Annotated in this window: 92 protein-coding genes, 1 tRNA gene and 1 pseudogene (1 of these 94 running past the window's edge); 43 read left to right on the top strand and 51 right to left on the bottom strand. The window is 61.4% G+C overall.

The annotated features are described in order from the left end of the window. The first annotated feature begins 167 nt into the window (after nt 1–167). The gene (ilvA, locus tag HS122_17560; protein ID MBE7540205.1) at nt 168–1,430 is read left to right on the top strand and encodes a threonine ammonia-lyase; all 1,263 of its coding nucleotides are present in this window, start codon (nt 168–170) and stop codon (nt 1,428–1,430) included. Here the strand turns inward: ilvA and HS122_17565 are convergent. Continuing rightward, nucleotides 1,400–2,224, bottom strand: coding sequence for an RNA methyltransferase (locus tag HS122_17565; protein ID MBE7540206.1), 825 nt, complete (start codon nt 2,222–2,224; stop codon nt 1,400–1,402). The two genes, ilvA and HS122_17565, sit on opposite strands and share 31 nt — an antisense overlap. A gap of 503 nt (nt 2,225–2,727) precedes the next feature. Between HS122_17565 and HS122_17570 the strand changes: the two genes are divergently transcribed. The 3 genes from HS122_17570 to HS122_17580 are packed head-to-tail and all read left to right on the top strand — an operon-like array spanning nt 2,728 to nt 6,344. Continuing rightward, on the top strand, nt 2,728–4,014 hold the full coding sequence (locus HS122_17570; GenBank protein MBE7540207.1) for a class I SAM-dependent RNA methyltransferase: 1,287 nt from the start codon (nt 2,728–2,730) through the stop codon (nt 4,012–4,014). A gap of 14 nt (nt 4,015–4,028) precedes the next feature. After that, nucleotides 4,029–4,628, top strand: coding sequence for a methyltransferase domain-containing protein (locus HS122_17575; GenBank protein ID MBE7540208.1), 600 nt, complete (start codon nt 4,029–4,031; stop codon nt 4,626–4,628). A gap of 30 nt (nt 4,629–4,658) precedes the next feature. After that, the gene (locus HS122_17580) at nt 4,659–6,344 is read left to right on the top strand and encodes a gamma-glutamyltransferase (protein MBE7540209.1); all 1,686 of its coding nucleotides are present in this window, start codon (nt 4,659–4,661) and stop codon (nt 6,342–6,344) included. A gap of 84 nt (nt 6,345–6,428) precedes the next feature. Here the strand turns inward: HS122_17580 and HS122_17585 are convergent, their stop codons facing one another. Then, on the bottom strand, nt 6,429–9,569 hold the full coding sequence (locus HS122_17585; protein ID MBE7540210.1) for a TonB-dependent receptor: 3,141 nt from the start codon (nt 9,567–9,569) through the stop codon (nt 6,429–6,431). Between the two features lie 424 nt (nt 9,570–9,993). On the opposite strand from HS122_17585, the gene HS122_17590 reads away from it, so the two are divergent. The 6 genes from HS122_17590 (at nt 9,994) to HS122_17615 (ending at nt 18,527) form a co-directional block, all read left to right on the top strand. Next, on the top strand, nt 9,994–12,132 hold the full coding sequence (locus HS122_17590) for a TonB-dependent receptor (GenBank protein MBE7540211.1): 2,139 nt from the start codon (nt 9,994–9,996) through the stop codon (nt 12,130–12,132). A 158-nt stretch (nt 12,133–12,290) separates the two neighbouring features. Then, nucleotides 12,291–13,145 carry a hypothetical protein gene (locus tag HS122_17595; GenBank protein MBE7540212.1) on the top strand — a complete coding sequence of 285 codons (855 nt, stop codon included), beginning with the start codon at nt 12,291–12,293 and terminating at the stop codon, nt 13,143–13,145. A 176-nt stretch (nt 13,146–13,321) separates the two neighbouring features. Then, on the top strand, nt 13,322–14,086 hold the full coding sequence (locus HS122_17600) for an aldolase (protein MBE7540213.1): 765 nt from the start codon (nt 13,322–13,324) through the stop codon (nt 14,084–14,086). After that, nucleotides 14,083–15,258: an exo-alpha-sialidase gene (locus tag HS122_17605; protein ID MBE7540214.1), complete on the top strand. Its 1,176-nt coding sequence runs from the start codon at nt 14,083–14,085 to the stop codon at nt 15,256–15,258. The genes HS122_17600 and HS122_17605 overlap by 4 nt, the downstream gene beginning before the upstream one ends. Continuing rightward, complete coding sequence (locus HS122_17610) at nt 15,255–17,204, top strand: FAD-dependent oxidoreductase (GenBank protein MBE7540215.1); 1,950 nt, start codon at nt 15,255–15,257, stop codon at nt 17,202–17,204. The genes HS122_17605 and HS122_17610 overlap by 4 nt, the downstream gene beginning before the upstream one ends. A gap of 3 nt (nt 17,205–17,207) precedes the next feature. After that, nucleotides 17,208–18,527, top strand: a complete 1,320-nt coding sequence (locus tag HS122_17615) for an MFS transporter (protein ID MBE7540216.1) — start codon at nt 17,208–17,210, stop codon at nt 18,525–18,527. A 16-nt stretch (nt 18,528–18,543) separates the two neighbouring features. Here HS122_17615 and HS122_17620 read toward each other — a convergent pair whose 3' ends face one another. After that, nucleotides 18,544–19,527 (bottom strand): hypothetical protein, encoded by a 984-nt coding sequence (locus HS122_17620; GenBank protein ID MBE7540217.1) that lies wholly within the window; start codon nt 19,525–19,527, stop codon nt 18,544–18,546. Next, a complete protein-coding gene (locus HS122_17625; GenBank protein MBE7540218.1) occupies nt 19,524–20,438 on the bottom strand; it encodes a dihydrodipicolinate synthase family protein in 915 nt (304 codons plus the stop codon). Before HS122_17625 ends, HS122_17620 begins: the two co-directional genes overlap by 4 nt. A gap of 118 nt (nt 20,439–20,556) precedes the next feature. Between HS122_17625 and HS122_17630 the strand changes: the two genes are divergently transcribed. Both HS122_17630 and HS122_17635 read left to right on the top strand, forming a co-directional pair. Continuing rightward, entirely contained in the window at nt 20,557–21,630 is a 1,074-nt protein-coding gene (locus HS122_17630; protein ID MBE7540219.1) for a substrate-binding domain-containing protein, read from the top strand. An 81-nt stretch (nt 21,631–21,711) separates the two neighbouring features. Continuing rightward, entirely contained in the window at nt 21,712–22,788 is a 1,077-nt protein-coding gene (locus HS122_17635; protein MBE7540220.1) for an SMP-30/gluconolactonase/LRE family protein, read from the top strand. 95 nt (nt 22,789–22,883) lie between these two features. On the opposite strand, the gene HS122_17640 is transcribed toward HS122_17635, so the two are convergent. After that, a tRNA-Pro gene (locus HS122_17640) sits at nt 22,884–22,960 on the bottom strand. A gap of 168 nt (nt 22,961–23,128) precedes the next feature. Here HS122_17640 and HS122_17645 point away from each other — a divergent pair. From HS122_17645 to HS122_17670, 6 genes are all read left to right on the top strand, one after another. Beyond that, entirely contained in the window at nt 23,129–23,656 is a 528-nt protein-coding gene (locus HS122_17645; GenBank protein ID MBE7540221.1) for a LysM peptidoglycan-binding domain-containing protein, read from the top strand. Between the two features lie 165 nt (nt 23,657–23,821). Next, on the top strand, nt 23,822–24,325 hold the full coding sequence (locus HS122_17650) for an NUDIX hydrolase (GenBank protein MBE7540222.1): 504 nt from the start codon (nt 23,822–23,824) through the stop codon (nt 24,323–24,325). Nucleotides 24,326–24,359: 34 nt separating this feature from the next. Further along, complete coding sequence (locus tag HS122_17655; GenBank protein MBE7540223.1) at nt 24,360–25,622, top strand: CoF synthetase; 1,263 nt, start codon at nt 24,360–24,362, stop codon at nt 25,620–25,622. A 503-nt stretch (nt 25,623–26,125) separates the two neighbouring features. Next, nucleotides 26,126–26,920 (top strand): succinate dehydrogenase cytochrome b subunit, encoded by a 795-nt coding sequence (locus HS122_17660; GenBank protein ID MBE7540224.1) that lies wholly within the window; start codon nt 26,126–26,128, stop codon nt 26,918–26,920. 75 nt (nt 26,921–26,995) lie between these two features. Next, complete coding sequence (locus HS122_17665) at nt 26,996–28,918, top strand: fumarate reductase/succinate dehydrogenase flavoprotein subunit (GenBank protein MBE7540225.1); 1,923 nt, start codon at nt 26,996–26,998, stop codon at nt 28,916–28,918. 30 nt (nt 28,919–28,948) lie between these two features. After that, nucleotides 28,949–29,761, top strand: coding sequence for a succinate dehydrogenase/fumarate reductase iron-sulfur subunit (locus HS122_17670; GenBank protein ID MBE7540226.1), 813 nt, complete (start codon nt 28,949–28,951; stop codon nt 29,759–29,761). A 158-nt stretch (nt 29,762–29,919) separates the two neighbouring features. Here HS122_17670 and HS122_17675 read toward each other — a convergent pair whose 3' ends face one another. Together HS122_17675 and HS122_17680 are read right to left on the bottom strand one after the other, a co-directional pair. After that, nucleotides 29,920–30,405: a hypothetical protein gene (locus tag HS122_17675; protein MBE7540227.1), complete on the bottom strand. Its 486-nt coding sequence runs from the start codon at nt 30,403–30,405 to the stop codon at nt 29,920–29,922. Between the two features lie 108 nt (nt 30,406–30,513). Further along, entirely contained in the window at nt 30,514–30,759 is a 246-nt protein-coding gene (locus HS122_17680) for a hypothetical protein (protein MBE7540228.1), read from the bottom strand. A 125-nt stretch (nt 30,760–30,884) separates the two neighbouring features. Between HS122_17680 and lysA the strand changes: the two genes are divergently transcribed. Beyond that, complete coding sequence (gene lysA / locus HS122_17685; protein ID MBE7540229.1) at nt 30,885–32,189, top strand: diaminopimelate decarboxylase; 1,305 nt, start codon at nt 30,885–30,887, stop codon at nt 32,187–32,189. A 99-nt stretch (nt 32,190–32,288) separates the two neighbouring features. Then, nucleotides 32,289–33,287, top strand: a complete 999-nt coding sequence (locus HS122_17690) for an NAD(P)-dependent glycerol-3-phosphate dehydrogenase (GenBank protein ID MBE7540230.1) — start codon at nt 32,289–32,291, stop codon at nt 33,285–33,287. 133 nt (nt 33,288–33,420) lie between these two features. Here the strand turns inward: HS122_17690 and HS122_17695 are convergent, their stop codons facing one another. Together HS122_17695 and HS122_17700 are read right to left on the bottom strand one after the other, a co-directional pair. Then, nucleotides 33,421–34,836: a hypothetical protein gene (locus HS122_17695; GenBank protein ID MBE7540231.1), complete on the bottom strand. Its 1,416-nt coding sequence runs from the start codon at nt 34,834–34,836 to the stop codon at nt 33,421–33,423. A gap of 106 nt (nt 34,837–34,942) precedes the next feature. Then, nucleotides 34,943–36,652: a mucoidy inhibitor MuiA family protein gene (locus HS122_17700; protein ID MBE7540232.1), complete on the bottom strand. Its 1,710-nt coding sequence runs from the start codon at nt 36,650–36,652 to the stop codon at nt 34,943–34,945. A gap of 405 nt (nt 36,653–37,057) precedes the next feature. Between HS122_17700 and HS122_17705 the strand changes: the two genes are divergently transcribed. After that, entirely contained in the window at nt 37,058–38,431 is a 1,374-nt protein-coding gene (locus tag HS122_17705; GenBank protein MBE7540233.1) for a Gfo/Idh/MocA family oxidoreductase, read from the top strand. A 54-nt stretch (nt 38,432–38,485) separates the two neighbouring features. Here the strand turns inward: HS122_17705 and HS122_17710 are convergent, their stop codons facing one another. Further along, nucleotides 38,486–39,538 carry an ROK family protein gene (locus tag HS122_17710; GenBank protein ID MBE7540234.1) on the bottom strand — a complete coding sequence of 351 codons (1,053 nt, stop codon included), beginning with the start codon at nt 39,536–39,538 and terminating at the stop codon, nt 38,486–38,488. Between the two features lie 230 nt (nt 39,539–39,768). On the opposite strand from HS122_17710, the gene HS122_17715 reads away from it, so the two are divergent. Beyond that, nucleotides 39,769–39,978, top strand: a complete 210-nt coding sequence (locus HS122_17715) for a DUF2945 domain-containing protein (GenBank protein ID MBE7540235.1) — start codon at nt 39,769–39,771, stop codon at nt 39,976–39,978. 3 nt (nt 39,979–39,981) lie between these two features. Then, nucleotides 39,982–40,542 (top strand): DUF488 domain-containing protein, encoded by a 561-nt coding sequence (locus HS122_17720; GenBank protein MBE7540236.1) that lies wholly within the window; start codon nt 39,982–39,984, stop codon nt 40,540–40,542. On the opposite strand, the gene HS122_17725 is transcribed toward HS122_17720, so the two are convergent. The 5 genes from HS122_17725 to HS122_17745 form a co-directional block, all read right to left on the bottom strand. Then, a complete protein-coding gene (locus HS122_17725) occupies nt 40,543–41,442 on the bottom strand; it encodes a hypothetical protein (GenBank protein MBE7540237.1) in 900 nt (299 codons plus the stop codon). Between the two features lie 17 nt (nt 41,443–41,459). Next, on the bottom strand, nt 41,460–41,729 hold the full coding sequence (locus HS122_17730; protein MBE7540238.1) for an acyl carrier protein: 270 nt from the start codon (nt 41,727–41,729) through the stop codon (nt 41,460–41,462). Between the two features lie 54 nt (nt 41,730–41,783). Continuing rightward, the gene (locus HS122_17735; protein MBE7540239.1) at nt 41,784–43,049 is read right to left on the bottom strand and encodes a beta-ketoacyl-[acyl-carrier-protein] synthase family protein; all 1,266 of its coding nucleotides are present in this window, start codon (nt 43,047–43,049) and stop codon (nt 41,784–41,786) included. 33 nt (nt 43,050–43,082) lie between these two features. After that, on the bottom strand, nt 43,083–43,472 hold the full coding sequence (locus HS122_17740; protein ID MBE7540240.1) for an acyl carrier protein: 390 nt from the start codon (nt 43,470–43,472) through the stop codon (nt 43,083–43,085). A gap of 63 nt (nt 43,473–43,535) precedes the next feature. Next, on the bottom strand, nt 43,536–44,273 hold the full coding sequence (locus HS122_17745) for a class I SAM-dependent methyltransferase (protein MBE7540241.1): 738 nt from the start codon (nt 44,271–44,273) through the stop codon (nt 43,536–43,538). A 144-nt stretch (nt 44,274–44,417) separates the two neighbouring features. Here HS122_17745 and HS122_17750 point away from each other — a divergent pair, with 144 nt between their 5' ends. From HS122_17750 to HS122_17760, 3 genes are all read left to right on the top strand, one after another. Then, nucleotides 44,418–44,921 (top strand): hypothetical protein, encoded by a 504-nt coding sequence (locus HS122_17750; GenBank protein ID MBE7540242.1) that lies wholly within the window; start codon nt 44,418–44,420, stop codon nt 44,919–44,921. Between the two features lie 165 nt (nt 44,922–45,086). Further along, entirely contained in the window at nt 45,087–47,609 is a 2,523-nt protein-coding gene (locus HS122_17755) for a DUF1553 domain-containing protein (protein MBE7540243.1), read from the top strand. Then, nucleotides 47,606–49,069, top strand: a complete 1,464-nt coding sequence (locus HS122_17760) for a DUF1501 domain-containing protein (GenBank protein ID MBE7540244.1) — start codon at nt 47,606–47,608, stop codon at nt 49,067–49,069. The genes HS122_17755 and HS122_17760 overlap by 4 nt, the downstream gene beginning before the upstream one ends. Nucleotides 49,070–49,104: 35 nt before the next feature. Here the strand turns inward: HS122_17760 and HS122_17765 are convergent, their stop codons facing one another. The 4 genes from HS122_17765 to HS122_17780 form a co-directional block, all read right to left on the bottom strand. Then, a complete protein-coding gene (locus HS122_17765) occupies nt 49,105–50,406 on the bottom strand; it encodes a Na+ dependent nucleoside transporter (protein MBE7540245.1) in 1,302 nt (433 codons plus the stop codon). Between the two features lie 118 nt (nt 50,407–50,524). Continuing rightward, nucleotides 50,525–53,881 carry a carboxypeptidase regulatory-like domain-containing protein gene (locus tag HS122_17770; protein ID MBE7540246.1) on the bottom strand — a complete coding sequence of 1,119 codons (3,357 nt, stop codon included), beginning with the start codon at nt 53,879–53,881 and terminating at the stop codon, nt 50,525–50,527. Between the two features lie 47 nt (nt 53,882–53,928). Beyond that, nucleotides 53,929–54,924, bottom strand: coding sequence for a FecR domain-containing protein (locus tag HS122_17775; protein ID MBE7540247.1), 996 nt, complete (start codon nt 54,922–54,924; stop codon nt 53,929–53,931). Between the two features lie 8 nt (nt 54,925–54,932). Beyond that, the gene (locus HS122_17780; protein ID MBE7540248.1) at nt 54,933–55,517 is read right to left on the bottom strand and encodes a sigma-70 family RNA polymerase sigma factor; all 585 of its coding nucleotides are present in this window, start codon (nt 55,515–55,517) and stop codon (nt 54,933–54,935) included. 168 nt (nt 55,518–55,685) lie between these two features. On the opposite strand from HS122_17780, the gene HS122_17785 reads away from it, so the two are divergent. The 5 genes from HS122_17785 to HS122_17805 all read left to right on the top strand — a co-directional run bounded on the left by HS122_17785 (nt 55,686) and on the right by HS122_17805 (nt 64,659). Further along, nucleotides 55,686–58,769, top strand: a complete 3,084-nt coding sequence (locus HS122_17785; GenBank protein MBE7540249.1) for a TonB-dependent receptor — start codon at nt 55,686–55,688, stop codon at nt 58,767–58,769. Between the two features lie 131 nt (nt 58,770–58,900). Continuing rightward, the gene (locus tag HS122_17790; protein ID MBE7540250.1) at nt 58,901–60,991 is read left to right on the top strand and encodes a prolyl oligopeptidase family serine peptidase; all 2,091 of its coding nucleotides are present in this window, start codon (nt 58,901–58,903) and stop codon (nt 60,989–60,991) included. A gap of 4 nt (nt 60,992–60,995) precedes the next feature. Continuing rightward, the gene (locus HS122_17795; protein ID MBE7540251.1) at nt 60,996–62,492 is read left to right on the top strand and encodes a sulfatase; all 1,497 of its coding nucleotides are present in this window, start codon (nt 60,996–60,998) and stop codon (nt 62,490–62,492) included. A gap of 69 nt (nt 62,493–62,561) precedes the next feature. After that, nucleotides 62,562–63,470, top strand: a complete 909-nt coding sequence (locus tag HS122_17800) for a YitT family protein (protein MBE7540252.1) — start codon at nt 62,562–62,564, stop codon at nt 63,468–63,470. A gap of 697 nt (nt 63,471–64,167) precedes the next feature. Continuing rightward, a complete protein-coding gene (locus HS122_17805; protein ID MBE7540253.1) occupies nt 64,168–64,659 on the top strand; it encodes a hypothetical protein in 492 nt (163 codons plus the stop codon). A 191-nt stretch (nt 64,660–64,850) separates the two neighbouring features. Here HS122_17805 and HS122_17810 read toward each other — a convergent pair whose 3' ends face one another. Genes HS122_17810 through HS122_17845 form a run of 8 tightly spaced genes read right to left on the bottom strand, consistent with a single transcriptional unit; the run spans nt 64,851 to nt 76,304 of the window. After that, nucleotides 64,851–65,915, bottom strand: a complete 1,065-nt coding sequence (locus tag HS122_17810) for a tellurite resistance/C4-dicarboxylate transporter family protein (GenBank protein ID MBE7540254.1) — start codon at nt 65,913–65,915, stop codon at nt 64,851–64,853. Beyond that, entirely contained in the window at nt 65,882–67,396 is a 1,515-nt protein-coding gene (locus HS122_17815; GenBank protein MBE7540255.1) for an MFS transporter, read from the bottom strand. Before HS122_17815 ends, HS122_17810 begins: the two co-directional genes overlap by 34 nt. A 54-nt stretch (nt 67,397–67,450) precedes the next feature. Continuing rightward, nucleotides 67,451–68,992: a respiratory nitrate reductase subunit gamma gene (locus HS122_17820; protein MBE7540256.1), complete on the bottom strand. Its 1,542-nt coding sequence runs from the start codon at nt 68,990–68,992 to the stop codon at nt 67,451–67,453. A 4-nt stretch (nt 68,993–68,996) separates the two neighbouring features. Then, on the bottom strand, nt 68,997–69,605 hold the full coding sequence (locus tag HS122_17825) for a molecular chaperone TorD family protein (protein MBE7540257.1): 609 nt from the start codon (nt 69,603–69,605) through the stop codon (nt 68,997–68,999). Nucleotides 69,606–69,607: 2 nt separating this feature from the next. Then, a complete protein-coding gene (narH, locus tag HS122_17830) occupies nt 69,608–71,161 on the bottom strand; it encodes a nitrate reductase subunit beta (GenBank protein MBE7540258.1) in 1,554 nt (517 codons plus the stop codon). 10 nt (nt 71,162–71,171) lie between these two features. Beyond that, nucleotides 71,172–74,942: a nitrate reductase subunit alpha gene (locus HS122_17835; protein MBE7540259.1), complete on the bottom strand. Its 3,771-nt coding sequence runs from the start codon at nt 74,940–74,942 to the stop codon at nt 71,172–71,174. Beyond that, complete coding sequence (locus HS122_17840; GenBank protein ID MBE7540260.1) at nt 74,939–75,784, bottom strand: DUF59 domain-containing protein; 846 nt, start codon at nt 75,782–75,784, stop codon at nt 74,939–74,941. Before HS122_17840 ends, HS122_17835 begins: the two co-directional genes overlap by 4 nt. Nucleotides 75,785–75,821: 37 nt before the next feature. After that, nucleotides 75,822–76,304, bottom strand: a complete 483-nt coding sequence (locus HS122_17845; GenBank protein MBE7540261.1) for a molybdenum cofactor biosysynthesis protein — start codon at nt 76,302–76,304, stop codon at nt 75,822–75,824. A gap of 410 nt (nt 76,305–76,714) precedes the next feature. Here HS122_17845 and HS122_17850 point away from each other — a divergent pair, with 410 nt between their 5' ends. From HS122_17850 to HS122_17860, 3 genes are all read left to right on the top strand, one after another. Beyond that, nucleotides 76,715–78,373, top strand: a complete 1,659-nt coding sequence (locus tag HS122_17850) for an AMP-binding protein (protein MBE7540262.1) — start codon at nt 76,715–76,717, stop codon at nt 78,371–78,373. A gap of 99 nt (nt 78,374–78,472) precedes the next feature. Next, nucleotides 78,473–79,909, top strand: a complete 1,437-nt coding sequence (locus HS122_17855) for an AAA family ATPase (GenBank protein ID MBE7540263.1) — start codon at nt 78,473–78,475, stop codon at nt 79,907–79,909. Then, nucleotides 79,909–81,153 (top strand): tetratricopeptide repeat protein, encoded by a 1,245-nt coding sequence (locus HS122_17860; GenBank protein ID MBE7540264.1) that lies wholly within the window; start codon nt 79,909–79,911, stop codon nt 81,151–81,153. Before HS122_17855 ends, HS122_17860 begins: the two co-directional genes overlap by 1 nt. 12 nt (nt 81,154–81,165) lie before the next feature. Here HS122_17860 and HS122_17865 read toward each other — a convergent pair whose 3' ends face one another. From HS122_17865 to HS122_17880, 4 genes are all read right to left on the bottom strand, one after another. Beyond that, on the bottom strand, nt 81,166–82,320 hold the full coding sequence (locus HS122_17865) for an SGNH/GDSL hydrolase family protein (protein MBE7540265.1): 1,155 nt from the start codon (nt 82,318–82,320) through the stop codon (nt 81,166–81,168). A gap of 95 nt (nt 82,321–82,415) precedes the next feature. Continuing rightward, on the bottom strand, nt 82,416–84,455 hold the full coding sequence (gene cadA / locus HS122_17870; protein MBE7540266.1) for a cadmium-translocating P-type ATPase: 2,040 nt from the start codon (nt 84,453–84,455) through the stop codon (nt 82,416–82,418). Nucleotides 84,456–84,515: 60 nt separating this feature from the next. Next, the gene (gene gndA / locus HS122_17875) at nt 84,516–86,021 is read right to left on the bottom strand and encodes an NADP-dependent phosphogluconate dehydrogenase (protein ID MBE7540267.1); all 1,506 of its coding nucleotides are present in this window, start codon (nt 86,019–86,021) and stop codon (nt 84,516–84,518) included. A gap of 86 nt (nt 86,022–86,107) precedes the next feature. After that, the gene (locus tag HS122_17880; protein MBE7540268.1) at nt 86,108–86,410 is read right to left on the bottom strand and encodes a hypothetical protein; all 303 of its coding nucleotides are present in this window, start codon (nt 86,408–86,410) and stop codon (nt 86,108–86,110) included. Nucleotides 86,411–86,680: 270 nt separating this feature from the next. On the opposite strand from HS122_17880, the gene HS122_17885 reads away from it, so the two are divergent. The 3 genes from HS122_17885 (at nt 86,681) to HS122_17895 (ending at nt 90,915) form a co-directional block, all read left to right on the top strand. Further along, entirely contained in the window at nt 86,681–86,995 is a 315-nt protein-coding gene (locus HS122_17885; protein MBE7540269.1) for a helix-turn-helix transcriptional regulator, read from the top strand. Beyond that, nucleotides 86,988–88,226, top strand: a complete 1,239-nt coding sequence (locus HS122_17890) for a type II toxin-antitoxin system HipA family toxin (protein MBE7540270.1) — start codon at nt 86,988–86,990, stop codon at nt 88,224–88,226. The genes HS122_17885 and HS122_17890 overlap by 8 nt, the downstream gene beginning before the upstream one ends. A gap of 76 nt (nt 88,227–88,302) precedes the next feature. After that, on the top strand, nt 88,303–90,915 hold the full coding sequence (locus HS122_17895) for a phospholipase C, phosphocholine-specific (GenBank protein MBE7540271.1): 2,613 nt from the start codon (nt 88,303–88,305) through the stop codon (nt 90,913–90,915). A 583-nt stretch (nt 90,916–91,498) separates the two neighbouring features. On the opposite strand, the gene HS122_17900 is transcribed toward HS122_17895, so the two are convergent. From HS122_17900 to HS122_17935, 8 genes and pseudogenes are all read right to left on the bottom strand, one after another. Beyond that, entirely contained in the window at nt 91,499–91,786 is a 288-nt protein-coding gene (locus HS122_17900; GenBank protein ID MBE7540272.1) for a hypothetical protein, read from the bottom strand. Further along, complete coding sequence (locus HS122_17905; protein ID MBE7540273.1) at nt 91,783–91,935, bottom strand: hypothetical protein; 153 nt, start codon at nt 91,933–91,935, stop codon at nt 91,783–91,785. The genes HS122_17900 and HS122_17905 overlap by 4 nt, the downstream gene beginning before the upstream one ends. Nucleotides 91,936–92,550: 615 nt before the next feature. Then, on the bottom strand, nt 92,551–92,793 hold the full coding sequence (locus HS122_17910; protein MBE7540274.1) for a type II toxin-antitoxin system HicA family toxin: 243 nt from the start codon (nt 92,791–92,793) through the stop codon (nt 92,551–92,553). Beyond that, nucleotides 92,790–93,011: a 2-oxoisovalerate dehydrogenase gene (locus HS122_17915; GenBank protein MBE7540275.1), complete on the bottom strand. Its 222-nt coding sequence runs from the start codon at nt 93,009–93,011 to the stop codon at nt 92,790–92,792. The genes HS122_17910 and HS122_17915 overlap by 4 nt, the downstream gene beginning before the upstream one ends. A 48-nt stretch (nt 93,012–93,059) precedes the next feature. Next, complete coding sequence (locus tag HS122_17920) at nt 93,060–93,509, bottom strand: molybdenum cofactor biosynthesis protein MoaE (protein MBE7540276.1); 450 nt, start codon at nt 93,507–93,509, stop codon at nt 93,060–93,062. 37 nt (nt 93,510–93,546) lie between these two features. After that, nucleotides 93,547–93,789, bottom strand: a complete 243-nt coding sequence (locus HS122_17925; GenBank protein ID MBE7540277.1) for a MoaD/ThiS family protein — start codon at nt 93,787–93,789, stop codon at nt 93,547–93,549. Nucleotides 93,790–93,792: 3 nt separating this feature from the next. Continuing rightward, nucleotides 93,793–94,273: pseudogene (gene moaC / locus HS122_17930) on the bottom strand (cyclic pyranopterin monophosphate synthase MoaC). 81 nt (nt 94,274–94,354) lie between these two features. Next, nucleotides 94,355–95,590 (bottom strand): molybdopterin molybdotransferase MoeA, encoded by a 1,236-nt coding sequence (locus HS122_17935; GenBank protein MBE7540278.1) that lies wholly within the window; start codon nt 95,588–95,590, stop codon nt 94,355–94,357. Nucleotides 95,591–95,709: 119 nt separating this feature from the next. Between HS122_17935 and moaA the strand changes: the two genes are divergently transcribed. The 3 genes from moaA (at nt 95,710) to HS122_17950 (ending at nt 98,853) form a co-directional block, all read left to right on the top strand. After that, nucleotides 95,710–96,750 carry a GTP 3',8-cyclase MoaA gene (gene moaA, locus HS122_17940; GenBank protein ID MBE7540279.1) on the top strand — a complete coding sequence of 347 codons (1,041 nt, stop codon included), beginning with the start codon at nt 95,710–95,712 and terminating at the stop codon, nt 96,748–96,750. A 183-nt stretch (nt 96,751–96,933) separates the two neighbouring features. Further along, complete coding sequence (locus tag HS122_17945) at nt 96,934–97,374, top strand: PEP-CTERM sorting domain-containing protein (GenBank protein ID MBE7540280.1); 441 nt, start codon at nt 96,934–96,936, stop codon at nt 97,372–97,374. A 75-nt stretch (nt 97,375–97,449) separates the two neighbouring features. Continuing rightward, entirely contained in the window at nt 97,450–98,853 is a 1,404-nt protein-coding gene (locus HS122_17950) for a GTP-binding protein (protein ID MBE7540281.1), read from the top strand. A 30-nt stretch (nt 98,854–98,883) separates the two neighbouring features. Here the strand turns inward: HS122_17950 and HS122_17955 are convergent, their stop codons facing one another. The 3 genes from HS122_17955 to HS122_17965 all read right to left on the bottom strand — a co-directional run bounded on the left by HS122_17955 (nt 98,884) and on the right by HS122_17965 (nt 101,821). Next, the gene (locus HS122_17955) at nt 98,884–100,536 is read right to left on the bottom strand and encodes an AarF/ABC1/UbiB kinase family protein (GenBank protein ID MBE7540282.1); all 1,653 of its coding nucleotides are present in this window, start codon (nt 100,534–100,536) and stop codon (nt 98,884–98,886) included. After that, complete coding sequence (locus HS122_17960) at nt 100,533–100,853, bottom strand: hypothetical protein (protein MBE7540283.1); 321 nt, start codon at nt 100,851–100,853, stop codon at nt 100,533–100,535. The genes HS122_17955 and HS122_17960 overlap by 4 nt, the downstream gene beginning before the upstream one ends. A gap of 80 nt (nt 100,854–100,933) precedes the next feature. Continuing rightward, entirely contained in the window at nt 100,934–101,821 is an 888-nt protein-coding gene (locus tag HS122_17965) for a LysR family transcriptional regulator (protein MBE7540284.1), read from the bottom strand. 113 nt (nt 101,822–101,934) lie between these two features. Between HS122_17965 and HS122_17970 the strand changes: the two genes are divergently transcribed. Then, nucleotides 101,935–102,123, top strand: a complete 189-nt coding sequence (locus HS122_17970; protein MBE7540285.1) for a hypothetical protein — start codon at nt 101,935–101,937, stop codon at nt 102,121–102,123. Nucleotides 102,124–102,405: 282 nt separating this feature from the next. On the opposite strand, the gene raiA is transcribed toward HS122_17970, so the two are convergent. From raiA to HS122_17985, 3 genes are all read right to left on the bottom strand, one after another. Further along, nucleotides 102,406–102,786, bottom strand: a complete 381-nt coding sequence (gene raiA / locus HS122_17975) for a ribosome-associated translation inhibitor RaiA (protein ID MBE7540286.1) — start codon at nt 102,784–102,786, stop codon at nt 102,406–102,408. A 177-nt stretch (nt 102,787–102,963) separates the two neighbouring features. After that, nucleotides 102,964–104,751, bottom strand: a complete 1,788-nt coding sequence (locus tag HS122_17980) for a hypothetical protein (GenBank protein ID MBE7540287.1) — start codon at nt 104,749–104,751, stop codon at nt 102,964–102,966. Nucleotides 104,752–104,791: 40 nt separating this feature from the next. Then, complete coding sequence (locus HS122_17985) at nt 104,792–106,369, bottom strand: FAD-dependent oxidoreductase (protein MBE7540288.1); 1,578 nt, start codon at nt 106,367–106,369, stop codon at nt 104,792–104,794. Between the two features lie 159 nt (nt 106,370–106,528). On the opposite strand from HS122_17985, the gene HS122_17990 reads away from it, so the two are divergent. Next, nucleotides 106,529–107,212, top strand: coding sequence for a DUF2959 domain-containing protein (locus tag HS122_17990; GenBank protein ID MBE7540289.1), 684 nt, complete (start codon nt 106,529–106,531; stop codon nt 107,210–107,212). Nucleotides 107,213–107,239: 27 nt separating this feature from the next. Here the strand turns inward: HS122_17990 and HS122_17995 are convergent, their stop codons facing one another. Further along, nucleotides 107,240–109,609: a PAS domain S-box protein gene (locus tag HS122_17995; protein ID MBE7540290.1), complete on the bottom strand. Its 2,370-nt coding sequence runs from the start codon at nt 109,607–109,609 to the stop codon at nt 107,240–107,242. A 155-nt stretch (nt 109,610–109,764) separates the two neighbouring features. Here HS122_17995 and xth point away from each other — a divergent pair, with 155 nt between their 5' ends. Then, complete coding sequence (gene xth / locus HS122_18000; protein ID MBE7540291.1) at nt 109,765–110,523, top strand: exodeoxyribonuclease III; 759 nt, start codon at nt 109,765–109,767, stop codon at nt 110,521–110,523. Between the two features lie 187 nt (nt 110,524–110,710). Here xth and HS122_18005 read toward each other — a convergent pair whose 3' ends face one another. From HS122_18005 to purD, 5 genes are all read right to left on the bottom strand, one after another. Next, nucleotides 110,711–111,634: an alpha/beta hydrolase gene (locus tag HS122_18005; protein MBE7540292.1), complete on the bottom strand. Its 924-nt coding sequence runs from the start codon at nt 111,632–111,634 to the stop codon at nt 110,711–110,713. Between the two features lie 45 nt (nt 111,635–111,679). Further along, entirely contained in the window at nt 111,680–112,945 is a 1,266-nt protein-coding gene (locus HS122_18010; GenBank protein ID MBE7540293.1) for a serine hydroxymethyltransferase, read from the bottom strand. 79 nt (nt 112,946–113,024) lie between these two features. Beyond that, nucleotides 113,025–113,513 (bottom strand): low molecular weight protein arginine phosphatase, encoded by a 489-nt coding sequence (locus HS122_18015; protein MBE7540294.1) that lies wholly within the window; start codon nt 113,511–113,513, stop codon nt 113,025–113,027. Between the two features lie 88 nt (nt 113,514–113,601). Beyond that, nucleotides 113,602–114,336: a hypothetical protein gene (locus HS122_18020; protein ID MBE7540295.1), complete on the bottom strand. Its 735-nt coding sequence runs from the start codon at nt 114,334–114,336 to the stop codon at nt 113,602–113,604. After that, nucleotides 114,333–115,343, bottom strand: the 3' portion of a protein-coding gene (gene purD / locus HS122_18025; protein ID MBE7540296.1) for a phosphoribosylamine--glycine ligase. The gene runs 270 nt beyond the window's last position; 1,011 of the gene's 1,281 nt are visible here — the last part of the coding sequence; its start codon lies beyond the right edge, outside the window — the gene reads right to left on this strand; the stop codon is at nt 114,333–114,335. The genes HS122_18020 and purD overlap by 4 nt, the downstream gene beginning before the upstream one ends.

The raw sequence follows: 115,343 nt of genomic DNA on the forward strand, positions 1-115,343 counted from the left end.
TATTATCAACTGCCGCGGAAGCTTCAGGAAGCCTGCTTCACTCTCGATGGGTCGCATGCGTTATATAAAACCGGCCTTCGCCTGGCCCTTCACCGGCTTCTTCAAGTCGGCGTCTGTGCAAAAATATCCATTGGAGTTTCGGTGCAGGCCTGTCAGCTACTGAACCCATGACTCAAGCCCCCGACCGCGAGTCCAGCAGTTCCGCTTCGCAGGTGTCCTTGAGCGCCATCCGTGCCGCTGCCAGGCGCATCAAGGGTGCTGTGATTGCTTCTCCCTGCCCGGAATCGATCGCGTTGAGCGAGGTCACTGGTGCGCGCATTTTCTGCAAGCTCGACAACCTTCAGCGCACCGGGTCATTCAAGGAACGCGGCGCGCGCAATGCGCTGGCGATGCTCCCTTCCTCCGCCAGAAAACGGGGCGTTGTGGCTGCAAGCGCGGGCAATCATGCGCTCGGGCTGGCCTATCACGGTCGGCTGCTTGGCATCCGCGTGACAGTCGTGATGCCGGAATACGCTCCGCTCATCAAGCGGACCACCTGCGAACGACTCGGCGCACGTGTGATCATCGCAGGCCGGGACTTCGCCGAAGCTCGTGCCGCAGCTGATGCGATCGTCGCAAAAGACGGCGCACGTTACATACATGGCTTCGACGATCCGGCCATCATCGCAGGGCAGGGGACAGCCGGCCTGGAGATTCTCCGGCAGGTTCCCAATCTCGACGCCATCGTGTGCCCGATCGGCGGCGCGGGTCTGATCGCGGGTATTGCCGTGGCGGTGAAAGCGCTGAAGCCCAAAGTTCAGGTCATCGGCGTCGAAAGCATCGCCACCTGTAGCTTTGCCGCCGCTCTCAAGGCGGGTCAGCCCGTCGCGATTCCGAGAAAGTCAACACTCGCCGACGGCCTGGCGGTTTTGAAAGTCGGTGCACGCGCCTTCGAACTCGCACGGTCACGCGTCGACAAGGTGGTCAGTGTGCGTGAGGATGCCATTGCCCTCGCCATTCTGCGCATGGCCGAACTTGAAAAAACCGTCGTTGAAGGCGCAGCCGCGGCGCCTCTCGCGGCTTTTCTTGCGGGTAAACTTCCCGAACTGGCTGGAAAACGCGTCGCCCTCACGATCTGCGGAGGAAACATCGACCCCGCGGTCCTTAGCCGCGTCATCGAACTCGGGCTCGTCGCTGATGGTCGGATCGCACGGTTCAGCGCCGTGATCAGCGACCGCCCGGGCGGCCTGGCCGCGCTGGCGCGGGTGATCGCCGAGGCTGGCGCGAGCATCAAGGACATTGCCCATGACCGGGCATTCAGCGGGCCCGATGTCAGTGCCGTCACGTGCAGTTGCACGGTGGAGACGCGTGACCACCAGCACGTCGTCGCACTCAGGCGGGCGCTGCGCCGGGCGGGCTTTCAGCTCAAACCGGAGCGCGGCCCGCGCTGACGGACCGCCTCGAACAGCGTGATGATCGTCGCCATTGCCACGTTGAGGGAGTCCGCCTGGCCGGCCATCGGTATGCGAACGGGCAGATCCGCCTCGCGCAGCCAGAATTCGCTCAGGCCATATTGCTCGCTTCCCATCACCACTGCAAGCGGACCGCGAAGATCGCTGTCCGAGTAGAGCGCCTCGGCCGCCGGTGTGGTGGCGACCGTCCGAATGCCATGCTGCTTCAGCCAGGCATGCACCTCCGCGCTTGTTGAAATGAGGCACGGCACGGAAAAGATGACGCCCGTCGACGCCCTGACGACGTTTGGATTGAAGAGGTCGGTCACCGGGTCGCACACAATGACGGCATCGCACCCGGCGGCGTCCGCGCTGCGCAGGATCGTTCCGAGATTGCCGGGCTTTTCGATCGCCTCGACGACGAGCAGGAACGGTTCCTTGGGAAGATGCAGATCGTTGAGCGAGCGTTTCCATTGCGGTGCGACCGCGAGCAGGCCGTCGGGACGTTCGCGATAGGCGACCTTTGCAAAGGCCTCCCTGCTCAGCTCAAACAAACGCGCCCCAGCCGCGCGCGCGCTTTCAAGAAGGCTGCGTTCATTTTCCCCCATGAACCAATCGGGGGAGAAGTATACTTCCGACAGCGCGACCTTTTTGTCCAGCGCACGGCGGATTTCGCGGAATCCCTCGACCAGAAAGACCCCGGCCTCGTCGCGAGGCCGCCTGTCACGCAGCTTGACGAGCTGTTTGATCCGCGGGTTCTGGAGGCTGGTGATCTTTTCGGGCGGAAGTTCCACAGAAAGACTTACGCTGACCAGGCATCGATCCGATGCAATGGCGCAAACGGCATCGGAAGGGGAACCACGGACCGAATCCGGATGGGGAGCGAGGAAAGCGGGGTCGCGGTGTGGCTCGGGCTTCCAGCCCGCAGTCAGCTCCTGACTTCAGGCCAAGTGCAGAAAGAAGAGGACGGAAGTCAGATTGTTTCGCGCGAAGACACGAAGACGCGAAGGCAGAGCGACGGGGAGAACTTTGCAAATGGAGGGGCACGCCCCGTCGTGACCTGGGGACGCGCGTTGCGGAACGCCACCGGAAGAGTCTCACGCGGAGACGCGGAGCACGCGGAGAAGCCAGAGGTCAGAGTTCAGAGGTCGGAAGTCAGGCAGAGGAGAGTTGAACTCTTCCCAACTGGAGGGGCACGCTCCGTCGTGACCAGGGGACGCGCATCGCGGTACAGCGCAACGATGACATGGGCTTTTAACCATTGCTGGAGCGCTTTCTTCGCTAGAACGTGGACTGCGTGCGAAAGAAGAACCGGAAGCCGAATGACCATCCGTTTTCCTACCACCAGGAGATCGAGCTGGAGATAGCCACGTTGACGAACCTGGGGTCAGGGCTGGGGCGCGTCTCGATCGACCACCCTCAGGGACGGCTGGACAACTGGGTGGTCATGGTGCCTTTTACGCTTCCGGGCGAACGGGTGCGGGCCCGGGTTTTTCGCAATCACAGGAATTTTTCAGAGGCTGATCTGCTCGAGGTCCTCAAACCGTCACCCGATCGCGTCGCGGCGCAGTGTCCGCTCTTCGGCAGGTGCGGCGGATGTCAGTATCAACACCTTGAATACAACGCACAGCTCGCCTGGAAGCGGCGCCAGGTGGAGGAGCTGCTGCGCCACATGGCGGGGATCGACTTTCCGGTTGAACCCACCATCGCCTCGCCCCGGCAGTGGGGCTACCGCTCCAAGATCACCCCGCATTTCGCCACCCCGCGACAGGTCCCGGAAGTCCCGGGCGATGCCGCCGCCGACCAGGACAGGGCGCTGCCGATTGGATTCCTGAGGCAGGGGACACGCTTCGACATTGTTGACGTGCCACGGTGCCTGATCGCGACCGACGCCATCAACGACCGGCTGCATGCGCTTCGGGCGGAGGTGCGCGCAAGAGCGGCGGCGGGTGGCTACCAGCGCGGGGCGACTCTCCTGCTGCGGGAGGCTTCCGGCGAGGTGACAACCGACTTCGACGCCGTCATCGTCGAAACCGTCGGCAGCCTCAGGCTCCGTTTTCTCGCCCGTGATTTTTTCCAGAACAATCCCTTCATTCTCCCCGAGTTTACCCGGTACGTGCGCGAACAGGCCGCTGACTGCGGGGCGAGCCACCTGGTGGACGGCTACTGCGGAAGCGGTCTGTTTGCCCTCGCGAGCGCATCCGCGTTCGCGCAGGTTGCGGGCGTGGAGGTCAGTGAAAGCAGCGTCGCTTTTGCACGCGGGAACGCGGTGTCCAACGGCATTGCCAATGTCCGGTTCATCGCCGGTGATGCCGCACGGATCTTTGACGGACTCGCGTTCCCGCCGGCGGACACCGTCGTGGTCATCGATCCGCCGAGAAAGGGGTGCGACGCAACGTTCCTGTCACAACTTTTCAACTACAGTCCGCGGGCGGTGGTCTATGTGTCCTGCGATCCCGCCACGCAGATGCGCGATCTGAAGGAGTTCATCGCCGCGGGTTACGCGCTGAAACGCGTCCAGCCGTTCGATCTGTTTCCGCAGACGCGGCATCTCGAATGCGTGGTCACGCTCATGAAACCATGAAAGGACGCAGCGACATGGAGGAAGTCGTCACTCCCGACTACCGGCGGCTGAACGAGCAGCGTCGCGCGGAGGTGCGCGCGGCATTGCTTCCGCTGGTTGCCGGGCATCGCCGCATCACCCTCGAAATCGGCTGCGGTCATGGGCATTTTCTTGAAGCCTATGCCGCGGCGCATCCGGACAGGTTCTGCCTCGGTGTGGACCTCATGAGCGATCGGGTTCGCCGTGGCACCCGCAAGAAGGACAGGGCGCGGCTGGGCAACCTCGCGTTCCTGCACGCATCCGCGGATGACCTCCTCGCAGTCCTGCCGGATTCCGTGGCAATTGCTTCGATTTTTGTCCTGTTTCCCGATCCCTGGCCCAAGCGCCGTCACTGGAAGAACCGGCTTGTCCAGCCTGAGTTTCTCGAAAGCCTGGCATCGCATTCCCTCCCGGGTGCACCGTTGCACTTTCGCACGGACTACGCTCCCTATTTCGAGGAGGCGAGGTCCGTGATCGAATCGCATCCGCGCTGGAGCCTCGCCCCGGATGTGAAGGCATGGCCCTTTGAATTCACGACCGTCTTTCAGTCGCGCGCGCCCTCCTATCAGTCGCTCATTGCGCACCGCCGCGCGTAGCGGCAGCATCCGGCAACACCTGTTGCGATCATGATGAAACTCCCGCGCCATTCCCTCCGGCTTATCGTTCTTTCCGGCATCGCCGCCGTCTTTGTGCGCGGCGAGGTGCCGGTCCTTGTCAAACCTGTCTCTGCAAGCCGCACGATGGTGGTGGCCGGCCACCCGGAGGCGGCGGCAGCGGGTGACGGCATTCTCCGCGCGGGTGGGAATGCGATCGACGCGGCTGTTGCCGTTTCGCTCACACTTGGAGTCGCGGAGCCCTATGGATCAGGTCTTGGGGGCAAACTCATGCTGCTGTATTTCGATGGGCGCACAGGCGAGACGCACGCTGTCGATGCCATGGACCAGGCAAGTCGTTCGCTGGTGCCCGACAAGTATCGCCGCCGTCCGGAAAAATCCCGCTTCGACGGATGGTCGTCGGTTTGCACTCCAGGTCTTGCCGCGGGCCTCTTCACCGCGCATTCACGCTGGGGAAAACTCCCTTGGGCGCAAACGGTCGCACCTGCGATTGCACTGGCAGACGCGGGTTTCACCGTCCTGCCGAAATCGCGGCTGCTATTCGAAGAGCGGCTGGACAAGCTGCGCGGCGGGGACGGTACGCTGGCGAGGCTGTTTCTGCCGAATGGAGATCTCCCGCAGATCGGCTCCCGCCTTCCGAATCATGATCTTGCCCGCACCATGGAGCACCTCGCCCGCGACGGTGCCGATGGCTTTTACCGGGGGACGGTGGCGGCGGCGCTGGTCGAAGCGTCGAGAAAGGGCGGGGGGCTTTTGACGCATGAGGATCTGGAAAGTTATGCCGCGCGCGTAACCAAACCCATAGCCATCGATTTCAGGGGATATCACCTACTTGGCGGACCTCCACCCACCACGGGAGCGTCGCTTTTCATGATAATTCTCAAGGGACTCGAAGCGGAGAAACTGACCCCGCCGCTTCGCACGGCGGCCAACATCGACCTGGTCGGACGATTCTGGAGGGAGGCGCATGCGATGGTGCAGCGTGAAATTGGTGACACAGTCGAATCCCAGGCGGCTTTCGACCGCATGGTGAGTCCCGGGGAAATTGCCGCCTTGCGCGAGCGCGTGCTCGGCAGGAAACGCAAGGTGGCGGGTGTTTCGGAGGTGGATTCGCTGCTGGCGTGCACGACGCATTTCGTCGTCGCCGATGCGGATGGAAACATCGTTTGCGCGACGCAGTCGCAGAGCCTTCATTTTGGCGCGGGTGTCGCCGCTGCCGGTGTCGTGATGAACGACTCCATGAGCAATTTTGCCTACAATGATGCGCACAGTCCGAATGCCCTCGCTCCCGGCCGTCGTCCGCGCAGCACGATTGCGCCCACGATCGTTCTGAGCGGCGGCAAGCCGGTGCTTGCCCTCGGCATACCCGGTTCGTCACGCATTCCGACCGCAATCCTCCAGGTGTTGATCGACAACCTGGTGTTTCACCGGTCGATCGAGGACGCGATAGGCGATACACGCATCCATTGGTACAGCCCCTTTGACAAATCAAAACGAGACGCCGTTGAGGCTGAGAAGTCACTCGATCCGGTTGTGGTGCGCGGCCTTCAGGCCGAGGGCTGGCAGGTGAATCTTCCCGAGGAGCCGGGAACGGGCCGGCAATTTGGAGGCATCAACGCCATCGCGATCAAACCCGACGGCATGCGCGTGGGTTATGCGGACCCGCGGCGCACCAATGCAGCCGTCGGAGGCAACTGACGCTGGGCGGAAACTCTTTTCCTTCCCAAATGAAAAGCCGGCCCCGGGGGGAGCCGGCTTGAAGCTTGTGCGATGCGTCTTCGGTCAGAACCGCTTGGTAATCTGGAGCGAATAGGTGCGCCCGCGGGCCATCAGATTGTAGACGCCGGTCTCATATCCCCGCGAATCCGATGTCAGCGGCGGTGTTTCGTCCGTCAGATTGACGACTCCCAGCCGGACTGTCGTGTCGTTCAGCCAGGAGTCGTTCCTCATGAATCGATAGGAGATGTTGGCGTTGAAGCTGATCGAGTCATCAACGATGAACCGGTAGCTGTTGGCGCCGTTGTTGAACACCGGCTTGATGTAGCTTGGAGAGCCCAGGGATTCATAGGTCGCCAGGGAGGTCGTTGCGCCCACGTCGGAATAGTTGCCGATGTAGTAGGCGGACAGGCCCGCGCTCCAGTTGTTGCGCTTCCAGGTGACCGTCGCGCTTCCCCGCCATTTTGGGGTCGCGCCACCCACATTGGTCGAATTGGTCCAGCGCAATTCCGTGCGCGGCGCGCCGTTGCTCACGTAGGTGTGAAAGTCGTTGAGATAGGTCCAGTTGGTGTTCAGGACAATACGACCAACATCCATCCGGGGCAGGCGGTAGGTGACGTCAAAGTCGAACCCGTTCACGAATTCCTGCGAACGATTGAAGTACGTGGTGCGAATGTATTCGATCGCGCCGACAACAGCCCGCTGGCTCGAGGGCGGGCGGCCGGCATTGTAGGCGGCGAATGCGTCGCGGTCCGCCTGGGTCACGGGCAGGCGGACGATCGCGCCATCGCCCTTGTAGCCTGGAGTGCCGGAACCGAGGTCGATCTGGTTGATGCTCTGGCCCGCGGCAAGGGCCGCCTGCGTGGCGGCTTGGAGTGCCGCTGTGTCGTCCGCGATTGAACCGGAGGAGGCGATCACGTTGCGCTGCCGGATTTCCCAGTAGTCAATGCCGACGGAAAGGCCGCGCATCTTTGGCACATCAATGACAATGCCTGCGGACTTTCCACGCGATTCCTCTGGATCGAGGTCCGGATTACCCGCCGCGATGCTGCGCCGGTTCGAGGCGCCGTCGGTGGGTTGTCCCGTCACGATGCTGCGGTAGGAGTCGGTGGAGTTGGTTGCGGTCCGGATGAGCGTGCCCGTGAAAAGCTGCGCCAGGTTGGGCGCGTGGAAGCCCTCGTTGTAGGAACCGCGCACAAGAACGGAGGGGAGTGGCCTCCAACTGAAGCCGTACTTGGGTTTCGTTGTGTCGCCGAAGTCCGTGTAGCTTTCATACCGGGCTGAGGCTGAAATCTCGAAGGACTCCACAAGCGGGAGGCGGTTGCCCTTGCCGACGAGCGGGAAAAGCCCCTCCACGTAGGCGGCGGCGACCTGCCGTTTGCCATGCGTGTCGGAATTGGGCGAGAAACCCAGGAAGTCATTTGCGGTCGGATCCAGTCCGGAATCCGGGGGATTGAGACCGGCGAACGGGGGTCGGGTGTCTGCAAAGGATTCGTAACGATATTCGGCACCGAGCGCGGCACCGATGACATTGCCCGCCCAGATTTCAGTGACGTTGCCGGCTGCCCGCAGGTCAATGCTTCTCAGTTCAGTCAGGCCCTCCCGGATAAAGTGCGAACGGAACGTATTCTGAACGGACTCGGGATTGATGTAGGGGCCCGTGACGACGAGCGTGTTGTTCTGGATGGCAAAACTTCGCGTGAACGGATTGAAGGCGCGTGCGGGGTCGGTTTGGTTGATTGCATCCTTGAGCAGGCTCTTCCGGCTCGGTCCCATTTCGTCGTCCTTCACACGTGCGGCGCTCCAGAGGCCGGCGGCCTCCCAGGTCCAGGAGTCGAAGAACCGTCCGCGAATTCCCGCCACGCCGCGATAGACCGAGGTGTTGATTTCGGCGGTGCGGTCCGCGAGATCGGTCAGGCGCTTGTTGGTGATGCGCACCGCCGCGGGCGTGCCCGTGAGGCGCGGCGTGCCATCGGCGTTTGGAGCTCCTGTTGGACTCCAGAACCGCGTGCCGAACGGATTGAAGGGATTTGTCGCGGGAACGATGATGTCGCCATCGGTGGACTGGGTGATGCCGTCGGGTTCGCGAATGGTGACGGAGCGCGCCTGGTACTGGCTCCACTCGGCAAACGCGGTGAGATTTGAGCCCAGGTCGTATTCACCATTCAGATACAGATTGCCGCGCGTGCTTTGCGGTTGAATCACGCGATAGGTGTTGTTGTTCCAATAATACGTGCTGGTGATTCCTGCGCGGGAAGGGCTGGAAGTCTGGAAACCCACGCCGGTTGCGGTCGGTACCAGGTAGAACTGCCCGCTGGTTGCGGCGAGCGACGAGGGAATGCCGGCCGTGCGCCCTGTCTTGAACACGCCGTCGGTGAGCGTGCCCATGATGAAGTTGCCGAACTCGCTTGTGGCAGAGCGGGCGTTGAAGGTGGTGTCCGTGGACACATTCCAGGGAGCTGGCGCTCGTGCGGAATGATCGGCCTCTGCGGAAAAGGCGCGATCCCGCGCGTAGATCGGATCCCTGTCATAGAGATCAAGGACGACCATGGCGCGTCCGCGTCCGTTGTGGAACTTGAGGCCATGCGTGAGCGTCGCGCGCACCTCGCGTCCATCGCCGTCCTCCGTTTCTCCATAGCGGAGGACGAGTTCGGTCCCGGCAAAGTTGCGTTGCGTGATGGTGTTGATGACACCGGCGACCGCGTCGGTGCCATAGATCGACGATGCGCCGTCGCGGAGGACCTCGATGCGGTCAAGTCCGCGATTGGGGAGCACATTCACATTCGTTGAGAGTGTGGGCACTCCGGCTTCACCCTGGCTGATGGGGTGGGGCGGCAGGCGCCGGCCGTTGAGCAGGATCAGCGTGTTGCTGGAGGGAATGCCGCGCAGCGACACGGTGGCGTTGTCGCCGCGGGCGGTGGCGCCCAGTGTCGCCGTTTCGTTGCCGGGAAGTCCGGTGACCTGGGGCAGGGCCATCAGGAGGTCCGATGTCTGCGAGGCGTCCCGCAGGTCGATTTCATCCAGGGTGAACTGGGTGACAGGCAGGACGTTTTCTGATTCCAGGCGTTTCACGTTGGAGCCAGTCACGGTGAAGGCCTCCAGTTGAATGGCTTGATCGGCCGGTTGCTGCGGCGTTTGCTGGGCGGGCAGTGTGACGGCAAGCGCCACGCATGCACCCAGACAGGTGATCAGTTTGAGCGCTCGCATAGGTGTGGTGTTGGGTTGAGTACTCGGGAACATGCCCGGAATTGACCAAAACGGACATATTTCGTCGATGACCAAAATGCATGGGAAACTCGCCGGCGTGTTTGAATAAGATTTGCTGGGCTCGCTCGATGAATCATGGATTCCATGTTACGCAACACCGATAAGCTCTAGGCAAGAATTCCACTACTTCGTGGATTTCCGAAAAAAAGTTTTCATCTGCATTCGCCCAATCTTTGTGCCCATTTGAGCTCCCAATTCTATTGACATTCCGGGTCTGATGGAACTTCGTAATTTAACTCAGTTGTTGCGTAACACCGATTTCTCGGTCACGATAACTTCTTACCTCAGTTGACCCTTGCATTGACTCGCCCTGCCTTCCTCGAAGTCGGAATCTCCAAGGTCGGCTTCAACATTCCTATCCCACATGAATATTCCATATCCACAGTGTTGCCACTTCCTTCGTTTGCTTGGCATGTTTGGTTGCTGCTATTTAGTCCTGCCTCCGTCCATCTTTGCACAAGCTGCAGCCTCACCCGATGAAGAGGTTATCCGGCTTTCCGAGTTTACTGTCTCAGCAGAGAAGGATGTAGGGTACGCAACCACGAACGCAATAGGCGTCACCCGCACCAATACAGCCCTTATCGACACACCACAGGCGGTAGCCGTCATCAATCAAGAGTTCTTGCGCGATGCGATGGCCAGCGAACTGTATGATGTTTTGAAATACATCAGTGGCGTGGCGATTGAATCAAACGTGGGCGATAGTGTGATGATTCGCGGCTATGTCGTGCGAAGTCAGTATACAGATGGATTTGCCGACAACCAAAATCAAAGTCAGGCTGGTGCGGAGCCATTCCTGTTCGAACGGCTTGAGGTCCTGAAAGGCCCATCCGCAATTGTGTATGGCTCGCATGCAACTGGCGGAGTACTTAACCGCGTGCGAAAGTCACCGCAATGGAAGCCCGCTGGGGAGCTCGCGCTAACCTATGGTAATCATTCGCAAAAGAAAGCAGAGGTTGATTATACCGCTCCGCTCAACAAGCATTTCGCCTACCGAATCATCGGTGTCGTCCGGGATGAGGATCTCAACAATGGAGTGAATACCCGCTTTTCGTGGTTCAGACGTTGGAATGTGGATCCCATGATTGCTTGGCGTCCTTGGAAGAATGTCCAGGTGAAACTTACCGGGGAATTCCTTCACGAAAAGGGATTCAAGCACTGGAGTGACAATGCAGAACTTCAGCCCTTTGGGCGTGGGGCTGCCACTACATTCGGCCTTCTTCCCCGCGACTTCACATTTACGGATCCATGGGCATATAACGAAAATGACAAAAGAGCTGTTTTTGCCTCTATTGAGGCACAGCCCGTACCCGAATGGTCGTTGCGCCTTGCTGGCTATATGAACTTTTGGGATCATGACGTGTATGATATATTTGCCGCGGGAATGCAGATTAATAATCGACTGATGAATCGCACGTCGCGCTTTGCCACTAACTATGACAGCGACAAGACCGTTGCCTTGGAGTCAATATATAATTTCAATATTGGGCCAACTAATCACAAGCTTCTGTTTATCGGGCAGCACTTTGAACTCAACAATGAAGCGAGCGTTGTCACGCACAATGCTCCTCCTGCGCTCGATATCTATACTCCGACTTACAACTACTTGACGCCAGTAAATCCACGCCTGACATCCAAGACAAACAGCAGGGGTGAAAATCAGAGTCTTTCATTTCACGACCACATCCGGCTGGCTGGGGACAAGTTGCAGTTTGTCGCCGGTGCGCGATTTGACAAGTATCGTTCACATGCGGACAGCTTGTTGACCGGTTTCAAGGGAGCGCGAAACAGTGGGGACAACTGGACCTACAAAGGCGGTGTTGTTTGGAAACCACGGCAGGATTTCTCGTTGTTCTATAATTATTCTGAGACTTTCACCGCCAATTTTGGCGCAAATCCGGATGGATCAACGTTCAAGCCGTCTACAGGTGTTGTAAATGAAATTGGATTGAAGACAGCGCTTCACGAAGGTCGCATTACAGCTACCGTGTCCATATTTGATCTCCGCCTTAAACAAATTATTGGTCTTCACCCAGATCCAGACATGGCATCCGCTGGATACCGAGTTCAGTTGGCGCAACAAATAACCAAGGGTGCCGAGGCTGATCTGATTCTTAACATGTTGCCTGGATGGGATCTCATGCTCAGTGGAGCCAAGATGGATATTTCGTTGCCTACGAAACTTTTGCCGCGCAATGCACCGGAATACACCGGTGCTCTTTGGACACGCTACAAGTTCCAAAACGGCGCCTTAAAGGGATTTGTTGTTGGACTCGGTGCAAATCGAAAAGGGAAGGTTCCCGGCGAAGTGGGCAATGAGGTGATGTTTCCCGCTGTAACCACCATGGACGCCTTTGCACAGTATTCGTGGCGTCGGTATCGGGTCAGCTTGAATGTCTCCAATCTTAGCGACAAGTGGTATCTGGCCCGCGGAATTAACCGCAACCTATTCCTTACGGGCCCGGAGAGACTTATTAAGCTGCGTGTCGCATGCCTATTCTAAGAGCTCCTTCCTGCATCAGCAATAGGTGGCACTTGCCAAATACGACAGCAAGTCCGATTGCGAATTGCCGTTGGCTGCTCGCGGTATCCATGGCCTTTGTCGTCATGCTGGATGAGGGTCTTGCATTGTGGGCCACGCCTTCGGCCCAAGGGGGCGCTATTCCTGCCGGCAAAATCAATATCGGCTATCCTGACATATCTTCGCTCCATCCGGATTTGGAGAGCCCTGAGATAAGCGAGGATGAACCTGCTGCAGGGCGTCGGGTCCGAACTACGCTTCCCAAGTGGCGAGGGACTTCGGTATACTTCTCTCTGTATCTGCCGATTGACTGGAAGCACGGGCACACCTTCCCGGTCATTGTCGAATATCCGGGGAATGGAAATTATCGCAGCAAGCACGGCGACATTTGCACCGGGCGAGTGGAGGACTGTAATCTCGGTTTCGGCATTTCTGGCGGCAAGGGAAGCATTTGGATCTGTCTTCCATTTGTTGATGAGACGAAGCATGAAAATGCGCTCCAATGGTGGGGCAATGTTGATGTGACCGTAGCGTTCTGCAAGGAGGCTGTGGCGTACATTTGCTCGAAGTATGGAGGCGATCCGACGGCAGTATTTCTCTGTGGCTTTTCTCGTGGAGCCATTGCCTGCAACTTCATAGGTCTCCACGATGAAGAGATTGCCGGGATCTGGCGGGGCTTTTTTGCGGCCAGTCATTACGACGGAGCCCGGGCATGGCCGTATGCCGGCAGTGATCGTGCAGCTGCGCGCGAACGGCTCGAACGATTGGGCAACCGCCGGGTCTTTGTCAGTCATGAAGTCTATGATGTCACACCAGAAACCTACACGATAGTTGATACAATAAACTATCTGGCAGGTACAGGACGATCCCTCTCCAACTTTCGGTTTCAACTTGTGCCCATTCGTAATCATACCGATCGCTGGGTTCTGTATGATATTCCAGCCCGCCACAATCTTCGTATATGGTTTCATGAGGCTATTGCAGCCAAACCATAAATGCAATTGTCTCGTTCCGTTCCATGCAGTAAAATCAAGATGGCATGAGGGGCCCATCTAATACAATCCATTCGTCAGATATGCTTTCAAATCGAAAGCTTCTGAAGGAGGCATGCGGGCGCGTGTCAATTGCGCTTATCGATGCGCAAGTCTGATCATGCCTCTCAAACTTTTCCATGATAAGTTCACGGTGCAAACGAAAGATGGCTCGTGGTGAAGCAGTATTCACCGCAAAGGCGTGTTTTCAGGATCCCGAACTCGTTGAGCTAATGGCTTCGGCTGGACTCGACGGAATTTGGATCTGTCTGGAGCACAAACGAATATCCCCTGATACGCTGCACGGCCTGATTCAAGCCTGTCGCCTGGGAGGAGCGGATGCAATCATACGGTTGAAACCGTCGAGTTATACAGACGTGATTTCAGTCCTTGAGAGTGGCGCTTCCGGAGTGATGATCCCTCGAGTGCTGGATCCTGATGAAGTTCGGAATTGCGTCAACATGATCAAGTTTCCTCCCCAAGGCAAACGGGGTTGTGATGCGATTCATCCAGATTCAGCATTTGGTCGCGCAAAACCGGCGGAATATTTTGCGCATTCCAACCGGGAAACGATGCTTGTGGTTCAGATTGAAGAGCAGGAGGTGGTGCCGCATCTTGAGGAGATCGCGTCTATTCCGAATGTTGATGTTCTCTTTATTGGCCCGGGTGATCTATCGCTCGGCCTTGGCAAATTCGGCTCCATCGACTCCCCGGAGGTGTTCGCGGTGATTCGTGAGGTTGGTGCTGTATGCCGACGCCACGGCAAGGTTGCAGGCATCCCGTGTGCCGCGGAGCAGGTCGAAAAATACCGTGCTCTCGGATATTCATTCTTTAATGTTTTCAGCGACTATCGGGGTGTGATGGCTGGCCTTAATCAAGCGTTGGCGACCGCTTGTAAGCAATGAACTCAACACACTTCGCCATTCTGTATGCCTTGGCAGCGCCACAGCTTGTGGCTGGCGTTGACCTCGCCACAGCCCAACACCATCAGACTCGGGTGATCGTGGCGTCAGTTGCGAATGAGCCGCGACACTATCTCGCGTTTCCGGATCTGGTTGATCTTGGCGATGAGGTGCTTGTCTCCTTCAAGCGCGGGCAGGCTCATGGTGGAGATCCCGGCGCAGAGATCGATACGGTTAGGATCGACAAGCTGACCGATGCGGTGACTCCCGGCCCAGTCACTGCGCGGCTGGACGGAATGATAATGCAGATGGGCGAATGGGTGCGTTTTCCAAACGGGGATATTGGCAGTTACATTGACGCACAGGAAAAGCAGACCGAAACCACCCGCATCGGTATGCGCTACACGCGCTCATCGGACGGAGGAAAGACCTACGGTCCGCTTGCACGGGTCGGCTTGATTGATGGTGTGGAGTACGGGTACCCCTTCGAATTCGTGGTGGAAGGCACGACCACCTGGATGCTGGCCATGAGTTTCAGCAATCTTGCGGGGGGCTACTCCGTGCATGCTCCGCGCCCGAAGGCTGGCCAGGTGGCGATTCTGCGCTCAGAGGACAGCGGCCGGAATTGGAAATTTGTCAGGAATCTATCGCGTGAGTTTGGTGATCTCCCGATCAACGAGAGCTCCTTTGTCCGCTACGCTGACGGCTTTCTCGTGGCCACCCGGGGCTACGACAATCGCGCGCGGCTCCACTTCACGACCAATGACTTCAAGCTGCGACGCCAGGTGGATCTTACGGGAACCCATGATTACATAACGGGCTATGTCGGGCGACCACGACTCTTCATGCGTGATGGGCGTTACTATCTAATGGGCCGCAACTGGACCGAACACGTGACTTTGGTCAGCAGTGCCACGCCATCGGGCGGCGGGCCGACATTTCCTGCGGCCATGAAACTCTGCCTCTTTCGCTTGGATCCCGTTGCGCTCACAGTTGAGAAGGCGGTAATTCTCGACAATGCGGAGCGCGCGAACGTGACCGACGGATACTACCCCGTACCCTATTTTCTCGAACGCAGCGGGCGCACGCTCTTCCGCATTGTCGACTACAAGGGTGTCGACCGACTGCCCCCGCAGATCATGGAGTTCGAATTTCTTTGGGAGGAGGTCCGTTGACGGAACCCACTCAGGTTCTTGACTGTGATCTCCTCGTAGCCGGTGGTGGTCCTGCAGGTGTCGCCTGCGCCCTGTCCGCCGCGCGCCTGGGCGTGCGTGTGATCCTTTGTCAGGATCGCCCGGTGCTCGGCGGCAACGCCTCAAGCGAGGTGCGCATGCACATGGTGGGTGCGACGGGATTGAAGGGAGGCGCTGCCCTCGAGACCGAATTGCGCGAGGGGGGCATCATCGAGGAAATTCGCCTGGAGCAGTCGGTTCACAACCCGCAGCGATCCGCCGCGATGCTCGATCTCGCTCTCTACGACAAATGCAGGCGCGAGCCCAACCTGCGCGTCTTGCTGAACACGACGGTTGACGGAGCGGAGGTCTCGGACGGAGTCGTGCGTTCGGTGCTCGCGACAAGAGCATCGACCGAGGATCGGATCCGCATCACCGCAGGGATTTTTGTCGATTGCACCGGAGACGGTCGTCTCGGACTCGAAGCCAGGGCACCGTTTCGGCACGGGCGGGAATCCCGTGAGGAGTTTGGTGAATCACTGGCCGTCGAGCGCGCGGATCGAAGGACCCTTGGATCCTCAATTCTGTTTCAGGCGCGGAGGCACGACCGTCCGATGCCCTTCATTGCGCCGCCTTGGGTGCGTCGGTTTCGCCCCGAACACTTCACGCTTCGTCCATTTGGTCGCAGCGGTTCCGATCTGGGATTGGAGTACGGCTATTGGTGGGTGGAGTGGGGCGGATGCCTTGATACGATCAAGGACAATGAACGCATACGCGACGAGCTGCTCGCGATTGCTTTGGGGGTATGGAACCACGTTAAGAACGAGTCTGGCCTCGATGCTTCCAACTGGGCGCTTGAGTGGATTGGTTTTCTGCCCGGCAAGCGAGAAAGCCGGCGGTTCACCGGCCTCCATGTGCTGACGGAGGCCGATTTGTTTGAGTCGAGGCCGTTTCCCGACGCCATTGCCTACGGCGGTTGGCCGATCGACACGCATCCACCGGAAGGCATTGATGCACCCGACCTCGCTCCCTGTGAGCAGCATCACCTCCCGTTTCTCTACGACATTCCCCTGCGCGCCTGCATTTCCGAGGGGCCATGCAATCTGATGTTTGCCGGACGCAATATTTCCGCGACCCACATTGCCTTTGCCTCCACGCGGGTCATGGCTACCTGCGCGGTCGTCGGGCAGGGTGTGGGTACGGCGGCGGCCTTTGCGATTCGGTCCGGACTGACACCGGCGGCGCTCTCAGGCCGGCCGGATCTGGTAAGGGAGGTTCAGCAGCGCTTGTTGCGCGACGACTGTTACCTGATTGGCATCCGGAATGAGGATGAACTCGATCTCGTGCGCGCAGCCGCGAGCATCACGGCATCAAGTGAGCAGATGGGTGCTGAAGCGCATCAGGTTCGAAGCGGCCAAACCCGCGCTGTGCACGGGCGCGAACGGGAGATCCCAAGCGCACGCTCGGAGAATTTGTGGAACAGTGTGCTTGAAGGCACCCAAGGCAGCAACGTGGTGACTCAGGCACCGCCAGGACGTTCTTTCCCGGGGACACACCGGTGGATGAGCGAATCAGGATGCGGCTTGCCCGCCTGGCTCGAAATACGATGGGAATCGGTCGTCCTGATTCAGGAGATTCAGCTCGTGTTTGATACGGGACAGCACCGACACCTTACTTTGTCACAGGCGGATGGATACACCGCGGCAATGCAATGGGGCCGTCCGCAGGCGGAAACGGTGCGCGACTACCGGATCGAATGCGATGACGGAGCATCGTGGCGCTGCCTGGTTGTCGTGGACGGAAATTATCTTCGGAGGCGTGTGCACCTGCTTCCCACGCCTGTCCCTGCCGTTGCATTGCGCATCGTGGTTGTCTCCACCAATGGCATTGATCACGCCCGCATCATGGAGGTGCGGGCTTACGCCGCGGGAACAGGCCGGGACGTGTGAACGATGACATCCAACCCGCTTCCATTGCCTGCGGCCGGATGCCAGACGCCCGAGAAGAGCGACCGTTGGGGGATGGTTGTGTTCCTAGCCCTTGCTTCGGCTGTCAACTATGCGGACCGCACGGCCATGTCCACTGTTTTGCCCGCTTTGCGGAGCGAACTCGGCCTGTCCGACGTCGCGCTGGGCTTGCTAGGCTCATTCTTTCTTTGGTCCTATGCGGTCTTTTCACCGATTGCCGGTGTCCTTGCTGACAGGCTCTCTCGCTCAGCTGTGGTCACGTTCAGTCTCGTGGCTTGGAGTGTTGTCACGGCGCTCACAGGATTGGTTCCGGGGTTCAATTCCCTGCTGGTCCTGCGCGTCGCCCTGGGAGTTTCAGAATGTCTCTTTCTTCCGGCAGCATACGCGCTGATTGCGCAGTTCCATGCCCTGTCGACCCGGGCACGTGCGATGAGTTTGATTTCAATCGGCGTTAATGGAGGAGTTGTGATCGGTGGAGCGGCAGCTGGATTTCTCGCAGAACACTGGGGCTGGCGCGCATCATTCTTGGTGTTTGGTGCAATGGGCCTCGTGCTGGCCATGCTTGCAAAGCGGTTCCTGCCGGGAGCGGCCACGATTGGAGGAGTCGGACCGATGCCTGCCAGGCCAGCTTTCCATCGTCCACAGTTGTGGCCGGCACTGCGGCAGCTTTTGCGCGTCCGAACCTACCACCTCCTGCTCTTTGAGGCTGTACTTTCGGGCATCGGCATTTGGGTTTTTCTCAGCTGGCTCCCGCTTTTTTTCCGCGATTCGTTCAACATGTCGCTCGGTGAGGCGGGTTTTGCGGGAACATTCATGCTTCAAACATGCAGTCTCCTCGGGATCGTGATCGGTGGTTGGATCTCAGACCGGCTGGCTTCGCGCCGCACGGAACGGCGATTGCTCGTATTTGCCTTTTGTTATTTCGCAGCAGCACCACCACTCCTTCTTTTCCTGGCTCACCCCGGCTTCGCTACCATTGCGATCGCAATTTCACTTTTTGCACTGTTTCGCGGCATCGGTCAGGCCAATGACAAGCCTATTCTATGCGAAATTGTACCCGAACATCTGCGGGCAACGGCGATAGGACTCATGAACGCATGCGCCACGGGTATTGGTGGCTGCGGAGTATTTCTTGCAGGAGTCCTCAAAGGCGCGCTTGGACTACAGGCAATATTTGCGTCCGTTGCAGTGTTGTTCGTAATCGCGGGAATCGCTCTGCTGCTGGCCTACCACTTCACTGGCGCTGAGGACATTCATAGGGCAAGGGAGAATGAGTCAGCCAGCGTCGCATCGGCCTCCTCATAGTCGCCCGCACGATATCTCATGATCTTGAGTCTTCATGCTGCAGGAGAGCCCGCAGTGGAGCGCGATAGACGTTTGCCGACCGACGACGGGGACCATTCTCTCCCCCAAGGACATAGATCCAGTCATCAACGCGAGCCAAACTGGCGAGCATGACGGCGATCGGCAGCCGGCCCAAAGAATGGTATTGGTTTGTTTCCAGATCGTAGATCAGGCAGGCGTCCGTGAGGTGCGCGCCGCCGTCCTCGTTGCGGTAGCCGCCAGCCAGCAGGATATGCCTGTCATCGAGAGCGAGGACCGCGACACCGCGTGCCTTATAGGGGACCGGAGCCACGGAGCTCCATTTCCTTGTCAATGGATCATAAACCCACGCTGCATCCGTGTTGAGCATTTGAGATGATGCCTTGTCCCAGACCCCACCGGTAAACGCCCAAAGGCGCCCCGCAGACGCCGCAAGTCCGATGTGAATGGCTGGACCTCCGGGAAATTCGGGCAGGATCTCAATTGAGCCCGAAACCAGATCCATGCTGAAGAACTGCGATGTGGATTTGCTTGTGGATAGCGCATCCGGGCAGCCGCCTAGAATGTAGAAGCTGTCATGAAGCAGTGTGCTTCCGGAATAAACGACAGGGTGCGGAAGGGACCGTGCTTGAACCCGGCCCAAGGGGGCATCCATTGCGATGGTGAGAACCGAGTCGGCCGTCCATGCCAGAATCCGGTTTCGCCATGTGCAGAAAGGACCGTGGGCAAACGCCTGTGGGCTGGCGTCCAGCTGTTCCCATCGATTGGTCAGCGGGTCATAGCTCTGCACTTCGCGAAGAGTGATCTTTCGTTCATCCTCCCAGCGGGATCCTCCCACAAGGACCAAGCGGGAACTGATGACGCCGCAGGCGGATCCGGCCAGACCTTCGGGCAGCGATGCAACAGGCGACCAGATCGAATCGGAAGCGAGGGCTGCGGTGGCAGCCAAGCCCGCGACCAACATTATGCTGAACCGAATCATGTTTTCCTTGGAGTCGGCCAGCCGGCGGGTAGATTCTGAACAAAGCGGAGGAATGCGTCTTCACCCGCAAAAGCGTAAGGAGCCAGCAGGCGAAGGGGAAATTCCGGAAATTCCAGCTTGATGAGGAGCTTGTCGTAGACGCCGTCCATGTGGGTGGCCATGGGGTCGATCGCACCCTTCAATGCGCGGTGAACCATACGAAACTCCTCCGCCCGCATGCTTAGCTCAGCACCGCGCGCTGCGTGAAAGGCCAGGCCTTTCTTGTGGCAGCACGCCGAAAGTGCGGCAAGCAGGCCGCATTCGTGGGCATCCCGCATCGCCGCAAAGCCAAATTCCGTGAAAAAGCACTGAAGTGCGGGCGCCTTTGTAAGAATGTCGGCAAACGCGGCGGGATCCTCGCCGCCCATCTTGACCGCCACCAAATTTGGATGGGCCTTTGAAAGGCGTGCATAGGCGTCGCCGTCAAGGACGCGCTTTGCTCGCTTTAGGTTGTAGTGCAGAAATCGACAGTCGGGAAAGCGACCGCAGGTTTCCGCAAAGAAGCGATCGGTCTCAGAATCCGTCAGTGCACCCCAGCTGGGAAGGGAAAGCTGAAACTCACGAAACCCCAGTTCGCGACCCAGGGCAATGCGGTCCACGATTGTTCCGAGCGACAGGCTGATGATTCCAATCATCGGTCGGGCATCCATGGATAACGCGCTCCGAAAAGATCCAACGATAGATTCGAACTGCCGATCGGAGACTGCATAGCCTTCACCTGCAGTTCCGAAGAGATAGACATGTCTTGTGAAGTTTTGCGCGAGTTGTGCCACGACGCGCCTGAAGAGCGGCTCGTCAAGTTCATGATCTTCTTTCCACGGAATGGGGCAGGTGGCCAGAATGGCTGGTGGGTAGCGTTTACAATTGTCCATTGACGAGCGATATGATTTGTTGCGTAACAAACTTCAGGCGATATTACGAAGGAGATCCCGAGAGTCGCTCAAAATTATGCCGTCAAACAAGCAGCTTGTTACATCAAACTCAGCACTCTTGCGTCCGGGCAAGGGTGTCACCGAACTCGAAGCTGCGCTCAGGCGTCTTGCTCTGAAGAAATCATGGGATGCAAAGACCCCGTTGCCAACAACGCGCGAACTCGGCGACCGGTATGGGGTTTCAAATGCAAGTGCATGCAGACTTTTGAAGAAGCTGGATGCCGAGAAGGTTCTCTGGCGCCGTGCGAACGGGCGCTATTACCCGCTTGAGAGCCGCCATATGTTCGAGCGCCGCAAGCCCTACGCGTGTTTGCTTCGCAAACTTCGGCACTGGAGCCGCATCTACCAAGGGATCATGAGTGGATTCAGCCAGGCGTTCGGGCGCAATCGGGCAGCGATGCTCTTTGTTCACAACGAAAGCCTGGTGCGCCACGCGGACACGGAGCATCCGCCCTTGCATGCAGGAGCCACGGCGCAGCATGAAGCGATCGCGGAATTTTTTCGGGATTACGAGGACCAGTTTGGAGGCATCCTTCTCGACGACGTCTGGCTGGATGATGTACTGGAGGAGTTTTCGGCCCAATTGACCAACGCGGTGATTGTATGTCGAAAAACGCGCCTTCCCGGACTTGCAAGCGTTTCGATCGATTTTGAATCAAGCGCGGTGCTTGCCGTCGGCCATCTCTTCGCGCGCGGCTATGAGGAAATTTGGATCGCCGTTCCTTTCAGCGGCGCTGCACCGGTTGACCTGATGCGCGCGGCTGCGCTGCGAGCGGCGTCCATGCTGGGGCGTCCCATTGAAGAATCGAATGTATGCCAGGTGTCGACCCCGGCTGAACGCGCGGAGTTCGTTCGCCGTCTGCAAGCTACAAGCAGGCGTGTTGGAATTTTTTGTCTTGAGGACAATATTGCCGCAATTCTGCGCGGCAATATTGCCGACGCCAATATCGCCTGCCCGGGGCGGGCCGGGATTATTTCAGCCATGGGCACGAATATTGTGACCGATCGAAATATCACAACGCTTGTCATTGACTACGAACGCATCGGGCTTGAGGCGGGCAAGATTCTTGCGGACGGCAGTCATCGCGCAATCACACTTCCCACCATGCTCGCACTGGGTCAGACCACCTGAGGGATTGCGGGACTTTGCGTCACGGCTTGCGCTCCTCCTTGCCGTCGCTCTGATGCACGCAATCGCTCCCTCATTCCATCCATGAAATTCCCACCCTCAATGATGTCCCCTTCTTTCCGACGGCTTCCGGCCAAGGTTGGCGCCATTGTTGTCTCAATTTCCTTGTTTGCGAACTTGTCAGCTCGCGCGGCGATTCTTGATGCCGCACCGGGCGCGACGGTGGGCCGGATCGACCGGCTGGACCCCGCGGTTTCGGGCCTGCTGGACGAGTCCGCGGTGATCGAGGTGATTGCGACCGGCTTCACCTGGAGCGAGGGTCCCGTCTGGATGGCGCGGGAGAGGCAGCTTGTCTTCAGCGATGTTCCGGAGAACAAGGCGTACCGCTGGCGCGAGGGGCGCGGAGTCGATCTGTTTCTTGATCCGAGTGGGGCGAGTCATCGCGGCCCGGACATCTCGACCCAGGGGTCGAACGGATTCATCGTGCACAACGGGCGGCTCCTGCTCTGCCAGGTGGGCGATCGGCGTATTGCTTCTTTGGATACGGATGGCAGGAGTTTTACCACGGTTGTGGATCGGTACGATGGCAAACGCTTCAATGCGCCGAACGACCTGTGTGCGGACCGGCGCGGGAATATCTACTTTACGGATCCTCCCTACGGCATGGTCTCGGAGAAGTTTCGAGAGATCCCCTTCAACGGGGTCTTTCGCCGCGCGCCCGATGGCACCGTGACCCTGGTTTCAAGCGAGCTGGAACGGCCCAACGGCGTTGCTCTCTCCCCGGATGACAGCACGCTCTACGTCACGAACTCCCACCAGCCGCGGCCGATCGTCATGGCGTTCCCGCTGTCGACGGATGGCAGCGTCGCAGGAGAGGGACGCGTCATCTATTCGGCCCGGGAGCTGATCAGCAGGAATCCGCGCAAGGGGGCTCTCGACGGCATGGAAGTCGATGAGCAGGGAAACCTCTGGATTGGCGGCGTGGCCGGCGTGCTGGTGGTCAGCAAAGAGGGTGTCTTGATTGCCCATCTGGTGACGGGCTACTCCACGGGGAACTGCTGCTTTGGCGGTCCGGACGGTCGAACGCTTTTCATCACTTCGAACCACATGCTTTGCCGGGTGCACACCAAGACGCGGGATGGCCATTTCGGAATGAAATAGGTTCCTTCACTCGACGGAACGGGCCTGGTTCACGGGATTTGCAACACACTCCGGCAGCGATGCCTGTGCAATCCCGGGTGCTCGTTGAAAACGGATGGTCGGGGCGGCGAGATTCGAACTCGCGACCTCCTGGTCCCAAACCAGGCGCTCTACCAGGCTAAGCTACACCCCGATACCTCCGGCGACCTGAAGGCGGCGCGGGCGGCATGTCAACGCGCATTCTCGGCACGCGTTCCACCGGGGTTTCGAGGCTGTGAATAACCCGTTAGCAATATCGAGTCACTCTCTGCTTGCGTCAGGAGGGTGTTCAACCTAGATCGCTCATCCTCGATTTCTTTTCATGGACACTATTTCTCGGGAAAATACCAGCTACCTTCCCCTTGCGGGCGTTGTTGTTGGAGTATTGGCGCTCGTGCTTGCGGCGATTGCCTTGGCCAAGGCCTCCTCAGCCAGCAAGACGGCCAACGAGCACGCGGCGCAGGTCGCAAAAATTGAGACGATTGAGAATGAGCTTCGCACGTCCACCGCCGGCTCTGAGAAGGCGGGCCGCGATATCACGGGGCTTCGCAACTCGATGCAGAGCGCTTTCGACCAGGTCGCATTGGAACTTGGCAATGTGAAGGGTGAGTTGGCGAAGATTCAGGAGGCCGCAAAGGCCCCCCGTGCCGCAGCCGCTGCCGCCGGTGCCGCAAAGTCATCCGGCCCCGTCGTTGCGGGCCCTGACGAATACATTGTCAAGAGCAGCGACAGTGGCGCGAAAATCGCCCGTGCCCATGGGATTTCCCTGGCCGACCTCATGGCCGTCAATCCTGGCGTGAACTGGAATCGCATCAAGCCGGGCGACAAGCTGAAGCTTCCGAAGAAATAACCGGTTGCCCGACTCAATTTCGTGAAGCCTCTTCGACCTCGCGTCGGAGGGGCTTTTTTGTTTGCTGGCCACGTGAACAGACCTGACTCCGGCTTTCCCTCCCCTTGGACTCGGGGCGCATCGCGGGTGCTCGCAAAAACCCGCGTTCTTGAGTTGTGGGGCGTGATGTTTTCCCACCCTTCCCGGAAGAGCGAGAGCGAGTTCTCGGTCATTCACTCCCGCGACTGGGTCAACGTTGTCGCGACGACGCCCGACCACCGGATGGTGCTCGTTCGTCAGTTTCGTTTTGGCATAAATGCGCCGTCGCTGGAAATCCCTGGTGGAATCATCGAGGCGGGCGAAGATCCGATTCAGGCGGGTGTGCGGGAATTGAAGGAGGAGACCGGCTTCGTCGGCAGTCGCACCAGGCTGCTGGGCAGCATTCACCCCAACCCTGCGATCCAGGACAACCGCTGTCATCTCATCTGGGTTGAAAATGCCGTGTCGCTCGGCTCCACAGCCTGGGATGAACACGAGGAGTTGGAAATTCTCACGCCTCCCATCGATGAAGTCTATGCCCAGGCCCGTGCTGGAGCGATCACGCATTCGCTGGCTTTGAACGGTTTGCTGCTGTTCGAGCCCCATTGGTTGTCGCTCGGATCAGCCTCGGGTTCAGCCCCTGCGGTTTGACAGCTCATGGGGTTGCAATAGCTTGGGTTGATCCATGCCGACCACTGCTCCCGTCTTCGCCAACACTCCGTCAGCCCTTGGAGTTGCATCGAACGGCCGGCTGCCCTCGGAACTCGAGAAGGAAATTCGCGCAATCTATCAGCGAAGCCCGCTCTATGAGGCTCGTTTTCCGCTGCATTCCGATCCCTTGCAGTGGTCCTGCTACCGAGAGATACCGTCGCTTTCGAAGAAGGAGATTGTGAGTCGGGGCCATCAATCGTTCTTTGCCGACTACCACGCAATCGAACGCGGTTTGGCGGACAGGAAGTTCGAATACGAATCCACCGGCGGCACCACCCAGTCGCCCATGACCGTTATCATGGAGGAGGGGTGGTGGAACGCCCAGACTGAGCGCGCGTACCGGGCATCGCCGATTCTCCGCCAGTTTGTCGGGCGCCGTTACCGGAAGTGCGTCCTCGCGCCTGTGGGCTGCTCGAGCAACCTGTGCCCCTATGAGGATCACCCTTTCCCCAACCGATACTTTGACGGCGTGGTTTATCTGAATCTGAGCAGCGATCCCTTTGTCTTTCCGGAGAGCGAATGGGATCGCATTGTGCTGGAGCTGCAGGCGGTTCAACCCGAGGTGATCGAAGGTGAACCGGTCTATCTTTCGCTTCTGGCGCGAGCGGTGAAGCGGCGCGGCGTGAATATTTCCAGTGTTCGCGCCGTCATCCTCACCTACGGCAAAGCCAGCTGGCAGCACGGCCGGCGGATCGCCGAGCAGTTTCCCGCGCCACAGGTGGATCTCTATGGCTCGACGGAGGCGGGATACCTTTTTGTTGGAGAGGCCTTCAAGGACGATTCCCAGGTGATCGATTCCAACGCGTTCATCGAACTGGCCTCTTATCGCGATCTGCCCGATGTCTACCAGATATTGGTCACCACACGCGATCGTGAGGCCATGCCGCTGCTGCGTTATCACACTGGCGACATCGTTCAGCGCTTTCCGACCGGCTACCGGCTGCTGGGACGTGAAGGAAATCTGTATTTCCGTTCAGATGGGTCGTTGATGTCGCCGTCCGACATCGATGCGGCGCTGCCTGCGGGCTTTGAGTGCTGGCATTACTCGCTGGTTCAGGCGACCGACACGCGCTGGGACTTCCATTACGTCGCTGATGAGACGGCGGATCATTCGGCACTGGAGCAAGCCGTAGCACGCTGCATCGGAGCTGACGCGAGAGTCGTCGCCTTTCGCAAGCGTTTCATTGCGCCGGCGGCGAGCGGCAAGTTCGCGCTGCTGAAGCCCCTCGCGCGATAGCGCACGTATTGGGGGGAGTTAGATCCGGCGGTGTGACGCGGCGCGCGTTCCCTGGGCATGACAAAGCATGCCCCTCCAGCGGAGGGGGGATGCAAGGACTGATGGAGGGGCACGCTCCGTCGTGACCTGGGATCGCGCATCGCGGAACAGCGCCGGAAGATCCTCATGCGGAGGACGGAGGGAGAGAAGGGTGGCTCGGGCTTCCAGCCCGCAGTCATCTTGAGGATCAATGGGAAGGTGGAATGCAGAGGTCGGAGATCGGAATGGTTTCACGCGAAGCCGCGGAGCACGCGGAGAAAAGGAAGAGGGAGAAGGGAGGATGCTTGCATGCTTCGTTGTGCCGGGCTTCTCGATTCATTTAGGTCGGCTAATATGCTGCCTTCATGCAGGCGCGCCCATCCCGGGACCTTTACATTCGAGCCACTGAAATTGTAGTATCGCCATGTAACCCGGAGCGCATTTTCCTCAATGCCTTTGCACAGGATCGCTGGACTTCATTCACGATGAGCCTAATCGGCAACCTCTTCAGCTCGACTGTCGGCCGCAAATTCCTGATGGCGGTCACAGGCATCATTCTCGTCGGATTCGTGATTGGGCATCTGGTGGGCAACCTCCAGGTCTTCGGCCATCCGGACAAGATCAACGGCTACGCGCAGTTTCTCCATTCGCTCGGGCCGACGCTGTGGGCCGTCCGGATCGGGCTCCTTCTTGCGGCGGTCATTCACATCTGGGCGGCAATCGCACTCACACGAACCAATGCGCAGGCCCGTGGCGCCCAGCACTACGGCGTAAACAAGTGGATTCGCGCACCCTTCGCCTCGCGATACATGCGCCTGACCGGTCTGGTCGTACTCGCCTTCATTGTTTATCACCTCGCGCAGTTCACATTCGGATTTGCGTCGTCGGCCTCCTTCAAGGGTCACCTTCCCGAGTACACGATGACCTCCACATTCCATGTGCTGGGATTTCCCGCCGTCGAGAAGGGCAGTTCCGTCAACGATGTCTACAGCATGGTTTTCTATGGATTTCAGAGCCCGGTCATCTCCCTGTTCTACATCCTTGCCGTCGGATTCCTCACACTTCACCTGCTCCATGGATTTCAATCCGTGTTCCATTCCTTCGGCTGGCACAATGCATCCTGGGCGCCGGCGCTTCGTGCGGTGACCATCATTCTCTGCGTTGGATTCTTTCTTGGGAATGCATCGATGCCTGCGGCAATATTGTCTGGCTGGCTCAAACCCTCGCCAGGGACACAGGTTGCGGCACATCCCCGCGTGGCTTTGGGCGGAACGCCCTGAGCCGGAGCATCGCAACACCGGTCAGGCAGCAGTTATCAACCAACGAATGTCCGAGCCACGCTGAACCTTCCACCCATGGCCAAACTTGAATCCAGGATTCCTCCCGGTCCCCTCCCTGAAAAGTGGCGCAGGCACAAGGCCGACATGAAGCTCGTCAATCCGGCCAACAAGCGGAAGTACGAGGTGATAGTTGTCGGTGCCGGCCTGGCGGGCGCATCCGCCGCGGCCACATTGGGTGAACTCGGTTACAAGGTCAGCTGCTTTGTCTTCCACGACAGCCCGCGCCGGGCGCATTCCATCGCCGCCCAGGGCGGCATCAATGCGGCCAAGAATTACCAGAACGATGGCGACAGCGTGTACCGGCTTTTCTATGACACGGTGAAGGGCGGCGACTATCGCTCGCGCGAGGCCAACGTGCACCGTCTGGCCGAGGTTTCGGTCAACATCATCGACCAGTGTGCAGCGCAGGGCGTCCCGTTCGCGCGGGAGTACGGCGGGCTGCTTGCCAACCGCTCCTTCGGCGGCGCCCAGGTTTCGCGGACGTTTTATGCGCGCGGGCAGACGGGCCAGCAGCTCCTGCTCGGAGCGTATTCCGCGCTTTCCCGCACCGTTGGGCAGGGGCTTGTCAAGCTTCACACGCAGGAGGAAATGTGCGACCTCGTTGTGATCGGTGGCCAGGCCAAGGGGATCATCACTCGCAACCTTGTCACCGGAAAGATCAGCCGCTGGTCCGCCGACGCCGTCGTTCTCGCCACGGGCGGCTACGGCAATGTCTTCAACCTTTCCACCTACGCTCGCGGATCGAACGCCACGGCAATCTGGCGTGCCTACAAGCGCGGCGCGTGTTTTGCCAATCCCTGCTACACGCAGATTCACCCGACCTGCATCCCGGTTTCCGGAGACTACCAGTCCAAGCTGACCCTGATGTCGGAGTCGCTGCGCAACGACGGGCGCATCTGGGTGCCCAAGCGGAAGGAGGACTGCCGGAAGGATCCCGCCTCCATTCCGGACGAGGATCGCGACTACTACCTCGAGCGAATCTATCCCAGCTTTGGCAACCTCGCGCCGCGTGACATCTCATCACGCGCGGCCAAGCGGGTGTGTGACGAGGGGCGCGGTGTGGGGGAGAGCGGGCTCGGTGTCTACCTGGACTTCTCCGATGCGATCAAGCGACTGGGCGAGGATGCGGTGCGCGAACGCTATGGCAACCTGTTCGACATCTATCACGAGATCACGAACGAGAACGCCTATCGCACGCCCATGCGCATCTATCCCGCGGTGCATTACACCATGGGCGGCCTCTGGGTGGACTACAACCTCATGTCGAATCTGCCGGGTCTTTTCGTGCTCGGTGAGGCGAATTTTTCGGATCATGGCGCCAATCGCCTGGGCGCGTCGGCGCTGATGCAGGGGCTTGCCGATGGGTATTTTGTCGTTCCCTACACGATCGGCGACTACCTGGCCTCCCAGAAACCCGGCTCACGCCCATCGACGGATGCGCCGGAGTTCAAGCAGGCGGAGGACAATGTGACATCGATCATTCGCCGGCTTCTGGGCGCGAAGGGGACCCATCCTGTCAGCCATTTCCACAAGCGGCTCGGCCACATCCTGTGGCAATACTGCGGGATGTCGCGCACGAGGGAGGGGCTTGAAACAGCTCTGAGGGAGATTCCGAAACTGCGCGAAGAGTTCTGGGCGACCGTGAAGATTCCCGGCTCCGCAGACACACTCAATCAGTCCCTGGAGGTGGCGGGTCGTGTGGCCGACTTTCTCGAACTGGGGGAGCTGATGTGCAGGGACGCCCTTTCCCGCGAAGAGAGCTGCGGCTGTCACTTCCGCGAGGAGTACCAGCACCCGGACGGAGAATGCAAACGCGACGACGAACGGTTCGCCCACGTGGCCGCGTGGGAATACCAGGGTGCGGACAAGGAGCCTGTGCGGAACGTCGAGCCGCTGACCTACGAGGTCGTGAAAATGAGCATGCGCAACTACAAGTGATCCTGCCCGGTTTCCCTGAATTTCCTCATCATGGTCGCCAACGTTTCCAATACCAACTTTTCCGTGACCCTGCGCGTCTGGCGCCAGGCGGGTCCGGGGCAGCCGGGCCGCTTCGTCGATTATCCCGCGAAGCATGTGAACCCGAACATGTCGATTCTTGAGCTCCTTGATGTTGTCAACGACGAGTTGACGATCAAGGGCGAGGAGCCGATCGCCTTTGCCCACGACTGTCGGGAGGGCATCTGCGGCACGTGTTCGCTGATGATCGATGGCAAGCCTCATGGTCCGAACCAGGGAGTGGCCAGTTGCCAGACCTACATGCGCAGCTTCAGGGACGGCGAAGTCATTGTCATTGAGCCCTTCCGCGCCGCGCCTTTCCCGATCGTCAAGGACCTGGTTTCGGATCGCAGTTCATTCGACAGGATCCAGCAGGCGGGTGGTTTTATCTCCGTGCGAACGGGAGCGGCACCGGATGCCAATTCGATTCCGGTTCCGAAGGACGATGCCGAACTCGCGATGGATGCGGCGGCGTGCATCGGCTGCGGAGCCTGTGTTGCCGCCTGCAAGAATCGTTCGGCCGTTCTGTTCGTCGCCGCCAAGGTTTCCCACCTGGGCCTGATGCCACAGGGCCAGCCGGAGCGGGACAGCCGCGTGCTGGCGATGGTCAACACGGCTGATGAACTGGGATTCGGTAGCTGCACGAATCAGGGAGAGTGCAGCGCCGCGTGTCCCAAGATGATCAGCCATGATTTTATTGTCCGGCTGAACCGCGATTATCTCTCAGCCAGTTTCCGCTCCGCATTCCGGGCCCCCACCGCCAGCGCCGGCCATCAGGCCGGTTGAGGCAGGGGTGCATAACCGGCGGAGGGAAACCGACCAATCCTGGAGGGGCACGCTCCGTCGTGACCTGGGGACGCGCATCGCGAAACAGCGCCGGATTGTTTAACGCGAAGGCGCAAGGACGCGAAGGCATCGCGAGAATGGCGGGAGGGGGAAGCGAATCATGACGAGGGCTGGAATCCCACCAGGTCCACCGAGCCCTGGTGTTTCGCCCTGATTTCCATGGTGTCCTCGCCCGCTTCAACATACAGGGTGCTTTCAATGCGATAGCTGGCCTGGGGATGTTGCGCGATTTCGCGCAGGGTGGCCATGCCGTCAGCCTTTTCCAATGGCAGGACAATCTCCTGGTTCGCCGTGCTCAGCGGGGGGATTCCGACCGGCTGCTCATTCCGGAAATCGGCGATCAGCCTGTCGTTCAGATAGAGCTTGTGGCGCGCGCGGGAGAATCCAATCGGAACGACATTCTCATTCGTGAACCGAAGCGTCATGAGCACTTTTGCATCGGGCTTGCCGGGCGGGACTGCGCGGATGCTCAGGACGGATGCCGTGACCCCTCCGAGCTTCATGGCCGAGCCGCACCCGGTGAGGACGGCTAGCGACACCAGCCCCAGCAGGCAAAACAAGGGATAGAAACGACGGCGCAACATGCAACCACCATGGAGGATCGTGACTTTGGTCGGCAAGCGGCGAGTGCCGCAAACCTCAACAAAGGCCGCCTCAGCGGCAGGCAACTCCGCCCGATTGATGTCCGGGCATCAAAACATCGACAGCGCACGAGCGCTTTCGATTCCCACCCAGACGACCGCTGTCAGGACCAGGCCGGCAACCAGCGCCCGCAGTATCCTCTGCCGGCGCAGGCGCGCATCGTGGACATCCGGATTGTTTACCCGCCCGAGCCCCTGCTGGGACATGAAACTGACGAACTGGGCATTCCGCAGGGTTGTGCGCCGGATTCGCGAATTGTCCACCTTGCCGAAACGGTAGGTGGGACGGTGAAACAGGATGGTGAAAAGGCGGCGAAGCACGGTGGCGGCGGTTCCTAAATTTTGATTGGTTTTTTCAACGGGAAAGCAGCAGGGTCGAGCCCAATCCACGCATTTCAGAGTTTTTTGCCGGTTTTCACCCCATGCATTACTTTCGCTACGTCGGGCAAAATCTTTACTGCGAATCCGTGGATCTCTCCGAGGTCGCGCGTCTCTACGGAACACCGACCCATGTTTACAGCGCTTCCACGATTTCCGAGAACTTCACGCGGCTGAAAAACGCGCTCGACGGGCTCGATGTGCAAATCTGCTACGCGATGAAAGCGAACTCGGCGCTCGCTGTTCTGCGGCTCTTTTCGAATCTCGGGGCGTCCTTCGATCTGGTCAGCGGCGGAGAGCTGCGGCGGGTGCTCGCCGCCGGGGGCGATGTTCGGAAAAGCGTGTTCGCCGGAGTGGGCAAGTCCGAGGAGGAGATCGCGCTGGCGCTTGAGAGCGGCATCTTCGCCCTCCACGTGGAGAGCGACCCCGAGATGGCCCGCATCAACCATGTTGCCGGCAAGCTCGATCTGAAGGCTCCCATCGCAATTCGCATCAACCCGGATGTCGACGCGGGCACCCACGCCAAGATCACCACGGGAAGGTCCGCCAACAAATTCGGCATCCCGCTGGATCTGGCGTCGGCCGCCTTTCAAGCGGCCTCCCGGTATCCGCACCTGCTGGTCCGTGGTGTCCAGATGCACATCGGTTCCCAGTTGACCGACGCCGCGCCATTCATCGAAGCGGTGAAGCGGGTGGCACCGTTCGTGAGTCAGTTGAAGAACAAGCACCCCCTTGAGTATTTCTCGATCGGCGGCGGCATCGGAATTGTGTACCGCGAGGCGCTGGCAAGCGGTCAGGCGGACTGGTGGGACTCGCAGCCGACCGGCGAGCGCCCCATCACCCCGGAAGTTTACGGAGCGGGGCTTGTGCCGCTGCTCGAGCCACTGGGATTGAAGATTCTCGTCGAGCCGGGTCGTTTTCTCGTGGGCAATGCCGGTGTCCTCCTTTCCCGGGTCGAGTACCTGAAGCGCGGCAGGGATAGAAACTTCCTCATCATCGATGCCGCCATGAATGACCTTGTGCGACCGGCGATGTACGACGCCTTCCACGAGATCGTGCCGCTCCACCGGGACACCTCGCGCCCTGCGTTGGTCGCCGACATTGTCGGGCCGATTTGCGAGAGCAGCGACTGTTTCGCGAAGGATCGCCAGATGCAGCAGGTCGGCGAGGGTGAATACGTGGCCATCATGAGCACCGGCGCCTATGGCTACACGATGGCCAGCCGCTACAATTCGCGCTCGCTGCCCGCGGAGGTTCTGGTCAAGGGGAGCGCGTTCGAGCTCATCCACGGCCGCGAGTCCTTTGAAACCATGACCGCCGGCGAGCGCATCCCGACGTTTCTTGCGTGAGGCTCTCGCAGGCGATTGTGGTTCCGGCGGATTTTCTGCGATCCATGAACGGCGACGATTTCGCTACCACCGCCGCGCGGGATGGGTTCTAATCCCGGCATGAATTTTCTCGTGATTGGCGCCGGCGCATGGGGGACCGCGTTCGCGATCCATCTCGTGAAGCAGGGTCATTCCGTGGCACTTGCGCCGCGCCGCTTCGAGCACGCAGTCGCCCTTGCCACCTCTTTGGAGAATAGCGACTACCTTCCCGGCATCAAACTTCCGCCCAGCATTCAGGTTGGCCATGAGCTGACCCCTCTGCTGATGGAGGCCGAGGTCGTCCTTCTGGCGTGCCCCTTGCAGTCGCTGCGCGCCACCTGTGAGCGCGTTCGTGACAACCTCGCTCAGGCGACACGCCTGCGATTTCTGATCAGCCTCTCAAAGGGACTCGAACTGCGCACGCACCTGCGTCCGTCCGAGATAGTTGCATCGGTGTTGCCGGCCTATGCGGTGGGTTCCCTCACAGGCCCCACAAACGCTGGCGAGGTATCACGCGGCCTGCCGGCCGCCATGGTTCTGGGCATGACCCGGGTCGATGCGTCAGTCGCTTCCCTTCAGGCGGAACTGAGCGGTCCATCGTTGCGGGTCTATACCAGCACGGATCTGCCCGGAGTTGAATTCGGCGGGAGCTTGAAGAATATTTATGCCATCGCGGCGGGCTGTTCGGATGGGCTCCGGCTGGGCGACAACGCCAAGGCCGCGTTGATGACGCGGGCGCTCGCGGAGATGGTGCGCCTGGGTGTGGCCTTGGGAGCGCAGCGCGAAACGTTTTATGGCCTGAGCGGTTTTGGTGATCTGGTCGCCACCTGCGCCGGTTCGTGGAGTCGCAACCGGGGCTTCGGCGAACAGCTTGGACGGGGTAGGAGCGCCGCTGATCTCCAGAGTGAGAGCCGGTTCGTCGTGGAGGGCTACCGCACCACTGAATCGTTTTACGGTCTCTGCCGCGAACGAGGCATCGACGCCCCCATTCTGACCGAGGTCTATCGCGTCCTGTACGAAAACAAAACGCCCGCCGCCGCCCTCGCCGCTTTGATGTCGCGCGACCTGAAAAAGGAATGAGGCGAGCGGGTGTCCAGCGGAGGGTTTTTTCGAATTGGAGGGGCACGCTCCGTCGTGACCGGTATCTTCTTCTGTCCCGCTTTCCATCCGTGCAATCTGCGCCATCCGTGGTCAAACGGATCGGATCCATGGTTCACACGCGCGCGGCTCCGGCTGCGGCGGGATTGAAAGGGAAGGCTTCGCCAAAGGGTGCGGTCAGAACTGACTCAACGCTCACCTGACCCTCACGGATTTGCAGGGTCGGCCAGCCCTGGGCCGATTTGACATACAGGTCACCGTGATGCTGCAGCACGAGTTCCTGGATTGAAACGGGCCAGGCTGAGAGACCGGAAAAATAGTGGTGTCCGTTGCGCTCCACGCTGGTGATCCCCAGCACCGCCTGTACGGCGAGGTCCTGCAACTGTCCGACGGGACCGACATTGGAAAGGTCCTCCCCGCTCATCCGCCAGGCCTGCTGCGGTTTTGTCTTTCGAAGCGACGCCATGTGGCAGGCATTGATCAGGCCCTTGAAAACGCCCTTGCAGTTCTTGTGGCTCGTCCCGCTGTAGCCAAGCGCCAGAGCCCGCGGCAGGCTTTCGAGCGTGGCATCGGATTCGTCGATGATGATCGGCGGACGCCCCGGCCAGCGCTCGACCAGCGCGCCGATTTCGTCGCTGAGGGCGAGATCGCGGTGAAAAGGTTGCTCAACGAAGAGAAGTCCGCGACGCAGCGGCTCCAGGCGGGGCTCTCCAATCACGCCCTCCCAGAAAGTGCGAAATGCATCGACTGACTTGAAGCCCTCGTTTCCGTCGAGCGTGCAAACCCAGCCCGGCGCGGCGCAGCGCTCGAGCACCTCGACGATGCGAAGCAGCCGCTCCCGGTCAGCGCCGCCTCCCACCTTGAGCTTGAAGTGGCGCAGGCCGTACGCCGCGATGCTCGCCTCGAGGGACTGTGGAAGGCCGTCGTTCACCCGATCCGCTGCGGTCACCTCGCTCTCCTGGAGAATGTCAACCATGCCCACCGTGTGCCGCGCGAACACCTGCCGCGGTGGTGTGGCGGGCAGCCAGTCGCGCGCCTGCGTTCCTGCCAGCTCCGACCGCACCGCGCCAAGATCAATGCCGAGCAGATTGTCGCGCACGGCGGCGGCGAATGTCTGCTTGTGCGCCCGGCAGAACGCATCAATCACGGCGCGCTCGACGAGCGAGGTGCCGAAGTGGGCGAGCAGCGGAGGGATGCCCGCCGTCCTCGCCCATTCCGCCTGCGCCAGATAAAGTTCGTGCCACCACGCGAACACCGTCGCCGCGTTCACCTTCGATGCCAGTGCCATGGCGTTGCGGATCACGAACAGCATTTCATCGATCTCCAGACGCGGATCCTTCGTCGGATCCTTGGTGAACCACTTCGGTGGCAGGTGGTCCGCGGCGACTCCCACACCGCTCGCGCCTCCCGGGAACTCCACCCGCGCCTGAAGGAACACGTGCGGAAGTTCAGTCATCGTCACAATGCCGTACTTGAACGGCATGCGTGCGTGCAGATGAGCGCGCCAGAGGGAGGTTTCAACGATACGCATGGGAGAAGGAACAAGCGAAGTACCGGCCGGAGCGGCGTCCGCCAATAACAATCAACCGCGAATACCGTGGAATTCGCGGTTGTCCTGCCGATCGCTCGCTGTCGCCTCAATCCAAGCCGCTGACCGTGACATCCGAAGGATAGTCAATGCTGACCTTGAGCGGGAAATCGCGCTTTTCGCCTGCCTTCATGTCCACGCGCCACACCAGGCGTCCCTCGGCATCACGCGTGATTTCCTTCTGACTTTCCGAGGTGCCAATGTCACGCTCCGCCGGAGCCAGGAGTTTCACCACGATTTTTTCGTCGCGCGAGACGGGAACCGCCTCCTTGAAAACCACGCGTTCCGCGGACTTCTTGTTGTTGGTGATGGTGACCAGAAATTCGTAGGTCACCCGGCGCCCCTTGCTCATGAGACCGGTGTCTTCGGCGAAACGGTTGACGAGCCTGCGTTTGATTGAGATTCCATCGTCCGCGCCGAAGGCGAGGTCGAATTTTTCCCCGGGCATGAGGGTCTTGATTCGACCGGTGGCGACAAAACTGCCGTCCACAAACGTGTTCACCGGGCCCGCCAGCAGGGGGAAATCGGTTCCATTGGTGACGGAGGCGTTGAGGAATGCGGCCTCGAGGAGCTTGGGCGTCGATTCGTAGTGCAGCGTCGCCGGCAGGCGAGTCTGCGTGATCGGAACCCGCTGGGCGGCGTTGTCGCTCGGCAGGGTGACCGGTGTGGCGATGCGGAAGGTGGCGCGTGTTGCGCCGCCTTCGAGAGCGGCCTGCGCGAAGGCGGCGTTCTGCATTTCCGGCTCGGCCTTGTCGGCCATGGCGGCGGCCTCCGCGACCGCGCCGACCCGTGATTCAAACGCGACCTTGGATGCCGACCGCGAAAGGACGGCGGTCGGGTAGGGCAGGGGTCGATACACATCGACAATCCAGAGCGGGAGCTCCGGCGCGCCGCCGCCCTGGCTTGGCCGTGCCGTGGACAAAGTGAGGGCGATGGCGTCCCAGTCCTCGCCGGTGCCGTTTCTCACCGAGCCGAAATAGCCGAGTTCGACGCTGCGATTCTCAGAGTGAAGCCGCGCATCATAGGTCGGACTCCATGAGGCGCCCGGCACCGCATAGGACAGCGATACGTCCAGTCTTCCCGCCGAAGCTGCGGCGACGCGGATGGTGACCGTCTTGAAGCTGCGCGCTGCGGACTGCTGGCTGCGCAGCAGATTGAGCTGCGCCTCCAGGGCGGTTGTCTTGGCGGCGAGTTCCTCGCGCTGGCGGCCCAGCGCGTTCTGGTCGTTGGTGAGGCGGGAGAGGTTTTCGAACTGGAAGGAAAGCAGTTTCTGCCATTCATCGAATCCGGTTCTTGGGCCGGGTGAAGCCGCGTCGCGCGGCGGAGGCGAGGTCACAGCGGCTTCAATTCGCGAGAGCAGCGCCCGTTGCTGGTCGATGAGGGTGAGGCGGCCCTTGAGGTCCTCATCTTGTCGTTTGAGACCCTGCAATTCCTCCTCGATGGCCTTGATGCGGGGATTGAGCGTGGCCTCGACGTAGGTCTGGCGGGCGGAAACGTCGATGAGCGTGACCGCAGCGGTGCCCCGCGCATTGACCTGCAGCGAGGCGTCGAGTAGTCCGGCGGGCAGTCTTGAAAAGACCACTTCGGACTCGCCGGCGGGCAGGTCGGTTTGCGCATTGCGTGTCACCACGGCGCGATCGAGGTAGACCGACGCGGCGGAGATGCGCGACTCAACCGGCACCGCGGCCGCAAACGTGAATGTCGTTGCTGTGAAGGTGGCGGCAAGAACCGCCGCCAGGAGATGACCATTGGGTTTCATGGGAAGAGATATGGGACCGTATTCCCAATCAAACGATCCGTCCGCCAAAATCTTAGGAGGAAACAACAGATCGCTTGGATGAAAACCGGATGGGAGGCGAGGGAGTCGGGGGTCGCGAAACAGCGCCCCGGAGGTTTAACGCGAAGCAGCGGGGACGCGAAGGCAGAGCGAGAATAGCGGAGTGGTTCCATTCCGATGGAGGGGCACGCTCCGTCGTGACCTGGGGACGCGCATGGCGAAACAGCGCCAGTTCATTTGATCCCAGCAACCCAGAGCGGAACCACGGACTACGACCGCACCCAATCCACCCAATCCGTGCATTCCGTGCACTCTGTGGTTGAAAGAATTGGGATATTCATGCCTTGAAAAATGTTCGGTTCTGGCCGTGGCTCAGAGGCCCCGCTTATGCACTCCGATTCCACCCTTACCCGCCGCACATTCCTCAAAACCGCCGGGGCTGTCGGGCTCACGGCCCCCCTGTTTGCGAAGAACCTGATTTCGGCGCCTGCGAGCAAGACGCTTCGGCACGCCAGTTTCGGCGCATCGGGCATGGCCTGGGCGGACATCCGTTCCATTTGCAGCAACCCTTTTGTCAAGCTGGTCGCCGTGGCCGAAGTCGATGAAACCAAGCTGGCGGAGCTCAAGGCCTGGTTCCCCGAGACGCGCGTGTATCAGGACTGGCGCGAGCTGCTGAGGAAGGAGAAGGACAACATCGACTCCGTCAACGTGTCGACACCCGACCACATGCATGCGCCGATCGCGCTCTCCGCGATGCAGCTCGGCAAGCATGTCTACTGCCAGAAACCGCTCGCGCACGACATCCATGAGACACGTGTTCTGACCGAGTACGCGCGCAGGAAGAAGCTTGTCACCCAGATGGGCATCCAGATCCACTCCGAGAAGGTCTACCGGCAGGCGGTGGCTATTGTGCACAGTGGAGTGATCGGCAAAATTCGGGAGGTGCACACGTGGAGCAACAAGAAGTGGGGCGACGTCGGTCCGCCGCCCTCCTGGACGGATCCGGTTCCGTCGACGTTCCGGTGGGACCTCTGGCTGGGCGTATGCGAGGATCGACCCTACGTCGGAGACGCCTATTATCACCCGGGCAACTGGCGGCGGCGGCTCGATTTCGGCACGGGAACTTTCGGCGACATGGGCTGCCACATTTTCGATCCTGTTTTTGAGTCGCTCGGCCTCACCGCCCCGATCTCGGTGCGATCCGAAGGGCCTGCGCCCGATCAGTGGAACTGGTCGACAGATGCGCGCATCCACTACGTTTTTCCTGGCACGAAATACACCGAGGGAAAGACCGTTCCGATCACCTGGTACGATGGAGATCAGCGCCCGCCGGCTGAAATTCTCGCGCTCGCGGAAGGCACGCAGGCCGCTGTCACGGACACGTCCAGCAACAATCGCAAGAGCATCTTCGGTCAGGGCTCGATCCTGATCGGCACCAAGGGAGTCCTGCATGTGCCGCATATCAACACTCCCCGCCTCTTTCCCCGACAGCAGTTCAAGGACTACGTGCTACCCGATGAAAAGGGAGCCCACCACTGGACGCAATGGGCGGAGGCATGCCTGTCAGGCGCGACTCCGAGCGCCCAGTTCGACTATTCAGGACCCCTGACCGAGGCGGTTCTTCTCGGCAGCGTGGCCGTGCGGTATCACCAGACCACGCTGAAATGGAACGCGAGGAAGCTGCAATTCGACAACCTGAAGGAAGCCAACCAGCATCTGCGCCGGACGTATCGAAAGGGATGGGAGGTTGCCGGTTTGTAGTTGAGCCTCAACTACACGGGATGCCGCTTCGCCGCCGGATTCCTTCGCGGCGGTTCAGCTCTCATGGGCCTTGCGCTGCTCCGTGTAGAGCGAAACCAGCGCGGCTCCGATCGCCTGCGACAGCTCGCCGAGGGTCGCCTCGACGATCTTGATGTTCTTCCGCTGCCCCGGGAAAAGGTAGGGCCGGGCCGCGGCGCGTATGCCATCGAGGTATCTGGCGCGGAACTCGGGGGTTGTGGACTCCGGGTCAATCAGTCCGCCACCGATCACGAAATACTCCGGATCGAGGGACACCGCGAGCGCTGCGACATGGTACCCCAGGGCCTTCGCCTGGATGTCGAAGATCTCGAGCGCAAGCGGATCCCCCTTTTGCGCACGCGTGCGAAGGGAAAGCACCTTTTCCTTGGTCGACGCCGTTGATGTGGCGAGTTCATGGCCCGGATGTTTCTTGAGCACGTCCTCGAGCAACTGCGGAAGGCCCGAGATGGTGGTATAGGCCTCGATGCAGCCCCAGTTGCGGCCGCAACCGCAACGGTAGGGGCGGAGCCCGAGCAGTTGCAACGCAGCGGGCATGTGACCGGCCTCCATGCCGGCAAAGTTGTCGCCATCCAGCGGGAATCCGTGCGGATCGACGTAGGCGCAGCCGAGGCCTGAACCTGGTGCAAGCATCACGACACCCGCCTTCTTCTTGCCGCGCACGCGCGCGGCTTCGGCAACTCCGCCGTAGTTGCCGTCATTGCCGACAATCAGGGGAATCGGTCGGCCCGCCTTGGCGGCGAGCGCCGCGCTGTATTCAGCGTGAAAGTTCCAGCCCGTGAAGGCGTCGGGCAGGTTGGCCGACTTGTCGAGGACGCCGTAGCTTTGATAGGGACCGGGTATGGCCAGGCCGACGCCGCGAACCTGGTCCCAGGTCAGATTGTTGTCCGCGAGAAAGCCGGCCGCTCCCTCAACCCATCCCGCGATGACCGCCGCGGTGCCCGCCTGGGAGTTGGTCGAGCTTTGCCTCAGCTTGTGCGAGATGATTGAACCGTCGGCGCGCACGCCGCCGGTCTTGGAAGTGGTCGCACCGCTGTCCGTTCCAATATGGATGCCCTCGGATTTGCTCATAGGTAGGAACGTGAATCGTTTGCGCTCGCGGGCGGTTGGTCAATTCCGGACGCGGCGTATTGGGGGATCCCGGAGCCAGGGTTGTGCAATCCATGAAAGCGGATATGCTTGGCCAGCGACAGACACGCGGCGGAGGGGTTCGGTACGGTTGGCGATCAACGGTCCGCTGCCTGGATGACGCCTGTGCATCCAACTCTCTTTTGAAGGCAAGCTCAACGACAGGAAAAGCTATGGCGATGTTTTCAATCGGTGACCATGTCCGCTGGAATTCCGAGGCAGGCTGGGTGAGCGGCCGGATCATCCGAATTCACGAAGCGGATTTTGACTACAAGGGTCACCGCCACCGTGCGTCTCGGGAGCACCCGCAGTATGAAATCAAGAGCGACAAGACTGATCATATTGCTGCCCACCGGGGAGAGGTTCTGACAAGAATCGCCTGATTGATGGCGGTGGAATTCACAACCATCGGACACTCCAGCCGCAGCCTCGATGAGTTCATCGGCATGCTACGCGCCGCGGACGTCACTCTCTTGGTCGATGTCCGCTCCTTTCCCCGATCCCGGGCGAATCCCGCATTCAACATTGACTGTCTGCCGGCGGAGCTTGAGCGAGCGGGAATCGGCTATCGTCACTTTTCCGCACTCGGTGGACGACGATCGAAGCAGCGCGCGGTCGATGAGGGAGTGAATGCGCTGTGGCGAATGCCGAGTTTCCACAACTACGCGGACTATGCGCTCGGGGAGGAGTTTGGCACTGCATTTGACGAGCTTGTACGGCTTGGGCGCAGCCGCCGCATCGCCTTGATGTGTGCGGAGGCGGTCTGGTGGCGGTGTCATCGTCGCATCATCACGGACTATCTTCTGCTGAACGGCCATGCGGTGATACACCTGATGTCCCCTGGCCGATCCGAAGCCGCGACGCCGACGCCGGGGGCCCAGCGCACCCGGGAAGGGAAGGTCATCTATCCGGCAGGACCAATGAAGGCGGAATCGCTCAATGCGTGATTAACCCACCGCCGGATTGAGCGGCAGGTAGTTGAACCACAGATACGGATGGCTGCGGACCAGGGTTTCCAGCAGCGCGAGGACGGCTTGAAAATGCCTGTGGGCCGCCTCGAGGTTCTGTTCGCGTGTGAGTGCCGCGCTGGCGCGAAACACCGGGGATGAAAACACCCGGATGCTTTCGGGATCCTTCGTGGGAATCGCCAGACAGAAGACCACCGGGCGGTCGAAAAGCAGCGCCAGATGGTAGATCGTGAAGGGAAAAAGGCGGCGCGCGCCCAGAAAATCAAAGGCCTCCGTGCGCGCGCTGTGGTCGATGCGGTCGCATTTCAATGCCACGGAGCGGCCCGCCTCGATCGCGCCCTTGAGCGCGAACAGCAGCTCGCGCGGATCGTTGACCCAGAGGTAGGCCACCTTGTCGCCAAAGCGCTCACCGAGGAGTCGCGTGTCCTTCGAATTCTCCACCTGCAGACGGAGAATCGACATGCGCTGATCGCGGTCGCTGAGCAGATAACCGAGCAGATCCGAACTGCCGAAATGGAATGTGCCGAACAGGGCCGGCCGTCCGGAGTCCACGAGGGCGTTGAACTCATCCGCATGAGCGGGCTCGAGCACGCAGCGCATGCGTGATCCGGCCCCGGTGCGGAGCTTCACCATCAGGAAATCCATGAACGCCGCGAAATGCCGGTGCTCCTCGATGAGCCGCGGGCGGCGACGAAGGACAACCGACAGGTATTCCTGCGAGGCCTGGCGCTGCCGCGGCATGCGCGCGAGCGCGATCCAGGTTCCCGTTGTCATCACCAGCCGGAAAAGCCAGCGCGGCCACCAGCGATCGGCCCAAAGGAGAAAGCCATAGCCCCAGCCGGGACCCGGATTTCGGGGTTTGGCGGACGGTGCAGTCATCCGCGGACAATCATCACCTACGCCTTGCCGGCGGAGTGGGAGTGAATAAAGGCGGCGATCGTTCGCACGTTTGCTAGCGCGTTGCGCGACTCCTCGCTGTTGCCGATCTTCACTCCGAATTCCTTTTCAAGCGCGAGGACAAGCTCCAGCGCGTCGATCGAGTCGAGTCCGAAGCGCGGTGAACCAATCAGCGGCTCGTCGTCGGGAATGTCCTCGGGCCTGACGTCCTCCAGCTTCAGCGTGGTGACAATCAGGGTCTTGAGTCGGAGCAGGAGCGGGTCTGACATGATCGGGAACTCAGTGGTTCAGATAAATCCTCGGCTGGCAAACACACGCGCAACTCAACGTGCCTTGCGCAGCAGATGGCAGACATTGCTTCCGCCGAAACCGCTGCTGTTGTTCAGGACCAGGGAGGGCGCTTCGTCGAGAGACTGCCGCGGCAGGTCCAGACCCTCGCACACGGGGTCAATGTTTTCCAGGTGCGCGCAGCCGGGTATGAATCCCTCGTCGAGGGCAAGCACGCAGAACGCGGCCTCCATCGCGCCGGCGAGGGAGAGCCCGTGACCGGTCAATGCCTTGGTGCTGGAGATGCGAGGTCGCGCGCCGCCTTGGGTGAAAACGGCCTGGAGCGCCAGCGCCTCCGAGCGGTCGCCGGCGGGCGTGGAGGTTGCATGGGCGTTGACGTAGTTGATGTCTGCGACGCCGACTCCACCGTCGGCCAGTGTCCTGCGCATGGCTTCGCGCAGACCGGCACCCTCGGGATGAGAGGCGGCGACACTGTGACCGTCACCGGCCTGACCCCAGCCTGCGAGCTCCGCCTGGATGCGGGCCCCGCGGCTGCGCGCGAGGTCGGCGTCCTCAACGACGAGGGCAACCGCACCCCCGGTGCCGACAAAACCATCGCGCCGCTGGTCGAAGGGGCGCGATGCCTTTCCGGGATCGGGATTGGTCGAGAGCGCGCGCAGGCTTGCGAAGGAAAGGATGCTCTCATCCGTCATGTCTTCCGCGCCCACCACGAGCATGCGCCGCTGACGGCCGAGCCGGATCTCGTCCATGGCATAGCCGAGCGCATGGCTTGAGGAGGCGCATGCGGAAACAAAACCGCAGACCGCGCCGGAGATCTTGTGGAAGGCGGCGATGTTGAAGTTCAGCGTACCGGCGATGGATGAAATGATCCCCATGGGATTTCCCCGCTGGCCGCGCGTGGCATGCATGTCCTGCACAAAATGAGAGAGCAGGTATGGCGAGCCCGCGGAGGCGCAGAACAACCCGGTGTCGCCGCCCGCGAGATCCCCGGGCATGAGGCCCGCCTCAAGCAGCGCCTGCTGCACCGCGCACATGGCATAGACTCCGTGAGGGGGCAGACCGCGAAGCAGTTCGCGATCGACGGCGAAGCGGGACGGCCAGCTCCAGTCGCGCCAGCTCGGGGACGGGAACGAAAATCCCTTCAACGTGCCCGCGACTTTCACGGGCAGATCAGGATTGTTGAGAAACTGGTGCGGTTCAAAGCCGTGGCGCAGCTCGCGCAGGCTTTGAATCACTGAACCGCGATCGTTGCCGATGCTCGTGATGAATCCGAGACCCGTGACTACGGGGAGGCGTGCCATGCCGTTGAGAGGGAAAAGCCCGGAGGATGCCGCTCAGCCGGCAGGCGCCGGGGATACCTTCCGGCGGATGAAGCTCCGCAGATCGTCGAGGGTGCGCACCTGCAGAAGCTCCTCATTCGAAATTGTGATGTTGAAGAGTTCCTCTGAGAAGAAGACCACTTCCGTGATGGCCAGCGAGTCGAATCCCAGATCCTCGATCAGACGGGTGGAGCCGGGGAATCCCGAGAGGGGCGCCTCGGTCTTTTTCGGAATGTAATCATCCAATATGGCGAGTATCACGGGATCGAGAACCTCGGGATCGCGGGAGGTTTCGAACGCACTGAACGCATCCTGAACCTCCTGCGAGAAATGGCGGATCTTGTCTCGGGGCGTGCCTGATCGGGAAGGCGGCGGGTCGTTCGATGGCGGGGTGGAAGGTTCCATTGTCGTTGGTGAATGAGGCGGACGAATCAGCGGGCGGGTGGCGGCGCTGAAGGCAGGTCGTCCTCAGGTGTCGGATGATTTGGTTGCTGTGTATTCGCTGAAAAGTCCCAGTTGCGTGTGGCGATTCACCTCCGTCAATCCCACCGATGCAAGAGCGGAAAGAACCGTCTCCGGCACCACGCAGGCGTCCATCGTCTCCCAATAGTAACGCATCATCTCCCGAGCGTCGGCGCTGCGGGTGAACAACTGTGTGAGGGCCGGATAGATGCGCCCAAAATAGGTTTTGAAAGCAAAACCGGAAATTCTGCCAGGCGGCTTTGTCACCTCAAGAATGAGCAGGCGCCCGCCCGGTTTCAGGACACGCCGGTATTCCCGAAATGTCGTTTCGAGATCGGTGACGTGCCGCAAGGCATAACCCATTGTCAGAAAATCGAAGCTGTTGTCATCGAAAGGCAGCGCCTCCGCGCGTCCAACGACGAAGGTTGCATCCAGTTTCCTGCGGGCAACCGAGAGCATGCCCTCGCTGGGATCGAGGCACGTGATGTCTTTCGCGGTTCCCAGGATGCGCGATGCGGCAAGGGCGACCAAACCCGTCCCGCAGGCCACATCGAGCACGCGGGCACCGGATTTCAGGCCATGGCGCTGCTGCACCCATTTGCGGTAAATGCCCCCCGTGCAAAAGAATCCCCAGTCGACGATGCCGTCGTAGTGGCGTGCTCCTTTGTCGAAGAGACGGTTCACGTAATCGGGCTTGTCCGCCAGATTGTCGTATCGGGCTTTTAAGGGCGGATGCGGACGCACTGGAGTTTGATTTACCGGGAGAAAGGCCTGTTGCCAGCCGAAATCCGCGGTGCGCGATGAGAGTCCGCCCAGCCGGGGAGGCTTCCCTTGACCTCCCAGCCGATTGGGCGTTTCTTGTTCCAAATGAAACGGTCGGGCACCCTCATGGCATTTGCGATCACGCTTGTGCCCCTTGCCATGGCGCAAACCGCGACCAAACGTTCTCCCTTCCTGCCACCCGAGTCCCAAGCCGCCGGGCCCGTGGTCGAAAGCTCGTCAGTTGAGTTTCGTGGCGTACTCGTCATGGGAGGACACCAACAGTTCAATTTTTTTGAACCATCAAAACGCCTGAGCACCTGGGTGCGGATCAATGAACCTGGCGCAGCCATCGCGGTGAAGAGCTACGATTCCCACGCAGACACGGTGGTCGTGGAGTTCGGCGGACAGTCGCTCACCCTGGCTTTGCAAAAGGTGAAAATATCAGCCGCTCCCGCCGCTCCGGCGGTGGCACCTACAACTGCAAACGTCCCTGTGCCGCAGCCTGCCGTCGTGCTCAATCCCACTCCGGCGGATGAAGCGAAGCGCCTCGACGCCATCGCCGCCGAGGTGCGGCGTCGCCGGCTGCTTCGCCAGCAGACGACAACCCAGCCGGGGGGAAGCCAGAATTAGGCCGGCCCCGGAAATTTCGGCGCAACAGCGCACTTGCGCGGCCCGTTTTGTCTTTCCACGAGTGGATGAAAATTCAATGCCGCTCGAGCAATGCAATCAATCGAGGTCAATTGACGCTAGACGCGCGGGCCGGTCCCGGCGTTTACTTTCGCCGGTCTCCTATCGATGACAACTGAGCTCCCTCCCGCCATCCAGCACCGGATTCTCAAATGGCGTGGAGCCTGCGTGGCGGTCATCGTGCTGGTCGCGGTCAATTCCTGGGCAGCCGAAACGGTCGACTACTCCCGTGACATTCGGCCGATCCTCTCGGAAAACTGCTTCCAGTGTCACGGTCAGGATCCCGCCAAACGCGAGGCCAAGCTGCGGCTCGATACGCTGGAAGGCCAGCGCAAGGACGACACGGTCGTCCCGGGCAAGCCGGACGACAGCGAGCTGATCTACCGGATTTTTTCCGACGAGGAGGACGTGCGGATGCCACCGCGGAAGTCGCATCGCTCCCTCACCGATGCGCAAAGGAGCCTGCTCCGCCGCTGGGTCGAGGAGGGCGCGCCGTTCTCGCCGCATTGGGCGTTCACGAGGATCGAGCGACCCAAACTTCCCGTCGTGAAACAGAAGGGGTGGGCGGTCAATCCGATCGACCTGTTTGTCCTCGCGAAACTCGAACAGGAGCAGTTGAAGCCTTCAGCCGAGGCAAGCCGTGAGACGCTCATCCGGCGCGTCACGCTCGATCTCACCGGGCTGCCGCCAACGCTCGCCGAGATCGATGCTTTTCTCCGGGATCGCAGGCCGGGCGCTTACGAGCGCGTCGTCGACCGTCTCCTGGCCTCCCCGCGCTACGGAGAGCGAATGGCGCTGCCCTGGCTGGATGCGGCGCGCTATGCGGACTCCAACGGCTTCCAGCAGGACGGCGACACGTTTCAATGGATCTGGCGCGACTGGGTCGTGAACGCGATGAATGCGAACATGCCCTTCGATGAGTTCACGATCGAGCAACTCGCGGGCGACCTGCTTCCAAATCCGACGGTTGAGCAGCGCATTGCGACGGCATTCAACCGCAATCACCTGCTCAACGGCGAGGGCGGTGCGATTCCGGAGGAACAGCGAAATGTCACCCTCTTCGACCGGGTCGACACCACGTCGACAAACTGGCTCGGCCTCACGATGGCCTGCGCCCAGTGTCACGATCACAAGTTCGATCCAATTTCCCAGAAGGACTATTATGCGATGATGGCGGCCTTCAACCAGGTGCCGGAGACCGGCGTCGTTTCGGGCGGAGCCTACAAGGTTCGTGTCGCCAATCCCATCCTTGATCTGATCACGCCGCAGCAGCTCGCGCGCATCGACGAACTGGAGAAGTACCTCGGCTCCCCGCTCGTTGAGGAAAAGGTCAAGGCGTGGATGACGGAATGGGAAAAACAGGTGGTCGCGGATCCAAACTATGACAATGTCGTCATCAAGAAAATCGTTGAGCGCCCGTCGGCGGAGCGAACCGCAACGCAGACCGCAATGGCGCGACGCGCCTTCATTCAGACGCGGCTCAAGGAGATCGATGCGCCGCTTGCCTCGCAGTTTGATGAATTGGAGCTGCTGAAGAACGACGAGCACCCGCGCCTGATGGTCATGGAGGACGGTCCGCATCGCGACACGTTCATCCTTGACCGGGGAAACTACGAGGCACCCCGCGCGAAGGTGGAGTTTGCCACGCCTGAGTTTCTTCCACCGCTTTCCGCTGGTGCTCCCCACAACCGTCTCGGCCTGGCCCGCTGGCTCGTCAGTCCGGAACAGCCGCTGACCGCACGCGTCATCGTCAACCGATACTGGCAGACCTTCTTCGGTCTCGGCCTGATCAAGACCAGCGAGGACTTCGGGGTCCAGGGCGAGCCGCCCGTGCACCGCGCCCTGCTGGACTGGCTCGCCGCGGAATTCCGCGAGAGCGGATGGAACGTCAAGGCGCTGCACCGGCTGATTGTGACGAGCGCGACGTATCGGCAGAGTTCGAAATCGAACAGCATCCTGAACGAGCATGATCCACAGAACAGGCTGTTCGCCCGCGGCCCCCGTTTTCGCCTGCCCGCCATGCTGATCCGGGATCAGGCACTCGCCGTCAGCGGGCTGCTCGTGAACAAGCTTGGCGGCAAGCCGGTGTACCCGTACCAGCCGGCGGACATCTGGGGTTCGCTCGCGATCACGAAGGAACGCGACTTCACCTATCCGCAGTCCCACGGCGCCGACCTGTATCGTCGCAGCCTGTACACTTTCTGGAGGCGGACCGTTGCGCCGGCGAACATCTTCAACGCGTCGTCGCGCAACACCTGTACGGTGCGAACGACGCTCACCAGCACGCCCCTGCATGCGCTGACCACACTCAACGATCCGACGTTCGTCGAGGCCGCGCGCGTGCTCGCAGCTCACGTCATCAAGGATGGCGGGCGACGTTCAACCAGCCGAATACGCATGGCCTTCCGCCTGGTGCTCGCGCGTCAGCCGGATGGCGAGGAGTTGAAACTTCTGAAGACCAGCCTCGGCAGGCAACTGAAACGCTTTCGCGCCGACGCTTCGTCGGCGCGCGAATTCCTGGCGATCGGCGATCATCCGGTCGACCCGTCCATCGACCCCGCCGAGCACGCGGCCTATGCCGCGCTCTGCCTGGCCATCCTCAACCTCGATGAAGCCCTGACCAAGTCATGAATCCGCTTTCCGAACATCACCTTAACCTCACGCGCCGCCAGTTTTTTGGTCGCACCGCGACCGGCATCGGCACGGCGGCGCTCGCCTCGCTGCTGACGCGCCCCTTGTTCTCGGGTGTCGTCAACGGTCCGGCGAAAGGCGCCGCGATCACCGGCCTTCCGCACTTCGCGCCGAAGGCGAAGCGTGTCATCCTGCTCTGGCAGGGAGGCGGTCCCTCGCAGGTGGACCTCTACGACCACAAGCCCCTGCTCGCCAAGCTTCGACTTCAGGAGTTGCCGGAGTCGGTTCGAAGCTCGGCCCGGCTGTCCACGATGACGTCGGGGCAGAAGAAGTTTCCCATTCTTCCCGCGATCAAGCCGTTCAAGCAGTATGGGAAATGCGGGCGCTGGCTGTCGGAGCTGCTTCCCCATATCGGCGAAATCTCGGATGAGCTCTGCTTCATCCACTCCATGCACACGGAGGCGGTCAACCACTCCCCCGGAGTCACCTTCTGCCTAACCGGCTCGCAGATTCCGGGGCGTCCCTCCATGGGAGCCTGGCTCACCTATGGACTCGGCTCGGAGGTGGAGGATCTCCCGGCCTTTGTCGTGCTGACCTCCGCCGACCGGCAGAAGACCTGCGGACAATTGTTCTACGAGCACTACTGGGGAAGCGGCTTCATTCCCTCGAAATATCAGGGCGTGCGTCTGCGCAGCGAGGGCGAACCGGTGCTCTATCTCAACGATGCCCCGGGGCTCGATCGCGCGCAGAAGCGCGCGCTGCTCGACGACATTGCCGCGCTGAATGCGCATCAGTTCGAGCAGCAGGCGGACCCCGAGATTGAAACCCGCATTGCGCAGTACGAAATGGCTTTCAAGATGCAGGCGAGCGTTCCCGGCCTGCTCGACCTCAGCAAGGAGGCGCCGCAGGTGATCGAACGCTACGGGCCGGATGTGCATCGTGCGGGAAGCTATGCGCGCAACTGCCTGCTCGCGCGGCGGCTCGCGGAGCGCGGCGTGCGTTTCATCCAACTCATGCACAGCGGCTGGGACCAGCACAACAATCTGCCGACCCAGCTTGCGATCCAGTGCCAGGACACCGACCAGCCCGCGGCCGCCCTCATCAAGGATTTGAAGGAGCGCGGCCTGCTCGAGGACACGCTCGTGATCTGCGCCGCCGAGTTTGGTCGCACCGTGTTTGTGCAGGGCGATGTATCCAAGCCGGCCTATGGCCGCGATCACCTCGGCACCGCCTTCACCATCTGGATGGCGGGTGGGGGCGTGAAACCTGGCATCGCCTACGGCACGACCGACGACTTCAGCTACAGCGTCGTCAACGATCCCGTTCACGTGCACGACTGGCAGGCAACCGTGCTCCACCTGCTCGGCATCGATCACGAAAGACTGACATACCGCTTCCAGGGACGCCAGTTCCGTCTGACCGACGTGCATGGCAAGGTCGTGAAAGGCGTGCTGGCCTGACGCGGTTCAACGGCCCCGCGGCGGTCCCGCTCGAATCACCTCACCAGTATGCCGGCGATCGACGCGCCGATGAAGCAGCACAGGCTGCCGCCGATGAGCGCCTTGACCCCCAGGCGGGCGAGCGTGGACCTCTGGTTTGGCGCGAGCGTGCCGATGCCTCCGATGAGAATGCCGATCGAGGCGATGTTGGCGAATCCGCACAGGGCGTAGGTCAGGATCACCTGCGCGCGCGCGTCGGGCAGGCTGCCGCCCTGGATGAGTTTGCCGAGAGTGCTGTAGGCGTAGAATTCATTCAGGATCGTCTTTTCGCCGATGACCTGTCCGGCGGTCGTCAATGAGCCGGCATCAATCCCCATCAGCCATGCCACCGGGGCGAACACGACGCCCATGATGTATTGAAGCGACAACTCCCCGTAGCGGCCGGCGGTGTGCCCGGCGATCCAGCCATTGAGACCCGTCCACCCCCCGATCCCGGAGGAGAGAACCGCATTGAACAGCGCGATGAAGGCCGTGAACACGAGCAGCATGGCACCGACGTTCACGGCGAGTTTCACGCCGTCCGTGGTGCCATTGGCGACGGCCTCGAGCGCATTGGCCCCGAGCTTGTCCTTCGGTATCACCAGCGATTGGTCCACCTCCGCCGTCTGCGGAATCATGATCTTGGCAATGTAGAGCGAGGCTGGCGCCGACATGATCGAGGCCGTGATCAGGTGTTTTGCAAAGAGGAGCCGCTGGACCGGATCCTCGCCGCCGAGCATGCCGATGTAGGCGACCAGCACCGCGCCGGCGATGTTGGCCATGCCGCCCACCATGACCGCGAGCATCTCCGATCGCGTCATGCCCTCGAGATACGGTTTGATCAGCAGAGGGGCCTCCGTCTGTCCGAGGAAAATGTTTGCCGAGGCGCTCAGACTCTCCGCGCCGGACAGCTTCATGGTCCGCGACATCATCCAGGCAAAAGCCAGGACGATGCGCTGCAGGATGCCCAGGTAGAAGAGCAGGGAGGTGAGTGCTGAGAAGAAGACGACCGTCGGCAGCACATTGAACGCGAAAAGGTAGCCGAAGGACTTGGTGTCGGTCACCAGCGAGCCGAAGAGAAACTGCGAGCCGGCCTTGTTGAAATCGAGGATGGCGACAAACATGTTGCCGACTGCGTCGACAGCGGAGCGGACGAACTCCACGCGCAGCACCAGCACGCCGCAGATGACCTGGAATATGAACCCGGCTCCAACCAGCCGCCAGGGTATCGCGCGGCGGTTCTCGCTGCAAACATACGCCATGCCAATGAACGCGGCGATGCCGACCAGGCCCCGCCAAAGGTGGGAGAAAGTCTCCATGGGGAAAGTGTGAGGCGAGCTTGCCAGACGCGGCTGCCTCGGCGAGCGAGAACACACGTTTCGCGAACGCCCGCGTTTGTCATCCAGTGATCGTTTCCAGGATCCGCGGCCGCACGGGTCAGAATCGTTGCCGGATCCCCACGGTCCAGGCGGCGCCATACCGGTTGATCGTGCGAAGAAAGCCGGGGGAATTTGAGTAGGTTCGAATGGGTTCGTTGAAGATGTTTCGGCCGGTGATTGTAAACTCGCAGTTGTCATTGAGCCTGATGACCCCGCTGAAATCGAACATCAGCCGCTCGTATTGCCAGATCTCCTCACTCTCGACAGATGAATCAAACCGAGCTGCCTGCCAGGTGAATCTCATCTGGGCATTGAACCGCGAATTGCCGTAGCGGATGCCGCCATTGGCGGACTTTGGGATGTGAGCCTCAATCCGCTCGCTCGCCGCAGTCCGGGAAAACGATCCGAAGACGCTGATGCCGCGAAGCGGCGCGGGCAGGAAGACCAATTGCTGGCTGTACTCCACATCAAATCCATCGATGCGGATCATCCCGGGCGCATTTGTCGGCTGATAGAACGCAAATTCCGCAAGCGCAGGGTCATCCGCGTAACCGGCCTCGGCGGCGCTGATCTGGGTGCTGGCGACACCCATGTCTCTGACAGACATTCGGAATCCGGTGAAACTCAAGGTGCCGGCAGGCTCGAAATAGTAATGCAGTCCAGCCAAAATCTTGTCGGATGTCTCCGGCCTGAGATTCGGGTTCGCGATACGGACCGTCTTGTTTGACTCATCGATCACGACAAGACCCAGCATCTGGTCAAAACCCGGCCGCCCGATGGACTGGCTGCCCGCCAACTGCAGATCCAGGGAGCGCGCCAATCCATACTTGACGCCTCCGCTGAGGAACGTGTTCGCGTATCCGCCGGTCCGCGTCGTTTGCAGGCCGTGGCGATACTGATAGTCCGCAAACTCCAGCGTGTCTGGTTTGTAGCCCGCAGCCTCCACCGCGGATCGCGCACGAGGGTCGATCGTCCTTGTCCGGACGGCCGTCCATTCCCGGCGCATGCCGAGGTTCATGCGAAGCGAGCGCCATCTTGCATTGGCCTCGAGATAGAGGGCGTCGACCCGTTCGCGCACGGACCGATTGCGGAAATTCCCGTTGATGTAGTTGGCCACTGTTGCGGGAGAAAAGTAGGAGGGATGTTCCTTGAACAGCGCGTACGTGGCATAGGGGTCGGTCATTGGAATACCCAGGGTGCCGATGTTCCCTCCCGTGCGCGCATCGAAACCGGGCTGCGTGGTTGTGGGCAGGACCGTGTCCGGCGCAGTCGCCATTCCCGCGGCCCCAACATAAGTCCAGTTCAAGAGCCCGCTTTTCGTCTGTTCATGGAGAGCCTCCCTCGTTTTCGCTCCGGTCAGGATCTGCACCGGCTGGCCAAGGATCGAAACGGTCTTCTCCGCATCAAACTGCATCGCGCGAAGCTGATGCTCCAACACCTGCGGCCTGCTCGAGACATTGTTGGAAAAGGTGCTGGTGCGATTGTAGTTCTTCACTTCGCTCCAGGATGGCCCCGATGTCTGTGAAAAGACCCAATCGGTATCGGTCGCGGTGCTGCGAGCCGCTGTGAAGCCGATGCGTGTCAGCCGGTGCGCCACCGTCTTGAAGTAGCCATCGGACATGTCCTCAAATGAAGTGCGCGACCGGGAGTATCCACCCCCGAGCGTGAGAACGAGGTCGTCCCTCCTGTACTCGAGCTTCGGGACATAGGTCACCGTCGCATTCGCCCTGTTTCTTCGATCCGTCGTGTATTGCACCTGTGAACTGGCATTTGCAGACGGCAATGCCACAAGAGAGGTGGCGCTCGAGTCAGGAGTAACAGCCCCGGGATCCACCAGGAATCCGATCTGCCTGAGATTGGTGCCATCATCCCAATGAGCGCCCGAGGTTCTGAGCGAAAGGGTCAGATGGGGAGATGGCCTGTATTCGGTGCTGAAATTGAATGACGCCCGGCGTGAGAGTTTGGGTGCATCTCGAAATAGAATTCGCGTGAGGATCGGCTCCCTTCCCGCCAGGTGGTTGTAGAAGTGGGTGACACCCGCCTGTTCGGTTGCGACGGTGTTCCCGCCAAGGCTGAGTTGAACGCCGAGCTTCTCCCGGAACACATCGGAATACGTGAATGCAAACCCCGGTCTCACCTTGTGGGTTGGCGTGCCGTAGGGGCCCGGTGTTTTCCTCAGGCTCCACGAATACTCGTTGCCGGTGAATGTCACATGCGCGGTGATCCCGCGGCCCTTGCGGTCGAACGCCGAACGACTGCGCAGATTGATCCGCCCTGCCGGTGAATCGGCATCCATGGCCGCGGTGGACGTTCGGATTATCTCGATGGCATCGACGCCGACAATCGAGGCCTGTTCGAACTCGAATGCCCGCGACTCCGCATTGAAACCCGCATCCGACGCATTGGCCACGTTCATCCCGTCCACGCTCACGCCTGCGTAGACGGGGCTCAGTCCCCCTATGCGGGCCGTGCGGGCGTCGGAATCAACGTAGTCCATGACAACCCCTGGCAGGTACTTGATGAACTCGCCCACGCTTCCGCCCGTGACATCCCCAAAATTGTCAGAGGCAACCACGTTCTTGAATGTGACCGCAGCACGCTGCTCCATGATGGCCTTTGCGCTGCCCTCACGATACCCTGAAACAACAAATCTGTTCAATTCGATGACCGGCTCGCCGTCCGCGGCCTCCGACGCAAAATGCGCCGGATGGAGTTCAAAGTTTCCAACTGTCGTGCGACCTGGCTCGATGGTCACCCGCTTGGCCGCCATCCGATAGCCCGTGTAGATTGCCGAAAGCGTGACGACACCTGCGGGAACACCCCGCAGACTGTAGGAGCCGTCCTGGGCAGTGAAGGCCACCTGCCCGCCACCGGAAACCTCCACCTGCGCATTACGCACATATTCCCGGGTGACGGGGTTGAACACTCTGCCCGCGATGCTGCCAGTACCCGGGCCGGACCTTGGGTCGGGCCGTGGTGCCAGCGAAACAGCACCCTCCCCATGCGTTGACGCCAGCCCCTCTCCAACCGTGCGCTCAGGCGTATTGTTGTATTGGGTACGCGTCACTGCACTTCCGCCACCGGCGATCAAAGTCGGTTTTTCATCGGGAATCAGCGTGATCGCTCCGCTTCGGGAGTCCTGAAAGGCCCGGAAACCGGTGCCGGCAAGCATGACATCGAGCGCCTGTTGGGCAGTGTATTCACCTTTTACCGCATTTGCGCGACGACCGGCCACGACATCCGTCGGAAAAAGAACCTCAATCCGAGCCTGCTTCGAAAAACGCCGCAAGGACGGCTCCAGGGCGTCCGCGGGGATGTTGAACGCTCGCACGGGCGCACTCACTGGCGCTGCTGGAGTTTCAACAGCCAATGCCAGCAAACCCAGCCCCACAAGAATGCTCAGGCGATGCCGCATGCGTCACCATGCTCCCGAAAGAGGTCCACTGCTCGCAAGCCTCCGGGTCAGCGCATATCCTTGCTCAACAGGAGGACGTTCTTGTCCCGCTCGGCCTTGACCCCAAAACCCACCTCCAGGAGCAGCACAAAGGCGTCGATATTGTCCGCCCGGAAGATGCCGCTGACCCGCATCATTTCCAAATCACGATCGACAATTCGCAGCCTCCACGCCGTTTTTCCCTCAGCCTCACGATTCATTGTCGCAACCGCATCCACAAGCGGCGTGCCTTTGAACTCCACCCGTGGCGTGCGCCAGCTCAGCTGATGATTGGCTTCATCACGCGAGACCGGCTCGATTGGAGCCCGCCCCGCGTTTATCTCGTTGCTCAGGACAATGCGGTTGCCGGCAGTCACCTTGACACTTTCCGGCACCGCAGGATTCGTACCGGAGGAGCCAACACTGACGGTCCCTTCAGTGACGAGCACGTCAACGCTCCGCCTGTTCAACTGAACAGCAAAGGAGGTTCCGACGGCCCGGACTTCGACTCCGTTCACACTCACGACAAACGGGCGGGCGGGATCCTTGGCGACTTCGAACCAGGCCTCCCCCTCGACAAGCAGCACCCGTCTCTCCCCGGTCGAAAACTGCACGCCTATGTCGGCACCGTCCCTCAGGGTTATCCTGGATCCATCGGGCAGGACGCGCTCCGTTGCGCGATGCACGATCGCCCCTGCCGATGCCAGTTCGGATCGCTGCAAATCAAGCCGGGACAGCAGGCCCACCCCAACCGCAAATCCCGCGGCTGCGGCAAAAGCCGCCAGCTTTCGGCGTCGAAGTCGCCGCGACCGCCGCCCAGCGAGTTCCATGAGCAGTGCATCCGTGGAACCCGTGTCGGCAGGTTTTCCAAAGGTCTTCCAAGCCATCTCCAAGCGTCCAAAGGCCTCCGCATGCCGAACATCCTCGTGCAGCCAGCTCTCCAGCTCCTCCTTCTCGGCTGGGCTGCATCCGCCATCCCGCCGCGCAAACCATTCGGCGGCCTTCGCATCAATTTCCGACTTCATGGCTGGTTTCAGGACACTGGCCGATCCATGCGCACCGTGGATTCGCGCCGTACTCCGCGACGGCGAAGGAATTCGGCGCACGCCTTGACACCACGCTGAACCTGCGCCTGCACCGTCTGCTCTGAAATGCCCAATTGAGCTGCGATCTCCGCTTGTGACACTCCCTTGATTCTCCGGAGGACAAAAACCTCGCGGCATCGCGCGGGCAGTGCGTCGATCCCGTCGGCAAGCAGTGCAATCTCTTCCTTCGTGCAGGTTGCTTCGGATACATCGGCCTTCTCATCCAAGACCGCCAATGAAGCCAAATCAGCTACAGGCATCAGCGGGTTGATGCGCTGGCGCTGGAGCAAATTGATGGCCACGTTCCTTGCCGTGGTGAAAAGGAATGCCTTGCAGAACCGGATGGGGTGGACGGCATGGGCCTTGATCACGCGCAAATAGGACTCCTGGACAACGTCGTCGACCTCCTGGAGGGTTGGAAATGCGCTCCGAACGTAGGCCCTCAGCGGCCCACGGTGGGGATGCAGATTTTCAGCAAACCACTTGGCTTGGTCTGCCAGGTCCGGCGACAGGGGTGTTTCAGGAGGACTCACGTTAGGGATTTAAACTGTGAGGGGCTTCGTTTGCTGGCAAGAGTTCGGTGTTGGGTGAGGCCAGCCGGACAGATTCGAAATCCGACAAATTGTCTGTAGCTGAAAATGCCGGCTGCCTGGTCTTGGTGGATGGGCCCTGTCTCCCCTTCGCAAGCCAACCTCCCAACCATGACCCACCGAAAGCCAATCTGCCGCATTAGCAACCTGCCCGCGTTCCTCTCCCTCTTCCTCTTCGCGATTGTTCCGATATTTGCCGCAGCGACCGGCTCCATCGAGGGCCGCGTCTTTAATCCCCGCAGCGGCGCGTTTGCGGAAAACGCCCGGGTGAGCATCGAAGGCACGGAAATTGTCACCTTCACCGACGCCGATGGTTTTTTCCATCTGGACAATGTTTCCGCAGGCACCGCCCGCCTCCGCATCTTTTATACGGGTTACCTGCCCCAGTTCGAAGCGGTTGCGGTCACCTCAGGTGAGACAACGCGGCGCGAGTTCAATCTGGGCGAGGGAGCGCCGACGCCGTCCGGAGCACCTGCTTCCGTCGTCAAGCTTGACGCCTTTACCGTCAGCGAATCCCGCGAGATGGAGGCCTCGGCCATCGCGATCAACGAGCAGCGTTTTGCATCAAACATCAAGCAGGTGGTTTCAACGGATGAGTTCGGCGCCATAGCTGAAGGCAATGCGGGGGAGTTTCTCCGCTTCCTTCCGGGTCTCATCATCGACTACAACGGCGTGGATGCCCGCTCCGTTTCCATCGACGGCGCGCCCGAGCAGAACACGCCGGTGACTCTGGGTGGCGTCAATCTGCCGGCCTCCAACCGGACGGGCCGCCAGGTTGAGGTCGCCATGTTCAACCTCAACAACATCTCCCGCATCGAGGTTTCGCTTTCGCCGACACCTGATTCTCCTGGCTCGGCTCTCGCCGGATCGATCAACCTTGTCCCGCGCAGTTCATTCGAGCGCACGCGGCCGGTTCTCAATGTCAGCGCCTTTCTCACCATGCGCGACAACATGCTCACGCTCTCCAGGCAGCCGTATCAGTACGGTGATTTCCGCCGGGTCATCAAACCGGGATTCGATGTGTCCTGGGTCGTGCCGGTGAACCGCCGTTTCGGTTTCTCGGTCGCTGTTGGCAATTCGACAAAGTTCTCCACCACCGAGGCCAACACCAACACGTGGCGCGGGCTTTCAGCCGCGACCAACGGCACCGCCTTTCCCCACACCACGCCGGGCAATCCCTATCTTTCCGCCTACCAAGTCCGGGTTTCACCAAACTCGATCACCCGCAGTTCGTTAGGTCTCACGCTTGACTACAGGCTTTCGGACCGCGACCGCCTGTCCTACGCCTTCCAATTTGCGGGCTTCGACAGCTGGACGGGCAACCGCAATCTGCAGTTCAACCCGACCCGGATCGTGGCAGGCACCTTCAGCCCCACCTTTGTTCAGGGCGTGGCCGGCGCGGGCCAGTTGGTATCCAACAGCACAACGGGGCGCCTCCGCCAGAGCAAGACGCACATGCATGTGCTCAACTGGCGCCACGAAGGCCCGGTCTGGAAACTCGATGCCGGAATGGGGCGGGCATTCACGAAGGACGCCCTGCGCAGCCGGGACAAGGGGCTGTTTGAGACCATCATCTCGCGGCGCACGAACATGACAATCGGCTTCGATCAGGTGACCGATGAACGTCCCGGGTACATCTCCGTCATCGACAATGCGACAAAGACAGCCGTGGACCCCTATGTGCTCGACGACTTTTCACTGGTCTCGGTCGCGGAGACTCCGCTCCGCTCCTCGGACATCAACTTCACTGGCTTTGCCAACGCCCGGCGTGATTTCGACTGGACTGTGCCGATCACGCTGAGGGCGGGGCTGGATTTCCGCCAGTCCATCCGCGAATATCGGACCGGTAACAGACTTTGGAACTACAGCGGGGCGAATGTGCGTGGCAGCGCCGCTCAATTCGTCGATCCCACGTCATTGGTTCGCAAGTCTCCCTTTGGCTTTCCGCCCATTCAGTTCGTCGACTACAAGGCGGTTTACAAGTACTTCGAGGCCAATCCCAGCCAGTTCACCTTCAGCGAGGATGCGAGCTACCGGTCCTTCATCAATGGTTCGAAACATGCGAAGGAAATGGTCTCGTCCGCCTACATCCGCGCCGATGTCGCCCTGATGGACCGCCGGCTCAACCTCGTCGGTGGCGTCCGTTTCGAGCAGACCAATGTCGAGGGTGAGGGACCGCTCACAGACCTGTCGCGCAACGTCAAGCGCGATTCCGCCGGCAAGCCGATTCTCAACAACGGAGTGCCCGTGCCGATCACGACCGTGCCTCTTGAAATCTCCAAGCTCACGCTGCTTGAGCGCGCCGCCCGCGCCGAGAAGGAATACCTGCGCATGTTCCCGAGCCTCAATGCGAGCTACAACATCCTCGACAACCTCATCGCGCGCGCCGCGTTTTCGACGTCGATCGGGCGACCGGATTTCGACCAGTATGCCGGCGGCATCTCGCTGCCAAACACCGACAACCTTCCCAGCCCCACCAACTCCATCGGGCTCAACAACGCCGCCATCAAGCCTTGGACGGCAACCACCTATCGGGTCCGGCTCGAGTACTATTTCCGCGGTGTCGGGCAGTTCTCGGTCGGAGCGTACCGCCGGAACTACAAGAACTTCTTTGGACAGACGGAGTTTGAGGCGACACCGGAGTTTCTGGCACTCTACTCGCTCGATCCGAGCACCTACGGCGACTACAGCGTCACAACCCAATACAACATCCCCGGCACCGTGGGCTCCACGGGGTGGGAGCTCAATTACAAGCAGTCGCTCACCTTCCTGCCGAACTGGGCGCGCGGCATCCAGGTCTTCGGAAACATCAGTTTCCGACGCATGGACAATGCTGAGGACATGAATGTGCGCGGCTTCTATGACATTCCATACAGCGGGTCCTGGGGCATCAGCCTCACGCGTCAGCGCTTCAATATCCGCGCCAACATCAACTACGTCGCCGCGCGCCGGCTTGGGCGTGTCTCGGGAGCCAGCATCCCCGAGGGCACCTTCAACTACAATCCCTCCTATGCGAAGATCGATTTGCTTGGTGAATACCGACTGACAAGGAATCTTTCGGTTTTTGCGACCGCCCGCGACATCGAAGACACCCCGGATTTAGGTATTACCATCGCTCCTGCCGAGCCCGCACGACTTCGGACGAGTCAGAAATTCGGCTCATTCTGGACCGTTGGTCTCAGGGGGATATTCTAATTTCAGCCGCCGCGCCGCAGCCTGGCAAATCCGGTCGGAGCAATTTGTTCGTAGTGACCGGGTGATTGGCGTTTGCTGCCTGCGGCTCGTCCCTCGGTTTTCGTTCCCACACCTTTCAAACCCCCCAACCCATGCCCATCTCCCGTCGTCAGCTCCTTAGAAATGCCGGCCTTGCCACAGCCGGTGGCGTGCTCTTCCGGGCCACCGGTGAATCCCTCGCCGGCGCGGAACCGGCGGGCAAACCCGCCGCCACCGCGGCTCCACTGGCTCCCTTCAACCGCTTCCCGCGTGCAGTTCAGGAGTTCTACGTGCAGAAAGTCTGCGCGGCTGAACGCGAGGCGGATGCGCGGCGGGCCGCGCTGCGCACGCGTGAGGATGCGGAGCGTTATGTCGCCGACGTGCGCGAAAAGATCCGCCGTTGTTTCGGTCCCTATCCTGAGAAAACTCCGCTCAATGCGCGTGTCACCCGCACGCATCAGCGCGACGGTTACACGATAGAAAACGTGATCTTCGAGAGCAGGCCGGCGTTTCCGGTGACCGCCAACCTCTATGTGCCCACCGGGCGCACAGGTCGCCTGCCGGGTGTGATCGGCACCTGCGGCCACTCAAAAAACGGCAAGGCGGCGGAGCCGTACCAGTCGTTCGCCCAAGGCCTTGCCCGTCAGGGCTACGTCGTCCTGATCTTCGACCCCCTGGGTCAGGGCGAGCGAATCCAGCATATCACGTCGTCGCTCAAACCCAGCCATGGAACCGGCACGGTTGAACACATCTACCTCGGCAACCGCATGTCGCTGGTCGACGAAAACCAACCCGCGTGGTTCGCCTGGGACGGAATTCGCGCATTGGATTACCTGCTCACACGCCCTGAAGTCGACCCGCGTCACATCGGTGTGACCGGCAATTCCGGCGGTGGCACGCAGGCGACCTGGCTTTGCGGTGTCGAACCGCGCTTCACGATGGCGGCTCCGAGCTGCTTCGTCACTACGCTGCGCAGAAACATCGAGAACGAGGAGTCGCAGGACGCCGAGCAGTACCCCTGGCACATGCTCGCGCTCGGACTCGATCACTCGGACTTCATTGCGGCCATGGCACCCAAGCCAGTCCGCATCCTGGGGCAGGAACGCGACTATTTTGATGCGCGTGGTTTTGAGGAGGCGGCGGGACGGCTGAAGCAGCTGTACCGTCTGCTGGGCGCGGAGGAGAATTTCAGCTCCTTCCTTGGGCCCGATCCCCATGGCTATTCGCAGCCCAACCGCGAAGCCATGTACGGCTGGTTCAACCGGCAGACGGGCGTTTCCTCCGGCCAGAAGGAGCCCGCGATCAAGCTCGAAAAGGACGAGACGCTTCAGTGCACCGAGCGCGGTCAGATTGGCGAGAAGCCCTTCACGTCAGTGTTCGACTTCACTCGTGAGAAATCGCGCCTCCTTGCCGGATCGCGCGCGCCACTGAAAGGTCCGGCGCTCAAGGACGCCCTCACGGAGATCCTCAGGCTTCCGAAACGCGAAGGAATCGCCGACTATCGAATCATGCGCAATCCGGGTGCACGCCGCTATGTCATGCAGCATTCGGCGAACTACGTGCTCGCGACGGAGCCCGGCATACCCGTGCTCACCATCCGGCTCAGCGAAACTCCGCTGTTGTCCCGCATTCCCCGGGGACCGGAACGCGCCCTGCTGTACGTCGCCCATCGGTCTGCGGACGCCGAATTGCGTGACGACGCCTGGCTGCGCGATCTCCTGGAAGCCGAGCCCAAGGGAACGGCGCTCTTTGCCTGCGAGCCGCGTGGCATCGGAGACTCCAAGCCGCAGCTCAGCACTCCTGAGTTTGCGGGGAAGGGTGGCATCGACTATTTCCACTCGGGGCTTGGCCTGATGTTCGACCGACCCATGGCGGGCCAGCGAACGTTCGACGTTCTGCGCGTGATCGACTTGCTGGAGGCCAACGGTCACCGGCAGGTCCATCTCGTCGCCCGAGGAGAGGGAGCCATTCCCGGCTGCTTTGCCGCCCTGCTTCACGACGGCGTCCGGCAAGTCACGCTTCGGCACGCCCTGCGCAGTTATGCAGAAGTCGCGGAGTCCGAGAACTACCGCTGGCCCCTGTCGTCCTTCGTTCCCGCAGCGCTGACCCGTTTTGATCTGCCGGATGTCTATCGGGAACTGGAGGCCAAGTCGCTGCGACAGGTCGATCCAGCTGGCGCAGACGCCGCGCCTTCCACACTTTAATCCAATGAACAAGATTCCCCGCTTTCTCAAATTGGGTGGCGTGCCTGCGCTGGTTCTCGGACTCATCGTCTCCGGTCCCAGCACCATCGCCGCGACACCGGATCGCCCCAACATCGTTTTCATTATCTGCGACGATCTGGGAATCAACGATCTTCACTGCTATGATCGGGCCGATCATCAGACGCCCAATCTCGACCAGCTCTCCCGTGAAGGCACCCGCTTCACCAGCGCCTACTGTGCGCAACCCATCTGCTCGCCCTCGCGTGTGGGTGTGATCATGGGAAAGGCCCCTGCCCGGCTTCATCTGACGACCTACCTTCCCGGTCGAGCTGATTCTCCAGCGCAGAAACTGCTTCAGCCTGTCATCCGGCAGGAGGTGGATCTCAGCGAAAAATCAATCGCGCGCTATTTCAAGGAGGCGGGCTATATCACCGACCTTGTCGGAAAGTGGCACATTGGCGGCAAGGGATTCGGGCCCGCCGAGCATGGTTTTGATGTTGTGAGCGTCGGTCGAAACAATACCACGCCATCCGACACCGAGGGCAGCAAGGGCGAGTTCGGACTGACCCGGTCAGCCGAGGACTTTCTGGAGAAAAACAGGGACCGGCCATTCCTGCTCTTTCTGGCGCATTACACGCCGCACATCCCGTACAGCGCCACTCCCGGGCAGATCGCGGCCCACAAGGATGCCTTCGAGCCTGTCTATGCGGCGGTCATTGCGTCGCTGGATCGGGCGGTGGGCCAGTTGCTCGCGAAGCTGGATGAGCTCAAGCTGCGCGAGAACACGATCGTCGTCTTCACCTCCGACAACGGGGGGCTGCATGTGCCCGAACTCAACCATGCGCGCGTGACGCACAATACGCCGTATCGCGCAGGCAAGGGCTACCTGTATGAGGGCGGACTGCGGGTTCCGCTTATCGTGCGCTGGCCGGGGCACGTGCCGGCGGGCGTGACTGTCGATGCACCGATAAACAATACGGGCTGGATCCCGACGCTCCTCGAACTCGCCGGGCAGCCTGCTCCGAAGGGTCTGGACGGGAAGTCCTTCGCCCCGCTCCTGACAGGCAGAGGTCAGGCTCCGGAGCGGACGTTTTTCTGGCACTTTCCGCATTACAACAATCAGGGCGGACGCCCAGGCGGTGCGGTTCGGGAGGGAACGTGGAAACTCGTGGAATACTACGACGCTCCCGACGCCCCGGAGCTTTACCAGCTCTCGAACGACATCGGCGAAAAGAACAACCTTGCCGCGCAGTATCCGGATCGCGTGAGCACCATGCGCAGGGCCCTGGCCGACTGGCGCAAGGCGATCGGGGCGCAGACGAACCTGCCGAATCCGAATTTCGACCCGGCCCGCTATCGTGAACTCTATGTCGATTTTGATCCCAGCCGTTTCGATCCCCTCCATGCCAGCAATTCTGAATGGAAGGCGGTTCAGAAATGGAGATCCGAGATGAATGCGGCCGTGAAGGGCGCCCCAAGAGCGGCGCCGCGCAGTCGATAGGCGCGCGAAGGGATTGGATTCCACTTCCGCGATCAGAGCAGGAGTCCCGGCATAGGTTCGAAGGCACCCATGTCCGACGACGACGGTAAATCGGGAAAACAGGTGTCTGAGCCGAAGCGACGCGAGCGTCGTCCGCCGCGGGCTTGGGACCAGGGGCTGCCGTCCATCATTCTCCTCGTGGTGGGCTCGGCGATCGCGGCGTTTAGTTTCAACGCCCTTCTGCGACCGGTCGGTGTGCCTCCCGGAGGTGTTGTGGGAGCTTCGCTTGTCGTTCAGAAGGCGACGGGCATCGAGCCGGGTTATGCGCAGTGGATTCTGAACGCGGTCATACTCATGGCGTGCGGATTCGTCATGGGACGCAGCTTCATCGTAAGGAGCCTGGCCGGCACGTTGCTGCTTCCCCTGTTCGTCGTGCTGTCGCGCGACCTTTCCCCCCTGACCACCAATCCCGTGCTCGCGGGTGTATGCGGTGGCGCCGGGGTCGGCTTCGGCATCGGACTGGTGCTGCGCGGCGGATCATCCGTAGGCGGCTTCAGCGCCGCGGCGGCGGCGATCAATCGCACCACCGGCATGAATGTCGGTCATGCCTTGATTCTGCTGGACGCGCTGGTGCTGTTCTCGGCCGCCGCCGTCTTCTCGACGGAGCAGGTGCTTGCAGGACTCGTGAGCACGGTTGTCATCGGCCAGACCGCGCGCTCGGTTCTCACCGGCTTCAATCAATCACGGGTGGCCTTGATTGTCTCGAAGCAGGCCCCGGAAATACGCGAAGCGGTGCTGCAAAGGATCCCGCTGGGGCTCACGATCCTGGAAGGACGCGGCGGCTACACGGACGCACCGCATGAGATTTTGATGGTCGTGATGAATCCCGCTGAGTCCGTGCAGTTGAAGCGCCACATCCGCGCGATCGACCCGAATGCCTTCGTGATCCTTCTTGACGCCTCCGAAGTCCGCGGCCAGGGATTCCTGCCGCACGTTTGATGGGGACCGGCTGGCAGTCCCGTTCTGACGGTCATTGCCGCGGATAGCGCTGCTTCAACTTTTTCCAGGCCGCAGGCCACGGCAAAATGACCGCAATGGTCGACATCCGTGCACGATTGCAAGGCTGGCCCCTGAGTAGCCTCGGCACCTTTGCGCCAATTGTTCTGCTTCTGCCACTCCCGCATCTTGGCCCCAGCTCAGGGAACACTCAATGGAGGGGCGCGCTCCGTCGTGCCCAGGGAACGCGCTCAGCAACCCAGCGCCGGCCCAATTCCTGCTGGCATCGCACGATTCCATTCAGTCTGCCTATGCACTCGGGCTTGTCTCATTTCTCCGTCTGTCATCCCGCATCACACATCCCGGCTGCCGCCCGGCTTCGCCGCGCCGCCAGGGTCGCCGCGGATCAGCAGCCGCCAATGTCGGTTTGATCCTGAATAGTGCGAAAAGTGAGGTTTGACCCCTTTGGGTTGAGATGACCTGAATAGTGCGAAAAGTGAGGTTTGACCCCTTTGGGTTGAGATTGGAGAATGCGGGGGTTTGATTCGGACATGGGTTACACTTTGTCCGGGGGGTTTGATTCGGACATGGTGCGATTCGGCCGCGGGGGAAATTTTCCGCCGCCTCGTTGGCGAATGATCCCCTCGGGGGCAAAGCTTGTTCTGGTGCTGGCGGCAAATTGGGTTAGGTTCCCTTCATCATGAAAACCACGCTGGTGACTCGTTATCGGATCTCGCTGGTTCTGTTTCTTCTCGGTCTTGTCTTCAGCGGTCTCACCGCTTTCCCCCTCCAGACGGAAATCCATGCCCTGGCCTCGATGCTGGGCATCGGCAATGCGGCGAACTACGAGGCTTACACGGGCTGGACCCGCTGGATCGCCTACGTGCAGCACGGTCTGGATGAGACCTACGCCCGCTTTCCCTTTTTCGGGTACGGCACCGACTGGCTCGCGTTCGGCCATCTCGCGAGCGCCGCTTTCTTCATCCGCCCCCTGATGAAACCGGAGGACAGCGACTGGGTGCTTCGCACCGGCCTGTGCATCTGTGCGGCGGTGATCCCCGCCGCCTTCATCGCCGGCCAGGTCCGCGGCATCCCGGTTTCGTGGAGATTCGTCGACGCAGGCTTCGGCGTTTTCGGCTCGATCCCCCTCTTCTACTGCCTGCAGCTGACCCGCCGGATGCGAGCGACCTGACACCCGCCAGCGGCGTCGGAGAGGCACTCACTCACGTCAAATCGTATTCGAAGCGCATGCCCGTCAGGTTGTCGTTCCAACTTCGAAATAGGGGTTGCAAGACAGAAGCGCGTTCTGCGTTGCGAACAAATCGTGCCAGTAATCATGCGGATGAGCGAAGTCGGGCTGATTTCAGTGCAAGCATTTTTGGGTTAACCAGTCTTAAGAACCTTCAGCACGCGGCGTGCGAGCCCTAGAAAGGTGAGGGACCAGGCCGCCAGCGCGACATGGACGAACACCCGGGGCACCGGGAGGAGAAAGTCCAGTTCCATCGCTCGCGCCATCTCGATTGTACAGACCGTGTACATGCCCAGCGGGAAGACGGCACCCCAGTAGCCGGAGTCGTACGCCAGCGGGAACCTCTTGTAGACATGCCGCCAGAGCGCCAGGATGAGGAGCATTGGAATCCACCAGGTGCCCGTCGCCCAGAAGAAGATGGTGAAGCCCTTGAGGAACGGAAGCATCGAACGAAGGAACCAGGCATCGGGCGTGTTCTCGATGAGCAGCGACCCGGCGAGGGTGGAAATGGCCATCGCCCCCATGTTGATCCAATAGGGCGGCGAGAGGTCTCCGGGCAGGAACTTGAAAAACGTGTAGCGGTAGAAAATGAGTGATATCATCCAGATGTACATCATGCCGCCCCACAGCCACATCGAGAGCGCCAGGAAATTGATGTGCAGCCGGTGGGGTTGCTCAAAGTGCTGCGCCAGCCGTGCGCTCAACACCGCGATCGCCTGCGTGGCCACGACCGCCAGCAGCCAGGCACCCGTGATGCCCTCCGCCAGCGTGGGTTTGCGTTCCTTGATGGTGATGGTGACAAAGATCAGATACGTCAGGCCAATCCAGAGCAGCACGGCGAACCACCAGAGCAGCACGGCGATCGAGTAATGGCCCGCAATCGCAATGAGTTGATTGCCCAGGATGCACGTTCCCGCCACTATGGTGAAGAAACCGAAACTGCGCTGATGATCCAGCAGGTCGGCGATCAGTTCGCGGGGAAAGCGCAGCAGCCGCCAGGCGCTGAGCACGCACAAGACGACATACTGCGCCGCGTTGAGCCAGAGAAGCGCCACCGCCAGTGTGCGGAAACCGGCAAGGTCGACGCCAATCGAAACAATGCCCGTAGCCATGACCAGCGCGAAATACGCGGGCGAGAGGCCCCGGACCCCTTCCGCGATGCGCGTCATGGTTTCGTTACCTCCAAACCGCGCACCCATTCAGGCGCCTGTTCGCGCATCATGCGCCGGATCACCAGGTGCATCCATGTCAGGGACACCGCCGCCAACGTGGCGAGAAAAACCCAGCACGTCGTCCATAGGCCCGTGGCTTGAAGGAGAAATCCGAAACAGATGGGAAAGGCAAATCCCCCGAGTCCGCCCAGCACGCCGACCAACCCGCCCACCACGCCCACCTGTCCGGGGAAGTAGCCGGGGATGTGCTTGTACACCGCCGCCATGCCCAAGCCCATCGCGCAGCCCAGGATGAACACCCAGAAGGTGAACACCCACTGGTTTGCCTGGAAAAAAACGCGCGTCGTACCGCGCGCAAGGAGCTGACCCTTGCGGACGCTGTCGCCTTCCTTCACCAGAGGCTCCTGCCAACGGGCCGTTTTTGGCCAGATGATGTTCCGATCGTGAGTGAAGTCCAAGAGCTCCTCGGCATTTTTCTCGATCAAGGTGTGGGTCTTTCCGTTCGACAGCCCAATCTCGCGGGGCGAGACTCGCACCACCACGGCGTTGCCGCTGGCCATGATCCCCTCACCGGCGGTGTGGATGACCATCGCAGCGGGGAACAGGAAGACGCATGCCGCGAGGCCGGACACCAGCGTCCCATACATGACCGTCCGCGCACCACACTTGTCGGAAAGCCACCCTCCCACCGCCCGAATGAGGCCCGAAGGCAGACTGAACAGCCCCGTTAGCAAACCGGCCGTCGCCACGGACGTCGCATACACGTTTACGTAGTAGGGAATCAGCCATTGCGAAAGTGCAACAAATCCGCCGAAGAAAAATGCGTAGTAGAGGCCAAAGCGCCAGACGCGCACGATGCGAAGGGGAGCCAGACGCCGCCACAAACCTGCGGGACTCGCGACCTCCATCTTCCTGGTGAAGGTGAACAGCCAGAACACGCCGGCCATGGCGATCAGCATTGCGGCGTAGATCCTGGGAAGTGTCCGCCAGTTTTCCAGGTTTGTCGCAGTGATGCGCTGCAGGAGCAGTGGCGCGAACATCGCCGTGGCCGCGGCACCCGCGTTGCCCAAACCGACAATCCCCAGCGCCGTGCCGATGCGCTTCTGCGGAAACCACGCCGACGTGTAAGCCACGCCGGCGGCAAACGCCGCACCCGTCAGCCCAAACCCCAGCCCGGCCAGCAGAAACTCGCCGTAACGATTCGCCGCGCCAACAAGGAACATGGGCACCGCCGCCGTCAGCATGAGGACGAAGTAAACGAGGCGACCCCCAAATCGGTCGCAGAGGATGCCGACGGGCAGCCGCATCAACGCGCCGGTCAGAACGGGCGTGCCAATCAACACGCCCGCCTTGCTCTGGCTCCAGGCGAAGACCCCTTTCTCGACGAGGAACGTGATGAGCACGCCATACAGCATCCACGCCGCGAAGCAGACGAAGAAGGCGACCGTGTTAAACACCAGCACTTGGATGGCTCTGCGCGAGACCGTTGCGCATCCTGAACCTCCCATGCTCCGTGACGCCTCCTCCTGCTCCATGAGCGCCTCTCGAATTCCTTGTGCGGCTTACAGACGCTGCGCTTCGCCTGGCCGGCCGGACGCCGGAGCCGACAGCGACTTTGAAGGCGCGGTCGCAATCTTTGGAATTGGCTTTTCAGAGAGCAATTCGGTTTCGACAAACTTGACGATCGACCAGAGGTCTTCCGGCGGAAACGCCCCATGCAAGGCCGGCATCACCGGGGGTACGCCGGCGGCGATGCGCATGTAGATTTGCTCGGGCCGGGTGCCCACTTTGTAAGCCTCGGGATTGGTCAGATCGCGGGGACGCAGGGGACGGCCCGCGGAATCAACGAATGTGGGTCCGTCGCCACGTCCGCTCGCGCCGTGGCAGGCTGCGCACATGAGCGCGAACAACTCGCGCCCGCGCTTCACACTGGCCTGGAGCGGAGGGGGAGGCACGGACAGGACCTGGCCGGGCCTCTGCGCGGTGGCGCCCTCAAATTGACGGATCACGGCCACCAGCGAATCGATCTGTCGATCGTCCAGCAGACTGAAATCCGGCATGCCCGCCGACACCAATCCATGCCGCAGCGTGCGCGCCAGATCCACATCGGCGGCCACGCCGTTGTCCGTCGAGAGGAAGCTGAACTTTCCCGCTGTCAGATCGCGTGGGATCGTGGCAAAGGTCGGCGAATGAGCACCCGCGCCGTCGCCACGTCCGTCCACACCGTGGCAGCGGGCGCACTGGCTGACATACAGCGGCATGCCTGCCAGCCGATCGCCGTCCGTCCAGCTGGGTATCTCACTGGCAATGGATTTGCCGCCGCTGTCGCTGGTCCTCGCGTAGCCGAGCCAGAGCGAAAAGCCGCCAAAGAATACCACCAGCGTTGCCAGGGAGTATGTCAGGAAGGACTTGTCGGATCGCAGGGCGAACTCCCATTTGCGCTGATACTTGAACAAGTTGGTCCGCATGCTCTGGTAGGGTCGGACGAAATAGTTGATCGGATAGGTCCAGAAATGGACCAGCTTCGTGAAGGGGAACACGGCAAAAAAGCTCAGCGCCAGAAAGACGTGCCATTTGCTGATGAGAGAGGCCGAGGCCATCAATTCCGGCTGGGGACTGAATGTCGCGACGCTGGCCAGCCATGATGAGGCCGTGTATGCGACGCCGAAGATTCGGTGCACGACCACTTGATACAAACCCAGGCTCAACAGCGCCACCAGGAACACGTGCACCAGGTAATCGTCCCATTGGCTCATGGCGCGGACTTCCGGAACGGCCCAGCGCCGAACCAGGGCGACCAGGGAGCCGAACAGCGTGGCGAAGCCGCCGATCAGTCCTGTCCAGAAAAAGAAGGTGATCCAGCCCTCCAGTCCCAGCAGTCCGCCGATGAAGCCGGCCAGGTGCCCGAGAAAAACCAGCAGGAGTCCCCAGTGGAGGGTGAGGGACGCCGCGCCGAGCAGGTTGCGGCTGAAGAGACTGCTCGCGCGTGTGCTGAATCCGAAGGGACGGTAGATCATGCGGATGACGGGCACGACCAGAAACAGGGTGATGCACAGGTACGGATAAACACCCCACAGAAGGTTCGTCAGAAAAGTGCTTTTCATGGGTTCAAGTGGTCTTGCAAAGAGCGGAGTCCGGTTGGGCCGGCTCGGACGCGGGCCCGTTTGATTGCTCGATTTCCAGCTTCAGCAGTCGCTCCGTCAATTGAGCGACGTGGGAGTAGACATTGGAGGCAGCTCGCAGCTGCCTTGTGAGAGGAGGCAGCGCGGGCATTATGAACTTTTCGACCACCAGGCGGCGGTGCTTCAGAGCGGGATGGCCGGCGCTGAGCGCGAGGAAATCCAGCATCAACGGCAGGTAGTCGGGCAGTTCGCCGTCGTGCATCTCAAGACCGAAGTGACGATAGAGGTTCTTCAGTTGAATCATGTAGGCGTTGCGACCGGAAACCGCGGCACCGCGACAGTTGGTCGGTTCCTCGAACAGATAATGCCCGAGGTAGAGGGGACACTTCGCTTCGATTTCAAAAGTCTGCAGGTAGGTGTCGCAGTCGCCAAGTTCCGGGCTGGCCAGCATCGCCTCGATCGTTTCGCGCAGTTCGGGAACGGCGCTGCCCGCCAATTCCGCAGCCTCACGGAGCTTTTGCGCATCCCGGTCCTCCGGGTAGAGCAGAACCTCGGAGAGAAATCGAAACGCGGCGGAATTGGGATGCGTGGTCATGGTCAGCTCCCGACTTCCTGTCCGGCACCGTGAAACGTTTGCCGGCGGTGCGGTTGCGTGCCGGGCGACATTTCGTCGTAGCCCGCGTAACCGCGCTCGATGTACGGCGCGCCCGCCGTCGCCTCGCGGTGGGTCGTCGGGACGACGAAACGCTCGTGATAATGCGCCAGCGCCAGCAGCCGGTGCATTTCCACCGCCTGGCTCTCGGTCAGGCCGGCCAGTTTCAGCACGGCGAGATCGGGCTGGTTGTACACCCGGATGGATCGGCGGTACGAGCGCAACGCCAGCAGGCGTGTCAGGGCCGACTTCACCTCCTGCTCGTTGCCGGCGGCGAGGAGGCTCGCAAGATATTTGATGGGCACGCGGAAGTCGTCGAGATTCGGGAGGTGCCGCCCCTCCTCATCGCCGCCCACCATGCGCGCGTGTCCGGAGCCGTCGCCGGCGGTCTGCACCGGGCTTTCCGGCGGCACATAAAACAGACTCGGCATCGTGCGAAACTCCGAGTGCAGCGGCAGCGCGATGCGCCATTCCTTCACCATCTTGTAGACAGGCGAACGGCGGCAGGCTTCCAGCCACGGCTCCTCGATGCCGCACTTGCGCGCCTCGGCGATCACCTCGGGATCGTTCGGATCGAGGATCACATCCCGCTGCGCCTGCACCAAGTCAAGGTCGGGCACGTTGGCGGCGGCGGGAACGCGGTCCATGTCATACAACAGCGGCCCCATGTAGCGGATGCGGCCGACGCAGGAATGAAAACAGGCGGGCGGCTGGCCGGTTTCAACGCGCGGATAGCACAGGATGCACTTCTCCATCTTTCCCGTGCGCCAGTTGAAATACACCTTCTTGTACGGGCATGAGGTGATGCAGAAACGCCACGCGCGGCAGCGGTCCTGGTCAATCAACACGATGCCGTCCTCCTCGCGCTTGTAGCCCGCGCCGCTCGGGCACGCCGCCACGCAGCCTGGATTCATGCAGTGATTGCAGATGCGCGGCAGGTAGAACATGAACACCTTCTGGTAGCTCAGAAACGCCTGCCGCTCCTGCGGCGTCATGTCCTTGAAATTGTAGTCCATGCCGCCCGTGCCGTCCTCGGTCGCGCCCGCGCCGTTGTCCTCCCAGTTCACCGCGTAGTTGATGGGAATGTCCTCCTCGCCGGTGATCATGCTCTTGGGCCGCGCCACCGGCTGCGAGCGCGTCGTGGGGGTTTGGGAATGGAGGTCCTCGTAAGTGAAGGTGAACGGGCCCTTGCCGTAGTACTCCTCCATCTGCGGCATCACGGGATTGAAGAAGAGATTCATCATCTCCCAGAAGCGCGAGGCGTTGCGGAGTTTCGGGGTGTCCGCACCTTCGCGCCGCGTCCAGCCGCCGCGATACTTGTCCTGGTTCTCCCACTGCCTGGGGTAGCCGATGCCGGGCTTGGTTTCGACGTTGTTCCAGAACATGTATTCCGCCCCCTCGCGGTTGGTCCACACGTTCTTGCACGCGATGGTGCAGGTCTGGCAGCCGATGCACTTGTCCAGGTTGAACACCATCGCCATCTGTCGTTTGATTTGCATAAGCGTGCTCCTATCGGACGAGATCCTTTTCCTGGTAGATGACCTGCTTCTTCCCGGGTTCGAGCGGCATCTTGCGAATGAAGGCCACGCAGTCGCGCTCGCTGGGACTCGTGCCCCAGTAGTTCAGGAAGTAGGTCCAGTTGGCGTAACCGCCGATCATGGTGGCGGGATTCATCATGATGCGCGTGGCGGCGTTCTGGTTGCCGCCGCGGAGGTCGCTCGCGCCGCGTTCCTGGGCGAGCTTTGAGAAGGGCACGTTCACATGGCGCTCGCTGGAATGGTACATGATGGCCATGTCGCGCGGAATCGTCTGGCTCACGACGGCCCGCACCACGATGATGCCATTCTCGTTGAAGGCCTCGACCCAGTCGTTGTCCCTCACGCCGATGGCCCGCGCGTCGTCCTCGCTGATCCACACGACCGGACCGCCGCGGAACATGTTCAGCATCTGCCAGGAATCCCAGAACATGGAATGGATCTGCCATTTGCCATGCGGCGTGATCCACCGGAACGGACGTGCCGTAGGTCCGGCCTTGGCGATGACGGCGTCGCCAACGCCGATCATGTCGACGGGCGGCTTGTAGGTCGGCAGGCACTCGCCCAGCTCGCGATACGCCCGGTGGTCGAAATAGATCTCCTGCCGGCCCGTGAGCGTGTGCCAGGGTTTCAGCGTCTCGATGTTCATCGTCCACGGCGCGTAGGTGCGGCCGGGTGATTCGATGGCCGACCAGTGCGGCGACGTCAGGCTGCGCCGCGGCTGCGAGATGAGGTCGTTGTAGTTGTGGTGAATCTCGCGGTCGCCCTCGACGAGGTGGGCGAGTGGCAGTCCGGTCTGTTTTTCGAGAACCTTGAACAGCTTGTGGCTTACCTCGCCGTCGCTCTCCGGCGAGATGCGCAGAATGATCTCGGCCACCTGCTGCGCGGTCTCCATGGAAGGCCGCCCGTCCTTTTCTCCGACGAGATAGTTCTTCTTGAGGGCTTCGTATTCCTCCTTGAGGCAGCCATCGATGCCCTTCGTGCCGTAGCCGTTCGGTTCGCACAGGCGGGGACCGAGCGTCGTGTATTTGTCCAGAATCTTCGTGTAATCGCGCTTGATGACACGGAACTTCGGCGCGGTTTTGCCGGGGATCAGGTCCACGTCGCCCTTCTTCCAATCCCGCACCTCGCCGAAAGGCTGCGCCAGCTCATCCGGAGTGTCGGTGATCAGCGGCTGCATCACGACGTCTTCAACCGGATCCGGCAGGTGCTTTTTCGCCAGCTCGGTGAACGCCTTCGCGATGGCCTTGAAGGCGTCCCAGTCATGCCGCGTTTCCCAAGGCGGATCGTGCGCGGGGGTGAAGGGGTGCAGGAAGGAATGCAGGTCAGTGCAGGTCAGGTCGTATTTTTCGTACCAGTGCGCGGTGGGGAGCACGATGTCGGCGTAGTTTGCCGACGAATCCATGCGCAGGTTGACATTGACGAACAGGTCCAGCTTCCCTTCCGGCGCCTGCTCGTGCCATTTGATGTCATTGACCAGTCCCTTCGCGCGGTCTTCGCCCAGCACGTTGTGGTGCGTGCCGAGGAAATGCTTCAAGAGATACATGTGGCCGCGCATGGACGTGCCGACCAGATTGCCGCGGAAGACCCACATCACCTTCGGGTGGTTCTCCGGCGCGTCCACGTCCTCGAGGGCGAACTTGAGTTTGCCGCTCTTGATCTGCCCGCCGAGGTAGTCTGAAACCTCCGCGTCGGTCTTCGCTCCCGCGGCGCGCGCCTCCTTCAGGACTTCGACCGGATTGCGCTTGTCGAACTGCGGATAGCACGGCAGCCAGCCGTTGCGCACGGCGAGCATGTTCATGTCGGCGGCGTGCTTCTTCTCCGGCAGCACCTTCGCCGACGGCGTCCACAGCGGATCGAGCACCATGCCGTCGTAGCGCCATTGGTCGGTGTGAAAATACCAGTAGCTCGTGCCGTTCATCATGCGGGTGACATTGTGCCAGTCCGAAGCGCCGCCGAGGTTCTGAATGGCCGCGTAGGGACGGATTTTTTCCGTGCCCACGTAGTGGTTGAAGCCGCCGCCGTTGCGGCCCATGCATCCGCAGAGGATGCCCATCACCGCTTCGGCGCGATAAGTGAGCGAGCCGCCGTGGTACCAGTGCAGCACGCCCGAACCGGTGATGAACATGCACTTGCCCTTGGTGTGCGCGGCGCTCTCAGCCCACTCGCGCCCGACCCGGATGGCGAGCGAGCGGTCCACGCCGGTCTGCTTCTCCTGCCACGCGGGCGTGAACGGTTGCGCTGCATCGTCGTAGTTCTGAGGATACGCGCCGCTGAGGCCGCGATTGACGCCATACTGTGCCATGAGCAGGTCGTAGGCGGTGGTGACGAGCACGGTCCTGCCATCGGCGAGCTGCAGCGGCTTCACCGGCACGCCGCGAACATGCTCGCGCGCGAGGCGGCCCTTGCCCGGCGTCTTGCCGAAGTTCACATCAAACGTGTCGCTGAAATCGGCGAAGCGAACGCCCGCTTCCTGTTGCGTCGGGCCAAGCATCGTAAGCAGGGGATCGAATGGCTTCCCGGTTTTCTGGTCTTCGAGCTTGAGGTTCCAGCGCCCGGGCTTCTGCGTTTCCCAACGGAAACCCACCGAGCCGCCGGGCAGGCGCGCTTCGCCGGTCTGGCTGTCGAGCATGACCATTTTCCACTCGGGATGCTGTTCGCCCTCGAAACCGGTGAGGTCGCTGATGCGTACGAATCGTCCCGGCAGATACTCGTCCTGCTTGTCGGTCGCTTCGAGCATCACGAGAAACGGCAGGTTCGTGTACTGCTTGGTGTATTCCAGGAAGTAGGGCGTTTGTTTCTGATGATGAAACTCCTGGAGGATGACGTGGATGCAGGCCGACAGGAACGCGGCATCGGTGCCGGGACGGACCGGCACCCAGAGGTCCGCGAACTTGGTCACGTCCGAGTAGTTTGGCGCGAGATTGACGAGCTTGCCGCCGTTGAACTTGTGCTCGGAGGCGAAATGGCAGTCCGGCGTGCGTGTCATCGGCAGGTTCGAGCCAATGACAATCCAATACACGCTTTGATACCAGTCGGCGGACTCGCTCACGTCGGTCTGATCGCCCCACATCATCGGCATGATGTGCGGCAGGTCGTGGTACCATTCGTAGAAGCTTAGCATGGTGCCGCCCAGGAGGTTGTTGAGGCGCTGGCCGGAAAGGAAACTCACCATGCTCATCGCCGGGATGGGTGAGAACGACGCGATGTGGTCCGGGCCGTATTTCTTGATCGTGTAGATCAGCGAGGCCGCGATGATCTCAGTCGATTCCTCCCACTTCACGCGCCGCCAGCCGGCCTTGCCGCGGGCGGACTGGTATTTCTTCTTGCGTTCAGGATTCTCGACGATGGACGCCCACGCCTCGACCGGGTCCTTGCCCGCCTCGCGCTCCTTGCGGAACATCTCGAGCAGCACGCCGCGCACGTAGGGATACTTCGGCCGCACCGGACTGTAGGGATACCACGACGACGAGATGCCGCGCTGGCAGCCGCGTGGTTCATAGTTCGGCGTGTCCGAGTTGATCTGCGGCCAGTCGGTCTTTTGCAGTTCCCAGCAGATCAGCCCGTCCTTCACGAACACCTCCCAGGAGCACGAGCCCGAGCAGTTGACGCTGTGGCTGGTGCGCACCGACCGGTCGTAGTTCCAGCGCTTGCGATAGAACTCCTCCCAGTTGCGCGGCTCATTGAGCACGCGAAACCAGCGCGAACCGTTGCCATTCCCATTGCCGTTGCCGTTCTTGCTCATGGTTGTGTCTCCTCGGGTGAAGCCGCGCCCGCATGGTCAGGTGTTTGAATTCCGAAGCCCTGCAAAAAGACGGTGACGAACGGGCGGAAATCCAGCGCCGTGCCGTACACGGCTACCACGCCCTGGCGTTTCAGATCGTAGACCAGATTCACCGCGACATTGCGTCCGATGGGATGCTGCCGCGCGTGCGGGCGTTCCTCCTCTTCTTCGCCAATCGCCGAAATGGACGCGTACACCAGCCCCGCCGGATGCACCTGCCACCAAGCGCGGAAAATCCAGCCGTCGCGTTCGGTCTCGGCCTCGCCATACTGCTGCCGTTCCGGATCGGATGGGTCAATCTCCCACTGGAACACCGGTGCAGGTCCCCGCCACGTTGTCGAAGCGCGATCCCCCATTGGCCCACCCAGCGGATTCGGACCCTCCTCACCATATCCCGCATCTGGAGCCAGGTCGGGCCGCGCCATCGCCGCGATCATCGGGTCGGGATCAAAGCCCGTGCCATCCGGGCGCGGCTCGCGCGGCAGCGCACCGGGTGTTGTCCCATGGCGATCGGTGGAGTCCCGCGGTTGGTCCCTGCCGCTCGTCACCTCGATCCTGACTTCATAGCCACCAAGCGCCGGCAGCTCTGCGAGTGCCTTCCGTGCGTCGGTTTGGATTTGAAACGCCGTCTCCGGCTTTGCCGAATTGATCTCCAATCCGACGCAGATGGCACCGTTGCGCGCGGTGATCTCCTTCACGACGCCAAACGAGACAATATTCCGCGAATATCCCGGATATTTTACGCGGGAGAGCGCTTCCTTGATCTGCGAATGCAGAGTCTCCTGGCTGATGGGGGGGCTCATTGGGGTTGGGGTTCGTTTTGGATTGGGGGGTCTGTTTTCAGCCGCCGCCGGTTTCCGCGCGCCTGTCCCGGTGCAACACTCCGCTGGTGAGCACGCGCGCACGCAAACCGCCCCGGCCTTTGAGCCAGTCCTCGGTGCGTTCGTTGCCAAACGCCTGATTCATCCAATAGCAGGGCCGGCATTCCTCCACGCCGGCAAAGCGCAGGCCCTGGATCTCGAATTCCTTTCCGACCAGCTCCGGCAGGTTCGCGCCGCTCACAAAGACATTCCGGCGCGTGGCGGCAGGTTGCGCCTCGGATAGATTCAGCTCGCGTCGAAGCGCTTCGAAAACCTCCAGTGAAAACAGGGTGATCTGACCCTTGTAGTCCGTTTTGAAATCGAAGAAGCGGTCGCCACGAATGCCACGTCCAGCCACGCACTCGATCTGATCCGCCTCCACCATGGGATGGCTTCCGGGCGGACCGCCATGGTGGCCGAAATAGTTGTGGCCCGGTGAGACAAACAGGTGGTGGACATGAATCTTTGCAGGCGGGCGGACAGCAGATTCGTGTGCTTTGGTTGCCGAAAGTGTCGAATCAAGGCACAGTCCTCCCCCCAGCGGTCGTCGGAGCGTTGACGTGGGCGTGATCATGCCGCTTCCTTTCGTTGCGGGCGCGAATTTGAGCGCCTTCGGCCGACAAGTCCTTGATCTAAATCAAGTTTTTTCGAATATTGTCGGCTGCCTACTCAAACGAAGGTTCATTTTTGGCGCTGGGTCAAGACACTCAGCGGAAAGTCACCGGCGGAGTTGCGTGACATGACGCATGTGCCCAGAGCCGCCCAGCGGAAAGGGGAGGGGTTCTCCGGGAGAGGATTGCGCCGGACGGCGGGTCCCGCGCAGAATGCCGAAGCGTGTCCTCCTCCGCCAACATCGCCCGTCATCTGCCGGCCATGGCCACTCTGCAGCCGGACCGCCCCGCGCTGAAGATTCCACGGGGACGGCATCCGGATGGCGCGATCGATTATCTTTCGCTTTCGTTTCTCGAGCTGGACCGCGAGGTGGATGCCTGGGTGGAACGCCTGCGGGGGCGGGGCGTCAGACCGGGTGATCGCACCCTGGTCATGGTGCGACAGGGGCTGCCGTTGATCGCGTCCGTCTTTGCGCTGTTCAAATGCGGCGCCATACCCGTGGTGATCGATCCGGGCATGGGTCTGCGGAGCTTTCTGCGCTGCGTCCGGCACACCCGGCCCAAGGCCTTGCTCGGCATTCCGTCCGCCATGCTCGTCAGCCGGGTGGCGCTCCGCGCCTTTGCTTCAGTCACGACCCGGATCCGTGTCCATGGCAGCCTCACCGGCCGGCTCACCCGCGCGTCCAACGGGGACGGATTGCGTACTCGAGGATTGGATACACGTGCGAGCGGTGGACTGGCGCAAAGCGCCGCATCGGATCCCGCGGCGATACTGTTCACGTCGGGATCGACCGGCGCGCCAAAGGGCGTGTGCTACACGCACGGCATGTTCGACGCCCAGGTGCGCCTGATCCGCGACACCTATGCGATTGAACCGGGCGAGATCGATCTGCCCCTGCTGCCGGTCTTTGCCTTGTTCAATCCTGCCCTCGGCATGACCACGATTGTTCCGGAAATCAATCCGAGCCGGCCGTCCTCGCTTGATCCTTCGGCCATCGTGCGCGCGATCACCCAGGAGGAAGTCACGAATTCCTTTGGTTCTCCGACTCTCTGGCGAACGATCGCGGAATACGCGGTGGCGCGGGACATCACCCTGCCAACGCTGCGGCGCGTTCTTTGCGCGGGCGCGCCGGTTCCGCCTGAGCTTTGGGATCTCGCCCGGGATCTGCTGCCGAACGGGCGTCTGCACAGCCCCTACGGGGCAACCGAGGCGCTGCCGGTCTCGAGCATTGCATCGGACGAGGTTGCGTCCGAGACAGCCGCGCTGACGAGAAGGGGCGCGGGAACCTGCGTCGGTCGACCGATCGGCGGCGGCGATGCGGTGCGGATGCGCATCCTTCGCATCACGGATGGGCCCGTTCCCTCCATGGATGCGGCGGTCGAATGCGCCACCGGGGAGATCGGCGAGATTGTCGTCGACGGCCCGTCAGTCACGCAGAGCTATGACGGACTTCCCGTGGCGGATGCCCTGGCCAAGATTCCAGAAACCTCCAATGGCGAAGGTGCGCGGCGGCGGTGGCATCGCATGGGGGACTGCGGGTATGTGGATGAAAAGGGGCGGATTTGGTTCTGCGGGCGCCGGGTTGAGCGGGTGGTGACTGCGCACGCCACGCTGTTCACCGAACAGGTGGAACCCATTTTCAACCAGCACCCGTCGGTCCGGCGCAGTGCGCTCGTGGGAGTTGGGCCGCGCGGACAGCAGCAACCGCTTGTGGTGGTCGAACTCAAGGCAGGAACGGATCGTTCCGGCACTTTTGAGTCCGACTTGCTGGCATGGGCGCGGAAGCAGCCTTCGAGGGTTGACCTTCGTGAAATCCGCGCGGTCCTGGTTCACCGCGGGTTTCCGGTGGATGTCAGGCACAATGCCAAGATTCACCGCCTTGCACTCGCGAGATGGGCGGCAGGACGGCTGGAGTTCTGAATCCCGGTTGTTTCGTCGGAATTCCTGGACAATTCCAGCCGGGCACGGGCTAAAACTTCGCCTCGCCGCCGCGTAAAATCGCGTTTTTGATGCCGCCACATGCCTTCAGAGGATCCACTTGCGTCACATCTGATTCCCGGCCCGGTGCGTGAGGCCCTGCGCTTTTCACCCGACAACGCCCCGCTGCTTTCATTCGCTGCGGACACGCTGCTGAAGCACGGTGCATTTCAGCAGGCGGAAATCGTGTTCAAGCGCGCGCTTCAGTTGCAGCCCGAATATCTCCAGGCGCACCTCGGCCTGGCCTCGGCCTTCTATCAACAGGGCAAACACAGCGCGGCGCTCGTCATTGTCGAGGCGCTGACGGAGCCCCGGGATGCGCACGTCAAGGCGCTTCTGCTTCACGCCCGTCTCGTCCTCAAGGGTGGAGAGCGCGAACTTGCCGCGAAACTCTATCGCCGGGCGGTCTCCGCGGACCAGGAGGTCAAGGATGCGGAACTGGCGCTCAACTTCGCCCAGGTTTTTCCGAACGAAAAGCTTCCGACAAGACCGGTCGGGTTGCGCGACTTGGTGACTGAAGAGCGTGAGGACGGCTCGCCGGAATCGGGTGGGAAGGACCAGGCCGAACGCGAGCGTCTTCCAATCGGCGACGCTCCCGCTCCCCGTGAAATCGACGTGGAGAAACCGGCGCTCACCTTCGACGACGTCGGTGGCATGGAGCAGATCAAGGAGGAGATCCGGCTGAAGATCATTCTCCCGCTCCAGCAGCCGGATCTCTACAAGGCCTACGGAAAAAAGGCGGGTGGGGGCATCCTGCTCTACGGTCCTCCGGGCTGCGGCAAGACCTTCCTCGCCCGCGCCACGGCCGGACAGGTGAACCTCAATTTCATCGCGGTTGGCATCAACGACGTCCTGGAGATGTGGATTGGGCAGAGTGAAAAGAACCTGCATGCGATTTTCGAGCAGGCCCGCCAGAGCCGCCCCTGTGTCCTGTTCTTCGACGAAGTCGACGCCCTCGGCGCCAACCGCTCGGACCTCCTGAAGAGCGGCGGACGTCAGCTCATCAACCAGTTTCTCAGCGAACTCGACGGCGTTCAGAGTTCGAACGAGGGCGTGCTCATCCTGGCGGCCACCAATGCGCCCTGGCACCTGGACGCCGCCTTCCGCAGGCCGGGTCGATTCGACCGGATCCTTTTCGTGCCGCCGCCGGATTTCGCGGCGCGGAGACAGATCGTCAGCCTGCAGCTTGAGGGAAAGCCGACCGAAATGCTGGATGTCGACGTGATTGCCCGGAAGACGGATGGATTCTCCGGCGCCGACATCAAGGCGGTGGTGGATCTGGCCATCGAAGCCCGGCTCCGCGACGCGGTGAAAAGTGGACGCGTCAAGCCGCTGGTGGAGGGGGACATTCTTGCCGCGGTGAAGAAGCACAGGCCGACGACGCGCGAGTGGTTCGACACCGCGCGCAACCACGCGCTCTATGCCAATCAAGGCGGACTCTACGACGACGTGCTCAATTTTCTAGGGGTGAAGAAGTGATGAGCGTTCACCTCGCCCGCGCGGAGGTGCTCCTCGCACAATCCCGGCCCGGAGATGCCGAGCGCGAGGCGCGCCAGGCTCTCTCGCAGGATCCTCAGAATGCATCCGCCCATGTCATCCTGGCCTTGTGCTGCGTGCACCAGAACCGGACGGAGGAGGCGCTTACAGAGTCCCGCGCGGCCGTGGGACTTTCGCCCGCGGATCCGAACGTTCATCGCATACTCAGTTTTGTTCTGCACCGGCTGGGTCGCCAGACGGAGGCACTGGCCTCCATCCAGGAGGCTCTGCGCCTGGATCCCAATGAGGCTGAATCCCACGTGCTGCGCTCGGCCATCTACTTTTCCCTTCGCAACTGGAAGCTGGCGTTGCAGTCGGCTGAGGAGGCGTTGGCGATCGATGCCGAGCATGTGGAAGCCGCAAACTTCCGGGCGATGGCCCTCACCCAGCTCGGGCGAAAGCAGGAGGCCGCTGAAACGGTTGACTTCGCGCTCAGCCGCGAACCCAACAACGCCCTTTCCCACGCCAACCAGGGCTGGAACTGCCTGCACAAGAATGATCCTCGCAAGGCGCAGATCCATTTTCGCGAGGCGTTGCGACTCAGTCCGGGACTGGAATATGCGCGCGAGGGCATGCTAGAGGCGCTCAAGGCACGCAATCCGGTCTATCGGCTGATGCTCGCCTATTATCTCTGGATCGGGCGCCAGAGCGGCTGGCTTCAGACTGCCTTCATTGTGGCGGTATTTTTCGGCGGACGCATCATCGGCGGCCTCTCCGAAAGTTATCCGAACCAGCAGTGGCTGTTCACCCCGCTGCTGGTGTTGTTTTTTCTGTTCATCTACCTCTCGTGGACCTCCCAGCCGCTGTTCAATCTCATGCTCCGGCTGGATCGATTTGGACGACATGTGCTGTCGCCTGACCAGCGACACGGAAGCACGGTGTTCGGCATCGTCTTTGCCGCGCTGGTCGCCGCGGTTGCGGCCTGGCTCTACACCGGTTCGGAAGAGATTGGTTTCGGTGCGGTGATCCTCGCGGTGCTCTCACTCGCCGTCGCCGCCACCTGGCTTCATCGCGCAAGGGTGCGCGTGTTCCTCGGTGCCGCCACGGCCGGCCTGGCTGTGCTTGGTGCCATCGCTATGCTGATGATTCACCGCGGCCATCCGATGGCGGTGTCGGCGCAGCAGGCCTTTTTCTTTGCCTTCATCATCTTCCAATTGATCGCCCTTGGATCGCGCTCCCGCGGCTGAGCCGCTGGCGGGCTACCGCAGCGCCAGGGCTTTTCGCAGGACGGGCTCCATGACATCGGCCTGGCGCATGAATCCGAGGTCGCTCGCATGGGAGCCGTCGACGGCTCCGTCCGCATCGTCTCCATAGAGGTGGTCTCCGGAAATGTAGAACAGGTTGCTCACGCCCTCCTTGAGCAGTCCGTCGTACGCCGCGCGCAGCGCCGCGTGATTCTCATCGTGGAATCGCTTCTTGTTCGGAGTGATCCACTCATTGGAGAAGCGCCGGTCCTCGACGAGAACGATGGGCGTCGTCGCCTTGACCGCTCGGATCTGTCTCACAAGCGGAGCGGTCCTTTCGGTGACCATTCCGGGAGTCATGTTCGGCAGGCAGTCGATGACGTACACCGCAGCATCGATCCGGGTAAGGCAGTCCCCCACGGCCGTATCCATGCGGCCATTACCGGAGAAGCCGAGATTGACCACCGGGCGGTCGAAACGCCGGCCGAGGATCGCGGTATGGACCATGCCGGGACGCGAGGCGCAGGCCCCGTGCGTGATGGAGGTTCCATAGAAGACGATGGGTTTCCGTCGCGGCGCGAGCGGTTCAAAGCGGGAGCCGGCGGGGACGCCGATCCTGAGGAACTCGACCCCATTGTAGAGAGGCAGGTAGGCCGCGTATTCGCGGAGCCCGGGCATCAGGTCCTTGATGACCTCAACTTTGACCTCCTGGGTTGCGGGCCTTGTGACATTGACCCATCTCCAGTGACCCTTCGCATCCCGGGCATAGAAATCCACGCCGCTTACGCCTGTGGCCGGCATGTGTGCCATGGCCAGCCTGTCCTTGGAGAGCAGGTAGTGAACGTGAAGCGAGGATGCGTCCGTCTTGAAGCGCACAACCATGCCGGCGGAGTCCCGGCTCAGATTCCATACGTTCTTCGTGACTTCCGCCTCGGCGGATGCCGGCAGGCGGTCGAACCAGCGGAGGCGTTTCTCGTCGACGAACTCGCGGCCCTCGGCGCCCCACGTCGTGACGTCATGCCATTCCACCCCTGCCGCGGCGTCCTTTCCCGCACCCATGCTCGGGTCGGCTTTTGAGACATCGGCGGCCTTCTGCGTTGTTGTCTGCGCGGGCAGGGAGGCCGACAGGCATAGCAAGGCTGCAAGCAGGAGGAATCGGGTTTGTTTCATGGAAGGGAGTGGAGTTGAGGAACCGGACATTCGGGAAATCCTGAAGATGCAAAACCGACGGCGGGTCGCGAGACCGCAGTTTGTCGTGCAAGTGATTATCGGGCCTGTGCCGCAGTGGCGGCGGGTTCGATCAACCGCTCCGACGGCTCGCGCCAGGCTAGAAGGCGAAGTGCATTGAGCACCACGACGACGGTGCTGCCTTCATGAAAGACGACCGCGACGCTCAAGGGAATGGCGCCGGCTGCAGAGGCGAGGATGAGCAGGATGATGACTCCCAGGGCAATGCCCAGGTTCTGCTTGATGATGCGATTGCTGGCCCGGCTCAGACCGATGGCGTAGGGCAGCTTGGCAAGGTCGTCACCCATCAGGGCGACATCGGCGGTCTCGATGGCCACCGCCGTGCCGGCGCCCCCCATCGCCACGCCGATCGTGGCGGCGGCCAGCGCGGGCGCATCGTTGACTCCGTCCCCTACCATGGCAATCGCGCCGTGCTTCTTCTCCCAGTCCTGGATCAACGCGAGTTTCGCCCCTGGCAGCAGTTCGGACTGCACCTCGTGAATTCCCAGTGCTTGCGCGACCCGTTTCGCGACGGATGCGTTGTCGCCGGTCAGCATGATGCGGTGCTCGATTCCCAGCGCCTGCAAGCGCCGGAGCGCGGGTCCGGCGGAGGCGCGCGGCTGGTCGGCGAGGCCGATCACGCCGAGAAAAGCACCGTCGCGTTGCACAATCACCGTTGTCATTCCCGCTCCCTCCAGGCGTCCCACGATCTGCTTCAGCGGCGAAGAAGGACCGGCATGGGCGTCGCCTGAAAATGCGCGCAGAGCACCGAGAACGACGGACTCGCCATCCACGTCAGCCTGAATCCCGCGGCCGGCCAGATTCTCGATCCGGCTCGCATGGGGAAATGCCAGACCCCGGGCCTTCGTGTGGCGAACGATGGCGACAGCCAGGGGATGGCTTGACTGTTCTTCAACAGCTGCGGCGATGCGAAGCACCTCCTCTTCGGAGGAGCCGGGAAAAACCACTATCTCAATCACGGAAAACTGGCCCGTGGTCAGCGTGCCCGTCTTGTCCAGGGCGACGGACTGCAATCGCCCCAGATTTTCCAGATGCACCCCGCCCTTGATGAGGATGCCGCGCCGGGCGGCCTGGGCGACGCCTGCGAGAACCGCCGCCGGAGTTCCCAGCGCGAGCGCGCAGGGCGACGCCGCAACCAGCAGCAGCATGCCGCGGTAGAAGCTGTCGGCCCAAGCCCATTGCAGCAGCAGCGGGGGCAGGACTATGACCAGAAGTGTTCCCAGGAGGACGATGGGAACGAACCACTGGGTGAAGCGCTCGGTCAGCCGCTGCGTCGGGCTCTGCTGATGCTGAGCCTCGGTGACGAGATGCATGACGCGGGCGAGAGTGTTGTCGGCAGCCAGCCTTGTGGTCCGCACATCGAGCGCATTGTCCTGATTGATCGTGCCGGCGAAAACGCTGTCGCCGGGCTCGCGCGTCACGGGCACACTTTCCCCGGTGATCGCGCTCTGATCGAGGCTGCTCGTGCCTTCGGCGACCACCCCGTCCACCGGAACGCGGTCACCGGGGCGGACTACAACGATCTCGTCGATCGCCACATCTTCGACGGGAATTTCGACAAGCCTGCCGGACCGTCGGACATGGGCGGTTGTCGGCATGAGTTTGCCGAGTTCGCCAACCGCGTTGCGCGCGCGATCGAGCGCGTAGTGCTCGCCGGCGTGTCCGAGTGAGAAAAGGAAGAGCAGAAACGCACCCTCCGCCCACTTCCCGAGAATGGCGGCGCCGGCGGCGGCCGCGAGCATGAGGATGTCGGTGTCGAACCTTCCGCGCAGCAGCATCGGAAATGCGCTGCGGGCCACATCGAGGCCGCCGGCGAGGTACGAGGCGATGTAGAGCGTCAGGGCGACCACTCCCGGAAGCCCCGCGAATTTCACGCCGAAGAATGCGATGACCAGGGTGATGCCGGATATGGCCACCATGATCACCGCCCACTTTTCGCGCAGCCCCGATGGGAGGATTTCGGGCGCCATCTCGCACGCATGGCCCGCGCCATGCGAGTGACTCCGGGCGGCACTCCGCCCCGTTGAATCCGGAACGGGGGAAACCGGGGTGCTCATGGTGAAGTCATGGGCACACTGGAGGCGCGGTGCGAATGTCTCTGGTGGAGGAAACCGGCATCAAATGGCCAGCTGCGGACGTGTCGGCTCGGGCCAGTCGACGTGGAAGAATTTTCCACGGGGCTGGTCGACGCGCTCGTAGGTGTGCGCACCGAAGTAGTCGCGCTGCGCCTGGAGCAGGTTGGCGGGCAGGCGGGCGGAGCGGTAGCTGTCGTAGTAGGCGAGAGCCGACGCGAAGGTCGGCGCCGGCACGCCGCATTCTGCCGCGAGCGACACGACCCTGCGCCAGTTCTCCTGCGCCTTGCGCACGGTCTTGTTGAAATAGGGATCGAGCAGCAGGTTCGCGAGGGCGGGATTGCGGGCATAGGCCTCGGTGATCTTCTGCAGGAAGGCGGCGCGGATGATGCATCCGCCGCGCCAGATCTGGGCGATCTCGCCGAAGTTGAGCTTCCACCCGTATTCCTTCTGCGCGGTGCGCATGAGCTGGAAACCCTGCGCGTACGAGCAGATTTTCGAGCAGTACAGCGCGTCGCGAATCGCCTCGATCAGCGCCTTTTTCGCACCGCGGTATTTCTTCCCCGGACCCTTGAGGATCTTCGCCGCGGCGACGCGCTCCTCCTTGATGGCGGAAATGCATCGGGCGAAAACCGATTCCGCGATCGTCGGCGCGGGGACGCCCATGTCGAGCGCGTTTACCGAGGTCCACTTGCCCGTGCCTTTCTGGCCGGCTGTGTCGAGAACGACATCGACAAAGGCCTTCCGCTTTGTGACGGGATCCTTCTGCTTGAGGATGTCGGCGGTGATCTCAATCAGGAAGCTGTCGAGCGTGCCGCGATTCCATTCGGAAAAGATTTCGCCCATTTCCGCGGGCTTGAGTCCGAGCAGGCCCTGCATCAGCGCATAGGCCTCACAGATCATCTGCATGTCACCATACTCGATGCCATTGTGGACCATCTTCACATAGTGGCCCGCGCCGTTTTCGCCGATGTAGGTCGTGCACGGCACGCCGCCCTTGACCGGCTGTCCGGGTTTGGCTCCGGGTATCGGCTTGCCCGTCTTGGCGTCTACCTTGGCGGCCACCGCTTCCCAGATCGGCTTGAGTTCCTTCCATGCGGCAGGATCGCAGCCCGGCATGAGGGAAGGGCCGAATCGCGCACCCTCCTCGCCTCCGGACACGCCCGAGCCGATGAAGCGGAGACCCTTTTCCTTCAGCGCTTTTTCACGGCGGATGGTGTCGGTCCACAGGGCATTGCCGCCGTCGATGATGATGTCGTCCTTTTCGAGCAGCGGCACCAGGCCGTCGATCACGGCGTCGGTGGCCTTGCCGGCCTGGACAAGAATGACCGCCTTGCGCGGGCGGGAGAGGGATTGAACAAACTCCTCCAGCGTGCGGGTGCCCACCAGTCCGCCAGGGGTGTTGGGATTGTCGGCGACGAATTTGTCCGTCTTTTCAGTGGTGCGGTTGAACACCGAGATCTGAAAGCCGTGGTCGGCGATGTTGAGCGCGAGGTTCTGACCCATGACCGCCAGGCCAATGAGTCCAATATCGGAGTGTGACTTGGGCATACGCGAGTCTGCGAGCATGGCAGGCCGCGGAGGCCCGGCCAATCCCAATCTGTAGCACCCCGATGAGCGTTAAGTCGCGACCCGTCTCAAAGTTTCGTGTCCCGTTTCTGAACCTCGTTGTAGTTCACCTTGCTCGGGAAGAACGGTGCAATCTTGGATATGACGGGAGAGAGAAACTTGGGTTCGTTGCGATTGTAAATCCACTGGAAACCCACGATGGCAAGAGCCGCGACGCCGATGATGGTGAGCCATATTTTATTGGCACCCTGAAGTTTGCGCAGGATGATCACCAGTGCGGCGATGATTGCGACGCCGATCGCGGCAAATTTCCAGACATCCGTCGGGATGTCCTTGAGGCGCGAAAGAGCTCCGGCTGCGAGAAAGTGCATGGGACTGTTGGAAAAAGGCGTCGATCGAACGAAGTCGCCGATGACCAAGGTCTGCCAATATGCACTGACCCCGGCACCTGCTACCCTCGAATCGGCGCAATGGTCGGTCGCGAACACACTGAATGCCGTTTCACAGATTATTTAACCGGGGGGTGCGCTCAGTGCGAAGCCTCCTCCTCATCCGCAAGGTCGGCCCGCCTTATGTATCACATATAATACAAAAACTTGATTTCGGGATACAATCACCCAAAAGTGCATCGCATACAAAACATGGATTTTGTTGAAGCCGGCATTCTTATCCGCGATGCAAGACGTACGGCAGGCATGACCCAAGAGGCGCTGGCGAAGCGTCTGCGCATGAGTCGATCCACGATTTCCCAACTTGAAAATGGCATGATCGCCGAATTGGGGGTGCGAAAACTCGCGCGGATCTGCGAGCGGCTTGGCCTCGAAATAACCGTGCGCCCGCGAAATCCCCGGCTGACTTTGCACGAAGCTTACGCGCGCAATCGCAAGGAGCGGCAGGCCGCGTTCAAGGAAACCGACGCCACGCTCGCCAAGTTAACCCCAGTCCAGCATGGCTAATGTGTTCGTAAATCGTGTGCCGGTTGGGGTTCTGGCCCGGGAAGAGCCGGCAAACCGGTTCACATATGCCTCCCGCGTCACGCCGTCCCAAGCCGTTTCGCTGCTCATGCCCATCGGCCCCGGCCCGTATTACGCAGAGCGAGCCGCCGTGCTTCACCCGATTTTTGATATGAGTCTCCCGGAGGGAACCCTCCGAGAGGCACTCGGCAATATGTTCGCCAAAGTGCTGCCCGTGTTTGACGATCTGGCTCTGCTGGAGGTCGTTGGCCGCTCGCTGATCGGGAGACTTCGCTTTGGCGTGTCAGCCGCGGAATTGGACGAAGTTCCCGCCCAGAATCTCTCGGATTTGCTTGCTTATCGCGGCACCGGCGACCTTTTCCGTGATTTGCTGGAGCGTTATGCACGTTATTCTGGCGTGTCAGGTGTGCAGCCCAAGTTGCTCTTGCGCGACAACGGCAGCCTGCGCGTGGACGAATGCAGCCCCATCGAGGGTGAGCGCATCATGACGCACGGGACTACCCACCTGCTCAAGGCTTTCGAGGCGGCCAGGTATCCAGCTCTCGCCGCCAACGAATACCATTGTTTGCAGGCTGCGAGAACGGCCGGTCTATCGGTTCCGCCTGTGCAGATTTCCGCCGACGGGCGGATGTTGGTGATCGAGCGCTTTGACCGTAAAGCCGACGGCTCCTACCTGGCGTTCGAGGATGGGTGCGCTCTCGATGGTCGCCTGTCCCGCGAGAAATACGAAGGCTCATATGAGCAACTGGTCCCAACGCTGGCATCGGCGCTGCAGGATCCCGATGCCATTCAAAGTGGGCTCGCACAGTTTTTCCGCTCGTTGGTGTTCTCCATCGCGGTCCGCAACGGCGATGCCCACAGGAAGAACTTCGGTGTGCTGTACGACGATGCCACGGGGCCAGTGTCGCTGGCGCCAACTTACGATGTCGCAACCACGGTGGTCTATGTGCCGAAGGACAGCCTGGCTTTGACGCTGGAAGGATCCAAACGTTGGCCCGAATATGGAAAACTCCAGCGATTCGGTGTGCAACGATGCCGGCTGACTGCGGCGGCGGCACAAGCGATCATAGCGGAAGTCGTGGACGCGGTCGCGACTGCCGCAGACCGACTCGATGCCAAAGCCATTCCCGGATCGGCAGAGACCGTCGAACAGATGCGCCGTGTTTGGAGAGAAGGCGTGGCGTCATTGCGCAAGGCGGCCACCTCGTCGTAGAGCCCAGCCCTTGTTTTCTTGTCCCTGCCGCAACGCTTCTTTACGCATTCAAGCCTCCTCCAACCCAGGGCCACTCATGGAGACTCGCCGCGATTTCATCAAAAAGGCCATGCTGCTCTCCGGGGCCGTGGGCTGGGACGGTTCTCTCTTTCAGTCCATCGCCCATGCGGCGGCGATCGACCCCGCGCCGGGCAGCACGTATGCCGACGCGGAACATGTGGTGATCCTGATGCAGGAAAACCGCTCCTTCGATCACTGCTTCGGCACACTCAAAGGGGTGCGCGGGTTCAACGATCCACGCGCCATTCAGCTGGCCAATGGCCATCCGGTCTGGCTGCAAAGCAACGGCGAGGGCCGGACATACGCCCCCTTCCGCTTCGATATCCGCGGCACCAACATCACCTGGCTGGGCTCCACGCCGCACTCGCGTTCCAGCCAGGTGGATGCGTACAACGGCGGCAGATACGACCGATGGATCGACGTGAAAAAGGTCAACCACAAGGGTGTGGAAAACATGCCGATGACGCTGGGCTACTACACGCGTGCCGACGTGCCCTTCAACTACGCGCTGGCCGATGCCTTCACGGTTTGCGACCAGAACTTCTGCTCCGCGATGACCAGCACCTGGCCGAACCGACTCTATCTTTGGTCGGGCACGATTCGCGGGGAGCAGAGCAGCGAGGCCAAGGCCTACATTCGCAACGAGATTCCCTACGGCGAAGCACATTGGACGACCTTTCCCGAGCTTCTCGAAAAGCACGGCGTGTCCTGGAGGGTTTACCAGAACGATCTCACCGCCGGCGGCGGTTTCCAGGGGAACGAACGCTCCTGGCTGGCTAATTTCGGCTGCAATCCCCTGGAGTATTTCTCGCAGTACAACGTGCGTTTCTCGCCACGCTATGTGGCTGGATTGCAGGCCCAGGTCAGCGGGCTGCCTGTCGAAATTGCGAAGCTGAAAACCACGCTCGCGAATTCCCCGCCGGACACGCATAAAACCGGTGCGGCCCGCAAGGCATTCGATCGGGCGCAGGAAAAAGCGGCACAGGACCTCGCCAGGAAGGAAGAGGTGCTCCGCCACGCGCAGGCCGAACTGAAGAAGTGGAGCCGGGAGAACTACGAGCACCTCAGTGCCCGGGCGAAGAGCCTTTACCAGAAAGCCTTCACCACGAACGTGGGCGACCCCAATTATCATCGGCTCACCCAGCTGACCTATGAGGTAAACGGTGAGAAGCGCGAACTGGAGATACCGAAAGGCGATGTCCTCCACCAATTTCGCCAGGACGTGAACAACGGGCGTCTTCCCGCGGTTTCGTGGCTGGTCGGCCCGGCGAACTTCACCGATCATCCCTCGACGCCCTGGTATGGAAGCTGGTATGTCTCCGAGGTCATCGACATTCTGACGAAAAATCCGGAGGTGTGGAAGAAGACGGTTTTCATCCTGACCTATGACGAGAACGACGGGTACTTCGATCACATCCCACCGTTTGTCGCACCTGATCCGGCCAGGCCGGAAACAGGCAGGTGCTCCCCGGGCATCGATCCGGGCGTCGAATACATCCGCCGCGAACGCGAACTCGCCCAAGGCGTCGCGGAAAAGGAAGCCCGGGACGGCCCCTCGGGCCTCGGCTTCCGCGTCCCGATGATCATCGCCTCGCCCTGGACGCGCGGCGGTCGCGTTTGTTCGCAGGTCTTCGATCACACTTCCGTGTTCCGCTTCGTGCAAAACTGGCTGGGACAAAAAAGGGGACAACAGATCGTCGAAAACACCATCAGCCTTTGGCGCCGGACGATCACCGGCGACCTCACCTCGGCATTCCGCCGCTTCGACGCGGACGACGGCAAGAGGCTGGCTGCCCTGGAAAAGACTCCCTTCATCAAGGGCATCTACGACGCGAAGTTCATGCCCGCGCCCTCAAATTACAAGGCCCTTACGGACGAGGAAATCGCGAGAACCGCCAGCGACCCGCGCACCTCGCCCTACCTGCCGCGGCAGGAGCCGGGCGTGAAACCCTCCTGCGCCCTGCCCTATCAGCTCTACGCTGATGCCCGCCTGAGCGGTGACCGAAAAAGCCTTTCCCTCCGCATGGAGACGAGGAAGGAAATCTTCGGCGAACGCTCCGCCGGCTCGCCCTTCAACCTCTACACGCCCGTCAGGTACGCCGCGGCGCGTACAGACGGGAAAGCCCCGGTCTTCGAGTACGTCGGCAGCCGCTCCTACGCCGTGATCCCGGGAGACCGCCTCACGGACACCTGGCCCGTGTCGTCATTCGAGAATGGCCTTTATCACCTCCGGATCCATGGTCCCAACGGCTTCTATCGCGAACATCGCGGCCGAACGGATGATCCGGCCTTGCTGATCGAGTGCGATTACGAGCGCACCCCGGCGGATGCGCGCCAGCTCACCGGCAACGTGCTGTTGCTCATCAAAAACACCGATGTGCGGAAGTCCCATGAAGTGACCGTCAGGGATCATGCCTACGGCGCGCAGCCCATCCGTCAGACCATCGCCGCCGGCGGGGACCGCGTGACGAGGATCGTGCTCGACACGCGCGCCAGCCGCGGCTGGTACGACTTCAGCGTTCTCGTGGCCGGGGCCGTGCATTACGAGAAACGCCACGCCGGCCGCGTCGAAACCGGAGCCGACGGCATCAGCGACCCCTGCATGGGAGAAAGCAGGAAGACGTCGTAGCCCAGCCCGGGCCTTTCGCTTCACGGGCGGCCCGCAATTTGTCGACCCGCTTGCGATCATACGAGGAAACTTTCTCCACGAGGTGGAGAAACACCTCGCCAAGTTTTCCGCGAGATTCAACCAATTCAGGAAGGACTCCTACACACCCTTTTGAAAAATCCACCCCTGCTTCGCAGACCCTCAAACACCAACGCGACCCGAAAATCGTCAATTCATCATTCCAATTGGCGAAATCGGGCTAGCTTGTGCGAAAGGTGAGGTTTGACCCCTTTGGCTGGTCCTTTCGTTCCAGGCCATAGCCTGAAAGTGTAACCCATGTCCCCGGACAGTTTGTTACCTATGTCCCCGGATCATACCGGCATACGCTGCAACTGCGTCTGCCCCGCGCGGCCAGCGTCAGCGCCGCCGGCTGCGCGAGATTGAGGCGCGCCCGGCGCCAGCCGGGCGCAGCGGGGCAGGACTCCTCCGGACGGAGCGCAGCGGAGGAGGAAGCAGGGCTCGTGACAGGCCGGAGGCTCGGCGCAGGAATGGCGCGAGACGTGCCGTTTGGTTCCGCGTTGTGATGAGCGCGAGCGAACGGTGCTCAACTGAGCTCGTATTTTTTCTTCGCTTCTTCGGCGGCAATAACGGCAAGTCGCGGTGGACCGCCGCCCTGGAGTTCGCCTTGCGGGTAGGTGCGTTCCCAATATCGGCCGTCGTCAGGGTCTTGATAAAGCGTTTCCCAAGCGCCCCATTGCTTGCTAACCGCAATCTCACGCAAGTGGTGAGAAGTCAGCCATTCGATGCGTTCACACGTCGGATCGCCTCGAACTTTCTCACCCTCGACGATCCACTTGCCGACCAAATCTGTTTCGTGCGGCTGTGGTTTCATGGCCCGATGATTCTCGTGGATGCTCCCGGCGGAATTGGCCCGTTCGGAACGACAAACTCGGGAGCACCACCGAGAGTTCGCCCTCCTTGGATGAAGCCCGGATTTGTTCGGTCAGGCCAAAAGGGGTCAAACCTCACTTTTAGCACAATTTAGGGCCAAAAGAGCGATGGCCGCATTTGATCCAAGCCGACTCTGGCGGCGCAGCGAAGTCGGCCCGCAGCCGAGGTGTGTTATGCGGCATGACGGCTAGAGAAGCACAATGCGTAAAGGGTCAGTCGTTATCTTTTGCATTGAGGGTGCAGTCGAGAACCGAGAGGATGGAGAAGGACAGGAAAGACGAGGGTGGAGTACGGGGGCGTGGGCCATGCTATCAGCAGGGGCAATTACAGGGAGTGCATGTTCAAGGACGACGAGGCGAAGGGATCCCTTGAGGAGAGGCTGGCGGCGGCGGTGGTCGGGATGGGATGGGTAGCGCACGACTGGGTTGTGATGGGAAGCCATTGTGGGCTTGCGGTCGACACACCGCGGGGAAATCCGGAATCGGGAAGTCAATGACTGCAACCCGCCTTTTCAGCGAGATCCAATCGGTTCAGGAAGGAGAACGGGCATGTCCTCCAAGGCGGGCAAAAGGCGATTGTGGTCGAGCTCGGAGAGGCGTTTTCCACTCCGGCGTTCGAGAGCGAATGGGCAGGCACCGGCAGGGACCTGAAGCCGGGATCAATTGCAATTAAATTTCTGATCCTTTATCTTTTCTCCCCTGACCGCTACAGGCCGAGCTGACGGGACAATTCCTCGACCGTGAGTTTGTGGTGCGCAGCCACGGCCTTGAGGATGCCCCGCAATGCGCCCACCTTGATCGGGCTGTGTTTGGGCACCGTGACATGGTGCTGGCCTCCGCGCTGGGTCGTGAGCCGGACGTGCGAGCCCGTTAGCCGCACCCGCCCGTAGTCGAGGGCACGCAAAGCCTTCACCAAGTCAGAACCGCTGAGGTCGCGCGGGATCTTCACATCGCCAGGACCTCATCCCGCACAATATGCAACCGGATCACCTGCGGGAGCGGGCCGGGCACACCGTCGCCAAAATGGCACTGCACGGCTTCGCGCACATTGGCGCGCAGCTCCTCCAAGGTATCGCCCTCGGTGAAGATGTCGTGTCCCAGCGCCGAGGCCGTGTAGCCACCATCGGTTTCGTCCTCCCGCACCTCAAAAATGATTTCCATTGTCATGGTCGCACCCTATGAATCCTCCCCCTCATCCGCAAGCTCGCCTTGAACTCACGCCGGCTGACCGGGTTCTTGGGATGAACTCCGCGTGGCGCAGTTGATCCACTGCGACTCGCCATCGCGATAGTGCTCCTTTTTCCAGATGGGAATCCGCGCCTTTGCTTCGTCGATGATCCAGCGGCAGGCTGCGAAGGCGGCGTCCCGGTGCGCGGCCGACACGCCGACCCACACGGCGATGTCGCCGATCTGCAGCGCACCCACGCGATGCACGCACGCGGCACTGGTGAAGGTAAACCGGGCGGCGGCCTCCTCGAGAATGCGCGCACCCTCCTTCTCTGCCAGCGGGCCGTGCGCCTCGTAGTCGAGCGACTGCACCGACTGCCCGTCATTGTGATCGCGCACGCGTCCGGTGAACTCGACCCAGGCGCCTGCGCGGGGATTCTCGAGTGACTGCGCGAGCAAGGCGGGATCGATGGGTTCCTGTGTGATTCGAAAGGTCACAGCCGAAAATTTCTGGCGCCCGAAACATGGGGCAGTATCAACCGCCCGCGACCGGAGGGACGAACACGAGCTCGCAGCCTTCGCGCAAGGGCGTGTTCATCGCGGCGAATTCGCCGTCGATGGCGACGCGGATGCGGTCGGCAGGCAGCGTGAAGCGGTATTGTCCGGCGAGTTCGGCGTAGAGCTCGGCGGCGGTGGCGGCCCGGGTGGAGATCACTTCCTGGCTGAGACCGCGCTGCTCGCGAAGGAGGGCGAAATAGCTGAGGCGTACCGTGGTCATGACTCACTTCGCGGAGTAATCGGATTTTCCGCCAGTCTTTTCAAGCAGGCGAACCTGCCGGATGATGATGTCGTGCGAGACCGCCTTGCCCATGTCATAAAGTGTGAGGGCGGCGATCGAGGCGCCGGTGAGTGCCTCCATTTCCACACCAGTGCGCCCGTGGGTTTCGACGACGCACTCAATGACCGCCTCCGCTGATCCATCCGCGAGGGCTGGCGAACACTCGATGGTTATCCTGCAGTTGTCGAGAGGCAGCGGATGACACAGCGGTACTTAGCTCGCTGGTTTTGCGCCCATGATGCCGGCGAGAATGGCGGTCCGAAACGGCCTCTTTGTTTGATCCGATGTCGCCGTCCTTCAACTGCCCCGCCAGCGCGGGAGGCAGCATCACGGTCGCCGAAGCGCGGGCGATCCGGCGGGTGACGTCCTTGCCGCCGACACCCACCATGGAGGGCCGGCCACTTGCATCGATATGAGAAAGCATGGGAGAGACAGACACAGGCTGGCTGCGTTACAGCAAAAGGCGAATGCCTTCCTTCGGACATTTCGACATCCTGGCGGGAGGCTACGAGACCCAGCGCGTGAAGGGCACGGCATGTCCCGCCGGGTGGGGAAACGCCTGCGGCGAGAGTTCGACGTAACCGTCGGTTCCGACCAGGCTCGAAAAATCGCCCGATGTGTTGAAAGGCGTGACCTGCGCCCAGGTGACGCCTACATCGTCGAACCGTATCCTCACGGGCATGAAACCTGTCAGGTTCTCCCATGCGCTTGTCTCCGCAGCCAGGCGTACGGGAATGGACGACACCGGCCGGGCGCCGCTGGCCTTTCTCAGTGCGGGCAGCACGTACTGATGCAGACAAAAAAAGCACGAGACCGGATTGCCGGGCAGTGCAAACACGGGCCTGCGGCGCGGACTCAGACCAAACCACAGGGGCTTGCCAGGACGCTGGCTTACGCCGTGAAAGTGCGCGGTCACACCGAGCGCGGCGAGTGTCGCAGGAATGTGGTCGCTCCGACCCTTGGAGACACCGCCTGTGACAATGACGACATCGCATTCGGTCAGCAGCCGTTGCAGCCCGCGTTCGATTTCCGCGGGGATATCCCGCAGGTGGATGCTTTCGATTTGCGGGAAACCCGCCTGGATAAGCGCTGCGCGAAGGGCGGCGTCATTGCTGCGGCGGATCTGGTGCGGGGCAACCGGCAGGGCGACGTCGACCAGCTCATCGCCGGTGGCGACCAGGCCGATGCGCGGCATTGCGGCCACCGGGACACTCGTGCAGCCGCAGGATGCGGCGACAGCGATTTCACGGCCCGACAGCCGGATGCCCGGCTCGACAAGCGTTTCGCCCGCCGCGTGATCGGCTCCCTGACGATGAACATTCCACCCGGGCGCGAGATGACTGACGGAAGCCGCGGAAAATGTAACCGAACTTCCACTACGGGTGGACTCCTCGTAGGGGACGACGCAGTCGCATCCTCCGGGCAGGACGGCTCCTGTCATGATTTCCACGCAGGCGCCCAAGGCATCGTCGGGAAGCGAACGCGCCAGCATTCCCGCCATTTGCGGAGGGCCGTCGATCTTCAACACCAGAGTGCCGTCGCCAGCCGCCAGCGACGCTGAAGCGGACTTCATGGCAAAACCGTCCATGGTCACCCGGTCGAAGGGCGGCATGGCGCGGTCGGCGCGAATGGCTGCGCGGAGGATGCGACCGTGCGCCGCAGTGATCACGCAGTCTTCGGTGGGCAGGGGAGAAACAGCCTGCAGCACGCAGCTGAGGGCTTCGGCGGGGGAAACGGGCATGCGTCCACTGGAACAGGTGGCGCACCGCTTTCCAATCGCCTTGTTGAAGGCGAGTCGCGATCGCCGGTCGGCTTGCGTTTTGACGTTGGTCAGACTTCGTGGGAAACCTGAATGAATCAATTTCCGCAACGCATGCCCGTTTGAACTCCGACCTGCACGACACCTTGGGACGACCGCTCCGCGATCTGCGCATCTCGGTTACGGATCGGTGCAATTTTCGCTGTCCGTACTGCATGCCGCGCGAGGTGTTTGGTCCCGGTTACGCGTTTCTCAAGGATCCGCAGTTGATGACGCTCGATGAACTGGTGCGCATCACTCGCGCCTTTTTGAGACTGGGCGTGGAGAAGATCCGGCTGACGGGTGGCGAGCCGCTGCTGAGGCCGGACCTCGTGGATCTGATACGCATCCTGAAACAGGAGCTGAAGGTCCGCGATGTCGCGCTCACGACCAATGGCTGGCTGCTGGAGCAGCGGGCGCCCGCGCTGCGGGACGCGGGACTCGATCGCGTGAATGTCTCCGTGGATTCGCTGAACCAGGAAACCGCGGGCCGCATGAACGGGCTGGGGTTCAGGGTGGACCGGGTTCTCCGCGGCGTCGATGCCGCCGTGGGCATGGGGCTGCACGTGAAAATCAACACCGTCGTGCAGCGCGGCATGAACGACACGGAAATCGAGGAGCTTGCCGCCTATTTCAGGGAGCGCGGCCTGACGCTTCGATTTATAGAATTCATGGATGTCGGAAACACCAACCACTGGCAGCACAAACAGGTGGTGCCCGCGGGGGAGATCGTGCAACGACTTGCAGCGCGGTGGCCGCTTGTGCCCGTCGGTCCGGCTTACCGGGGTGAGGTGGCGTCGCGCTACCGGTATCAGGATGGCAGGGCGGAGATCGGTCTCATCTCGTCGGTGACCGAGCCGTTCTGCCGCGATTGTCACCGGGCACGCCTGTCAGCGGACGGGCGCCTGTTCACCTGCCTTTTTGCGGCACTGGGGTGGGATGTGCTTGGAGCGGTCAGGGCGGGAGCGAGCGACGAGGAGCTCGATCGTTTTGTCTCGCGGATCTGGGCGGGTCGCGTCGACCGCTACAGCGATGAAAGGGCGGAACTGCTGGCGGCGGGTGAAGTTCGGCCGAAGGCGGAGATGAGTTATCTGGGCGGGTGAGCTGCGAATCGTGGCCCCTGGGGGCGGGCCGTGCTGCAAGTGCACGTGATCGCAAGGGCTTGTCGGGGGTAATAGTACGCATGCCTCCAAGGGGAAAATTGGCTGGCGACGTGGGGTCTCGCGGCGTTTTCTGAGGTGTTCGTGAGACCCTGTCCGGTCAAGTTTTTCGCCCTTTTCCTGGCCTTGGCATTTTCCGCTTTGGGCAACGCTTTCGCGCAATCTGCGGACGCGGCCGACAAGACTCCATCCTCGCTCATCACGGCGCCTGCATTGGTCGATTTTCAGCAGGCGGGATCAGCGCAGCCGTACCTGCCGGTTGGCAGCACCAAACTCAATGCCGCCGATTCCGCCCTGGCGATGGCTCAATGGAGCCGCGCGGTCGATGCCATGGCGGCATCAAATTCTCAATTCGCCGGAGCGTCTGCCGCATCGACTGTCTCGCGCACAACGGCAGCCAGCACCTGGTCTTCACCGAACCCGTCCTGGCAGGATTATTCCACGACCACATCGATCGAGGTTCCTGTCCCGGAACCTTCGACCTACGGCGCGATCCTGCTGGGCGGCGCGTGTGCGTGGGTTGCAGTCCGGAATCGGCGGTCCCGCAAGCAACAGGCCCGCAAATAGGAATTCCAATTCGCCGTATCGGCATCGCTCCGCTTGACGTGCTTGCGGGGGTGGCGGACTCTGTCATCTTGCTCCATGTCCTCGAATCCTGATTCCCTCCCGGTCACAGTTCTCACCGGTTTTCTTGGCGCCGGAAAAACCACGCTCCTCAATCGCATTCTGACGGAGCAGCATGGCAGGAAGCTGGCGGTGATTGAAAACGAATTTGGAGAGGTGGGCATCGACAACCAGCTCGTCATTCAGAGCGACGAGGAAATCTTCGAGATGAACAACGGGTGCATCTGCTGCACCGTGCGCGGCGACCTCATCCGCATACTGGGGCGGTTGATGAAACGAAAGGACAGGCTGGATGGAGTCCTGATTGAAACCACGGGACTCGCGGATCCGGGACCGGTGGCCCAGACGTTTTTCACCGATGACGAGATGCGTTCACGCTTCAGGCTCGATGCCATCGTCACCGTGGTCGATGCCAAGCACGTCGTTCAGCACATCGACACCTCACCCGAGGTCAAAAAGCAGATCGCGTTCGCCGATGTGCTTGTCCTGAACAAGACGGATCTCGTGTCGCCCGTCGAACTCGACGAGCTGGAGTCACGCATCAGAAGGATGAATTCGGCGGCAAAGGTGCATCGCGCGCAGAACGCGAACGTCCCGCTTTCAGCAGTGCTCGACGTCGGCGGCTTCAACCTTTCGCGCGCAACCGAGGTGGATCCGGGCTTTCTCGAGACCGAACATCCGTTTGAATGGGCGGGAGTCTATGCGCTGCCACAGGGAAACCACCTCCTGGAAATCGGCCGCTGCGCGCATGATCACGGCGGCCATGGGCATGATCATGAGGACGGTCATCATCACCATCATCATGGCAATGACAACGAGATGGACCTCGTGGTGCTTCCCGTGAAGTCGATGGAGAAACCGGACATCGCGCCTGCGATTGAAGCGGCGGCGCTCCTTTTCTCCGACTGGGAGAACAAGGTGGCGGATGGCGACACGATCAAGCCAGGCGGCACGTTGCAGCGGCTTCAATTGAGGGAGGGCTCCGGCAATTTCCACCTCAGGATCGATCAGCCTGGATACTATGCCGTGTTCGAGCAGAACGGTCATGCGCCGCTGCACATTGCGGTGATGGGACAGCATGCGCGTCCAGGCTGGCAGCAGGACTTTGAGGCGCACCATTCGCACGATGACGACGTTTCAAGCGTCGGCATGAGTGTGCCTGGGGATCTTGATGGCAACCGTCTGAACACGTGGATCAGCGAGCTGCTGAGGACCAAGGGTGGCGACATCTATCGCATGAAAGGCGTGCTCAGTGTGAGGGGAAGCAACAAGCGGCTTGTTTTTCAGGGGGTGCACATGTTGTTTGACGCCAAGTTCGATCGGGAATGGGGAACGACTCCACGCACCAACACGCTGGTGTTCATCGGCAAGAATCTCGACCGGCAGTCGCTGACCGAGGCGTTCAAGGCCTGCCTTGTATGAGGCGGATTCCGGGGCTCGGGGCGCGCGGGATTATTTGTGGCGTCCGTGGCGAAAGATGTCCCAGACGACGTAGAGTCCGAGCACGGCTGAGAGCAGGTATCCGATCATGCCGAGCGCCGGGTAACCAAAAAGTGTGGGTGTGGCCCGGGTGGTGATGATCAGTGAGGAGCCGACGATCAGTGAGCCGATGATGACGCCGAGCGTGATGCGATTGGCCGCGGTTTTGACCGCATCGTCCACCTCCTCGAGTCCTTGGTGTTGAAACTTGATGGTCAGGTCGTCGCGCTCGAGCCGCCGGATGATGCGTCTGAGTTCACCGGGCAGCTCCTTGAAGCCCATGAATGACGAGCGGACCATGTTGCGCGCATCCCGCCAGAGCGCGCGCGGGCGCATGCGATTGATCTGGAGTTCGCGCAGGACCGGACGTGCATGAAGCCGCAGATCGAAGGATGGGTCGAGCCGCCGCCCCACCTCTTCAATGGAGAGCACGGCCTTCGCCATGAGCGAGTAGTCGCGCGAGATGTTGATTCCGTTGCGGCCGAGGATGTGAATCAGCTTGAGCAGCGCGCGCCCCGTCTGCTCGCGTCCTATCTGGAGATTGAAATCCTCGCGCAGGGCCAGCGTGACGTCGCGCTCCATCGCGCGCAGGTCAAGTCCGCCGGACGGTGAACCGAGCTCTCCAGCGATTTCGACGATGCGTTCGGCGTCCTGCTCGACGGCGGCGATGAGAAGATCGGCAAGCGCGAGGCGCAGGCGGTGGGTCAGATTGCCGGCGAGCCCCCAGTCGAGCAGGCAGAGGCGTCCGTCGGGGGGCACCAGCACATTTCCAGCATGCGGGTCCGCATGGAAGAAGCCGGCGATCAGGACCTGGTGCAGAAGGGACTCCGCGCCACGCGCGGCGAGCATTCGCCGCTCCGCCTGGGGGATGGTCTCGTCGTCGATCCGCCGTCCCACGATGCGCTCGGTGACGAGCAGCCGCTCAGAACAGTATTCTCCCATGACCGCGGGGGCATAGACGCGGTCTGGATGAGGATTGATCGCGTTGAAATACTGCTGGTTGCGGGCCTCGTTGAGGAAGTTGAGCTCGCGCAGCACGCCCTCGCGCAGCTCGGCGACAATCGACGGCAGATTGAAAGGCGCCAGCCGCCGGATTCTGTTGTGGGCCTGGTTGGCGAGCCAGGCGAGAAGATCGAAATCCGCCAGGACCGGCTTTTCGAGATTGGGCCGTTGGATCTTGACGGCGACCTCGCGGCCGTCGCGGAGGCGGGCAAAGTGCACCTGGGCAAGCGAGGCTGCGGCGACGGGCGTTTCGTTGAATTCGCTGAAAATTTCTTCAGGTTCGCATTCGAGTTCCTCCACCAACACCGCTCGCATATCAGCGAATGGCACGCTCTGAACTGAGCTCTGCAGTTTGCGCAGCTCCAGAACGAGTGGATGCGGCAGGAGGTCGGGCCGCATGCTGAGCAACTGCCCAGCCTTTATGAACGTTGGGCCCAGCTCCTCGGCGGCGAGTCGGATGCGCTCATAGGAGGAGCGCGGCGTTGTGGTCTGCGGGACAAAGCGTGCCCAGACGCCGGTCGGCAGCTCGATTTGATTGAGAAGGTCCGCAAATCCGTGGCGGGCGAGAACCGTGAAGATTTCCTTGGCCCGGACCGCGTTGCTGAAAAGATCGAATGGCTTCACGGTTCGCCGGCACGCGTCGGCGCTGGCGCGAGGCGGTTTTCGAGGACGAGGACGCGATTCTCCAGGGCCGCCAGCCGGGCTGCGGTATCCGCCTCGCTGCGATCGAGCACAGCCTTGAGCCTTGTGCCCAGTGTCTGTGTGAGTTCATCGAACTCCCGCCGACCCTGTTCGGCTATCTTCTCCGCCATGATGCGTGCGTCGCTGGTGGAGAGTTTGCCCTGTCGCACAAAGTCGTCGAGTGCCGCTTCGGCTTTTTCCTTGGTGATGATCGCAGCGCCTACGCCTGCGAGCAGGGTTTTCTTGATGACGTCGATCATGAGTACACCGTGATTGACGATGAGGATTTGGGCAACGGGAAAGCCAAGGTGATTCGCCGGCGCTTCGGGTGCTGGACTGTTCAAGCTTGTTTCAGAAGAGATTCCTTCAGCACTCCGAGAAACTGTTCCGCGCCGCGGCTTTGATAGCGCTGGAGGTGCCGGATCAGGGCCACTTCACGCTCGGGCTCGCGACCGCTCAGGCGCTTGTAGACGAGCGCGGCATTATCTTCCCTTGAGCGGCACACTTTAGGCAGGATCGAGATGCCCAGACCGGTCGCAACAAGCGTTTTCACCGTTGAGATCTGTGCGCAGCGATGCCCGATCCTGGGTTCAAAGTCGTGGTCGCCACAAAAGCGCTGAATTTGCATGGCCACGCTGCTCGATTCTCCCAGAAGGACGAAAGTCTGATCCGCGAGGTCCTTCGCAGTCACGGTTGCCTGTGATGCCAGCGGATGGTCCCGCCCGATGACCAGCAGCAGGGGTTCGGTGAAAACTGGTTCAATCGAAAGCCGCGAATCTTTCACCGGCTGCGAAACGAGTGCCAGATCAAGCTCACCCTCAAGAACGGATCTCACCAGTTGATTGCGAAAGTTTTCGCGTGTGTGGATGACGAGGTGAGGAAATTTTTGGCGGCACTCGTCAATTAATTGCGGAAACAGGTACGGAACGACTGTAGGGATGCCTCCAACAAAAATGTGTCGCTCGAGATCTGGTGTGTCGCTGAGTTCCCGTGTGGCGTCGTCGAGTTCAAGAAGCACCCGTTTGGCGCGAGCCAGAAATGCGATCCCTGCCTCAGTCGGCACCGCTTTTCGCCCAAGACGATGGAAAAGTTTGTGACCTAACTCCTTTTCCAAGTTGATGATCTGTTGGCTTAGTGAGGGCTGTGTAACATGCGCACGCTCCGCTGCCCGGGTAAAGTTTCCCGTCTCGGCTACAGCTAGCAGATAACGCAGTTGATGAAGTTCCATAGGAATATCCTATCATTAGGATAGAAAACAATAATTTCAACAACTACCGAGATGCGCGTATTATTGGGGCGTACCTGGCAACGGGTACCTTAATGCTAATCAGAAAACTAACCATGAAACCTACACGTCTTACCGTCGGACTCGTTGGGCTCCTTTTCGGCACATTGCTTGTGTCGGCAGGCTCGATGAGAATCGATCCGGCAAACGTAACCACGATCTTCGGTTTCATCAGCGCCGGCGCCGCTCTCGCATTTGCGATCGGTGATTATGGCCTGATGACACGCGGGATACATCACAAGTAAACCACGAAGATCGTCTTTGTTGGTTATCTCAATTTGAGGCCCGGAGCAATCCGGGCCTCTTTATTTTGGCGACCTCAGACACGCCGGTTCGATTGAAAATCTCCATGAAACACAACGCTTGTCACCCACGGGTCGCGCCGGGTCCGGCATGTGGAATGACCCGCAAGGGCATCGAGGCTCTCAAAGCTGGCGACACCTATTTTTCAGAAGATCTCTCCCAAAGGCAGATCCGTTTTCTGAAAAAAATAAGGGGATTGGCAGCGCATTCGCTGCCAATGGGCCTTACTCCACCGCGTCGGAAGCGGCCTCGTGTCGGCGTATGTCGTCGGTTGACCGGCGGCTGGTCAGGTCGGTGCTCCGCTTGCGCAACTGGCGGTCCAGTTTGTCGATGAGCTGGTCGATCGCATTGTAGGCGTCGTCGCTGTCAGCCGACACGTGGCGATCAGTGCCGCCGATCTCGATGTGGCCTTTTGCCTCGAAGCGCGTGTGGCCATCGGCCCGGTGAGGCGCCACGTCGATGCGGACGCGCACGATGCGCGGTTCATGGCGAAGGAGCCGTTCAGCCTTGGTGGTGATCGTCGACTTCATGGCCTCGGTCAGTTCGAGGTGAATGCCGCGAATGATTAACTTTCCGTCGAGATTAAGCGCATGATCAGACTTCATGATTTTGGGCGACTCCACCTTACGATCATCATCTCCCCTAGGGCAACCTCGGATGACGTGGCATGAGAAAGTTTCGTCCTTTGAAGCTGTTGCGACGATCGCTTCGTGGGGTGCCGGATTTTCCGTGCGACGCTCCGGCGCTGGCCCGCGAATGGGGAGAAAATGCGCGTTGCCCGGCTATCGGGAATTTGCAGAAGCCGGTGGCGACACCGGGGGCAGGGCGGCTTGGAGTGTTTGAAACCGCTGACGCTTTGCGGGGTCGGTCGTCACGCGCAGGCCGATTCCGGCAAGCACTGCGGCGTCTTCGAGATAGCCGTACTGCTGCTTCAAGAGGGCAGCCTGGTAGATCCAGTCCGGGCGTTTCAGGAAGTGGCGCACGCCTTCATCCACCACGGCGAGATTCGCCGCGGTGGGTGGCGTATCCGATTCTGCCCAGACTGTGGCTATCATTTCGTACACTTCCGGCAGAGCAGGGGGTTGCCCGCGGGCGACGAAGAGGGGTTCGAGAATATCACTGACCTGGGTCGTGCTCAGCCGCTGGCGGGCGCCCAACGGGTGTTTCATGGCCTCATTGTAACGCAGTTGGGCCAGTTCAAGATAGGCGCGGGGGCGGTTCACCTTCTCCCTGGCGGCGGCTTCGAGGAACTTTCGTGCGCGCGCCGTTTCGCCTTCGGAGTATTCAAACATGCCCAGCGAGGCGAGCAGTTGAGGGTCCCGCGATCCGCGGATGTAGGGCGCGATCAACGCCATCCGCGCCGCAGCCTTGTTGCCCGCCATGCGAAGCGCCTCGCCCTTGATGCGGCCGACCTCCGCATCGGTGGCATCGCGAAACACCGGCTTCGGTGGAGGCTCCAGCTTTGTCCCCTTTTTTGCCTGGAACACCACCGCCTTGTAGGCGGTGAAGTCAACGTAGCCACGGATCTGCAGGAGCATCTGCTTGTAGGTCATGCCAAAGCATTCCTTGAACAGATCCTCGGAGGGCGGGCGGCCGCCAAGCCGTGAAAGAAACGTGAGCAGTCCCTTCTGATATTTTCCCTGGTTGCCGTAGAGGCACAGGTGGACGAACGCATAGGACTGCTTGGCCCAGAGGCTCCCGAGCGGCCTGCGCGCGGTCGGCGAGTCCCGGTCGACGCTGAACATCTCCTGCAGCGGCATCAGCGCACGGCGGTGGAGAGCCCGGTTGAAATCGCGATCCTCGATGGAGCCGTCGATCGATACTTCGTTGGGATCTTCGACTTTGCCGATGACGATGCGGGTGGGGGAAAACTCCATTCGCATGAAAATCTGCGACAGCCCTTCCTCCATCCACGCAGGCAGCCGGGGCTGTGACTGCGCCAGGACAAAGCGGATGTATTCGCGATAAAGCTGCCGGTAATGATCGACCACGAAATTCGGCATGCCGCGGAAGATCGTGGCGTCTGCGCCTTCGGACCCAGGATCGGACGCGGCGGATTGCGCGGCCATGGCGTCCAGACTCTCCGGGGTGACGAGATTCAAGGTGGTGGTCTGCAGATCGATGACGATCGCGGACATCTCTCCATCGCGCAGGTTCAGGCTGATCGAACCCGTGTCTGGACTCAGTTCAATGCGCGGGATGAAGGGATCGAACTTGTTGCCCCTGCCCACGAGTATCAGCGAGGTGGGAACAGCCGAGGCGATGTCCGCCGCCGGCCAGGCGAGGACCAGCGCCTGATGAAACCGCTGGAAATCCTCGACGAGCCGTTGGGTCGATCGGTTCGAGCTGTTTGAAAGAACTTCGAAGCCCTCAATGCGGGCGTAACGCCAGGCTTCAGGCTCGGGGAGGATGGGCGAATCCTGAACTGTAAATGTCGGCAGTTCGATCGCGGAATCCTGTCCTCCGGCGGCGGCGGTGGATCCGGGGACTGAGGCTTGGGCCCAAAGACCGAGGCTCATCGCGCTCAGGCCGCACGCCCCGAGGAACATCCGGAATATTCGGTGAGTCATGATTGATGAGGCCGTGGGGAGGAAAGGCATGAGGAGGGCTTCACTTTTTTTCTGAAAGCCTGGGCGCGAGCCGGAGCTCCCTTCTGAAAAGGTCCAAAGCCTGGCCGCGGAATACAATGACGTCGGCGCTTTCGGTGGCCGTCGCATCGATGGGCCAGCGGTCCAGATCGCCGAGGAAGTTTTGATCGATGATCGAACCGGCACCAAGGACATGCACCGCACCGTCGGAGGTGGTGATCTCGATGCTTCCCCGGCGCACAAAGTAGAAGGCGCGGAGCGGGTCGCCTTTGCTCACGAGGGCTTCATCTTTTTCAAGGTGAATGGCTCGCAGCACGTCGTCGCTCGGCGGTACGACAAGGCTGATGTCCCGGCTGAAAACCAGTTCCATCGTCCAGTCGACGATCACGCGCAGCTTGCGTGCAAGCCCCGGCAGCTTTTCGAGGTAGATGGTCCGCCACATCCACCACGCGATGAAGCCGCGAAAATGAAAACCCAGGATTTCCGCAACCGCCTCGCGCGAGCCAATCGTCGCCAGTTGTCCAAGATACCTGTAGGCGAAGGGCTTGAGGTGCTGATTTTTTAGCGCACGCGCCAGATTCCCACCCAGTTGCTGCCCATGACGGAGCGCGAATTGCGAAGTGGGGGGCGACACCTTGATCGTGCCCCGGTCATTCCACGGCACGGCGGCGCAGTCGCCCGCAGCCCACAGATGAGTCTGCCCGGGCACGCGCATGGTGGGTTCCGTGTCGATACGACCCTTTGTCGCGGTCGCGCCAATCTGCCTGCAAATGTCCAGGATCAGCGGGTTGGGTGCGCTCCCGACCGTCGACACGAGCGTGGCTGCATCTATGGTCGAGCCATTGTCGAGAATCGCCTTGGTGGCGGTGACCTCAATCACGCGCGTGTTCAGCCGCACCTCCACCTTGTTTCGTTCGAGGACCCTTCGGGCATAGGCTCCAAGTTCCGGCCCGATCTCCGCCAGAAGGTGACTCTGGCTGTGAACCAGGATAACCCGCGGGTGAGAGGATCTCAGGTTGAAATACAGGTGGGAACATTCGGTGACGAGCGCGTTGATCTGTCCGGCCGTTTCAACACCGGTGTAACCGCCGCCCACCACGACGAATGTGAGCAGGCGCTCGCGCACAACGGGATCCTCAATGAGATTGGCCTCCTCCAAACGGTTGATGATCGCCGACCTAAGTCGCAGGGCATCCGCCACTGTGCGCATGGGCCAGCCATACTCCTTGAGACCGGGCACTTTTGACAGATCGGTCACGGCACCCAGAGCCAGGACCAAGTGCTCGAATTGAACGGGTTGGTTTCGCGTGAATCTGCCGCCGTCCAGGGTCAGTTCCCGGCGGGACCAGTCGATCGCATGGATCCTTCCCTGCAGCACGGTCACGCGCCGGCAGAAGTGCCGGAGCGGGTTGACGACGTCGTGGGCCACCAGTGAGGAGCCGACCACCTCGGCCAGCATCGGCTGAAACGTGAAGACGTTTCGTTCCGAGATCATGGCGATGCGGAGGCGGCCCTCCTCCCGTCCCAGCAACTTTCCCAGTACACGTGCGCAATAGGCGGCGGCGAAGCCTCCACCGGCGATGACCACTTCGTATTTCATTGGCTGGTTTCCGATCATCGCAGGAGCCTCCAAGGTTTGAAACCCTAAATGCTTCCTGCTTCCCGATGCGGGATCCGGCAGTCGCATTGACGGCGCTTGCGCCATCGCCTATTGCTGAACCTTTCCGCCATTCATCTGTCCATCGCCCGCAATCCCTCCATGCCCAGATCATCCCGCCGACCCCCTCCGTTCACTCCCTTTGCCGCCGCTTTCGCCGTGGCCTCCGGACTGCTCCTGTTCGCGGGATGCCAGGCCGCCTATTTCGGCGCGCTCGAGAAAATGGGCATTCCGAAGCGGGAGGTTCTGGTCGATCGCGTCGCCAGCGCGCGCTCCTCCCAGGAGGCGGCGAAGGAGCAGTTCGCGAGCGCACTCGAAAAGCTTCTGGCGATCACGAAGGTCGAACCCGGCGAGATCAAGGAGCGGTACGACCTGCTCAACGCGGAGCTCAAGCGCAATGAGGCGCGCGCCGCCGACGTGCGCCACCGGCTGAACGGCGTGAGGGATGTCGCCGAGGCCCTGTTCGACGAGTGGAATGACGAACTCAAGCAGTACTCCAGCGCGGAACTCAGGAACCGCAGTGCCGCGCAGTTGGAGAAGACTCAGCGCAACTACCGGGATCTCATGATCGTGATGGAGCGTGCTGCCGCCCGCATGGAGCCCGTCCTGAACGCATTTCGCGACCAGGTGCTTTTTCTCAAGCACAACCTGAACGCCCAGGCCGTGCGCTCGCTCGACACGACGTCGCAGACGCTCCAGGAGGATATTGGAAAGCTGATTGCCGACATGGAGAATTCGATTCGAGAGGCCGACGAATTCATCCAGACGCTGAAGCCGGCCGGCTGACCGCCCCTGAGGGGTCAGTCCCCGGCGTCAGCGCATTCTCGCGAGCAGCAGTGTGCGGTCGTCGGTGCGGGTTGAAAGCGTCGTGAACTGGCGGAGATAGCGGTTCAATTTTGCGATCATTTCCGCAAGCGGTCGTCCGGCATCGCGGGCAAGCGTCGCACTCAAGCGCTCCCGCCCAAACTCCTGTCCGTTCGCATTGCACGCCTCGTTGACGCCGTCGGTGTAGAGCGCGAGCAGGTCGCCCGGTCGCAGCGCGACCTCCGCCGTGTCGAGCGTTTCGTCGAATATCGCGGCCGGGCACAGGCCCAGCGCGAGGCCGCCGGCTTCAAGGAGCTCGATGGGATCGCCGCCCGAGCGCACGATTAGGGGAGGTTCATGTCCGGCCCTGCAGTAGCGCAGCATCCCCGCGTCCAGATCGAGCACGCCGTAGAAAAGGCTGATGTACATTCCCGCCGGCATGTCCGGCTGGACGGATGCATTGACCTTCTTGAGAACAATCGCCGGATCGGGCTCGCCTGGCGCAAAGAGGCGCAGCGTCGCGCGGCAGGACGCCATCATCAATGCGGCCGCTGTTCCCTTGCCCGAAACATCCGCGATCGTGAACCCCCACTTTCGAGGCGCCACCGGGATGACATCGTAGTAGTCGCCTCCGATCGTGAGCGACAACTCGCAGTGGGCGGCGACATCGACCTCGGCGATCTCGGGAAACTCCTGGGGGAGCAGGTGCTGCTGGACTTCATGCGCCACGCGAAGGTCCCGCTCACGGTTGGCCCGCTCGGCCTCCTCCGCGAGCTTGCGGGCCGTGATGTCGGTGATCAGCCCCTCGTGATGGGTGACATTTCCAAAGGCATCGTGACGGACCACGGTGTGGTCGTCCACCCAGCGCACGGATCCGTCCCTGCAGACAATGCGGTACTCCTGGTTGTACTCGCCATGGTTGGCCGCTTCGTGGGTCGCAACCTCCTCGGAGACGCGCTCCCGGTCATCCGGGTGCGTGAGATCGATGAAGCGGATGCGCTGTGTGACAAGGTCCTCGGGCGTGAAGCCGAACTGACGGATGCTTTGGGAAACAAACTCGACGGGCCAGTTGCCTTGTTCCGCGCGCCAGAGCACAACGACGGACGGCGAGCGGTCGACAATGCGCTCCATTTCCTCACGACGGGCCAGCGCGGCCCTGAGATCGTCCTGTGCCGAGCGGCGAAGGCTGATGTCGCGCCCGACACCGAAGAACGCGGTTCTGCCATCGCGATCGCTGTAGGCCGAACCGGACGATGCATGCCAGATCCAGCGACCATCCTGGTGCTGCATGCGATATTCGACCGAGCCGCTGTTGGGCCGTCCCGCAAGGATGCCTTCGATGAAGATACGGCAGAGGCGTGCATCGTCGGGATGGACGAATTCGAAGAACGAACGCCCGATGACGCTGTCCGCAGGGTGCCCCAGTTTTGATGTCCATGCGGGTGACACGAACTTGTAGGTGAATTCGGGCGTCAGTGCATAGAGGATCTCGCTTGCGATGCTCAGGTAGGTGCGCCAGCGCAGCTCGCTGCGCCGCAGCTCCTCCTCGGCGGCGCGGCGGGCGGTGATGTCCTCCAGCATGGCGAAGTGATGGGTCACGGCGCCCTCGGCGTTTCGCAGCACGACGACGGTCAGGTTGCTCCACATCACCCGTCCGTCACGGTGAATGTACCGCTTCTCCATGCTGAAGCGGTCGCGCAGCCCGGTGTAGATCTGCGACGTGAGATCCTCCTGGCGCTTCCAATCATCGGGGTGGGTGACGCGCTGGATATTGTCGATGTCGAGCGCATCCTCCTCACTCAGGCCGCAGAGTTCGAGAAACCTGCGGTTGACATGATTCAGTCCGGGACGGCCCTGCGCATCCATTTCACGCCAGCTGATTCCGATCGGTGCATGCTTGAAGAACAGGCTGAGTTCGTCGCGGGATTCCTTCAGTTCGCCCTTCTGCACGTCCAGCTTTCCAGAGAGATCGGTTGCGGCCGCCTCAGCCGCTTTCAGCGCCGTGACGTCCGTGAGGATTGCGAGAAAGAACCTGGGTGCGCCATCGGGGCCTGGAACAGGATGGATGGTGCTTTCGACCCAGTAGAAACGGCCGTCCTTGGTGCGGTTGCAGAAGGTCCCGTGCCAGGGTTTGCCGGATCGGATCTGGGTCCACAGGTCCTTGTAAAATTTCGCGGAATGCGCCCCGGACTTGATCAGCGAATGGGTTTTTCCTACAAGTTCCTGATTGGAGTAGCCGGAGATTTCCGTGAACGCCTCGTTGGCGTAGAGAATCACGCCCTCTGCATCGGTAACCGCCACGATTCCGTGAACATCCATGACCCGGGGCAGCCACGTGGAGAGAAGATCGGAGGGAAGTGGCGAAATGGGGGAGGACATGGTCTGTTCCGGAACGCGGAAACATAAAGGCTGCGACACAGGCGTAAATCCCCAAAAGCGCCTGCGCAGAACAGGACTGTCTCCGGATGCGGCGCCAGACTTTCGCCACGGTGCATGCTTGCAACCCGGGGCCGCTCGATGAACTTGTGCGGGAGATGAAGCTGATTTCGTGGAACGTCAATGGCATCCGCGCCTGCATAAGGAAGGGGTTTCTCGATTTCATGGCCGCCAGCGACGCGGACGTGATCTGCCTGCAGGAGACAAAGTCCCACCCCGGTGATGTCCAGCACGTCGAATGGCCCGGCGGCTACCAGGTGACGTGGAACAGCGCCGTGAAGCGCGGCTACGCGGGCACGGCCATCTTCAGCCGGGTGAAGCCGAAGTCGGTCACGGTCGACATGGGTTTTGCCGATCACGATGCTGAAGGGCGCGTCATCGCCGCCGAGTTTCCGGATTTTTTTCTCGTGACGGTTTACGCGCCAAATTCACAGAGAGGCCTCACCCGCCTCGACTACCGCGTGAAGGAGTGGGATCCGGCGTTTCTCGCCTACATCACGCGGCTTGAAAGGAAGAAGCCCGTGGTTTTCTGCGGCGATCTCAATGTGGCCCATGCGGAGATCGATCTGGCGAATCCGAAGACGAACCGGCGCAACGCCGGGTTCACCGACGAGGAGCGCACGAATTTCGGAAATCTGCTGTCGAGGGGATTCGTCGACACCTTTCGGGCGTTCTCACCGGACCCCGGGCACTACACCTGGTGGAGCCAGATGATGAACTGCCGCGCCCGGAACATCGGGTGGCGTGTCGATTATTTCGTGGCTTCGGAAAAGTTGAGGCCCGCGCTCAAGCGTGCCTGGATAAGCCCCGAAGTGATGGGAAGCGACCACTGTCCGGTCGGTCTGGAACTCGCCTAGCCGTCAGACCCAGGCGCGTCCCCTGGGCATGACAAAGCATGCCCCTCCAGCGGAGGGGGATGCATGCCCGTACAGCGGAGGGATGCCGACAAGTAGCGGAGGGTTTTTCTATTTTGGAGGGGCACGCTCCGTCGTGCCCTGGGGACGGGCGACAGGAATCTGCGCCCGATCGTCAAGTGCCGGCCCTTCAGGGAGTGTCCAGCAGGCTGTGCTCGCGGAGCCAGGCTTCGGCGAGGGAGGGCCAGTCGGAGGCGGTGCCCAGGCCGCGCTTCATGCCGAAGCCGTGGCCGCCGCGCTCGAAGAGATGCATGTCCGCCGGCACCTTGGCGCGGGTCAGCGCCTGATGGAACAGGATGCTGTTTTCGACCGGCACGACGGCGTCGTCCTGGGAGTGGAAAAGGATCGTTGGCGGCGTGTTCGCGGTCACCTGTTTCTCAACGGAAAGCAGATCCAGGAGCGAGCGCGCGGGGGCCTTGCCGAGAAGGGACACACGGGATCCGGCGTGCGCGGCGGGGCTCACGAATGTGATGACCGGGTACATCAGAATCATGAAGTCGGGTCGCGCGCTCACGGAGTCGATTGCCGCGCCGGTTCGTGCGTCGGCATGGTCAAAAAGCGTGCCGGCGCAGGCGGCGAGGTGACCGCCCGCCGAGCTTCCGATGACACCGATGCGGTCGGCGCGAACACCAAAATCAGCGGCCCGTGATCGAACCAGGCGAATTGCGCGGGCGACATCCTGCAGGGGAGCCGGATGGCCGTAGTCCTTGATGCGATACTTGAGGACGAAGGTCGTGATCCCCAGCGAGCCCAGCCAGCGCGCGTACTGGGTGCCCTCACGATCGGTGACCACGGTGGAATAGCCGCCGCCCGGAATGACGATCATGGCGGTGCCATTGCTTCTATCCACCGCGGGCCTGAGGAAGGTGACCGAAGGGCCGGCGTCCGGCTCGGCCGCACCAGCTTGAGCAGGCTTGTCCCTGAGGTTGATTCCGACGTGAGGCACGCCCTCCGGCCAGAGCGGGACAACCGTGTTGTCGGCGGGGATGCCGATTGCGGGATCGGCGGCGAGCGCGAGGGATGCGAGGGTCACGAGCAGAGGAGGGGGTTTCATCGGGTGGTTCTCAGATTGGTTTGGCCTCCCCCCGGCGCCGCTCGATTACCGGACGTAGGGAAGCGGGTGGTGTTTGACGAGTGCGTCGACCCTCCTGCGCGCGTCGTCGAGGGCGGCGGCTTCGCCGGGAGTTCCGGCGGCCTTGAGCACGATGTCGATCGCTTCGGCGACGAGAGGCATGTCGGCCTCGACAAAGCCGCGCGTGGTCAGGGCGGGCGTGCCGATGCGTATGCCGGAGCCCTGGAAGGGAGAGCGGGTTTCGAACGGAACGGTGTTCTTGTTGAGCGTGATGTGCGCGAGGTCGAGCGTCTCCTGGGCCTTCTTTGCGGTGAGGTCCGGGAGATTGTGACGCAGGTCGACGAGAAAGAGGTGGTTGTCGGTTCCTCCGGAAACGACCTTGTAGCCCCTGGAGATCATGGCTCCGGCGAGCGCCTTTGCGTTGCTCACGATCTGCCGGGCGTAGCGGGCGAAGTCCGGCTTCAGGCACTCATGGAAACAAACGGCCTTGGCGGCGATGACATGCATGAGCGGCCCGCCCTGGGCGCCGGGAAACACGGCGGAGTCGATGGCCTTCGCGTGGGCGGCCTTGCAGAGGATGAGACCCCCGCGCGGGCCGCGCAGCGTCTTGTGGGTTGTCGTCGTGACGAAGTCGGCGTAGGCGACGGGCGACGGGTGCACCCCGCCTGCGATCAGGCCGGCGATGTGGGCGATGTCGGCGAAGAGCAGCGCGCCGGCGTCGCGGGCGATCTCCCCCATGCGGGCGAAGTCGATCGTGCGCGAATAGGCGCTGGCGCCCACGGTGATCATCCGCGGCTTCTCGCGCGCGGCGACCGCGGCGAGCTCGTCGTAGTCGATCAGTCCGTTGTCCTCGCGGACCCCGTATTGAAAGAACTGATACAGTTTTCCGGAGAAATTGGCCGGATTGCCGTGCGTCAGGTGTCCGCCGTGCGAGAGATTCATGCCGAGCACCTTGTCGCCCGGCGCGAGCACGGAGGTGTAGACGGCGAAGTTGGCCTGCGCGCCGGAATGCGGCTGCACGTTGGCGTGCTCGGCGCCGAAGAGACGTTTTGCGCGCTCGATTGCGAGAGACTCCACCTTGTCGACATGCTCGCAGCCGCCGTACCAGCGTTTGCCGGGATAGCCTTCCGCGTACTTGTTCGTCAGGACGCTGCCCTGGGCCTCCATCACCGCGGGGTAGGTGTAGTTTTCCGAGGCGATGAGCTCCAGATGGCTTTGCTGGCGCGAGAATTCGGCCGAGATGGCGGCCTGGATTTCAGGATCAACCGTGGCAAGAGGCTGGGTGTTGAGCATGGTGGAGGGAAATGGTGCGCCGCCTGCGGCGGCTTCGGAATCAGAAAGGCAGGAAACGGCGGTCACTGAAATCAAAAACCTAGGAAAGGCGTGCGACCCGGCCCCTGAGGAACTCCACGACCGACGGGATGGCCTCGACCATTTCATCGCGGCTGGTCTCGTACTCCGACAGCGGACCGCCGAAGGGATCCGCGATTTCACGATGCGCACCCTCCGGGAGGAAATCCCGGAAGAGGAAGACGGTGTCGGGATTCGGAAAGAACTGGAGAAGGACCACATTGCGGTGAGTTTCGGTCATGCCGAAAATCGCCAGCGCATTCGACACAAGCTCCTGGGTCAGCGGCTGGCTCTCGTGTCCGGAAACATCAATGCCCACCTTCTTCATGGCCGTGACGGAATGCGGGGAAACCGGCTCACCCTGCCGGCAGCTCACTCCGGCGGAGATCACCTTGATGGATCGCAGGGGTTCCGGTTGTGCGGCCAGGGCGTGCGAAAGCAGGCCGGCCGCCATGGGACTGCGGCAGATGTTGGCCGTGCAAACCAGGATGACATAGCCGGGAGAATTCATGGTAGGCGGTGACAACGAAAACTGTTTGAAAGGAAAGGCAATTCTCCCGGGCTCGCCTTGGCAAATTGCGTGAGTGGCGATTGCGGGTTCACGTGCCCGGGATCTGCTTCATGGCAACGAGCGCCTGGAAGAGGTGGATCGCCCGCTGCAGCACCATGTCCTGGGGATGGGATGCCGCTGCGGCTGAAGTGTTCTCAGCGCTGCCCGCGTGCGCAGTCGGGGCGGCGGCTTCGTCGGACTCAGGATCGAGGAGATCCGGAGGAGATTCCGGCAATGGCACGCCGTTGGCATGGTCGCGCACCATCGCCGCCTCGTCGTACCGCTTTTTCTCCAGCTTCGACGGCAGCAACTCCTGGGGTGCCTTGCCGGCGTCGATGGCGTCGCGTGCCTTTTCATCCTCGCTCAAGGGCGTTGATACCGGGACGTCCGGATTGATCGCTGGTGATGCGGCGCCGAGCGTGATCAGGTAGCGCTGTCGCCCGTCGAGGATCTGGACGATATCCGCGGAAGTCGTGGAATCGATCAATACGAGCCGAAGGGGAGGCTGCGTTGAAGCTTTCACCCAGTCTTCTACAATCTGAAGGGCTTCGGCACCGGCAGAGCGTGCGCCACGCAGGTCGATGACTGTGGCCCCGACCGGCAGTTCCGGCGCAACCTGGGGCAGTGTTTGGATGCGCTGGTAGGAGAGGCCGCTGATCAGCGTGGTGACTGCCGTGGGGTCGGGGCCGCCCGACGACTGCTCCGCGAGAAGGCTGCCGGCGAGCAGCACGGTGAGAGCGCAGACGCGGCGGAGTGCCAGCCAGTTTGAACGTCGGTGACTCATTTTCTCAAAAGCTGGCGGGCGCCGATGTCGCGCCGGAAATACCTGCCGGCAAATTCCACTGTCTCGCAGGCCTGGTAGGCAGCGTGGGCGGCCGCCTTCAGTGATGTTCCGAGCGCGGTCACTCCCAGCACGCGTCCCCCGGCGGTGACAACTGCGCCGTCAGCGCGGCGGCTGGTTCCAGCGTGGTAGAAGGTGACGCCCGCCGGTGGGCGTGCGGGCAGGGTGATGAGGTCGCCCTTCGCATATGAGTTCGGATATCCCTTTGCGGCGACAACGACGCAAACCGCGGATTCTGGGCGGATTTCCAGTTTGATTTCGGGAAGGCATCCGGTGGATGCGGCCCAGAGCAGCGCGAGCACGTCGCTCTTGATCCTAGGCAGGACAACCTGGGTTTCGGGATCGCCGAAACGCGTGTTGTACTCCAGCACACTGGGCCCGGCGGGAGTGAGCATGATGCCGATGAAGAGCGTGCCGCAGAAATGGATTCCCTCCGCAGCGATGGCGTGAACGGACGGACGCACGATTTCGGTTTCGATGCGGTTCCACAGGGCGGGAGTGACAACCTCGGCGGGGGAATACGTGCCCATGCCGCCGGTGTTGGGTCCCGTGTCGCCGTCGCCGATGCGCTTGTGGTCCTGGGACGTCGGCAGCATCAAGTAGTCGCGGCCTGAAACGACCACGAGCATGGAGGTTTCCTCTCCGGTGAGGCAGTCCTCCACGAGGATTTTTCCGCCGTCCGACGAATGCAGCGCGAGCAGCGTGTGCACGGCCGCCTCGGCTTCCGCGTGGGACTGTGCAACCACGACGCCCTTGCCTGCGGCGAGGCCGTCGGCCTTGACGACGATGGGAGCCGGCCTTGCGCGAATGTAGGCGATTGCGTCCTCCGCCTTCTGGAAGAAGGCTGCCGGCGCCGTCGGGATGCGGTATTTCTGGAGGATTTCCTTGGTGTAGATCTTGGAAGCCTCGAGTCGCGCACCATCTGCCTTGGGGCCGTAGGCGGGGATGCC

Source organism: Opitutaceae bacterium (assembly GCA_015075305.1).
Classification (GTDB): Bacteria; Verrucomicrobiota; Verrucomicrobiia; order Opitutales; family Opitutaceae; genus UBA6669.

Excerpts from the sequence above, each read along its gene's own strand:
- ilvA (MBE7540205.1), top strand. The coding sequence starts at position 168 with ATGACTCAAGCCCCCGACCGCGAGTCCAGCAGTTCCGCTTCGCAGGTG.
- HS122_17575 (MBE7540208.1), top strand. The coding sequence starts at position 4,029 with ATGGAGGAAGTCGTCACTCCCGACTACCGGCGGCTGAACGAGCAGCGT.
- HS122_17580 (MBE7540209.1), top strand. The coding sequence starts at position 4,659 with ATGATGAAACTCCCGCGCCATTCCCTCCGGCTTATCGTTCTTTCCGGC.
- HS122_17585 (MBE7540210.1), bottom strand. The coding sequence starts at position 9,569 with ATGCGAGCGCTCAAACTGATCACCTGTCTGGGTGCATGCGTGGCGCTT.
- HS122_17590 (MBE7540211.1), top strand. The coding sequence starts at position 9,994 with ATGAATATTCCATATCCACAGTGTTGCCACTTCCTTCGTTTGCTTGGC.
- HS122_17600 (MBE7540213.1), top strand. The coding sequence starts at position 13,322 with ATGATAAGTTCACGGTGCAAACGAAAGATGGCTCGTGGTGAAGCAGTA.
- HS122_17605 (MBE7540214.1), top strand. The coding sequence starts at position 14,083 with ATGAACTCAACACACTTCGCCATTCTGTATGCCTTGGCAGCGCCACAG.
- HS122_17615 (MBE7540216.1), top strand. The coding sequence starts at position 17,208 with ATGACATCCAACCCGCTTCCATTGCCTGCGGCCGGATGCCAGACGCCC.
- HS122_17620 (MBE7540217.1), bottom strand. The coding sequence starts at position 19,527 with ATGATTCGGTTCAGCATAATGTTGGTCGCGGGCTTGGCTGCCACCGCA.
- HS122_17625 (MBE7540218.1), bottom strand. The coding sequence starts at position 20,438 with ATGGACAATTGTAAACGCTACCCACCAGCCATTCTGGCCACCTGCCCC.
- HS122_17635 (MBE7540220.1), top strand. The coding sequence starts at position 21,712 with ATGAAATTCCCACCCTCAATGATGTCCCCTTCTTTCCGACGGCTTCCG.
- HS122_17645 (MBE7540221.1), top strand. The coding sequence starts at position 23,129 with ATGGACACTATTTCTCGGGAAAATACCAGCTACCTTCCCCTTGCGGGC.
- HS122_17650 (MBE7540222.1), top strand. The coding sequence starts at position 23,822 with ATGTTTTCCCACCCTTCCCGGAAGAGCGAGAGCGAGTTCTCGGTCATT.
- HS122_17655 (MBE7540223.1), top strand. The coding sequence starts at position 24,360 with ATGCCGACCACTGCTCCCGTCTTCGCCAACACTCCGTCAGCCCTTGGA.
- HS122_17660 (MBE7540224.1), top strand. The coding sequence starts at position 26,126 with ATGAGCCTAATCGGCAACCTCTTCAGCTCGACTGTCGGCCGCAAATTC.
- HS122_17665 (MBE7540225.1), top strand. The coding sequence starts at position 26,996 with ATGGCCAAACTTGAATCCAGGATTCCTCCCGGTCCCCTCCCTGAAAAG.
- HS122_17670 (MBE7540226.1), top strand. The coding sequence starts at position 28,949 with ATGGTCGCCAACGTTTCCAATACCAACTTTTCCGTGACCCTGCGCGTC.
- HS122_17675 (MBE7540227.1), bottom strand. The coding sequence starts at position 30,405 with ATGTTGCGCCGTCGTTTCTATCCCTTGTTTTGCCTGCTGGGGCTGGTG.
- lysA (MBE7540229.1), top strand. The coding sequence starts at position 30,885 with ATGCATTACTTTCGCTACGTCGGGCAAAATCTTTACTGCGAATCCGTG.
- HS122_17690 (MBE7540230.1), top strand. The coding sequence starts at position 32,289 with ATGAATTTTCTCGTGATTGGCGCCGGCGCATGGGGGACCGCGTTCGCG.
- HS122_17695 (MBE7540231.1), bottom strand. The coding sequence starts at position 34,836 with ATGCGTATCGTTGAAACCTCCCTCTGGCGCGCTCATCTGCACGCACGC.
- HS122_17700 (MBE7540232.1), bottom strand. The coding sequence starts at position 36,652 with ATGAAACCCAATGGTCATCTCCTGGCGGCGGTTCTTGCCGCCACCTTC.
- HS122_17705 (MBE7540233.1), top strand. The coding sequence starts at position 37,058 with ATGCACTCCGATTCCACCCTTACCCGCCGCACATTCCTCAAAACCGCC.
- HS122_17710 (MBE7540234.1), bottom strand. The coding sequence starts at position 39,538 with ATGAGCAAATCCGAGGGCATCCATATTGGAACGGACAGCGGTGCGACC.
- HS122_17715 (MBE7540235.1), top strand. The coding sequence starts at position 39,769 with ATGGCGATGTTTTCAATCGGTGACCATGTCCGCTGGAATTCCGAGGCA.
- HS122_17720 (MBE7540236.1), top strand. The coding sequence starts at position 39,982 with ATGGCGGTGGAATTCACAACCATCGGACACTCCAGCCGCAGCCTCGAT.
- HS122_17725 (MBE7540237.1), bottom strand. The coding sequence starts at position 41,442 with ATGACTGCACCGTCCGCCAAACCCCGAAATCCGGGTCCCGGCTGGGGC.
- HS122_17730 (MBE7540238.1), bottom strand. The coding sequence starts at position 41,729 with ATGTCAGACCCGCTCCTGCTCCGACTCAAGACCCTGATTGTCACCACG.
- HS122_17735 (MBE7540239.1), bottom strand. The coding sequence starts at position 43,049 with ATGGCACGCCTCCCCGTAGTCACGGGTCTCGGATTCATCACGAGCATC.
- HS122_17740 (MBE7540240.1), bottom strand. The coding sequence starts at position 43,472 with ATGGAACCTTCCACCCCGCCATCGAACGACCCGCCGCCTTCCCGATCA.
- HS122_17750 (MBE7540242.1), top strand. The coding sequence starts at position 44,418 with ATGGCATTTGCGATCACGCTTGTGCCCCTTGCCATGGCGCAAACCGCG.
- HS122_17755 (MBE7540243.1), top strand. The coding sequence starts at position 45,087 with ATGACAACTGAGCTCCCTCCCGCCATCCAGCACCGGATTCTCAAATGG.
- HS122_17760 (MBE7540244.1), top strand. The coding sequence starts at position 47,606 with ATGAATCCGCTTTCCGAACATCACCTTAACCTCACGCGCCGCCAGTTT.
- HS122_17765 (MBE7540245.1), bottom strand. The coding sequence starts at position 50,406 with ATGGAGACTTTCTCCCACCTTTGGCGGGGCCTGGTCGGCATCGCCGCG.
- HS122_17770 (MBE7540246.1), bottom strand. The coding sequence starts at position 53,881 with ATGCGGCATCGCCTGAGCATTCTTGTGGGGCTGGGTTTGCTGGCATTG.
- HS122_17775 (MBE7540247.1), bottom strand. The coding sequence starts at position 54,924 with ATGAAGTCGGAAATTGATGCGAAGGCCGCCGAATGGTTTGCGCGGCGG.
- HS122_17785 (MBE7540249.1), top strand. The coding sequence starts at position 55,686 with ATGACCCACCGAAAGCCAATCTGCCGCATTAGCAACCTGCCCGCGTTC.
- HS122_17790 (MBE7540250.1), top strand. The coding sequence starts at position 58,901 with ATGCCCATCTCCCGTCGTCAGCTCCTTAGAAATGCCGGCCTTGCCACA.
- HS122_17795 (MBE7540251.1), top strand. The coding sequence starts at position 60,996 with ATGAACAAGATTCCCCGCTTTCTCAAATTGGGTGGCGTGCCTGCGCTG.
- HS122_17800 (MBE7540252.1), top strand. The coding sequence starts at position 62,562 with ATGTCCGACGACGACGGTAAATCGGGAAAACAGGTGTCTGAGCCGAAG.
- HS122_17805 (MBE7540253.1), top strand. The coding sequence starts at position 64,168 with ATGAAAACCACGCTGGTGACTCGTTATCGGATCTCGCTGGTTCTGTTT.
- HS122_17810 (MBE7540254.1), bottom strand. The coding sequence starts at position 65,915 with ATGGGTGCGCGGTTTGGAGGTAACGAAACCATGACGCGCATCGCGGAA.
- HS122_17815 (MBE7540255.1), bottom strand. The coding sequence starts at position 67,396 with ATGGGAGGTTCAGGATGCGCAACGGTCTCGCGCAGAGCCATCCAAGTG.
- HS122_17820 (MBE7540256.1), bottom strand. The coding sequence starts at position 68,992 with ATGAAAAGCACTTTTCTGACGAACCTTCTGTGGGGTGTTTATCCGTAC.
- HS122_17825 (MBE7540257.1), bottom strand. The coding sequence starts at position 69,605 with ATGACCACGCATCCCAATTCCGCCGCGTTTCGATTTCTCTCCGAGGTT.
- narH (MBE7540258.1), bottom strand. The coding sequence starts at position 71,161 with ATGCAAATCAAACGACAGATGGCGATGGTGTTCAACCTGGACAAGTGC.
- HS122_17835 (MBE7540259.1), bottom strand. The coding sequence starts at position 74,942 with ATGAGCAAGAACGGCAACGGCAATGGGAATGGCAACGGTTCGCGCTGG.
- HS122_17840 (MBE7540260.1), bottom strand. The coding sequence starts at position 75,784 with ATGAGCCCCCCCATCAGCCAGGAGACTCTGCATTCGCAGATCAAGGAA.
- HS122_17850 (MBE7540262.1), top strand. The coding sequence starts at position 76,715 with ATGGCCACTCTGCAGCCGGACCGCCCCGCGCTGAAGATTCCACGGGGA.
- HS122_17855 (MBE7540263.1), top strand. The coding sequence starts at position 78,473 with ATGCCTTCAGAGGATCCACTTGCGTCACATCTGATTCCCGGCCCGGTG.
- HS122_17860 (MBE7540264.1), top strand. The coding sequence starts at position 79,909 with ATGAGCGTTCACCTCGCCCGCGCGGAGGTGCTCCTCGCACAATCCCGG.
- HS122_17865 (MBE7540265.1), bottom strand. The coding sequence starts at position 82,320 with ATGAAACAAACCCGATTCCTCCTGCTTGCAGCCTTGCTATGCCTGTCG.
- cadA (MBE7540266.1), bottom strand. The coding sequence starts at position 84,455 with ATGAGCACCCCGGTTTCCCCCGTTCCGGATTCAACGGGGCGGAGTGCC.
- gndA (MBE7540267.1), bottom strand. The coding sequence starts at position 86,021 with ATGCCCAAGTCACACTCCGATATTGGACTCATTGGCCTGGCGGTCATG.
- HS122_17880 (MBE7540268.1), bottom strand. The coding sequence starts at position 86,410 with ATGCACTTTCTCGCAGCCGGAGCTCTTTCGCGCCTCAAGGACATCCCG.
- HS122_17885 (MBE7540269.1), top strand. The coding sequence starts at position 86,681 with ATGGATTTTGTTGAAGCCGGCATTCTTATCCGCGATGCAAGACGTACG.
- HS122_17890 (MBE7540270.1), top strand. The coding sequence starts at position 86,988 with ATGGCTAATGTGTTCGTAAATCGTGTGCCGGTTGGGGTTCTGGCCCGG.
- HS122_17895 (MBE7540271.1), top strand. The coding sequence starts at position 88,303 with ATGGAGACTCGCCGCGATTTCATCAAAAAGGCCATGCTGCTCTCCGGG.
- HS122_17900 (MBE7540272.1), bottom strand. The coding sequence starts at position 91,786 with ATGAAACCACAGCCGCACGAAACAGATTTGGTCGGCAAGTGGATCGTC.
- HS122_17915 (MBE7540275.1), bottom strand. The coding sequence starts at position 93,011 with ATGACAATGGAAATCATTTTTGAGGTGCGGGAGGACGAAACCGATGGT.
- HS122_17925 (MBE7540277.1), bottom strand. The coding sequence starts at position 93,789 with ATGACCACGGTACGCCTCAGCTATTTCGCCCTCCTTCGCGAGCAGCGC.
- HS122_17935 (MBE7540278.1), bottom strand. The coding sequence starts at position 95,590 with ATGCCCGTTTCCCCCGCCGAAGCCCTCAGCTGCGTGCTGCAGGCTGTT.
- HS122_17950 (MBE7540281.1), top strand. The coding sequence starts at position 97,450 with ATGTCCTCGAATCCTGATTCCCTCCCGGTCACAGTTCTCACCGGTTTT.
- HS122_17960 (MBE7540283.1), bottom strand. The coding sequence starts at position 100,853 with ATGATCGACGTCATCAAGAAAACCCTGCTCGCAGGCGTAGGCGCTGCG.
- HS122_17965 (MBE7540284.1), bottom strand. The coding sequence starts at position 101,821 with ATGGAACTTCATCAACTGCGTTATCTGCTAGCTGTAGCCGAGACGGGA.
- HS122_17970 (MBE7540285.1), top strand. The coding sequence starts at position 101,935 with ATGAAACCTACACGTCTTACCGTCGGACTCGTTGGGCTCCTTTTCGGC.
- raiA (MBE7540286.1), bottom strand. The coding sequence starts at position 102,786 with ATGAAGTCTGATCATGCGCTTAATCTCGACGGAAAGTTAATCATTCGC.
- HS122_17980 (MBE7540287.1), bottom strand. The coding sequence starts at position 104,751 with ATGACTCACCGAATATTCCGGATGTTCCTCGGGGCGTGCGGCCTGAGC.
- HS122_17985 (MBE7540288.1), bottom strand. The coding sequence starts at position 106,369 with ATGAAATACGAAGTGGTCATCGCCGGTGGAGGCTTCGCCGCCGCCTAT.
- HS122_17990 (MBE7540289.1), top strand. The coding sequence starts at position 106,529 with ATGCCCAGATCATCCCGCCGACCCCCTCCGTTCACTCCCTTTGCCGCC.
- HS122_17995 (MBE7540290.1), bottom strand. The coding sequence starts at position 109,609 with ATGTCCTCCCCCATTTCGCCACTTCCCTCCGATCTTCTCTCCACGTGG.
- xth (MBE7540291.1), top strand. The coding sequence starts at position 109,765 with ATGAAGCTGATTTCGTGGAACGTCAATGGCATCCGCGCCTGCATAAGG.
- HS122_18005 (MBE7540292.1), bottom strand. The coding sequence starts at position 111,634 with ATGAAACCCCCTCCTCTGCTCGTGACCCTCGCATCCCTCGCGCTCGCC.
- HS122_18010 (MBE7540293.1), bottom strand. The coding sequence starts at position 112,945 with ATGCTCAACACCCAGCCTCTTGCCACGGTTGATCCTGAAATCCAGGCC.
- HS122_18015 (MBE7540294.1), bottom strand. The coding sequence starts at position 113,513 with ATGAATTCTCCCGGCTATGTCATCCTGGTTTGCACGGCCAACATCTGC.
- HS122_18020 (MBE7540295.1), bottom strand. The coding sequence starts at position 114,336 with ATGAGTCACCGACGTTCAAACTGGCTGGCACTCCGCCGCGTCTGCGCT.